Annotated in this window: 102 protein-coding genes and 1 other RNA gene (1 of these 103 running past the window's edge); 81 read left to right on the top strand and 22 right to left on the bottom strand. The window is 36.3% G+C overall.

Going from position 1 to position 115,343, the window contains the following annotated elements; genetic code table 11:
* Positions 1-886 carry the 3' portion of a galactokinase gene (locus tag H8S01_RS03090; protein WP_186836145.1) on the top strand. It extends 407 nt beyond the left edge of the window, so 886 of the gene's 1,293 nt are visible here — the last part of the coding sequence; its start codon lies off the left edge, out of view; it ends in the stop codon at positions 884-886.
* Positions 887-912: 26 nt separating this feature from the next.
* Here the strand turns inward: H8S01_RS03090 and H8S01_RS03085 are convergent, their stop codons facing one another.
* Positions 913-2,235, bottom strand: coding sequence for a sodium-dependent transporter (locus H8S01_RS03085; RefSeq protein WP_186836144.1), 1,323 nt, complete (start codon positions 2,233-2,235; stop codon positions 913-915).
* Positions 2,236-2,522: 287 nt separating this feature from the next.
* Here H8S01_RS03085 and clpB point away from each other — a divergent pair, with 287 nt between their 5' ends.
* A complete protein-coding gene (gene clpB, locus H8S01_RS03080; RefSeq protein WP_186836143.1) occupies positions 2,523-5,120 on the top strand; it encodes an ATP-dependent chaperone ClpB in 2,598 nt (865 codons plus the stop codon).
* Between the two features lie 80 nt (positions 5,121-5,200).
* On the opposite strand, the gene H8S01_RS03075 is transcribed toward clpB, so the two are convergent.
* Positions 5,201-5,380, bottom strand: coding sequence for a DUF4250 domain-containing protein (locus H8S01_RS03075; protein ID WP_186836142.1), 180 nt, complete (start codon positions 5,378-5,380; stop codon positions 5,201-5,203).
* A gap of 181 nt (positions 5,381-5,561) precedes the next feature.
* Between H8S01_RS03075 and H8S01_RS03070 the strand changes: the two genes are divergently transcribed.
* The 7 genes from H8S01_RS03070 (at position 5,562) to H8S01_RS03040 (ending at position 15,843) form a co-directional block, all read left to right on the top strand.
* Positions 5,562-7,487: a BMP family ABC transporter substrate-binding protein gene (locus H8S01_RS03070; RefSeq protein WP_186836141.1), complete on the top strand. Its 1,926-nt coding sequence runs from the start codon at positions 5,562-5,564 to the stop codon at positions 7,485-7,487.
* 24 nt (positions 7,488-7,511) lie between these two features.
* A complete protein-coding gene (locus H8S01_RS03065) occupies positions 7,512-8,108 on the top strand; it encodes a metallophosphoesterase family protein (protein WP_021866230.1) in 597 nt (198 codons plus the stop codon).
* A gap of 21 nt (positions 8,109-8,129) precedes the next feature.
* Positions 8,130-10,988: a pyruvate, phosphate dikinase gene (ppdK, locus tag H8S01_RS03060; RefSeq protein WP_186836140.1), complete on the top strand. Its 2,859-nt coding sequence runs from the start codon at positions 8,130-8,132 to the stop codon at positions 10,986-10,988.
* 198 nt (positions 10,989-11,186) lie between these two features.
* Complete coding sequence (locus H8S01_RS03055) at positions 11,187-11,861, top strand: response regulator transcription factor (protein WP_021866232.1); 675 nt, start codon at positions 11,187-11,189, stop codon at positions 11,859-11,861.
* Positions 11,858-12,910, top strand: coding sequence for a sensor histidine kinase (locus H8S01_RS03050; RefSeq protein ID WP_186836139.1), 1,053 nt, complete (start codon positions 11,858-11,860; stop codon positions 12,908-12,910). Before H8S01_RS03055 ends, H8S01_RS03050 begins: the two co-directional genes overlap by 4 nt.
* 97 nt (positions 12,911-13,007) lie before the next feature.
* Entirely contained in the window at positions 13,008-13,775 is a 768-nt protein-coding gene (locus H8S01_RS03045; RefSeq protein WP_021866234.1) for an ABC transporter ATP-binding protein, read from the top strand.
* Positions 13,765-15,843, top strand: a complete 2,079-nt coding sequence (locus tag H8S01_RS03040) for an ABC transporter permease (protein WP_186836138.1) — start codon at positions 13,765-13,767, stop codon at positions 15,841-15,843. The genes H8S01_RS03045 and H8S01_RS03040 overlap by 11 nt, the downstream gene beginning before the upstream one ends.
* 48 nt (positions 15,844-15,891) lie before the next feature.
* Here H8S01_RS03040 and H8S01_RS03035 read toward each other — a convergent pair whose 3' ends face one another.
* Genes H8S01_RS03035 through H8S01_RS03025 form a run of 3 tightly spaced genes read right to left on the bottom strand, consistent with a single transcriptional unit; the run spans position 15,892 to position 18,281 of the window.
* The gene (locus tag H8S01_RS03035; protein ID WP_186836137.1) at positions 15,892-16,101 is read right to left on the bottom strand and encodes a hypothetical protein; all 210 of its coding nucleotides are present in this window, start codon (positions 16,099-16,101) and stop codon (positions 15,892-15,894) included.
* A gap of 12 nt (positions 16,102-16,113) precedes the next feature.
* The gene (gltS, locus tag H8S01_RS03030) at positions 16,114-17,301 is read right to left on the bottom strand and encodes a sodium/glutamate symporter (RefSeq protein WP_186836136.1); all 1,188 of its coding nucleotides are present in this window, start codon (positions 17,299-17,301) and stop codon (positions 16,114-16,116) included.
* Positions 17,302-17,315: 14 nt separating this feature from the next.
* A complete protein-coding gene (locus H8S01_RS03025; RefSeq protein WP_186836135.1) occupies positions 17,316-18,281 on the bottom strand; it encodes a TAXI family TRAP transporter solute-binding subunit in 966 nt (321 codons plus the stop codon).
* A 228-nt stretch (positions 18,282-18,509) separates the two neighbouring features.
* On the opposite strand from H8S01_RS03025, the gene asd reads away from it, so the two are divergent.
* The 10 genes from asd (at position 18,510) to H8S01_RS02975 (ending at position 29,796) form a co-directional block, all read left to right on the top strand.
* Positions 18,510-19,598 (top strand): aspartate-semialdehyde dehydrogenase, encoded by a 1,089-nt coding sequence (asd, locus tag H8S01_RS03020; protein ID WP_021866239.1) that lies wholly within the window; start codon positions 18,510-18,512, stop codon positions 19,596-19,598.
* Between the two features lie 192 nt (positions 19,599-19,790).
* A complete protein-coding gene (gene yfbR / locus H8S01_RS03015) occupies positions 19,791-20,390 on the top strand; it encodes a 5'-deoxynucleotidase (RefSeq protein WP_021866240.1) in 600 nt (199 codons plus the stop codon).
* 3 nt (positions 20,391-20,393) lie between these two features.
* Positions 20,394-22,397: a DNA topoisomerase gene (locus H8S01_RS03010; RefSeq protein ID WP_186836134.1), complete on the top strand. Its 2,004-nt coding sequence runs from the start codon at positions 20,394-20,396 to the stop codon at positions 22,395-22,397.
* Between the two features lie 47 nt (positions 22,398-22,444).
* Positions 22,445-24,265 carry a glutamine--fructose-6-phosphate transaminase (isomerizing) gene (glmS, locus tag H8S01_RS03005; RefSeq protein WP_186836133.1) on the top strand — a complete coding sequence of 607 codons (1,821 nt, stop codon included), beginning with the start codon at positions 22,445-22,447 and terminating at the stop codon, positions 24,263-24,265.
* Between the two features lie 44 nt (positions 24,266-24,309).
* On the top strand, positions 24,310-24,984 hold the full coding sequence (locus H8S01_RS03000) for a UDP-N-acetylglucosamine pyrophosphorylase (protein ID WP_186836132.1): 675 nt from the start codon (positions 24,310-24,312) through the stop codon (positions 24,982-24,984).
* Positions 24,985-25,123: 139 nt separating this feature from the next.
* Positions 25,124-25,828, top strand: coding sequence for an iron-sulfur cluster assembly scaffold protein (locus tag H8S01_RS02995; RefSeq protein ID WP_186836131.1), 705 nt, complete (start codon positions 25,124-25,126; stop codon positions 25,826-25,828).
* Between the two features lie 15 nt (positions 25,829-25,843).
* Positions 25,844-26,854: a GGGtGRT protein gene (locus tag H8S01_RS02990; protein ID WP_186836130.1), complete on the top strand. Its 1,011-nt coding sequence runs from the start codon at positions 25,844-25,846 to the stop codon at positions 26,852-26,854.
* A 602-nt stretch (positions 26,855-27,456) separates the two neighbouring features.
* Entirely contained in the window at positions 27,457-27,750 is a 294-nt protein-coding gene (locus tag H8S01_RS02985) for a hypothetical protein (protein WP_186836129.1), read from the top strand.
* A 147-nt stretch (positions 27,751-27,897) separates the two neighbouring features.
* Complete coding sequence (locus tag H8S01_RS02980) at positions 27,898-28,443, top strand: ECF transporter S component (protein WP_186836128.1); 546 nt, start codon at positions 27,898-27,900, stop codon at positions 28,441-28,443.
* Positions 28,444-28,644: 201 nt separating this feature from the next.
* The gene (locus tag H8S01_RS02975; RefSeq protein WP_186836127.1) at positions 28,645-29,796 is read left to right on the top strand and encodes a hypothetical protein; all 1,152 of its coding nucleotides are present in this window, start codon (positions 28,645-28,647) and stop codon (positions 29,794-29,796) included.
* Between the two features lie 101 nt (positions 29,797-29,897).
* Here H8S01_RS02975 and H8S01_RS02970 read toward each other — a convergent pair whose 3' ends face one another.
* The 3 genes from H8S01_RS02970 to H8S01_RS02960 all read right to left on the bottom strand — a co-directional run bounded on the left by H8S01_RS02970 (position 29,898) and on the right by H8S01_RS02960 (position 32,270).
* Positions 29,898-31,130: a flagellin gene (locus H8S01_RS02970; RefSeq protein ID WP_186836126.1), complete on the bottom strand. Its 1,233-nt coding sequence runs from the start codon at positions 31,128-31,130 to the stop codon at positions 29,898-29,900.
* Between the two features lie 143 nt (positions 31,131-31,273).
* Positions 31,274-31,555, bottom strand: a complete 282-nt coding sequence (locus H8S01_RS02965; protein ID WP_021865794.1) for a carbon storage regulator — start codon at positions 31,553-31,555, stop codon at positions 31,274-31,276.
* 136 nt (positions 31,556-31,691) lie between these two features.
* Positions 31,692-32,270, bottom strand: a complete 579-nt coding sequence (locus H8S01_RS02960) for a tyrosine-type recombinase/integrase (protein ID WP_186836125.1) — start codon at positions 32,268-32,270, stop codon at positions 31,692-31,694.
* A gap of 218 nt (positions 32,271-32,488) precedes the next feature.
* Between H8S01_RS02960 and H8S01_RS02955 the strand changes: the two genes are divergently transcribed.
* The 5 genes from H8S01_RS02955 (at position 32,489) to H8S01_RS02935 (ending at position 35,906) form a co-directional block, all read left to right on the top strand.
* The gene (locus H8S01_RS02955; RefSeq protein ID WP_021865255.1) at positions 32,489-33,232 is read left to right on the top strand and encodes a YebC/PmpR family DNA-binding transcriptional regulator; all 744 of its coding nucleotides are present in this window, start codon (positions 32,489-32,491) and stop codon (positions 33,230-33,232) included.
* 286 nt (positions 33,233-33,518) lie between these two features.
* The gene (locus H8S01_RS02950) at positions 33,519-33,671 is read left to right on the top strand and encodes a cyclic lactone autoinducer peptide (RefSeq protein WP_186836124.1); all 153 of its coding nucleotides are present in this window, start codon (positions 33,519-33,521) and stop codon (positions 33,669-33,671) included.
* A 2-nt stretch (positions 33,672-33,673) separates the two neighbouring features.
* Complete coding sequence (locus tag H8S01_RS02945) at positions 33,674-34,270, top strand: accessory gene regulator ArgB-like protein (protein WP_186836123.1); 597 nt, start codon at positions 33,674-33,676, stop codon at positions 34,268-34,270.
* 230 nt (positions 34,271-34,500) lie between these two features.
* Entirely contained in the window at positions 34,501-35,349 is an 849-nt protein-coding gene (locus H8S01_RS02940) for a PilZ domain-containing protein (RefSeq protein WP_186836122.1), read from the top strand.
* 5 nt (positions 35,350-35,354) lie between these two features.
* Entirely contained in the window at positions 35,355-35,906 is a 552-nt protein-coding gene (locus H8S01_RS02935; RefSeq protein ID WP_021866428.1) for a hypothetical protein, read from the top strand.
* An 89-nt stretch (positions 35,907-35,995) separates the two neighbouring features.
* Here H8S01_RS02935 and uxaC read toward each other — a convergent pair whose 3' ends face one another.
* Both uxaC and H8S01_RS02925 read right to left on the bottom strand, forming a co-directional pair.
* Positions 35,996-37,402, bottom strand: a complete 1,407-nt coding sequence (gene uxaC, locus H8S01_RS02930; protein WP_186836121.1) for a glucuronate isomerase — start codon at positions 37,400-37,402, stop codon at positions 35,996-35,998.
* A 17-nt stretch (positions 37,403-37,419) separates the two neighbouring features.
* Positions 37,420-38,424 (bottom strand): LacI family DNA-binding transcriptional regulator, encoded by a 1,005-nt coding sequence (locus H8S01_RS02925; RefSeq protein WP_021866426.1) that lies wholly within the window; start codon positions 38,422-38,424, stop codon positions 37,420-37,422.
* Positions 38,425-38,729: 305 nt separating this feature from the next.
* Here H8S01_RS02925 and H8S01_RS02920 point away from each other — a divergent pair, with 305 nt between their 5' ends.
* Positions 38,730-40,232, top strand: coding sequence for a tagaturonate reductase (locus tag H8S01_RS02920; RefSeq protein ID WP_186836120.1), 1,503 nt, complete (start codon positions 38,730-38,732; stop codon positions 40,230-40,232).
* 148 nt (positions 40,233-40,380) lie between these two features.
* Positions 40,381-41,868, top strand: coding sequence for a UxaA family hydrolase (locus H8S01_RS02915; protein WP_186836119.1), 1,488 nt, complete (start codon positions 40,381-40,383; stop codon positions 41,866-41,868).
* A gap of 284 nt (positions 41,869-42,152) precedes the next feature.
* On the opposite strand, the gene H8S01_RS02910 is transcribed toward H8S01_RS02915, so the two are convergent.
* The gene (locus tag H8S01_RS02910) at positions 42,153-43,265 is read right to left on the bottom strand and encodes a sugar kinase (protein ID WP_186836118.1); all 1,113 of its coding nucleotides are present in this window, start codon (positions 43,263-43,265) and stop codon (positions 42,153-42,155) included.
* 459 nt (positions 43,266-43,724) lie between these two features.
* Between H8S01_RS02910 and H8S01_RS02905 the strand changes: the two genes are divergently transcribed.
* The 5 genes from H8S01_RS02905 to gltA all read left to right on the top strand — a co-directional run bounded on the left by H8S01_RS02905 (position 43,725) and on the right by gltA (position 52,580).
* A complete protein-coding gene (locus tag H8S01_RS02905; RefSeq protein ID WP_021865371.1) occupies positions 43,725-44,186 on the top strand; it encodes a DUF2798 domain-containing protein in 462 nt (153 codons plus the stop codon).
* 115 nt (positions 44,187-44,301) lie between these two features.
* On the top strand, positions 44,302-48,183 hold the full coding sequence (locus H8S01_RS02900; RefSeq protein WP_186836117.1) for an Ig-like domain-containing protein: 3,882 nt from the start codon (positions 44,302-44,304) through the stop codon (positions 48,181-48,183).
* A gap of 382 nt (positions 48,184-48,565) precedes the next feature.
* Complete coding sequence (locus H8S01_RS02895) at positions 48,566-50,254, top strand: chitobiase/beta-hexosaminidase C-terminal domain-containing protein (protein ID WP_186836116.1); 1,689 nt, start codon at positions 48,566-48,568, stop codon at positions 50,252-50,254.
* A gap of 32 nt (positions 50,255-50,286) precedes the next feature.
* Positions 50,287-51,168 (top strand): sulfide/dihydroorotate dehydrogenase-like FAD/NAD-binding protein, encoded by an 882-nt coding sequence (locus H8S01_RS02890; RefSeq protein ID WP_186836115.1) that lies wholly within the window; start codon positions 50,287-50,289, stop codon positions 51,166-51,168.
* Between the two features lie 29 nt (positions 51,169-51,197).
* Positions 51,198-52,580, top strand: a complete 1,383-nt coding sequence (gene gltA / locus H8S01_RS02885; RefSeq protein WP_021865367.1) for an NADPH-dependent glutamate synthase — start codon at positions 51,198-51,200, stop codon at positions 52,578-52,580.
* 110 nt (positions 52,581-52,690) lie between these two features.
* On the opposite strand, the gene H8S01_RS02880 is transcribed toward gltA, so the two are convergent.
* Positions 52,691-53,242, bottom strand: a complete 552-nt coding sequence (locus tag H8S01_RS02880) for a hypothetical protein (protein ID WP_186836114.1) — start codon at positions 53,240-53,242, stop codon at positions 52,691-52,693.
* A 158-nt stretch (positions 53,243-53,400) separates the two neighbouring features.
* Here H8S01_RS02880 and H8S01_RS02875 point away from each other — a divergent pair, with 158 nt between their 5' ends.
* From H8S01_RS02875 to rpsA, 16 genes are all read left to right on the top strand, one after another.
* Positions 53,401-54,072, top strand: coding sequence for a thiamine diphosphokinase (locus H8S01_RS02875; protein WP_186836113.1), 672 nt, complete (start codon positions 53,401-53,403; stop codon positions 54,070-54,072).
* A gap of 78 nt (positions 54,073-54,150) precedes the next feature.
* Positions 54,151-55,599 carry an acyl-CoA carboxylase subunit beta gene (locus H8S01_RS02870; protein ID WP_186836112.1) on the top strand — a complete coding sequence of 483 codons (1,449 nt, stop codon included), beginning with the start codon at positions 54,151-54,153 and terminating at the stop codon, positions 55,597-55,599.
* Positions 55,600-55,616: 17 nt separating this feature from the next.
* Positions 55,617-56,426: an OadG family protein gene (locus H8S01_RS02865; protein ID WP_186836111.1), complete on the top strand. Its 810-nt coding sequence runs from the start codon at positions 55,617-55,619 to the stop codon at positions 56,424-56,426.
* 32 nt (positions 56,427-56,458) lie between these two features.
* Positions 56,459-56,824 (top strand): biotin/lipoyl-containing protein, encoded by a 366-nt coding sequence (locus H8S01_RS02860; protein ID WP_021865362.1) that lies wholly within the window; start codon positions 56,459-56,461, stop codon positions 56,822-56,824.
* 36 nt (positions 56,825-56,860) lie between these two features.
* The gene (locus H8S01_RS02855) at positions 56,861-58,012 is read left to right on the top strand and encodes a sodium ion-translocating decarboxylase subunit beta (RefSeq protein WP_021865361.1); all 1,152 of its coding nucleotides are present in this window, start codon (positions 56,861-56,863) and stop codon (positions 58,010-58,012) included.
* Between the two features lie 64 nt (positions 58,013-58,076).
* Positions 58,077-59,510: an oxaloacetate decarboxylase subunit alpha gene (locus H8S01_RS02850; protein WP_186836110.1), complete on the top strand. Its 1,434-nt coding sequence runs from the start codon at positions 58,077-58,079 to the stop codon at positions 59,508-59,510.
* A 179-nt stretch (positions 59,511-59,689) separates the two neighbouring features.
* The gene (gene trkA, locus H8S01_RS02845; protein WP_186836109.1) at positions 59,690-61,072 is read left to right on the top strand and encodes a Trk system potassium transporter TrkA; all 1,383 of its coding nucleotides are present in this window, start codon (positions 59,690-59,692) and stop codon (positions 61,070-61,072) included.
* A 4-nt stretch (positions 61,073-61,076) separates the two neighbouring features.
* A complete protein-coding gene (locus H8S01_RS02840) occupies positions 61,077-62,516 on the top strand; it encodes a TrkH family potassium uptake protein (protein ID WP_186836108.1) in 1,440 nt (479 codons plus the stop codon).
* A 68-nt stretch (positions 62,517-62,584) separates the two neighbouring features.
* Entirely contained in the window at positions 62,585-63,199 is a 615-nt protein-coding gene (locus tag H8S01_RS02835; protein WP_186836107.1) for a hypothetical protein, read from the top strand.
* An 87-nt stretch (positions 63,200-63,286) separates the two neighbouring features.
* Entirely contained in the window at positions 63,287-64,261 is a 975-nt protein-coding gene (gene floA / locus H8S01_RS02830) for a flotillin-like protein FloA (protein WP_186836106.1), read from the top strand.
* A complete protein-coding gene (locus tag H8S01_RS02825) occupies positions 64,248-64,601 on the top strand; it encodes a hypothetical protein (RefSeq protein ID WP_186836105.1) in 354 nt (117 codons plus the stop codon). Before floA ends, H8S01_RS02825 begins: the two co-directional genes overlap by 14 nt.
* Positions 64,602-64,610: 9 nt before the next feature.
* Positions 64,611-66,509 carry an EAL domain-containing protein gene (locus tag H8S01_RS02820; protein WP_186836104.1) on the top strand — a complete coding sequence of 633 codons (1,899 nt, stop codon included), beginning with the start codon at positions 64,611-64,613 and terminating at the stop codon, positions 66,507-66,509.
* Between the two features lie 15 nt (positions 66,510-66,524).
* Positions 66,525-67,802 carry an NAD(P)/FAD-dependent oxidoreductase gene (locus tag H8S01_RS02815; protein WP_186836103.1) on the top strand — a complete coding sequence of 426 codons (1,278 nt, stop codon included), beginning with the start codon at positions 66,525-66,527 and terminating at the stop codon, positions 67,800-67,802.
* A gap of 15 nt (positions 67,803-67,817) precedes the next feature.
* Positions 67,818-68,483 (top strand): (d)CMP kinase, encoded by a 666-nt coding sequence (gene cmk, locus H8S01_RS02810; protein WP_021865353.1) that lies wholly within the window; start codon positions 67,818-67,820, stop codon positions 68,481-68,483.
* A gap of 13 nt (positions 68,484-68,496) precedes the next feature.
* Positions 68,497-69,360, top strand: a complete 864-nt coding sequence (gene ispH, locus H8S01_RS02805) for a 4-hydroxy-3-methylbut-2-enyl diphosphate reductase (RefSeq protein ID WP_021865352.1) — start codon at positions 68,497-68,499, stop codon at positions 69,358-69,360.
* The gene (gene rpsA / locus H8S01_RS02800; RefSeq protein ID WP_021865351.1) at positions 69,320-70,408 is read left to right on the top strand and encodes a 30S ribosomal protein S1; all 1,089 of its coding nucleotides are present in this window, start codon (positions 69,320-69,322) and stop codon (positions 70,406-70,408) included. The genes ispH and rpsA overlap by 41 nt, the downstream gene beginning before the upstream one ends.
* An 80-nt stretch (positions 70,409-70,488) precedes the next feature.
* Here rpsA and H8S01_RS02795 read toward each other — a convergent pair whose 3' ends face one another.
* Positions 70,489-71,241 (bottom strand): YlmH/Sll1252 family protein, encoded by a 753-nt coding sequence (locus tag H8S01_RS02795; RefSeq protein ID WP_186836102.1) that lies wholly within the window; start codon positions 71,239-71,241, stop codon positions 70,489-70,491.
* Between the two features lie 182 nt (positions 71,242-71,423).
* Between H8S01_RS02795 and H8S01_RS02790 the strand changes: the two genes are divergently transcribed.
* A complete protein-coding gene (locus H8S01_RS02790) occupies positions 71,424-72,212 on the top strand; it encodes a CheR family methyltransferase (protein ID WP_021865349.1) in 789 nt (262 codons plus the stop codon).
* A 26-nt stretch (positions 72,213-72,238) separates the two neighbouring features.
* Here H8S01_RS02790 and H8S01_RS02785 read toward each other — a convergent pair whose 3' ends face one another.
* Positions 72,239-73,375, bottom strand: a complete 1,137-nt coding sequence (locus tag H8S01_RS02785; protein ID WP_186836101.1) for a ribonuclease H-like domain-containing protein — start codon at positions 73,373-73,375, stop codon at positions 72,239-72,241.
* 208 nt (positions 73,376-73,583) lie between these two features.
* Here H8S01_RS02785 and rsxC point away from each other — a divergent pair, with 208 nt between their 5' ends.
* From rsxC to H8S01_RS02750, 7 genes are read left to right on the top strand one after another with little or no spacing between them, the layout of a single operon-like run.
* Positions 73,584-74,900 (top strand): electron transport complex subunit RsxC, encoded by a 1,317-nt coding sequence (rsxC, locus tag H8S01_RS02780; RefSeq protein ID WP_186836100.1) that lies wholly within the window; start codon positions 73,584-73,586, stop codon positions 74,898-74,900.
* Positions 74,901-74,913: 13 nt separating this feature from the next.
* A complete protein-coding gene (locus H8S01_RS02775) occupies positions 74,914-75,870 on the top strand; it encodes an RnfABCDGE type electron transport complex subunit D (protein ID WP_021865346.1) in 957 nt (318 codons plus the stop codon).
* A complete protein-coding gene (locus H8S01_RS02770) occupies positions 75,871-76,533 on the top strand; it encodes an RnfABCDGE type electron transport complex subunit G (protein WP_021865345.1) in 663 nt (220 codons plus the stop codon).
* Complete coding sequence (gene rsxE, locus H8S01_RS02765) at positions 76,526-77,194, top strand: electron transport complex subunit RsxE (protein WP_021865344.1); 669 nt, start codon at positions 76,526-76,528, stop codon at positions 77,192-77,194. The genes H8S01_RS02770 and rsxE overlap by 8 nt, the downstream gene beginning before the upstream one ends.
* A gap of 17 nt (positions 77,195-77,211) precedes the next feature.
* Positions 77,212-77,784, top strand: coding sequence for an electron transport complex subunit RsxA (gene rsxA, locus H8S01_RS02760; protein ID WP_021865343.1), 573 nt, complete (start codon positions 77,212-77,214; stop codon positions 77,782-77,784).
* 13 nt (positions 77,785-77,797) lie between these two features.
* A complete protein-coding gene (locus H8S01_RS02755) occupies positions 77,798-78,589 on the top strand; it encodes an RnfABCDGE type electron transport complex subunit B (protein WP_021865342.1) in 792 nt (263 codons plus the stop codon).
* Positions 78,590-78,613: 24 nt separating this feature from the next.
* The gene (locus H8S01_RS02750; RefSeq protein ID WP_186836099.1) at positions 78,614-78,955 is read left to right on the top strand and encodes a hypothetical protein; all 342 of its coding nucleotides are present in this window, start codon (positions 78,614-78,616) and stop codon (positions 78,953-78,955) included.
* Here the strand turns inward: H8S01_RS02750 and H8S01_RS02745 are convergent.
* Positions 78,921-80,417, bottom strand: a complete 1,497-nt coding sequence (locus tag H8S01_RS02745) for an oligosaccharide flippase family protein (protein WP_186836098.1) — start codon at positions 80,415-80,417, stop codon at positions 78,921-78,923. The two genes, H8S01_RS02750 and H8S01_RS02745, sit on opposite strands and share 35 nt — an antisense overlap.
* A gap of 81 nt (positions 80,418-80,498) precedes the next feature.
* On the opposite strand from H8S01_RS02745, the gene H8S01_RS02740 reads away from it, so the two are divergent.
* Positions 80,499-81,653 (top strand): cysteine desulfurase family protein, encoded by a 1,155-nt coding sequence (locus H8S01_RS02740; protein ID WP_021865339.1) that lies wholly within the window; start codon positions 80,499-80,501, stop codon positions 81,651-81,653.
* 55 nt (positions 81,654-81,708) lie between these two features.
* On the opposite strand, the gene H8S01_RS02735 is transcribed toward H8S01_RS02740, so the two are convergent.
* Positions 81,709-82,524, bottom strand: a complete 816-nt coding sequence (locus tag H8S01_RS02735) for a histidinol-phosphatase HisJ family protein (protein ID WP_186836097.1) — start codon at positions 82,522-82,524, stop codon at positions 81,709-81,711.
* A gap of 240 nt (positions 82,525-82,764) precedes the next feature.
* Here H8S01_RS02735 and H8S01_RS02730 point away from each other — a divergent pair, with 240 nt between their 5' ends.
* From H8S01_RS02730 to H8S01_RS02685, 10 genes are all read left to right on the top strand, one after another.
* Positions 82,765-84,453, top strand: a complete 1,689-nt coding sequence (locus H8S01_RS02730; protein WP_186836096.1) for a Na/Pi cotransporter family protein — start codon at positions 82,765-82,767, stop codon at positions 84,451-84,453.
* A 144-nt stretch (positions 84,454-84,597) separates the two neighbouring features.
* Positions 84,598-85,626, top strand: coding sequence for a type I glyceraldehyde-3-phosphate dehydrogenase (gap, locus tag H8S01_RS02725; protein WP_012739424.1), 1,029 nt, complete (start codon positions 84,598-84,600; stop codon positions 85,624-85,626).
* Between the two features lie 139 nt (positions 85,627-85,765).
* Positions 85,766-86,959 (top strand): phosphoglycerate kinase, encoded by a 1,194-nt coding sequence (locus H8S01_RS02720; protein WP_186836095.1) that lies wholly within the window; start codon positions 85,766-85,768, stop codon positions 86,957-86,959.
* Positions 86,960-87,133: 174 nt separating this feature from the next.
* The gene (tpiA, locus tag H8S01_RS02715) at positions 87,134-87,883 is read left to right on the top strand and encodes a triose-phosphate isomerase (RefSeq protein WP_186836094.1); all 750 of its coding nucleotides are present in this window, start codon (positions 87,134-87,136) and stop codon (positions 87,881-87,883) included.
* A gap of 128 nt (positions 87,884-88,011) precedes the next feature.
* The gene (gpmI, locus tag H8S01_RS02710) at positions 88,012-89,550 is read left to right on the top strand and encodes a 2,3-bisphosphoglycerate-independent phosphoglycerate mutase (RefSeq protein WP_021866943.1); all 1,539 of its coding nucleotides are present in this window, start codon (positions 88,012-88,014) and stop codon (positions 89,548-89,550) included.
* Positions 89,551-89,630: 80 nt separating this feature from the next.
* Complete coding sequence (secG, locus tag H8S01_RS02705) at positions 89,631-89,888, top strand: preprotein translocase subunit SecG (protein WP_021866944.1); 258 nt, start codon at positions 89,631-89,633, stop codon at positions 89,886-89,888.
* Between the two features lie 93 nt (positions 89,889-89,981).
* Positions 89,982-92,129, top strand: a complete 2,148-nt coding sequence (gene rnr, locus H8S01_RS02700; protein ID WP_186836093.1) for a ribonuclease R — start codon at positions 89,982-89,984, stop codon at positions 92,127-92,129.
* A 9-nt stretch (positions 92,130-92,138) separates the two neighbouring features.
* Entirely contained in the window at positions 92,139-92,609 is a 471-nt protein-coding gene (gene smpB, locus H8S01_RS02695; RefSeq protein ID WP_186836092.1) for an SsrA-binding protein SmpB, read from the top strand.
* Positions 92,610-92,747: 138 nt separating this feature from the next.
* Positions 92,748-93,095, top strand: a transfer-messenger RNA (tmRNA) gene (ssrA, locus tag H8S01_RS02690).
* A 194-nt stretch (positions 93,096-93,289) separates the two neighbouring features.
* Positions 93,290-93,607, top strand: coding sequence for a hypothetical protein (locus H8S01_RS02685; RefSeq protein ID WP_005611085.1), 318 nt, complete (start codon positions 93,290-93,292; stop codon positions 93,605-93,607).
* A 56-nt stretch (positions 93,608-93,663) separates the two neighbouring features.
* Here H8S01_RS02685 and H8S01_RS02680 read toward each other — a convergent pair whose 3' ends face one another.
* Positions 93,664-97,200 carry a hypothetical protein gene (locus tag H8S01_RS02680; protein ID WP_186836091.1) on the bottom strand — a complete coding sequence of 1,179 codons (3,537 nt, stop codon included), beginning with the start codon at positions 97,198-97,200 and terminating at the stop codon, positions 93,664-93,666.
* A 188-nt stretch (positions 97,201-97,388) separates the two neighbouring features.
* Between H8S01_RS02680 and H8S01_RS02675 the strand changes: the two genes are divergently transcribed.
* From H8S01_RS02675 to H8S01_RS02665, 3 genes are all read left to right on the top strand, one after another.
* Complete coding sequence (locus H8S01_RS02675) at positions 97,389-97,883, top strand: hypothetical protein (RefSeq protein WP_186836090.1); 495 nt, start codon at positions 97,389-97,391, stop codon at positions 97,881-97,883.
* Positions 97,884-98,133: 250 nt separating this feature from the next.
* Complete coding sequence (locus H8S01_RS02670; RefSeq protein ID WP_186836089.1) at positions 98,134-98,685, top strand: hypothetical protein; 552 nt, start codon at positions 98,134-98,136, stop codon at positions 98,683-98,685.
* A gap of 175 nt (positions 98,686-98,860) precedes the next feature.
* Positions 98,861-99,139, top strand: coding sequence for a hypothetical protein (locus tag H8S01_RS02665; protein ID WP_186836088.1), 279 nt, complete (start codon positions 98,861-98,863; stop codon positions 99,137-99,139).
* Here the strand turns inward: H8S01_RS02665 and H8S01_RS02660 are convergent.
* The 3 genes from H8S01_RS02660 to H8S01_RS02650 form a co-directional block, all read right to left on the bottom strand.
* Positions 99,136-99,336 carry a hypothetical protein gene (locus H8S01_RS02660; protein ID WP_186836087.1) on the bottom strand — a complete coding sequence of 67 codons (201 nt, stop codon included), beginning with the start codon at positions 99,334-99,336 and terminating at the stop codon, positions 99,136-99,138. The genes H8S01_RS02665 and H8S01_RS02660 overlap by 4 nt on opposite strands.
* A gap of 479 nt (positions 99,337-99,815) precedes the next feature.
* Positions 99,816-100,601, bottom strand: a complete 786-nt coding sequence (locus H8S01_RS02655; RefSeq protein WP_186836086.1) for a type II toxin-antitoxin system PemK/MazF family toxin — start codon at positions 100,599-100,601, stop codon at positions 99,816-99,818.
* Between the two features lie 690 nt (positions 100,602-101,291).
* Complete coding sequence (locus tag H8S01_RS02650) at positions 101,292-101,444, bottom strand: hypothetical protein (RefSeq protein ID WP_186836085.1); 153 nt, start codon at positions 101,442-101,444, stop codon at positions 101,292-101,294.
* A 164-nt stretch (positions 101,445-101,608) separates the two neighbouring features.
* Here H8S01_RS02650 and H8S01_RS02645 point away from each other — a divergent pair, with 164 nt between their 5' ends.
* Together H8S01_RS02645 and H8S01_RS02640 are read left to right on the top strand one after the other, a co-directional pair.
* Entirely contained in the window at positions 101,609-101,986 is a 378-nt protein-coding gene (locus tag H8S01_RS02645; RefSeq protein ID WP_186836084.1) for a NusG domain II-containing protein, read from the top strand.
* A gap of 62 nt (positions 101,987-102,048) precedes the next feature.
* Positions 102,049-102,561, top strand: a complete 513-nt coding sequence (locus H8S01_RS02640) for a Gx transporter family protein (RefSeq protein ID WP_021865154.1) — start codon at positions 102,049-102,051, stop codon at positions 102,559-102,561.
* A gap of 37 nt (positions 102,562-102,598) precedes the next feature.
* Here H8S01_RS02640 and H8S01_RS02635 read toward each other — a convergent pair whose 3' ends face one another.
* Entirely contained in the window at positions 102,599-103,900 is a 1,302-nt protein-coding gene (locus tag H8S01_RS02635; protein WP_021865153.1) for a glycosyltransferase family 2 protein, read from the bottom strand.
* A gap of 225 nt (positions 103,901-104,125) precedes the next feature.
* Between H8S01_RS02635 and H8S01_RS02630 the strand changes: the two genes are divergently transcribed.
* The 10 genes from H8S01_RS02630 to H8S01_RS02585 all read left to right on the top strand — a co-directional run bounded on the left by H8S01_RS02630 (position 104,126) and on the right by H8S01_RS02585 (position 114,542).
* Complete coding sequence (locus tag H8S01_RS02630) at positions 104,126-105,439, top strand: ATP-binding protein (protein ID WP_021865152.1); 1,314 nt, start codon at positions 104,126-104,128, stop codon at positions 105,437-105,439.
* Positions 105,436-106,044, top strand: coding sequence for a Holliday junction branch migration protein RuvA (gene ruvA, locus H8S01_RS02625; RefSeq protein WP_021865151.1), 609 nt, complete (start codon positions 105,436-105,438; stop codon positions 106,042-106,044). Before H8S01_RS02630 ends, ruvA begins: the two co-directional genes overlap by 4 nt.
* 11 nt (positions 106,045-106,055) lie before the next feature.
* The gene (gene ruvB, locus H8S01_RS02620; protein ID WP_021865150.1) at positions 106,056-107,054 is read left to right on the top strand and encodes a Holliday junction branch migration DNA helicase RuvB; all 999 of its coding nucleotides are present in this window, start codon (positions 106,056-106,058) and stop codon (positions 107,052-107,054) included.
* A gap of 47 nt (positions 107,055-107,101) precedes the next feature.
* Positions 107,102-107,503, top strand: coding sequence for a cell division protein ZapA (zapA, locus tag H8S01_RS02615; protein WP_186836083.1), 402 nt, complete (start codon positions 107,102-107,104; stop codon positions 107,501-107,503).
* Between the two features lie 9 nt (positions 107,504-107,512).
* Positions 107,513-109,891, top strand: a complete 2,379-nt coding sequence (locus H8S01_RS02610) for a peptidase U32 family protein (protein WP_186836082.1) — start codon at positions 107,513-107,515, stop codon at positions 109,889-109,891.
* Positions 109,891-111,252, top strand: coding sequence for an FtsW/RodA/SpoVE family cell cycle protein (locus H8S01_RS02605; protein WP_186836081.1), 1,362 nt, complete (start codon positions 109,891-109,893; stop codon positions 111,250-111,252). Before H8S01_RS02610 ends, H8S01_RS02605 begins: the two co-directional genes overlap by 1 nt.
* Positions 111,200-112,684 carry a peptidoglycan D,D-transpeptidase FtsI family protein gene (locus H8S01_RS02600; RefSeq protein ID WP_186836080.1) on the top strand — a complete coding sequence of 495 codons (1,485 nt, stop codon included), beginning with the start codon at positions 111,200-111,202 and terminating at the stop codon, positions 112,682-112,684. Before H8S01_RS02605 ends, H8S01_RS02600 begins: the two co-directional genes overlap by 53 nt.
* Positions 112,685-112,803: 119 nt before the next feature.
* Entirely contained in the window at positions 112,804-113,241 is a 438-nt protein-coding gene (locus tag H8S01_RS02595) for an NUDIX hydrolase (RefSeq protein ID WP_186836079.1), read from the top strand.
* On the top strand, positions 113,238-114,203 hold the full coding sequence (locus H8S01_RS02590; protein WP_243204188.1) for a lytic transglycosylase domain-containing protein: 966 nt from the start codon (positions 113,238-113,240) through the stop codon (positions 114,201-114,203). Before H8S01_RS02595 ends, H8S01_RS02590 begins: the two co-directional genes overlap by 4 nt.
* A 21-nt stretch (positions 114,204-114,224) precedes the next feature.
* Positions 114,225-114,542: a leucine-rich repeat domain-containing protein gene (locus H8S01_RS02585; protein WP_021865143.1), complete on the top strand. Its 318-nt coding sequence runs from the start codon at positions 114,225-114,227 to the stop codon at positions 114,540-114,542.
* Positions 114,543-114,871: 329 nt separating this feature from the next.
* On the opposite strand, the gene H8S01_RS02580 is transcribed toward H8S01_RS02585, so the two are convergent.
* Entirely contained in the window at positions 114,872-115,174 is a 303-nt protein-coding gene (locus H8S01_RS02580; protein WP_186836077.1) for a hypothetical protein, read from the bottom strand.
* Positions 115,175-115,343 lie beyond the last annotated feature (169 nt).

Here is a 115,343-nt window from a genome sequence, read left to right as displayed (position 1 = left end):
GGGCGGTTTTGATGCGTATGTGACAACGCAGGTTATCCCATCGGCGGGAGTAAGTTCATCGGCTTCGTATGAAATGCTTATATGTGCAATTATTAATTTTATATTTAATGATAATAAAATGACTGAAAATGACTGTGCAAAAGCAGGGCAGTACGCGGAAAATGAGTTCTGGCATAAGTCGTCAGGCCTTATGGACCAGATAACATGTGCTGTCGGTGGTGCCGTATATATGGATTTTTCTGATGAAAATGAAGTGAAGTTTACGAAGAAAAATCTTTCCTTTGAAAAATTCGGATACAGCCTTGTTATTGTAAATACAGGAAAAGGACATGCCGACTTGAGTGAAGAGTATTCGGCAATTCCTAAGGAAATGTTTTCGGTGGCAGAAGTGCTTGGATGTAAGCGTCTGTGTGAAACTAATATAGATGAATTAATGAAAGTGATTTTAAATCATGATAGTTACAATGACGCCGGTTCGATATTACACAGTGACAGAGCCGTGCTTCGTGCAATACATTTTTTTGAAGAAAATGAGCGTGTGGACAGAATGGCGGAAGCGATTGACAATGATGATTTTGATTTGATAAAAAGAATGATTGATGAATCAGGAAAATCTTCGTGGGAACTTCTGCAGAACTGTTACTGTCCAAATAACCCTTCAGAACAAAAAATTTCACTGGCATTGACACTTACAGGGCGTTTCCTCAAAGGAACGGACAGCGTATGCCGCGTACAAGGTGGAGGTTTCGCCGGAGTAATTATGTGCATACTGCCAGTGAAAGATGTTTATTCATATAAAGATTATATGGAACACATTTTCGGAAAAGGAAATGTGTATGTGGCATCAATAAGAAATTATGGTGCCGTAAAAGTCGAATTGGTATGATAAAATGTGTGCATGATGCAAATTTATTAACCAATTCCCCCGAACACGATTCCGAGTATTAAAACAAGAATACAGACAGGACAATAAATATATTTGCAGACAGGGTAAAACTTGTCTGTAAATTTATTTGTGTGTCCAAGATTCACCTGATTTTCTACATATTTCTTACCTAAAACCCAGAAGAACATTATTCCTGCGAGTCCTGCTCCGAGAGGGCAGATATAGATTGAAAGCACATCCATCCATTCGGATACAATTCCCTGTATACAAAGTGATACTATTAATGCGAATACTGCAATGACTGAGCATGATATTTTACGGTTTAACTTAAATTTTTCCTGAATTGTTGCAACAGGTGCTTCATACAGATTGATAAGTGATGAAAGTCCTGCCAAGAACACTGCAATAAAGAAAATAACTGCAATTATATAACCACCGGGCATTGATTTAAATAGTGCCGGAAGATATATAAATAAAAGTCCCGGACCGCCCTGGTTTAATCTTGCACCGGTTGTAGCCATTGCGGGAATAATAACGAGTGCCGCGAGCATTGCGGCGATTGTGTCAAATAATGCAACTCTGCCTGCCGCTTTTGGAATGTCTTCGTTATCAGAAAGGTATGAGCCGTAAATTAAAGTTCCGCTGCCTGCTACCGATAATGAGAAAAAAGCCTGACCAAGAGCATATACCCATGTCTTTGGTGAAAATAAATATTGTGTGTCTATTGTAAAAATGTATTTATATCCGTCTGCTGAACCGGGCTGGAAGAATACATAGATGCCAAGAATAATGAAAAGTACAAAAAATACAGGCATCATAATTTTGTTGGCTTTTTCAATTCCTCTTCCGACACCGAACATTAATATTCCAATGCCTGCTGCAAGTGCAAAAAACTGCCATAAATTATTGCCAAATGAAGATGCCATGTTTCCGAATTTTCCGGCAAAATCGGCTGTATCCTGAGGTGATAATGTTGAGCCTGTAAATGAGCCAATCATGTATTTTAAAATCCAGCCCATTACCACAGTGTATCCGATTGCCATTGCTAGCGAGCCGAGAACAGGAATAAGTCCGAGTATTTCGCCGAGCTTTCTTTTTCCTTTTGATTCGCAGGCAAGACCAAAAGCATCTATAGGACCTGATTTTGCAGCACGTCCTAAACTCATCTCACCGATTACGCCTGTGAAACCGATAAGTGCTACAAAGATTATGTATAACAGAAGATATGCACCGCCGCCATACATGGAAACGCGGGTAGGAAACATCCATATATTTCCCATTCCGACTGCAGAGCCTATACATGCAAGTATAAAGCCCCACTGATTGTTAAATGATTCTCTTTTTTTCATAAAGTTAAAAAGCCTCCCGATGTTTTTTAAATTAATAAACAATGTATTTACTATACAGTATCTTGATGTAAATGTAAAATACATATTTTAAAGCTTGAAACTGCGGGAAAAAGAAAGTCAAAGATTATAGTTTGTTTAGATACACAACCATTTGACGTGTAAAACTGCATAAATACTGTGTTTATATTTTTTTAATAAAATAATTAGCACTCACCTGTTGACAGTGCTAACAACGAGTGATATAACGTACTTGTAGTTAAGAAACAGACATCAAAGGAGGTTGTGTTATGAATATAAACAAATTTACTCAGAAGTCAATTGAAGCAGTAAACAATTGTGAGAAAATCGCTTACGATTATGGCAATCAGGAAATTGACCAGGAGCATTTTCTTTACAGCCTTATGACAATAGAAGACAGCCTTATTGCAAATCTCATTGAAAAAATGGATATCAATAAGGACACATTTATAAAAAATATCGAGACACTTCTTTCACAGAAGACAAAGGTTTCGGGAAATGTGAATCTTTATGTAAGTAATGATTTGAATAAGGTTCTTGTTAATGCAGAAGATGAGGCAAAAAGAATGGGTGATGCATATGTTTCAGTTGAGCATCTTATGCTTGCAATGATAGCAGCACCTAACAAAGCAATAAAACAGCTTTTTAAAACTTATGGAATTACAAGGGATAAGTTTTTATCAGTTCTTGCAACTGTTAGAGGTAATCAGTCAGTTAATTCCGATAATCCGGAAGCTACGTATGATACACTTAATAAATACGGACAGGATTTGGTTGAAAAGGCAAAGGAAGGAAAACTTGACCCTGTAATAGGCAGGGATAATGAGATTAGAAATGTAATCCGTATCCTTTCAAGAAAGACAAAGAACAATCCGGTTCTTATCGGTGAACCTGGTGTAGGTAAAACTGCAGTTGTCGAAGGACTTGCACAGCGAATTGTAAGAGGTGATGTTCCGGAAGGACTGAAGGATAAGAAGATATTTGCACTTGATATGGGTGCTCTTGTAGCAGGTGCAAAGTATCGTGGTGAATTTGAGGAGAGATTAAAAGCTGTTCTTGATGAGGTTAAGAAAAGCGAAGGCAGCATAATTCTTTTCATCGATGAAATCCATACAATAGTAGGTGCCGGTAAGACAGAAGGTTCTATGGATGCAGGCAATATGTTAAAACCTATGCTTGCAAGAGGTGAGCTTCACTGTATTGGTGCGACAACGCTTGATGAACATCGTCAGTATATTGAAAAAGACCCAGCACTTGAACGTCGTTTCCAGCCTGTTATGGTTGATGAACCTTCAGTAGAAGATACAATATCAATCCTTCGTGGTCTTAAAGACAGGTACGAAGTTTATCATGGTGTTAAGATTACAGATGGTGCGTTAGTTTCTGCTGCAACATTGTCTGACCGTTATATTTCAGAGCGTTACCTGCCTGATAAGGCTATTGACCTTGTCGATGAGGCATGTGCAATGATAAAGACAGAACTTGATTCAATGCCGGCTGAACTTGATGAATTGCAGCGTAAGATAATGCAGCTTGAAATTGAAGAGGCAGCTCTTAAAAAAGAGACAGACAATCTCAGCAAAGAGCGTCTGGATAATCTTGAAAAAGAATTGTCAGAACTTCGTTCACAATTTAACCAGCAGAAAGCAAAATGGGACAACGAAAAAGCAAGCGTTGATTCCATAAGCAAGATTAAGGAAGAATTAGACCAGTTAAATAACGAGATAGCAAAGGCAAAGAGAAATTATGACCTTGAAAAAGCCGCAGAACTTCAGTATGGTAAGCTTCCGGCATTGCAGAAGAAGTTAAATGAGGCAGAAGAAAAGGTTAAAAATAAGAATCTTGACCTTATACATGAGAGTGTAACAGAGGAAGAAATCGCTAAGATTATATCAAGATGGACAGGTATTCCGGTTGCAAAACTTTCTGAAACAGAGCGTCAGAAGACACTTCATCTTGAAGATGAACTTCACAAGCGTGTAGTAGGACAGGATGAAGGTGTTACAAAAGTAACAGAAGCTATTATTCGTTCTAAGGCAGGTATAAAAGATCCTACAAAGCCTATCGGTTCATTTATGTTTTTGGGACCTACTGGTGTCGGTAAGACAGAACTTGCAAAGGCACTGGCTCAGAGCCTGTTTGATGATGAAAATAACATTGTAAGACTTGATATGTCCGAGTATATGGAGAAGTATTCAGTATCCCGTCTTATAGGAGCACCTCCGGGATATGTAGGATATGACGAAGGTGGTCAGCTTACAGAGGCAGTACGTAGAAAACCATATTCCGTTGTTCTTTTTGATGAAGTCGAAAAAGCTCATCCTGATGTATTTAATGTGCTTTTACAGGTGCTTGATGATGGACGTATCACAGACTCACAGGGCAGAACTGTAGATTTTAAAAATACAATCATTATCATGACAAGTAATATCGGTTCAACATATCTTCTTGATGGTATTGATGAGAATGGTGGAATTAAGCCTGACGCCGAAAATCTTGTTATGCAGGATTTGAGGGCACATTTCAGACCTGAATTTCTTAATCGTCTTGATGAGATTATAATGTTTAAGCCTCTTACAAAGGCTAATATTGGTAATATTGTCGATTTGCTTATTGCAGATGTAAATAAGCGTCTTGCGGATAAGGAATTAAAGGTTGAGCTTACACCTGAGGCAAAGGAGTTTGTTGTATCGCATGGATTTGACCCGACATATGGTGCAAGACCACTTAAAAGATATATTCAGAAAACAGTTGAGACACTTGCAGCAAAGCTTATTCTTGCAGGTAATATCAGTACAGGTACGATACTGATTGATGTTGACGGAGATAAGCTTGAAGCTCGCAGCAAGGGTGAAGTACAGAAATAATAAAAATACAGCAGCAGCCAAATTCCGGTGTAAGCACAGATTTTGGTGTGTACGTGTAAATTAAATGACAGCCGTATGAATCAGATAAACTGATTTGTACGGCTGTCATATTCATAATCAATATTACTTAATGCAGATATTATATCTTTTTTATCTATCATAAATGATTTGCAGAATTCATCAAGTGATGAATAATTATCCCTCAGCTGCATATTTGTAAAAGAAAGCAGCATTACAGGGTCTTTTGGTAAAGTAGTCACAGTATCTCTCCTTATTGACGTTTTCCAATATATTTGCACATTTATTGAAAAAAGTAAAGAGTAATTTTGGTTGATAAAAGTTACAGGTCTGTTATAATACAAATATAAGAGTTAAACAATTAACAATGTATGGAGTTATATTTTTTGTTTGGTGCATTTTGGCACAAGAATGGAGATTGTTATGTCGGTTCAGGATTATATGTCAGCTTTAAAGCTGGGGAAAAAAGAGTATCATGCATGTGTCAATAAGGGAGCATATCCATATCTTCCGGTTCTTGAGAATCTTGTTTCAGATGATGAGATTGATTCTGAAGTAAGCCTTTCGGTTGACCAGATTCCGTTAAGGCTTGTTGTCGGAACATGTAATGCTTCAAGAACTAATGCATTTGCGGGCAATTTCATGCCGCTTCTTGACTGGGGAACGGAATTTTCTGCAAAATGGGCGAGTCTTAGTGACAGCCAGGTTAATGAAGGAATAAGAGACCCGATTAAAGTATATGAATATATGAACAAGTTTTATGTACTTGAAGGAAATAAACGTGTAAGTGTATTAAAGTATTTTAATGCAGTTACAGTCAATGCAGAAGTAATACGAAAGATTCCCAAAAAGTCAGATAATCCGGAAATTAAGATTTATTATGAATTTATGGAATTTTACAAATGCACAAGGCTCAATGATATATATTTCAGCGAAGTGGGAAGTTTTCCGTCACTTATGAAGCTTGTGGGAATTGAGCCGGATAAAAAGATGGATGAGGATGCCAAAAAAGATTTTGTGTCATGCTTTTTATCATTTAAGAATGCTTTTGATTCAAGAGGCGGCGACAGATTTGATTATCCGGTAGGAGACGCATTCCTGAGATTTATTCACATTTTCGGATATGATACAGTTAAAAAGATGACACCGTCAGATATGGCAAAGAATGTTGCAAAATCATGGGCTGAATTCGTATTGTTGTCAGAAGACAGTGCGGTTGATTTAAAGATGGACCCTACTGTAAATGAGCCTAAGAAAAACATTTTGAGTTATCTCCTTCCTAGGCCAGACAGCGGAAGCAAGAAACTGAAAGTAGGATTTATATATGAAAATACACCACAGGATTCGGAATGGTGTTATGCACATGAACTTGGAAGACAGTATATAGATGATACATTTGGTAAGCAGATAGAGACGATAAGCATTACTAATGTCAAGCCGGAAAAAGATGATGAGCACGCTATTGAGATGATGATAAAAAATGGTGCAGACCTTATATTTGTCACATCTCCGGCAATGACAATAGCAAGTGTAAAGATGGCGATTGCACATCCGGATGTAAAGATTCTTAACTGTTCGCTCAATACATCGCATAAGTATATAAGGACATATTATGCGAGAATGTATGAAGCAAAGTTTCTTACAGGGGTTCTTGCAGGAGCACTGGCAACACAGAATAAGATTGGATATGTTGCACAGTATCCTGTTTATGGTACAGTTGCTAATATTAATGCATTTGCACTTGGAGCGAAGTTTGTTAATCCAAGAGCGAAGATTTATCTGAAATGGTCGTCTGTAAAAGGTATCAATATTGAAGAAGAATTCAAGAAAGAAGATATTCACTATATTTCTGACCAGGATATGATAACACCACAGTGTGGTTCAAGACGTTTTGGATTATATAATAATGAAGGCGTCGGCAACAGACAACATATAGCAATGCCTGTATGGCACTGGGGTGTATTTTATGAAAAGCTTATACAGAGCATACTCGGCGGCTCATGGAAGAAAGATGAGGATTCTGACAGCGGCAGGGCTCTTAATTACTGGTGGGGCATGTCATCGGGAGTTGTTGATTTGATCTGTTCTAACAAAGTTCCGGTAGAGACAAGAAGACTGGTTGAACTATTTAGAAAAGTTATCTGTAACAATGAATTTGAACCATTTTCTGATGAGTTATATGACCAGAACCGACATCTTCAGAATAAAAAGGGACATGAGATGAGCCCGGAGGACATTATCACAATGGATTGGCTTCTTGATAATGTAGTTGGTGATATTCCTGCAATTGATGAGCTTGATGAAAGTGCAAGAGCAATAATGGTAAGTCAGGGAATTACGAGAGAATAAACATAAGTTGGGATTGAGTTGATTATGAGAATACTTGTATTAGCAGATGTTGAGTCTAAATATTTATGGGATTATTTTGAAAAGGAAAAGCTGGATGGAATTGATCTTATACTGTCTTGTGGCGATTTAAAACCGCAATATCTGTCATTTCTTGCTTCATTTTCAAAGGTGCCTATTCTTTATGTTCATGGCAATCATGATGACTGCTATGAGATTGCACCACCTGATGGATGCATCTGTATTGAAAATAAGATTTATGTATACCGTGGAGTCCGTATTATGGGGCTTGGAGGTTCTATAAGATATAATAACGGTAAGAATCAGTATACGCAGGCACAGATGAAACAGAGGGTAAGAAAAATGTGGCTTTCAATAAAGAGACATAAAGGAATTGATATCCTGCTTACACATTCACCGGCGGCCGGAGTTAATGATGGTGAAGATCATGTTCATAAAGGATTTGACGCTTTTGTTGATATATTGGACGAATATCAGCCAAAATATTTTATACATGGTCATGTTCATAAGAGTTATAGCAATGGTTTTAAGAGAGAGGACAAATATAAAAATACAGTTGTTATAAATGGCTACGACAGGTATATAATTGACGTAGACATATAAAAATATAAGGAGGGACACTATATGGCAAAATGGGTTTACAAATTTTCAGAAGGAAATGCTTCAATGAGGAACCTGCTCGGCGGAAAAGGTGCTAATCTTGCCGAGATGACAGGACTTGGAATGCCTATACCACAAGGATTTACTGTAACAACGGAGGCTTGTACGGATTATTATGCAAGCAGCAGAAAAATCAGGGAAGAAATCGTAAACCAGATTTTTGATGCAGTTTCTTGGCTGGAGGAGATTAATGGTAAGAAGTTCGGTGATACACAAGAACCTCTGCTTGTTTCAGTGCGTTCAGGTGCAAGAGCTTCAATGCCGGGTATGATGGATACTATTCTTAATCTCGGACTTAATGATGAATCTGTTGAAGGATTTGCTAAAAAGACCGGAAATGCAAGATTTGCGTACGATTCTTACAGAAGATTTATCCAGATGTTTTCAGATGTTGTAATGGAAGTTCCTAAGTCATATTTTGAAAAAATCATTGATGAGATTAAGGAAAAGAGAGGAATAAAGTACGATACTGAACTTACAGAGGATGATTTAAAAGAGCTTATTGTAAGATTCAAGCAGGTTTACAAGGAAAATAAAAATCAGGATTTTCCACAGGAGCCAAAGGAACAGCTTATAGAGGCTGTTAAGGCAGTATTCCGTTCATGGGATAATCCGAGAGCCATTGTATACAGAAGAATGAATGATATTCCGGGTGACTGGGGTACTGCTGTTAATGTTCAGACAATGGTATTTGGAAATAAGGGCATGACATCAGGAACAGGTGTTGCATTTACAAGGAATCCGTCTACGGGTGAAAAAGGTATATATGGCGAATATCTTATCAATGCACAAGGTGAGGATGTTGTCGCAGGTGTCCGTACACCACAGCCGATTTCCAAGCTTGAAGAGGACCTTCCGGAATGTTATAAGCAATTTATGGAACTTGCATTAAAACTTGAAAATCATTATCGTGATATGCAGGATATGGAATTTACCATTGAAGAAGGTAAGCTGTATTTTCTCCAGACAAGAAATGGCAAGCGTACAGCTCAGGCAGCAATTAAGATTGCATGTGATCTGGTAGATGAAAATATGATAACTCCGCAGGAAGCTGTTATGAGAATTGATGCAAAGTCACTTGATCAGCTGCTTCATCCGACTTTTGATGAGGAGTCATTAAAAGCCGGAAATGTGGTTGGTGAGGCATTGCCTGCATCACCGGGAGCTGCTGCCGGAAAGATTTTATTTACAGCTGATGAGGCAAAAGAAGAAGGTATCGGAGGAAAAGGTGAGCGTGTAATTCTTGTAAGACTTGAGACATCACCTGAAGATATAGAAGGTATGCATGCTTCACAGGGTATTCTTACTGTGCGTGGCGGCATGACTTCACATGCTGCTGTAGTTGCCAGAGGAATGGGAACATGCTGTGTTTCAGGATGCTCTGATATTGTGATTGATGAAGAAAAAGAAGTATTTACACTTGGAGGAGAAGAATTCCACAAGGGTGATTATATTTCTCTTGACGGAACAACAGGCAAGATTTATAAGGGCGACATTAAGACAGTAGAAGCAACTGTAAGCGGTAATTTTGAAAGAATTATGAATTGGGCAGATGAGTACAGAAAGCTTGGTGTCCGCACAAATGCAGATACACCTAAGGATACGCTCAATGCTGTAAAACTTGGAGCGGAAGGAATCGGACTGTGCCGTACTGAGCATATGTTCTTTGAACCTGACAGAATACCTAAGATTCGTAAGATGATTCTTTCAAAGACTGTTGAGGGAAGAAAAGAGGCTCTTAATGAACTTCTCGTCTTCCAGAAGGCGGACTTTAAAGCCATGTATGAGGCGTTGGAAGGAAAGCCGATGACGGTTCGTTACCTTGACCCGCCACTTCATGAATTTCTGCCTACTGCAGAAGAGGATATTAAGGCACTTGCCGAAGATATGAATATTTCGGTTGATGAGATAAAAGCAACATGTGATGCACTTCATGAATTTAATCCTATGATGGGACACAGAGGCTGTCGTCTTGCAGTGACATATCCTGAGATTGCCGAAATGCAGACAAGGGCAGTTATGGAAGCAGCAATTGAAGTCCATGAAGAAAAAGGATATAATATTGTACCGGAGATTATGATTCCGCTTGTAGGTGAGAAAAAAGAATTAAAGTTTGTAAAAGATATTGTTGTAAATACTGCAGAGGCTGTTAAAGCTGAAAAGAATTCAGCTATGCATTACAAAATCGGAACAATGATTGAGATTCCAAGAGCTGCACTTCTTGCAGATGAGATTGCAAGTGAGGCTGAATTTTTCTCATTCGGAACAAATGACCTTACGCAGATGACATTCGGATTTTCAAGAGATGACGCTGGCAAATTCCTTGACTCATATTATAAGAATAAGATATATGAATCAGACCCATTTGCACGTCTTGACAAAAACGGTGTCGGACAGCTTGTAAAAATGGCAGTTGAAAAAGGAAGAAGTGTACGTCCTGATTTGAAATGCGGTATATGCGGTGAGCATGGCGGAGACCCTTCAAGTATTGAATTCTGTCATCAGGCAGGACTTGACTATGTAAGCTGCTCTCCATTCAGAGTTCCTATTGCAAGACTTGCAGCAGCACAGGCTGCACTGACATATCCGGAGTGTAGACAGTCATGTAAGAGTTCCGATATTGATATGGATGAAATTAAGGAAAAAGCTAAAAAGGCAGCAGGAGAGGCTGCCAAGGTCGGAAAAGAAGTTGCTAAGGAAGCAGTCAAGGCAGGAAAAGAAGCTGCAAGAGTCGGCAAGGAAGTTGCGAAAGCTGCAGTTGCCGGAATTAAAGCCGGAGTTGCCGAAGGCAGAAAGGCTTATGAAGAAAATAAGAAAAAATAATTAAAAGTCTGTCATTAAACAAGGCTTTGGCGACTGTCATGATATCCTATAATCAACAAAAAATCGCACCTGCATAAAATTGCAGGTGCGATAATTTTTTAATATTAACGAGTCCTGTGCAGCTTACGGGCGGAACAATTCTTTTCTGCTTGACATAATCATCATAATGGATAAATATTAATATCAGGAGGAAGAGTGATGAAAAAGATTCTTATAGTGGAAGATGACAAAGATATAAGTATAGAATTAAAAGCATTACTTGAAAATTCAGGGTATGAGGCATCAATTCTTACTGATTTTAAAAATGCAAGTGATGAGATATTAAGAAATGAGCCTGATTTGGTGCTTCTTGATATTAATATCCCTTATATGAACGGAGAGATGTTGTTAAGAGATTTGAGACAAAAGACAGATGTTCCGGTTATTATGGTTACAAGCAGGGATTCAGAGGCGGACGAGGTATTATCAATGAGTTATGGAGCAGACGATTACATTACAAAGCCGTATAATCCTACAATATTGTTGTTAAGAATTAATGCTTTGTTAAAAAGAGCAGCGGCATCGTCAGCAAATAACAGCACATTTTACAGGGGAATGGAAATTCTGCCTCAGAAAGGTGTTATAAAATATAATGACGGAAGAGACGAGATGCTTCTTACCAAAAATGAAATGACAATATTTATGTGTCTGTTGGCAAAGAAAGACAGAATAGTATCGAGAGATGAACTTATGACTGAACTGTGGAATAATGAAGAATATTTAAACGATAACGCACTGACTGTTAATATAAGCAGATTAAGGGCAAGATTTAAAGATATAGGCATAGAAGATGTTATTGAGACAAGAAAAGGTCAGGGATATATATTGGTATGAAATTTGGAAAGTATCTGAAAGACAGGCTGTATTCAGTTATTATTTATATATTTGTTATTATTGCGGTTATATTGCTTATGACTGCGTTTAAGTCGCAGATTGAGTTGAAAATAACGGTTGGAATTATAATTACATTATTGTGGATATCGGAAATTTTCATAGATTTTTTTAGAAAGAAAAGATATTTTGATGAGTTTGTAAATAATACGCAGAATCTTGAACAGAAATATCTAGTTATGGAAACGCTCAGTGAGCCGTCGTTTTATGAGGGTAAAATTATATACGATGTGATAAGCGATATAGATAAATCGATGGTGGAAAATGTTAAAAAATATTGTCATGCTACACAGGATTTCAAAGAATATGTTGAGATGTGGATACATGAAATAAAGCTTCCGATAGCATCAATGACTTTGATTCTGCATAATTATAAAGAAAAATATCCTGATGTGACAGAAAGAATGACACATCACGTAAACAGAGTGAATAATTATCTTGAACAGATTCTGTATTATGTGAGAAGTGAAAATGCACAGAAAGATTACATTATAAGCGACTGTCGTCTTTCCAAGCTGATTGCGGCCGTGGCGGTAAAAAATAAAGACGATATTCTTGAAAATAATATTGATTTTCAGGTTGAAAATGCAGATGCTGACGTATGCACCGATTCAAAATGGCTTGAATTTATACTTAATCAGATAATAAGCAACAGCATAAAATACCGTGACGAAAAGAAAACGGACGGCAGCGTAATAAAAATATATGTCATAAAAAATGATAAATCGACAGTACTTAATATTTATGATAACGGAATAGGAATACCGGCGGCCGATTTGCCAAGAGTGTTTGACAAATCATTTACGGGAGAAAATGGACATGCCTACTCAAAAGCTACCGGAATGGGAATGTATATAGTAAAGAATCTTTGTGAAAAACTGGGACACAAAATAACAATCGAATCTGTAAAAGGTGAGTATACGCTTGTAAGTATTGAGTTTTTTAAAAATGATTTTTATAAAGAGACATTAGTATTACGCAATATTATGTAATGTTACAAAATTGTAATGTTGTGTAATATTAGTCGAACGACCGAATTAATAAAAAGTGGTAAAACATAATTAATCTAAATGAAAGGACAGATTATTTATGGAAACGATACTTAGAATTGACAATATTGAAAAGTATTATGGAAACAAATCGAGCCTGACAAAAGCGATTGACAATATTTCTTTTGAGGTAGAAAAAGGCGAATTTGTATCTATAATGGGAGCGAGTGGCTCTGGAAAGACCACGCTGCTTAATTGTATCTCTACACTTGATAAAGTTACGTCCGGCAGAATATTTGTTGGCGGATATGATATTACGGGATTAAAGGGAAATAAGTTAAACAAGTTCCGAAGAGAGGAGCTGGGATTTATTTTTCAGGATTTCAATCTGCTTGATACACTTACAGCATATGAAAATATTGCACTGGCACTTTCTATTCAGAATGTAAAAGCCGGTGAAATTGACAGACGTGTGAAAAAAGTTGCAAATGAACTTGGAATTTATGAAGTGTTAAATAAATATCCGTATCAGATGTCAGGTGGACAGAAGCAGAGAGTTGCAAGTGCTAGAGCGATTATCACTAATCCAAAGCTGATTCTTGCTGATGAACCTACAGGAGCACTCGATTCAAAATCTTCAAGAATGTTACTTGAAAGTTTTAACTATCTTAATGCAGAACTGGAAGCAACAATACTTATGGTTACACATGATGCGTTTACTGCAAGTTATGCAGACAGGGTAATATTTATCAAGGACGGCAAAATTTTTAACGAGATTAATAAAGGCGACAATACCCGTAAAGAATTTTTTGATAAAATTATTGATGTTGTAACACTGCTCGGAGGAGATTTGAACAATGCTCTTTAAAATTTCTGTAAAAAACATCAGAAAGAGTTTTAAAGATTATGCCGTTTATTTCTTTACTCTTATACTTGGTGTTGCGGTATTTTATGTATTTAATGCGATTGACAGTCAGACAGTAATGCTTGATGTCAGGAAGAACGTTTATGACATAATAAAGCTTATGAACGAGATGCTTAGTGGTGTGAGCGTATTTGTGTCATGTGTTTTGGGCTTCTTGATTATTTATGCGAGCAGATTTCTTATCAAAAGAAGAAATAAGGAATTTGGAATTTATCTTACGCTTGGAATGAGCAAGAGAAAAATATCAGCAATTTTGTTTTTTGAAACATTATTAATCGGCATTGTTTCACTTGTTGTGGGACTTCTTCTCGGAACAGTTTTATCACAATTTATGAGTATCCTTGTGGCAAATCTTTTTGATGCGGATATGACAAAATTCAAGTTTACATTTTCGTCAAAAGCATGTGTGAAAACACTCTTATATTTCACAATTATGTATTTGCTTGTAATGGTATTTAATGTTGTGAATATAAGCAGATGCAAGCTGATAGACCTTCTTAACGCAGGAAAAAAGACAGAGAAAGTCAAAATGAAAAATCCTGTTATATGCACAATCGTATTTGTAATCGGAGTGGGAATTCTTTCGTATGCGTATTGGATGGTAACTGCCGGATTTTCAAATATGGATATGGCGGATAAGATAATTATTCCTATTGCTATGGGCTGTGTTGCTACATTTTTGATATTCTGGTCGCTGTCGGGACTTCTTATAAAAATATTTACAAGTATTAAGAGTGTATATTACAAGGGCGTGAACAGCTTTGTGTTAAGACAGTTTTGCAGCAAGATTAATACAACGGTATTTTCAACAACGATTATATGTTTAATGCTTTTTATCACAATAAGTGTTTTGTCGGCTGCTTTGTCAATGAAAAATTCAATGTCTTCGGATTTTAAAAAAATGTGTCCTGTAGATATTCAGTTTACAAAAATCAGCTATGAAGCGTTAAAAGAGGCTTATGCGACAGCGGATAAGGATAGTGATGATTATGAAAAGACAACAAAAATCCTTGAGGATTCAAAGCTTAGTATAAGTGATACGCTTAAAAATAACGGCTTTGACGTTGATGAGTATTTAAAAAATATGACAGAATACAGTGTTTATCAGACCGGGCTTGAAGAAATGGATACATTGGGAATTCTGGCAGATGAAATTTGTGAAAAATATCCGATGGTTTCATTTTTGTCATCTGTCAATTTTATGAAATTAAGCGATTATAATAAAATTGCAACGCTTTACGGTAATGAAACTTATTCGCTTGGTGACAATGAATATTTAATTGTTGCCAATTTTAAAACAGTGGCAGATATAAGAAATATGGCATTAAAGGCAGGTACAAAGATTGATATAAACGGGAAAACATATTCTCCGAAATATCAGGAATGTAAGGATGGATTTATTGAACTTGCTTCGCAGCATATAAATGATGGAATTTTTATCGTACCCGATGACGCATTGACAGACTCCCAGCTATATAAATGCGGAATGACAGCGGATTATAAGGCTGATTCAAAAGAAGAAAAATATGATATAGAAAATAAACTTGATGATATATCGAAAAATATTTTTAATCAGACGAGTTATCTTTCATATAATTCAAAAATTGATTTGGCAGAGGCGAGTGTAGGGCTTGGTGCACTGGTAACATTTATCGCATTGTATCTTGGAATTATATTCCTTATAAGCAGTGCAGCAATACTTGCTTTAAAAGAATTATCTGACAGTGCGGATAATAGGGAAAGATATGGAATGATTAGGAAAATCGGTGTTGATGAGAAAATGATTAACATGGCGTTATTTAAGCAGATTGGAATATTTTTTGCTTTTCCGTTGCTTCTTGCAATAATTCATTCTGTATTCGGAATTAAATTCATTAATTTGATTCTTCAGACAATGGGTATGAGTTCAATGCTTGCGTCGGTTGGTATAACATTTGTATTTCTAGTTGTTATTTACGGAGGATATTTTATTATCACATATCTTTGCAGTAAAAGTATTATAAGACCATAATAATAAAAAATAAGCCGGGCAGTATAAGCTGTCCGGCTTAAAGTATTTTTATTGTTTGTGTCTGTGGATATGAATTTCCGGAATTGCCATATTTTCATACTGGGTGTCTATGTGTTTACTGTCTGAATCCTGAGTGTCTTCATTGGCAGGGGGGTCATTTTTCTTTTTACCTGTATGAATTTCCGGAATTGCCAGATTATCATAAGTCAAATCATAGTCGCTTTTTTTTTCAGAATGTTTTTTACCAAACTTAAACATAATATACCTCCATTATAAAAAGTTAATGAAAAATGTAATTACTAAGCTGTTAATAAAATCTGCAAAAAGGCTTCCGATAAGAGGAATAAGAAGATAAGCCTTTACAGAAGGTGCATACTTATCACATATTGCCTGCATATTTGCCATGGCATTAGGTGTCGCACCCATACCAAAACCGCACGTTCCCGCCACAAGAACTGCTGCGTCATAATTTCTTCCCATAATATTAAATTCGATAAAATATGTAAAAATACACATAAACAATGCCTGTGAAGAAAGCAGTATTATGAGAGGAAGAGCGAGTGATGCAAGTTCCCACAGTTTTAAAGTTATCATTGCCATACCGAGGAAAAGTGAGAGTGAAATACCACCAAGGTCATTAATTTCACCCATGTGTATTGTACCTTTTCCGGAGTATTCTGATATATTTCGTATAAGTGCTGCTGCAATCATTGCTCCGATATATATTGGAAATGTAAGTCCGGTCTTTGTAAGCATCCATGAAAAAATTGTTCCGAGACCAATTGCAAGTATAAGCTGGAATACAGCTGAGGCATACATGCTTGTGTGACGCTCATGTTTCTTTTCATCTTCAACAAGAAGGCTGTCATCTTCAGGAACTACTGTTGATAAAAGATTTCTTTTTTCAATGAGGAGTTTTCCCAAAGGACCGCCGATAAGGCTTCCTGCGATAAGACCGAATGTTGCTGCAGCTGTACTTATTGTTGTTGCTCCGTTTACATTAAAATCTTCAAGTACGGGACCGAAAGCACCTGCCGTACCGTGACCGCCAACCATTGAGATTGAACCTGTACACATACCTATAAGCGGGTTGATGTGCATGAGCCTGGAAAGACCTACAGCCAGGAAATTCTGTGCTATTATTAATGTAATTACAAGTCCTAAAAATACAGCCATTGATTTGCCGCCGCTTTTTAAGACTTTAAGATTTGCCTGAAATCCTACGGACGTGAAAAATAAAACCATACAGACTTCACGAAGTGTGTTATCGAATGTAAATTCAATAATTCCCGTTACATGGCATATGCAAGTAAATATTGCGAATAAAAGACCGCCGATTACAGGTGCGGGAATACAGAATTTTTCAAGAAAATATATTCTTTTTTTCAAAAAACTTCCAAATAAAAGAACCAGAACAGCCACAGCGACTGTCTGATACATATCTAAAGATAAAAGCATGTGAGTCCTCCTGACTATTCTGTTATAACATCAATTCCGTGTTCGGAATAATACGCTGCCGCACCCGCATGGAAGGGGATTGTTATTCCTTCTGCTGCGTTACGGATATTAAGGTTGAGGTCAACAGAAGTCGCATATTGCAGCTGTTTTGAATTGTCAAAAAGTGATGATGTTATCTGTTTAACCGTATCCTTCGAAAGACTGTCGGACGCAAGAAGCACTGATTTGACGCCGAGTGTTTTTACCGATTCAGTTTGTCCGTTGTATGTATACGCGGGAATTATATATTTTGAATAAAAAGGACATGCGGCTTTTAATTTGTCCATGCAGTTATCGTCAATATTTAAAAGACGTACATCACATTCTTTTGAAAGCTCTTCAATTACGGTTGTTTTAATTCCTGCCGTGATAAAAAGAGCGTCGATTTTTCCTGCGGTAAATTCCTGTGCAGCATCACTGTAATCAAGGTTGACGGTCTTGATTATCTCGTCGGTAAGACCGCTGTATTTAAGAATCTGCTTTGCGTTGCTCTCGGAACCTGATTCCTCGGAGCCGATGTTTACAGTTTTTCCCTGCAAATCATTAAGGGAATAGATGTCAGAATCCTCTTTTACAACAATCTGGCATGCCTCTGTATAAAGCGTTGCGATTGCTTTGTAACCCTGATATTTTTTTTCGTCTGATGGTCCGTTGCCATTGTAGGCACTGTCAGCAATATCCATCTGTGCAATTCCTAAGTCAATATATCTGCCTGACAAAAGACGAATATTGGCAGCCGAACCTGCCGTGTTTTTCAGTTCTATTTTTGAGGCGGTGTTATCCTGGTTGAATATACCGGCAAACGCACCGGAAAATGAATAATAAATTCCGCCTATGTCGCCGGCACCCATGCGTATGTTTTTATTTGCTGAGCCACAGCCGCCAAGTACAGTCATAAGCACAAGCGGAATACACAGCAGAATACTTAATTTTTTATTCATACGTTTAATTCCTTTCACTTTCTTTGTAATATATTTTACATTAATTCATAAAAGTTGACAAGAAAACACGGAGAAATTAAATTTCTTAATAAAATTTTAATAATAGGGTTGCATTATCTTATAACTTATGATAGTATCATCTAAGTGCAAAATACAAATGTCCGTCACAGAAAGACAGAATAAAAGATTTGCAAAAAGAAAAAGAAGATAAAAAGGGAGATATTTAACATGAGTGATAAGTTGAGAGTTGGTATACTTGGTGGTACAGGTATGGTTGGACAGCGTTTTATAACATTGCTTGAAAACCACCCTTGGTTTGAAGTTGTGCTTGTTGCGGCAAGCGGACGTTCAGCAGGCAAGCTTTATGAAGAAGCTGTAGACGGACGTTGGAAGATGGCAGTAGCTATGCCTGAATATGTTAAGAAGATGACAGTTTACGATATGGATAAGGATTTCGATGAAATCGTATCAAAGGTGGATTTCGTATTCTGTGCTGTAAATATGCCTAAGGATGAGATTAAGGCTCTTGAGGAAAGATATGCAAAGGCAGAAGTTCCTGTTGTTTCTAATAACAGTGCTAACCGTTGGACACCTGATGTTCCTATGGTTGTACCTGAAATCAATCCTGAACATCTTGAAGTTATCGAGTCACAGAAGAAGAGACTCGGAACAACAAGAGGTTTTATCTGTGTAAAGCCTAACTGTTCAATTCAGAGCTACACACCTGCATTAAACGCACTTAAAGAATTCGAGCCTAAGCTTGTAGTTGCTACAACATACCAGGCTATCTCAGGTGCAGGCAAGACATTCAAAGAATGGCCTGAAATGGTTGAAAATATCATCCCATACATTGGCGGTGAGGAAGAAAAGAGTGAGAAAGAGCCATTAAGACTCTGGGGTAAAGTTGAGAATGGACAGATTGTTCCGGCAACAGAACCTGTTATTACATGCCAGTGTATTAGAGTTCCTGTTCTTGACGGACATACAGCAGCTGTATTTGTGAACTTTGAAAAGAAGCCTACAAAAGAGCAGATTATTGAAAAATGGAGAAATTTCAAGGGACTTCCACAGGAACTTGAACTTCCAAGTGCTCCAAAGCAGTTCATCCAGTATATTGAAGAAGACAACCGTCCTCAGGTTAAGCTTGATGTTAATTATGAAAATGGTATGGGAATTTCACTTGGCCGTTTAAGAGAAGATAGCGTATTTGATTACAAATTCGTAGGTCTTTCTCATAATACATTAAGAGGTGCAGCAGGCGGTGCCGTTCTTATCGCTGAACTCTTAAAGGCTCAGGGTTACATCACAAAGAAGTAATTAATAATATAAAATGTTTAATAAAGAAAACGGTGACTCCGGTAAGGGGTCACCATTTTTGTTGTGATAACGAAAAAATTATGCACATGTGTGGTATCTCTGTTATGGACAAAAGTTTATTTTTACTGTATGATATTTCACACAGATAACAGGTGAAATAATAGGGAATTGCAGCCCGGTTAGGAGAATATAGTGGAAAATAATCAGTTTTATGCGATGCTGTCAAGAATGAAATATGTGAACAGATGGGGAACCATGCGTAACACAAGCAATGAAAATATTTGCGAGCACAGTCTTAATGTTGCATTCATAGCACATGCACTTGGTATTATAAATAATGAAGAATTTAACGGAAATATAGATGCACAAAGACTTGCTGTTCTTGGTATGTACCATGATGTTACAGAGATTATAACAGGAGACCTGCCTACGCCGGTAAAATATTACAGTCCTGTGATAAGAGAGGCATATGCTGATGTTGAGCGTGTTGCAAAAGACGAGCTTTTGAGTGGAATACCTGAGAAAATGAGAAAATATTATGACAGTGTTCTTCTTGAAACAGAAGAGGAAAATGAATTGTGGAAATATGTTAAGGCGGCTGACAAATTATCTGCACTTATCAAGTGTCTTGAGGAAGAACAGATGGGTAACAGTGATTTTGCCGATGCAAAACTTACGATAGAAGAATATCTTAAAAATATGAATATGAAGGAAGTTGATTTCTTTATGGAAAAGTTCCTTCCTGCGTACAGTATGACGCTTGATGAATCAGTTACAAGGTTAGAAGGTTAATTTATGGGAAAATCAGTATTTATAGCGGAGAAGCCGAGCGTAGCACAGGAATTCGGCAAGGCACTGCATGAAAATTTCACGAGAAGAGACGGTTTTTTGGAATCCGACAATTATATTGTAACATGGTGTGTCGGACATCTTGTAACAATGAGTTATCCTGAAAAATATGATGAAAAATTGAAAAGATGGAGCTTTGATACACTGCCGTTTCTTCCGGAAAAATTTCTCTACGAAGTAATTCCTTCGGTTGAAAAACAGTTCAATATTGTAAAGGGAGTGCTTAACAGGGAAGATGTTGAGACTATCTATGTCTGTACCGATTCGGGACGTGAGGGAGAGTATATTTACAGGCTTGTTGAACAGATGGCGGGCGTGCACGATAAAAAAGAAAAACGTGTATGGATAGACTCGCAGACAGAAGAAGAAATATTAAAAGGAATAAGAACGGCAAAAGATTTGTCGGAATATAATAATCTGAGCGATGCTGCTTATCTTAGGGCAAAAGAAGATTATCTCATGGGAATTAATTTTTCGAGAGTGCTTACATTAAAATATGGCAGAAATATTTCTAACTATCTCAAAACTGACAGGACAGTTGTTTCTGTAGGACGTGTAATGACATGTGTTCTTGGAATGATTGTAAGACGTGAAAGAGAGATTCGTGCATTTGTAAAAACTCCGTTTTTCCGTGTTATAACAAAAGCACAGATAGCCGAGTCATCATTTGAGGCAGAATGGCGTGTGACTGAGAAGAGCAGATACTATCAGACACCGTATTTATATAAGGAAAATGGTTTTAAAGAAAGAAAGTATGCAGAGGAACTTGCAGCCTTTCTTAGTGAACCTCTTCCGGCAGAAGGAACTGTTGAGAGCATAGAACGTAAAAAGGAGACAAAGAATCCTCCGCTTTTATATAATCTTGCCGAAATCCAGAATGAGTGTTCAAAGCTTTTTAAAATTAGTCCGGACCAGACACTCAATATAATTCAGGAACTTTATGAAAAGAAGCTTGTTACATATCCAAGAACAGATGCCAGAGTTTTATCAAGTGCGGTCTGTAAAGAGATAAGCAAAAATATCTCCGGACTTATAAATTATGAGCCGGTAAAAGTATTTGCACAGGATATAATTTCAGGTGAAAAATTTAAAGGAATTGAAAAAACACGTTACTGTGACGATAAAAAAATAACGGACCATTATGCGATAATACCGACAGGACAGGGACTTGGTGCATTGAAGAGTCTTTCACAGACTGCTGCAAGAACGTATGAGATTATAGTGAGAAGATTTCTTAGCATATTTTATCCGGCAGCTGTATACAGCAGGGTTTCGCTTGCACTTGAATGTAAAAATGAGCGTTTTAACGCATCATTTAAAGTTCTTGTAGATGAGGGGTATCTTAAAGTGGCAAAAAATTCATTTGCAAAAGCATCAAAACAGGATGATCCGGATGGCAACGGCACAGATGACGGCAAGGCTGACGAGGCTTTACTTGAGGCATTGAAAAAGTGCAGAAAAAATGATAAACTCAGTCTTGTAGGTTTTGATATAAAAGAAGGTGAGACATCACCGCCTAAGCGGTATAATTCCGGTTCTATCATTCTTGCAATGGAAAATGCAGGACAGCTTATAGAGGATGAGGAATTGAGAGCACAGATAAAAGGTTCCGGTATAGGAACGAGTGCAACGCGTGCAGAGATTTTAAAGAAACTTAATAATATAGGATATATTTCAACTAATAAGAAAACACAGATAATAACGCCTACACAGCTGGGAGAGATTATATATGAAGTTGTTGAAAAGTCTATAGTTCATCTTCTAAATCCTGAACTTACAGCGAGCTGGGAAAAAGGTCTTAATTATGTAGCTGAAGGTTCCATTACATCTGATGAGTATCTTCAAAAACTTGAAGGTTTTGTAAGAAGACGTACAGTTGCGGTTATGAGGCTTAATAACCAGTCACAGCTTGTTGGAAGATTTAATGAAATTTCTAAAAATTATAAATAGAGTGTATTTTCAGTAAATAATATTGTATACACGGAAAAGGAGTATTTATGTGCGGTATTGTTGGTTACATCGGAGACAGGGATTGTGCTGATGTTTTAGTAAATTCGCTTGAAAAACTTGAATACAGAGGCTATGACTCAGCAGGAATCGCTGTTCTTGAAAATGGTGTGATTAAGGTTGAAAAGTGCAAGGGAAGACTTGAAAATCTTAGAAACAAGATGGCAGCAGACGGAAAGCCTTATGGTCATGTAGGTATTGGTCATACACGTTGGGCAACACATGGAGAACCATCTGATATTAATTCACATCCACATGGTAATAAACGTGTAACTATTGTACATAACGGAATTATAGAAAATTACAGACAGATAAAGGAATTTCTTATATCTGAGGGATACAGTTTTGTAAGTGAGACTGATACCGAAACAGTTGCAAAGCTTCTTGATTATTATTATACGGGAGACCCTGTTGATACAATTATCAAGGTGCTTGCAGAAATTAAAGGTTCATATGCACTTGGCATAATGTTCAGGGATTTTCCTGACAGAATATTTGCAGTAAGAAAAGATAGTCCTCTTATAGTTGGAAAAGGTGAGCATGAAAACTTTATTGCATCAGATGTTCCGGCTATTATGCAGTATACAAGGGATTATTATCTGCTTGATACTAATGATATTGCTGTTTTGACAAAAGAAAATATTGAGTTTTTTAACATCCATAAAGAAAGACTTGAAAAGAAGCTTAATACTGCTGATTGGGATGTTGATGCTGCCGAAAAAGGCGGATATGAGCATTTTATGTTAAAAGAAATTAATGAACAGCCTACAGCAGTAAAGACAACAATAACACCAAGAATCACGGATTCAATGCCGGATTTTTCCGCAGAAGGATTTGATGCGGCTAAGTTAAGTTCATATAATAAAATATATATTGTTGCATGTGGAACTGCTATGCATGCAGGAATGGTTGGAAAGTATGTTATTGAAAAGCTGGCACGAATACCTGTTATAGTGGATATTGCGTCTGAATTCAGATACAGGGACCCTCTTATTGACAAGGAAGATTTAGTAATATTGATTTCACAGTCAGGAGAAACTGCTGATACAAAGGCAGCACTTGAACTTGCAAAATTAAATGGTGCCGATACACTCGCAATTGTTAATGTAAAAGGTTCATCAATTGCAAGAGCCGCTGATATGGTAGTATATACACATGCCGGTCCTGAAATTTCGGTTGCATCTACAAAGGCATATATGGTTCAGATTTCAGTTATGTATCTTCTTGCATTTGAACTTGCATACGGAACAGGAAGGATTTCTAAAGAACAGTGTGAGAAATATACAAAAGAACTTCAAAATATTCCTTCGGTTATCAAAGAGGCAATAGGTCTTGAAAAAGACTGTCAGTTTATTGCTTCAAAGCTTCTTAATGCAGACAGCCTTCTTTATATAGGAAGAGGTCTTGATTATGCATCAAGCATGGAAGGTTCATTAAAGTTAAAAGAGATTTCTTATATTCATTCTGAATCATATGCTGCCGGTGAATTAAAGCACGGCACAATTTCGCTTATAACTGAAAACATGCCTGTAATTGCGGTTGTTACACAAAAAGACCTTGAAGAAAAAACAATAAGCAATATTAAGGAAGTCAAGGCAAGAGGTGCTATGGTTATTCTTGTCTGCGGCGAAGATGTAGTTGTTGAAGATAAAGTTGCAGATTATATAATCAGGCTTCCAAAAGCAGAACAGATGTTAATGCCAATGGTTGCAGCTGTTCCGCTTCAGCTTATAGCATATTACACAGCTGTTCTTAAAGGAAATGATGTTGATAAGCCGAGAAATCTGGCAAAATCAGTAACGGTTGAATAGGCAGTATAAAATAAATCTGGTGGTAGTGTGAGGAATTATATATTATGAATGACAGTATAAAAATAAGTGAGCTTTTTGATTTGAACGAGACAATTGCAGCAGATATTTTTGACGGATGTACATTTCCGTGGGAAGTTTTATCAAAGATAGGCGATTTTATCGTAAAACTTGGAAATATACTTCCTGAATCAGAATATGAAAAAAGAGGAGAAAATGTATGGGTCGCCAAAAGTGCAAAAGTATTTGATTCGGCATATATCAACGGACCATGCATAATAGGAAAGGATGCAGAAGTACGTCACTGTGCATTTATACGTGGAAATGCAATTGTAGGCGAGGGTGCAGTTGTAGGTAATTCTACAGAACTTAAAAATGTAATTTTGTTTAACAAAGTTCAGGTGCCGCATTATAATTATGTGGGAGATTCAATATTGGGATTCAGGGCACATATGGGTGCAGGTTCGATAACATCTAATGTGAAATCTGATAAAAAGCTTATTGTAATTAAAGGACCGGACGGGAATGTTGAGACAGGAATTAAGAAAATAGGAGCATTTCTTGGAGATAATGTTGAGGTTGGATGTGGAAGTGTTCTTAACCCAGGTACGATAGTCGGAAGAGAATCTAATATTTATCCGCTTTCAAGTGTGCGTGGATGTGTTCCTGCTAAAAGTATTTATAAAAATAAAAATGAAATTGTAGAAAAGAATAATGATTAAATTGTTTCAAAGAAACATGAAATTAATGTAAAAATACGTAAAGGTCGTTGACTATTCGGAAGGTTTGTGAGAAAATAATCAAAGTACGGATAGAGAAGTACATAAAGAAGAACCTTTAGATTACGAAAGGAGTATGAAAATGATTTATACACAGGAAGTAGAAAACATGTGTCCAGTAGCACAGGGCGTTCATCATGGTGCCGCTCCAGTTCCTACAGAGGGAAAATGGGTACAGAATAAGGAAGTTAAGGATATTTCAGGCTTTACACATGGTGTGGGCTGGTGTGCTCCACAGCAGGGTGCCTGCAAACTTACATTAAATGTTAAGGAAGGTATTATTCAGGAAGCATTAGTTGAGACAATCGGATGTTCAGGCATGACACATTCAGCAGCTATGGCATCAGAAATTTTACCAGGTTTAACAGTTATGGAAGCATTAAATACAGACCTTGTCTGTGATGCTATCAATACAGCTATGAGAGAGCTTTTCTTACAGATTGTATACGGAAGAACTCAGAGTGCATTCTCAGAAGACGGTCTTGCAGTTGGTGCAGGTCTTGAAGATCTTGGTAAGGGACTTCGTTCACAGGTTGGTACTATGTATGGTACACTTGCAAAAGGTCCTCGTTATCTTGAGATGGCAGAAGGTTATGTAACAGGTATCGCTCTTGACAAGGATAACCAGATTATTGGTTACAAGTTTGTAAACCTTGGTAAGATGACAGATTTCATCAAGAAGGGTGACGATGCTAACACAGCTTATGAAAAGGCTTGTGGACAGTACGGCAGAGTTGCTGATGCTGTTAAGATTATCGATCCAAGAACAGACGAAGAAGTAAAGTAAGGAGGAGATACGACAATGGCTTTATTTGAATCATATGAAAGAAGAATAGATAAAATTAATTCAGTATTAAACAGCTATGGCATTTCTTCAATCGAAGAAGCAGAGAAGATTACAAAGGATGCTGGATTAGACGTATATAACATGGTAAAGGGAATTCAGCCAATCTGTTTTGAGAACGCTTGCTGGGCTTATACTGTAGGTGCTGCAATCGCAATCAAGAAGGGTGCAAGAAAGGCTTCAGAAGCCGCTGCAGCTCTTGGTGAAGGTCTTCAGGCTTTCTGTATTCCAGGTTCAGTTGCTGATCAGCGTAAGGTTGGTTTAGGTCATGGTAACCTTGGTAAGATGCTTCTTGAGGAAGATACAGAATGCTTCGCATTCCTTGCAGGTCATGAGTCATTCGCAGCTGCTGAGGGTGCTATCGGTATCGCAGAAAAGGCTAACAAGGTACGTAAAAAACCATTAAGAGTTATCTTAAATGGTCTTGGTAAAGATGCAGCTAAGATTATCTCAAGAATTAACGGATTTACATTCGTTGAGACAGAGATGGATTACAAGACAGGTGAAGTTAAGGAAATCGAAAGAATTGCTTACTCAGATGGTCTTCGTTCAAAGGTAAACTGCTACGGTGCTAATGATGTAACAGAAGGTGTTGCTATCATGTGGAAAGAAAATGTTGATATCTCTATCACAGGTAACTCAACAAACCCTACAAGATTCCAGCATCCAGTTGCAGGTACATATAAGAAGGAAAGACTTGAAGCAGGCAAGAAGTATTTCTCAGTTGCTTCAGGCGGTGGTACAGGTCGTACACTTCATCCAGATAACATGGCAGCAGGTCCTGCTTCTTATGGTATGACAGATACTATGGGACGTATGCACTCAGATGCTCAGTTCGCTGGTTCTTCTTCAGTTCCTGCTCATGTTGAGATGATGGGACTTATCGGCATGGGTAATAACCCAATGGTTGGTGCTACAGTAGCAGTTGCAGTTGCGATTCAGGAAGCAGCTGACAACGGCAAGTTCTAATTGTAAAAGTTTAAAAACATGCATAAAAGCCGCAGTTCCGAGGGATTGCGGCTTTTTTATACATGTATAGGTTGATACGCAATGTCAAAAAAATAAAAGGTTCGAAGACCACATGGTTTGTCAGAGTGGCAACGTACATGAAAGGTTCGAAGACCACATGGTTTGTCAGAGTGGCAACGTACATGAAAGGGGCAATGCATATATTATGCTGTTTAAATTAGGAATATATTTTATTGCAATAGGAATTGTAAAATTTATCATATATTTTATTAAAAAGATGGGAATAAAAAATGCCGAAAGGTAATCGGTCAGTACAGACAAGGCAAGTGAAAAGTACAAGTAAGTCAGACTGCTGCAATTTCTGAATTGATGAGAGAATTCATAGAAAAACATAAATAATTTTAAGTCCGTTACTTTTTGAGTAGCGGATTTTTTAATAAAGACTATTGATATATTGTGAATTGTATGCAGGTAAAATGGATTATGGTATACCTGTAGATTATATAGTTGATATAAAGATTGTTAAATTACAGTAAAAGTTATAATAAAGGAAAAATAAAAGATTAAGTTGGTTTCTATAAATTTAAAGGGAGATATTAATAATGATGGGGTTAAAAACACAAGAATCGAAAGAGTTTGTTGCATTTTTTAAAATTGTTCAGGCGGAGGCATTGAAAGAAAATAAAATCTTTTTTTTAGATGCCGGAGATGGGAGAGATATAAATCTTCCTGGAATATCAGGGGAAGATTTAATGGGATGGCTAATTCCTATCGATATGGCTGACGATTTCAAAAAATATTGGCTGTTAGATGATGTAAATGATGATTGGAGCGATTATTTTATGTTTGCAATTTGGGAAAACGATGAAGATGAAATAAAAATAAGATTTGAATGATGAAATTATATGCTTGTATAAATCAAAATTTATTAAAAAAATAAATTGTCAAACTGGCATTATCAAATTGTTTTAAAATGGCAATATACACATGTCACATATTCTGTTATTCTCAATAAAAGTTTATTTAAAGACAAGGAGAGAATTATGGAATTACAACAGACAGAAGTGAAAAATGGAAAAGAAGGATTGCATATTAATGTTGCTCAGATGTGTGTTACAGCTGTATTAATGGCATTGACATGTGTTGCAACAATGGTGGTTCAGATTCCAATACCACTTGGATATGCACATCTTGGTGACAGTGTTATTTTAATCAGTTCTTATTTTTTCGGACCGGTTGTCGGAGCATTAGCCGGGGGAATCGGTTCAGCTATGGCGGATATTTTGACAGGCTATGCAATATGGGCGTTACCTACACTTTTAATTAAGACTATTATGCCGGTTATTGCATGTGCATTTTTCAAAAATAATGTACAGAGGTGCAAGGTATTTTCTATAAGAGGAATTGCAGGTGCTGTTGTTACACTATTATTTATGACTGCAGGATATGTTTTCTTTGGCGGAATTTTATATGGAAGTGCTGCGGCAGGAATTGCATCGGCACCTGGACTGCTCCTTAAATCAGTTGTGAATCTTGCAGTATATCTTTTTGTTGCATTTGGAATTTCCAAAGTTAAAAAATTTAATTAAATAATAAACAATATTATTAATATAAAATAGCTTGTATACTCATAATATATATGATATAAATATACTATGAGTATGCATATTTATTATTAGGAAAGGAAAAAGCATCGATGTAAATGGTTTTTATTGAAAGATAAACAAAAAGAAACAAATTCTTATAACAACATTAAAGTTGTTAGTCATGACGCTTTGCCAAATTATGAAATGGCATTGCAGTCTCTTAGAGATAACTCATCTAGCAGATTAATGTATGAGTATCTTATGTCTGATGAAGAGTGGTATGAACATTTTGTTGGTTTTCTTGCCGGTAAAAAGACGTTGCCGCTTTTATATGATCCATTTTTTAAAATGATATTTAATCCAATTGAAGAAAGGACTAGGCTTTCTGAACTTGTAAGCTGTATTCTTGGACAGCATGTAACAGTGATTGAAGTATTTCCAAATGCAAATTCAGCATTTTTGAATTCTTTTGTAATAATGGATATGGTTGTAAGACTTGATGACGGAAGTATTACTAATATTGAGATACAAAAGGTTCCGTATGACTTTCCGGCGGCAAGAATTACATGTTATTCGGCTGACCTTGTTTTAAGACAGTTCAGAATGTTGCAGGGTATGACAAAGAAAAATGAAAATGATGAGTATATGGAAAAATTATCAAAAAAAAGGTCATATGCTAATATGAAGAAAGTACATACTATTATATTTTTTGAGAAAAGCAGTAAGTCACTTAAAAGCCACATAGACAAAAGGTTATATTTTCATGTTGGAAGGATAAAGTTTAACACGAATATCAAAATGAAGCTTTTGCAGGAATATCACTTAATTAGCCTTGACACGTTCAAAAAATACAGATATTCTGACATTATAGAAGGGCGTATAGATTCAGTCGATTTTGACTGTGATGACTCACAGTATGAAATTGGATTGACAGAAAAAATGAGGACTGACAGGTTAAAGTATCTTTCACTTTTTTGTGCTGAAACACCAGATGAGATTAACAGACTTGTGTCGTTTTTTCCGGATTTATATGCTATACGCCAGAAAATAAATGAATATCTGACACGACCCGAGGAGGTGCTGAACATGTTTTCAGAAGCGTTAAGAATATTGGATAATAATACAGCAGAACTTATGGCAGACAGGTATAAAGCTGAATTAGAGGTGGCGAATAAGAAGGCGGAGAGATGGAAAGCAGAAGCAGAGAAAAGAAGTACAGAAGCGGAGGCAAGAAGAGCAGAAGCAGAGCAAGGAAGAGCAGAAGCAGAGCAAGGAAGAGCACAAGCAGAAGCAAGAATAAAAGAACTTGAGGCCCAGCTTAAAGAACTTGAGCTTCAGTATGAAAAATTGAAATAATAAGCATAAAAATATCCCCATACCAGACATGCATGGAATTGTCCGGTATGGGGATTGATTTAAGAAAAAATTCTTAAATTGTATTAATCAGATAATGCTGATTACTGGAGAAGTGAAAGAACACCCTGGTTAGACTGATTAGCCTGTGCAAGCATAGACTGACCTGCCTGAGCAAGAATATTGTTCTTGCTGTAATTAACCATTTCCTGAGCCATATCTGTATCACGGATACGAGATTCAGCAGATGTTGTATTCTCAACAACATTGTCTAAGTTGGCAATTGTGTGCTCAAGTCTGTTCTGTGCGGCACCGAGTGTTGAACGCTGTGAAGATACCTTCTGAACAGCTTCTGCAATACGGTCAATAGCGGCAGTAGCATCATCTTCTGTATCTACTTTAAGACCATAAACACCAATTCCTTTTGCACTCATAGATTCAATTTTAACAGCAATCTTATTGTCATCAGCAGAATCTGCACCTACATGAAGGTTGAATGAGATAGAACCATTAACTTCATAACCTTTTGTGAAATTTTTAGCAGCATCTTTTTCTATTTCCATATTGGTTGGAGGTGTTGCATTTTTACCAGCAAGTCCCGCATTACTTGTATAATAATTGTCTGCTGCAGTACCATCTGCATTTTTTGAATCCTGAATATTCTGGGCAGATACTTCTTTACCATTTTTATCATATAATTTTGTTACATACGCATAATCTTTACCTTTAACGGCAATCTTATCAGCTGTCTGTGGATTATTAGCTTTATTATATGCAGCTGTATAGAGCTTTTTGCCATCTTTAATAGCTTTTTCTAAATCTTCCGCAGTAGTGATTTCTGTATCTGAGCCTTCTGCATATATACCACCTGTAACATTATATTTTGATTCCATGAAATAAGCTGTATCTGTCTTTGTGGCATCACCCTTTAAAAGATATGTTTCATTGAACTTTGTTGTCTCAGAAACTCTGTCGATTTCAGATGTAAGCTGGTCGATTTCGTCCTGAATAGCCTTACGGTCTGTCTGTGAGTTAGTACCGTTAGAAGACTGAACTGCAAGTTCGTTCATTCTCTGAAGCATTGAGTGAACTTCTGTTAAAGCACCTTCAGCTGTCTGAACAGCAGAAACACCATCCTGAGCGTTAGAAGAAGCCTGTGTAAGACCCTTAATCTGCTTTCTCATCTTTTCTGAAATAGAAAGACCAGCTGCGTCATCTGCTGCACGGTTAATTTTATAACCAGAAGATAACTTCTCTGTTGACTTTGACTGTGCTGATGTTGTTAAATTAAGCATTCTGTTAGCATTCATTGCTGATAAATTGTGTTGTACTACCATAGTGTGTACCTCCGTGTTTAATAAAATTTTATTTTCAGGGACTCCGTTCCCTGAATTTGAACCCTGCCACCTGTTACATAAGTGCTATGCAAAATGATGTGGCAGATATATAATAGACAGTGTTACCATGCCAACACCGAATATTATCTGTTGCGGTTGTCTTTATCCTCTTTGATAAGACGGCGGATTTTTGTGAGTGTTTCCGGTGAGAGATTTGATTCAGCGTAGTAGGGCGATATGAAACGTGAATTTTCGCCATCGTTTGCGGCACTGTTTTTCGCCAATACTTTGCTTCGTACAATATTAAGTTCCCGTGGAGCATCTATGAGTAGATGTATGTTTCCGTTGGAACCGCCGGAATATACGACACGGATGTCTTTTCCAATGTCGATAAACTCACCCGGTTTGATTGTGAGCTTTAACAAATTAACCTCCTTGTCTATGCAACAAACTGTTTTAAAATGTTGCATCCCTTATTTGATTACATAACATATATCGTCCAACATTTTAAATACTTTAGTATAAATATTAATTTAATTTATTATTTTCTTTTAATAAATATTATAAGTTCACATTAAGAAACACTGAATCCTTATCATCCTGCTTTATTCCCAGATAACGCTTCGTTATCTCATATGATGAATGATTGTATATATCCATAAGAACTGCCGGCGGCGTTCCGTATTTCCACGCATAATAACCAAATGTTTTTCTCATAGAATGGCAGCTTATTCCATTTTCCAGATTAAGTTCTCCCGCCGCATGCTTGATAATCCGGAATGCCTGGGAACGGCTCAGATGTCCACCATTATTTTTTCCTTTAAAAATATAATCCTCACCGGAAATCTTTTTCAGGAACTTCATGTATTCCTGCAAACCATTTCTTGCATTTTCATTTATCGCAATCCATGTTTCCTTGCCTGTCTTTTTCTCGTAAGTAATAAGATGTTTCTTGAAATTTTCATCCTTGAAATTGTATACATCCTTCCACTTTAATTCCAATAAATCACTTATCCTTAGTGCTGAATTAACCCCAAGACAAATCAAAACATAATTTCTCATGTTTGGCTCATCTTTCAGATAAAACTCCCTAAGTGCTGTTAAATCCTGCGTGTCTCTTATTGGTTGCGATGTACTCATATGTTTACCTCCCTTGAATCAGGGATGCAACATTTTAAAACAAATTGTTGCATCCTTTTTAGTATGTGAAAATTTGAAAACATTATACTTGTATTAGACAAGCACAGGTGGTAAAATAAATAATAGTGCTTATCTAAAGATAAGGTGGATTTGGTGTGAAAATCACATAAAAAGATAAGCTTTGAATCAAAATTAAAAGTTTTAAGGAGATAATTTATATGTCAGGACATTCAAAATTTGCGAATATTGCACATAAGAAGGCTGCTAATGATGCGGCAAAGGGAAAGATTTTTACAAGACTTGGTAAAGAAATCATGGTTGCTGTAAAAGAAGGCGGCCCTGATGTGAATAACAACAGTAAATTAAGACAGGTTGTTGCAAAGGCAAAAGCTTCAAATATGCCTAATGATACAATCGACAGAGCTATCAAAAAAGCTGCTAGCAGCGATATGACAGATTATGAATCAGTTACATATGAAGGATATGGTCCAAATGGTACAGCTATCATCGTTGAAGCACTTACAGATAACCGTAACCGTGCAGCTTCAAATATCCGTAATGCATTTACAAAGGGCGGCGGTAATGTCGGTACACCAGGCTGCGTATCATTCATGTTCGATAAGAAAGGACAGATGATTGTGGCAAAAGAAGAGTGTGACAAGGATGCTGATGAGCTTATGATGATGGCACTTGATGCAGGTGCAGAAGATTTCAACGAGGAAGATGACTGCTATGAAATCACAACAGCACCGGATGATTTTGATGCTGTAAATGAAGCACTTACAAATGACGGAATTACATTTGCCTCAGCAGAAGTTACAATGATTCCTCAGACATATGTTGAGCTTACATCAGAAGATGATTTGAAAAAAATGCGTCGTATTCTTGCACTTCTCGATGAAGAAGATGATGTACAGAATGTATATCATAATTGGGATGAGCCAGATTCAGATGAAGAATAAATAATATAATAATAGTAATTTTTTTGCTGTGTACTAAGGAGTTGGTACACAGCTTTTTTTAATGCAGCACACAGCTGATATATGATTTCATAAAAACTAAAAAATACCGAAAAAGCACAAAATACTATTTATTAAAAATAAAAATAACTATAGGAAGTTTATAAATGTAAAATTTCATACCTTTCGTTGCAAATCAGATACCGTTCGTTACAAGCCTATTGAAATGTTTTTTTTAATGAGTTAAAATTCTTATATGGTGCAGAAATACAGAAAGGAGGACAATGCGATGACAGGAAAAAACAGCAGCAGAAAAAGTGTTAAAGTTGTTAAAACTGTTTTAGAGGCAGTTTTAAAAATTGATGCTAACACAGCATCAAGCTGGATAGCATATCAGCCAGAGATGCCATCTGAAATTAAAAAATTTAAGAAGGTAAGATAATTATGCAAAAAATATTGGGAAAAATATCACAGTGGCTTGCGGATGAAAATGTCATAGAACAAAAAGATAAGGGATTGTACGAGTATGCATTGAAATCTGTATTAATAACTATTTGTCCTATTGTTGCGGCTTTGCTAATAGGCAGTCTTATGGGCATGATAAAAGAAGCGGTACTTCTTATTATACCATTTATGATAATCCGCAGATTCAGCGGAGGTTATCACACAAAGAATATATGGACATGCCTGATTCTATCATGCGGACTTATAGCAGGATTTACATATTTGTCCCAATATATAGATAATAAGTGGATTATTTCATTTATCACAGCAGCAGCTTCAATTGAACTGATGGTTCTAGGTCCGGTTGATTCTGTAAATTACAGATTGACATATGATGAAAAACAGTATTTTAAGAAAATATTAATTGTGTTGATTTTCTTAGCTGACGTTGCCGCATTGGCAGTGTTTTCGTCTGGATTTTTCAGATATTCAGTCTGTGTTATGCTGGGAATAATTCTCACATCTGCACTTCATCTGCTTCGTGTGTTGCAGCAGTTTTTTGCAAAAACGGAACTTATGAACGGAGAGTCCAGATAAATGTTATAGTCCACAATTATCTTGAAACGTTTTTATGGGGTTGATATATCAGGAGGGGATGAGAGGATTATAATTATAGAGCGGGTACAAATATATACATGTAAAATGCATTCTTTCATAGAAATTATGATTGAATGCATTTTTTTATAAAACACTTTTATTTTTATTAAATAAATGGTAATATATAATAAGATAAATTTAGTGAAATAGAATAATAGTTGGTGGTGCATATGAAAATAGTTGAGATACAGGCTGGAGCGGCTATAGTTATGCAGATTAGCATGAATGGACAGACGATAGAACTTCCTACTGTAAGTGTCACAGTGCAGGATGGTGCTCTTGTGACAGAGGCGATAAGAGTTAATGGCAAACTTCTGGGACTGGATAATAGTGCAATTCATGTTAATCTGATGTGTATTAGAGAAAATAAAGCTCCTATTATATTCAAAAATGTGAAATGTACAATGATTACATATAATCAAAAATTGCATTATAAAGTTACAGCTTTTGCCGAGGGGTTTGAAAATAACAGAAGAGAAGCTTTCAGGCTGTATGTTGGCTGTGGTGGTATTGCACAGCTTGGTCTCAATAAGAGTGCTGCCAAAGTGCTTGTAAAAGATGTGAGTGAGACCGGTTTTTCATTCCTTTCAGAAAAAGAAATAGAGTCTATTCTTAATATGCCTGTAAGGCTTGTTTTTAATGACATGGAATATAATATCAGTCTTATGGGAATTATTGTAAGAAAAGTAAAAATAGATGAGCAGAAGTATCTGTATGGATGCAGGCTCAGTGTTACAAATAATCAATTGTCAAGATATATCAATGATAAACAGCGTCAGAACATGGCTAATGGAAGACAAAGTATATCTGATAAAGAAAAGGGTAAGATAGTTGCGGCATTGTCGCAGGAAGAAGATGCACCGGCAGGAAATGTTAGAAGAAGCAATAATACTTTACTTTTAAAAGGGGAGAAGAAGCATAGAGTAACCCATTTTTCAGGTAAGCGTGAAATTGATAATGTTGACAGGGATGAAAGAAGAAAAGTATTTAAGAATATGTATTTAGGAAAGAGGGTATAGATAAGATGGATTCAAAGCATTTAGATAGTATGGAAAAGATGAAAAAACGCAAAGAGGTTAAGTTTGAAAAAGCAAAAATATGCCCTTTTTGCGGTAACAATATGAAATATGTATACGGAGAAATGTATGAATGCCCCGGATGTGGCAGAAAAGAGCCTACAGATTTTGGAAAGGTTAGAGATTTTCTTGATACAAATGGTCCACAGCCTGCAATTGTCATAGCTGACGCAACAGGCGTAAGCCTTGATGTTATTGATGGATTTTTAAAACAGGGACGTGTTGAGATACCAGATGGCTCAGATGTATATATTAAGTGTCAGAGATGTGGAACTGATATAAGATACGGACGTTACTGTCCGGAATGTATGATGAAGATTGCAAAGAATATCGGACAGGCAATGTGGTCGCCTGATTTGGGAGAAAAACCTCATAATAAACCGGATATGGCAGGACGCATGCACAGTATTGGAAGAGAAGATGAGAAACATCGTCGGTTTGGAAGACAGGAAACTACGAGTAAGCTGGATGGTAATACAAAACTTCATATAAGAAAATAAAAAAGAAAATAAAAAAACGGATTTTGAGATGTGTGCATAACATTGATACTCAAAATCCGTTTTTTATTTTAGATAGCTATAAATATATCTTATAAATCAAATCCGAAATATCTTACAGCATTGTTGTATGAAATACCTTCAACAATCTTCTTTAATGCTTTTTCATCGTTTGGATATTCGCCATTTTCAACCCATCCGCCGATTAATTCACACATGATTCTTCTGAAATATTCATGTCTTGTATATGAAAGGAAGCTTCTTGAGTCTGTAAGCATACCGATGAAGTTGCCTAAAAGACTTAAATTAGCAAGACTTGTCATCTGGTTTGTCATACCAACTTTATGGTCATTGAACCACCATGCAGAACCCTGCTGAATCTTACCTACTGCCTTAGAATCCTGGAAACATCCAATAACAGTACCGATAGCTGCGTTTACTGAAGGGTTAAGAGAGTAGATGATTGTCTTTGGAAGTTCGTCTGTGCTGTTTAATGCATTTAAGAACTGAGCCATTTCAGCTGAGCAGTCATAAGTGTTGATGCAGTCATATCCTGTATCAGGACCGAGCTGGTTGTATCTTAATACGTTGTTATCACGGATTGTACCATAGTGAATCTGCATTACCCAGTTAAGGCGGTTGTACTCCTTACCTACAGAAACCATGAATGCAGTCTTGAACTTGTTCATTTCTTCAACTGTAACCTGTTCGCCAGAAAGTCTCTTAGCGAAGATAGCTTCGATTTCAGCATCTGTATATGGCTTGTACATTACATACTCAAGAGCGTGGTCAGAAACTGAACATCCCATAGAAGCGAAGAATTCCATTCTGTTCTTTAAAGCATCAATTAATGTAGCAAATGACTTAACTTCAATTCCGCTTACATCTGATAATGTCTTTAAATAGTCGAGGTATTCAGGCTTTTCAAGGTTCATAGGCTTGTCAGGTCTCCATGCCGGAAGAACTTTAACATCAAAAGTTTTGTCTTCAGCAAGAACCTTATGCCATTCAAGTGAGTCAACAGGATCATCTGTTGTACAGATTAACTTAACATTTGACTGTTTGATTAAGTTTCTTACTGACATAGAATCTTCCTGAAGCTTAGCATTACAAAGATTCCATACTTCCTCAGCTGTATCACCGTTTAAGATACCTGTGTAACCGAAATATCTCTGTAATTCAAGGTGACTCCAATGGTAGAGAGGATTACCTATAGCCATTTCAAGAGTTTCAGCCCACTTCTGGAATTTTTCTCTGTCAGAAGCATCGCCTGTGATGTACTTTTCATCAACACCATTAGTTCTCATCTGACGCCATTTATAATGGTCGCCGCCGAGCCATACCTGTGTGATGTTTTCAAACTTTCTGTCTTCAGCGATTTCTTTAGGGTTGATGTGGCAGTGATAGTCAACGATTGGCATCTGGTCTGCGTAATCATGGAATAAATGCTGTGCAGTTGGTGTTGAGAGTAAAAAGTCTTTGTCCATAAATTGTTTCATGGTCTTTCCTCCTAAAATTAAAATTTTGTTGTTTGGCGTTTTATTAAATCAGCAGTGACAGTATTAATATTAGAAACACTGCCTCCACCTAAAACCTCCATAAGAAGGTCAACAGCATTGGAAGATAACTGTTCAACCTTACTGTCAATAGATGATAACTCCGGTTCGGTGCAATTTGCAAGTACCGAATTGTTATATCCGACAATTTCCAGCTCATCAGGTACTTTAATACCATGCTTATATGCAAATTTTACAGCACCGACGGCAAGTGAGTCATCGGATGTGAGTATTGCATCAAATGGTACATTTTTTTCATAAATAAAAGATAAATAATCATTTGATTTTGAAATGCTTTTTGTACATAGATGAAATCTGTCTTTATCAATATGTATGCCTGCTTCGTCCATTGCATCTTTAAATCCACGAAGCTTGTTCATTCCGCTGAAAGAGGTGCTTGTATAAAGGTATACAAAGTCACGGTGGCCGGCTTTAATCATGTCGGATGCAGCGTTGTATACAGCATCATGGTCATTGCACATTACACAGTAAATATTATCACCGGCAAGATAACCATTCACAAGAATAATCGGTATTTCAGAAGAAGCATCAATTATGTACGAGTTATCCGAGCCGGGACTGTTATTTACAAATTGTGAACCAATAAGAATAATTCCGTCAACGCGTTTGCTTAAAAGAAGTGACATATATTTTTTTTTGTTAATATAGTCATTGCCTGTACAGCAGAGCAGTGCATCATATCCAAAACTTCTTAACTTCTGCTCAACATAATAAACTGCATTGGCAAGATATGTATCAGAAGAATCAGTACACATTATTCCTATTGTTTTCATTGTGTTAAGACCAAGTCCCCTTGCAAATATATTAGGCGTATAATCAAGTTCTTTCATTGCAGAAATAACTTTGCTGCGTGTTTTTTCACTGACATTGTGATTGCCATTTAATACTCTTGAAACAGTGGCAATGGAAACGCCTGCTTTTTTTGATACGTCATAAATATTCATAGGGTTAATTTAGTCCTCCAAAATATAAAAATACGTAAATGTAAGCACTTACATATTGATAAAATCATTATACAATGGTATGATAATAAAAACAAGTGCATTGTTAAATTTTTAATTTTTATGTAAAAATATATTGACTTTGGTAGCCAATAAGGTTATTTTAAGGAATGTAAGCACTTACATAATGCACTTACAAACTCACAAGATGTCATATGTTTATTTTATGACATGGTACCGTAAGGTACTTATCTCAACTTGTTTTAAGTAAAAAAAGGGTATTGCCCTAAATAAAAAGGAGATTAATGATGCAAAGATTAAACAAGAGTATTACACATGCAGTTGACAGACCTGTAAAGGTTATGCAGTTTGGTGAAGGTAATTTCCTCAGAGCATTCGTTGATTACATTTTTGATGTTACTAACGAAAAGACAGATTTTAACGGTGGTGTTGTAATCGTTAAGCCTATCGAGTTCGGAACACTTGAAAGATTCCATGATCAGGAATGCCAGTACACACTTCAGTTAAGAGGTTTTGTTGATGGACAGCCTAAGGAAATCACACGTCAGATCACATCTGTTGTTGATGCTGTAGCAGCTATTGAAGATTATGATAAATATATTGAGTATGGCACAAGTGAGACTCTTAGATTTATCGTTTCTAATACAACAGAGGCTGGTATCGTTTATGATGAGACGGATAACGATCCTAATGCACGTCCTCCTAAGACATATCCAGGTAAGCTTACACAGCTCCTTTACAAGAGATATCAGAAGTTCAATGGTGCAGCTGATAAGGGACTTATTTTACTTCCATGTGAACTTATTGCTGATAATGGTATTGAATTAAAGAAGTGCATCATGAAGTTTATCGAACTTTGGGGTCTTGAAGATGGTTTCAAAGACTGGGTTAACAAATATTGTTCATTCTGCCCAACACTTGTTGATAGAATTGTTCCTGGTTACCCAAGAGAAGATGCAGCTAAGCTTTGCGAAGAATGGGGATATGAAGATCAGCTTATCGACAGAGCTGAAGTATTCGGTCTCTGGGTTGTAGAGAGTGATTCAAATCTTCCACTTGAACAGCTTGAAAAAGAGCTTCCATTTAAAGAAGCTGGTCTTAATGTAGTATTTACAAAGGATCATCATCCATATAAGGAAAGAAAGGTTAGAATCCTTAACGGTTCTCATACATCATTTGTATTGGCTTCATTCCTTGCCGGCAATGATAACGTAGAGAATTCTATGAAGGATCCTGTAATCAGAAAGTATATGGAAGAGACACTTTACAACGAAGTAATTCCTACACTTTCACTTTCAAAGGAAGATTGCGAAGAGTTCGCTAAGGCTGTTATTGACAGATTCCTTAACCCATTCGTAGATCATAGATTATTAAGCATTTCACTTAACTCAGTATCTAAGTGGGAAGCAAGATGTTTACCTTCATTCTTAGGTTATGTTAAGAAATTTAACAAGCTTCCTAAGTACCTTACATTCTCTATTGCAGCACTCATGAGCTTCTATACATCACAGACAGAAGCTGAGTTTAATGGCGGTATTGTATTAAAGGGTAACAGAAATGGTGAAGAGTACAATATCACTGATGATAAGGCAGTTCTTGATTTCTTCAGAGATAATTCAGGTAAGTCACCTAAGGAATTTACACATGCTTATTTAAGTAATACTAAGTTCTTTGGTGGTGAAGATCTTTCTAAGGTCCTTGATCTTGAAGAAGTTATTACTGAATACATCACAGATATCAGAGAAAGAGGCATGAGAGCAGTTGTTAACGATTTAGCTCTTGATGATTAATTAATAGCTCTTTTTGATGTTACAGAGCGGATGTTTTTATATTCATCCGCTCTTATTTAATATTAAAATAGTGGAGCAAAACAAGGAGGCAAATCATCTGCTCCTGCAAGGGCAGTCGAATTTTGCTTCGCAAAACAAGGAGGATTAGATGCAGGATTTTATTAAAATTAATAAAGATGATAATGTTGCTGTAGCATTAAAGCCTATTGCAAAAGGCACTACTCTTAATGTTGCAGGAATTGATGTGACAACTGTAGAAGATATTCCACAGGGACACAAATTTGTAATTAAAGCTATCAAGAAGGGTGAACCGGTTGTTAAATATGGTTTCAGAATTGGATTTGCACAGGCTGACATTCCTGTTGGAGCATGGGTTCATACTCATAATTTAAAGACAGGTCTTGGTGAATTACTTGATTATACTTATGAGCCTGAAGGACATAAAGATGTAGAGCCAACAGAACCAGCTTATTTTGAAGGCTATATGAGAGAGAATGGCAAAGTTGGCGTTCGTAATGAAGTATGGATTGTTCCTACAGTAGGCTGCGTTAATTCAATCGCAAGAGCAATTGAAGCAACAGCAAGAGCAAATAAGCCTGAAGGCGTAGATGAAGTAGTTGCATTTACACATCCTTATGGCTGTTCTCAGACAACAGAAGACCAGGAGAATACAAGAAAGATTCTTGCTGACCTTATCAATCACCCAAATGCAGGTGCAGTGCTTGTACTCGGTCTCGGATGTGAAAACAGCCGTATAGAAGTTCTCAAGGATTATATAGGTGAAGTAAATCCGGACAGAGTTAAGTTTTTACAGGTTCAGGATGTTGAAAATGAGCAGGAAGAAGCAGAGAAGCTTATGAATGAGCTTATGGCTTATGCTGCCAACTTCAAACGTGAAAAAGTTAATGCAAAAGAACTTATTATTGGTATGAAGTGCGGTGGTTCTGATGGATTGTCAGGTATCACAGCTAATCCTACAGTAGGTCTTTTCTCTGATATGCTTGTATCTAAGGGTGGTACAACTATTCTCACAGAAGTACCTGAAATGTTTGGTGCAGAGACAATTCTTATGAACAGATGTGCCAACAAGGAACTTTTTGAGAAGACAGTTCACCTTATCAATGATTTCAAGGAATACTTTATTAAAAATGGACAGGAGATTTATGAAAATCCATCTCCAGGAAATAAGGATGGCGGTATCACAACTCTTGAAGATAAATCACTTGGATGTACTCAGAAGTCAGGTTCATCTCTTGTAAAGGGTGTTCTTGCATATGCAGAACCTGTTAATACTAAGGGGCTTAATCTTCTCAGTGCACCGGGAAATGATCTTGTTGCAGCTACAGCCTGTGCAGCATCAGGTGCACAGATGGTTCTTTTCACAACTGGTAGAGGAACACCATTTGCATCACCGGTTCCTACTGTTAAGATTGCAACAAATTCAAGACTTGCAGGAAATAAATCTAATTGGATTGATTTTAATGCAGGTAGAATTGTTACAGATGACCTTCCACTTGAAGATGCTGCAAAAGAACTTTTCCAGCTTGTGCTTGATGTTGCTTCAGGAAAGAAAGTTAAAGCTGAAATTGCAGGTTTCCATGATTTAGCAATTTTTAAGCAGGGTGTAACATTATAATTGCTTGCTATAATGATATTTTTCTAAGATGTTGGTTATAGTTTTATAGAAGAATTTTAATAATTTCAGGTTTATAAAAGCCTGCCAAATGTATCATAAAGATGCTTTTGGCAGGCTTTTTTTGCAATGTGGCACTTGACAAAAAATATCGGGGGTAGAATAAAAAGGGAATTCTGAAATTGAAATTTTAATGCTGTCTATTTTTATTGCAAATGTACAAAAGAAAAAGGGCGGTGCTGTAAGGCACCGCCCATCTTGGATGAATCTTAAATTAATGAATCAGATTATCTCTGAACTCTGGCACCGGCACCACCAACGATACCTTCAACTTCCTTAAGAGAAGCCATTGTTGTATCACCAGGAGTAGTCATAGCTAATGCACCATGAGCAGCACCGTAGTTAACAGCCTTCTCAGCATCTTCAAATGTCATAAGACCATATACAAGACCTGAAGCGAATGAATCACCGCCACCAACTCTATCCATGATCTCAAGACCATCATACTGAGCAGCCTTGTAGATTTCACCATCAGCCCAGCAGATTGCTGACCAGTCGTTAACTGTAGCTGTCTTAACCTGACGAAGTGTTGTTGCAACAGCCTTGAAGTTAGGGTATGTAGCAGCAGCTTCGTTAATCATCTTCTTGTAACCATCAAGGTTAAGAGTCTTGAGGTTTTCGTCGTTACCTTCGATTTCAAAACCAAGGCAAGCTGTGAAGTCTTCTTCGTTACCAATCATAACGTCTACGTACTTGGCAACTTCCTTGTTAACTTCCTGAGCCTTAGCTAAACCGCCGATAGCTTCCCACATAGATGGTCTGTAGTTAAGGTCGTAAGATACGATTGTACCGTACTTCTTAGCTGCTTTACAAGCTGCGATAACTGTTTCACAAGCCTGTTCAGAAAGAGCAGCGTAAATACCGCCTGTATGTAACCAACGAACACCTAAACCACCATCGCTCTTGTTCTTGAAGATGTAATCAAAATCGAAATCATCTGGAGTAGCCTGAGAAATAGCTGTGTTAGCTCTGTCAGAACAACCCTTGGCACCACGGATACCGAAACCTCTCTCTGTGAAGTTGAGACCGTTTCTGCAAAGACGACCGATACCGTCAGTCTTTTTCCAGCAGATAAGTGATGTATCAACGCCACCCTGTTCGATGAAGTCCTTCATAAGAAGACCTACTTCGTTATCAGCAAAAGCCGTGATAACAGCTGTTCTCATACCGAAACATTTGTGAAGACCACGGATAACATTGTATTCTCCGCCACCTTCCCATGCTCTAAAGCTTCTTGCTGTACGGATTCTTCCTTCGCCCGGATCAAGACGAAGCATTACTTCACCTAATGATACAGCGTCAAAAGTACACTCTTCAGCTGGTCTTAAATTTAATTTCATTTTTTAGATACCTCCAAAAATTAATTTATTACTAAAGTATTTTATCATATAAATTGAATTTAATCTATAACATTAATTAAAAATTTTATTAATTGACAAAGAAAAATGCGGATTCTATTATATTATATAATAAATGTTTTTAGGTAATTGTGAAACAATTTCGCAATCCTGATTAAAAATGCGGTAGGAATTCTGCAATGCAGGCAACTTAAAGTCATACTTTGATTTCAATAAGATTGCATGCTGTGGCAGCTCATTTTATGGATAGACAGGAATATATATACTAATAAAATGCTTATGCGGAAGTATATACATATGATATTATAATTGACGCACAAAAAAATAAAGGATTTTGGTTTTATTAAAATTGGAAACGACACATGCTGATAACATGCGGCTGATAACGAACAACACACATTTCATTTATTTTTTATATTAAAGAATAAGGAGATTTTAATTATGCCAAAATCAAAGTTACAAAATGTTTTATTCACGATTGTCATGGCGTTTGTCATGGTCTATGCTCTTGTGTGCTATAATATAGCACTCGATAAAGGTGGTATGAGCAATGAAATATTTCTCATAGCATTTCATGAAATAGTAATTATGCTTCCTGTTGCATTTGTTCTTGAATTTTTTATTGTCGAAAAATTTGCCACAAAACTTGCATTCAGAATTGTGACGCCACAGGACAGACCGATTTTTATCACACTTGCCATTTCTTCTATGATAGTGTGTATAATGTGTCCGATAATGAGCTTTATTGCAACTCTTTTATTTGCACATGCAGGTAATCAGCTGATAGCAGTATGGATTCAGAAAACATTTATGAATTTTCCAGTCGCATTTTTCTGGCAGATATTCATTGCAGGTCCTCTTGTGAGAAATTTATTTGGACTTTTTAATAAAAAAAGTAAATAACTTGAAAAAATATTCCTTTAAACATTGAAAAAATTGTTAAAATAGATTAATATTATATAAAAGATATGACGATACTGAAAGAGTATACCATGTTGTATGTTTGGAGGAATTATATATGGAGAAGTTGAAACAGATAAGGAAACTTAGGAAAGGCTGGAAAATATTTATTGCAGCCATGCTTGCTCTTATTGTTTTCGGCGGAGTCGGTATGTATGTAGCAGCCAGCTCTAATGTCAAGATAACGATGAGTGTCGGCGGACTTACGGTTTATAAAGGAAAGACCTCAAAGACGTTGTATGCAAGTTTGTCAGGAACGGATGAGAATGCACAGGAGTCGGTGCCGGTTCCGGAAAGACTTGAGTGGTCTACATCTAATTCACAGATAGCTGATTTTGCAACAGGAACAGAAGATAATCCGGTTTATATGGATTCAGTTACAGGACTTACACCTGTAATTCACGGGAATTTTGCAGGAAAAGCTACAATAACAGCTAATTATTATACTAAGAAGTTTGATGAGGATAATAATGAGATTGTTGGTTCAAGAGAACTTCTTGATACAAGAAAAGCAACTGTTACTGTTCCGCTTTCTGTTACAGTTACATATAATGGAAGCGAGTCGATTCCGAATTATCTTGAAGTTGGTTCACAGCTTTATATAACAACTAATGCAAGTGATGCAAACAGGATTGTTATAGAGACATCTAATGATAAGACAGGAACTGTTTCATCAGATGGCGTAGTAAAACTTGTACAGAGTACAGGAAGTACGGCAACACTTGAAGTAGTTGGTGGTGGTACGACAACTGTTTATGTACGAACAACTGATAATCCGGAAAAGGAAGATGCACTTGTTAAGATATTTAAAGTGACAGGTAAGATTCATTTCCTTGATGGACAGGGCAATGCAAACGCTCAGAACCATTTTATACAGACATCTTCAACCACTCCTTCAAATGGTGTAAAGAGATATATGGTTCTTGATACAACAGAATATAAAGACTTCATGCAGGAAGAAGTTCCTTCTAATATTATGTATCCTGCAACTTCGGGAGTAACATTCAGAAGTGATGATAAAGATGTCTGCACATATACGGCAGGAAGCCTTCTTGGTGTCCATGCAGGTGTGTCAAGAGTATCGGCAGGTATATATTCACAGGATACACTTGGCAATGAGGTTGCACTTACGAAAGATGAGATTAATGTTGTTGTTCCGTTTAAGAAAATGGGTAATAATGTAACTAATCTTAATGTAGGTGACCAGATACAGCTTACAACAACAGCAAAGCCATCTGAAGTTACATGGTCTACAACTTCTAACTCTGTACTTCAGGTAGATGCAACAACAGGTCTTGTTACGGCAATGGGAGCAGGAAAAGCTACAATTATTGCAACAAGAACACAGGATGAGTTATATACTGTATATGGTCTTCCATATCAGTTGAAATATGATTTCGTAGTTATCGATGGATTTGGACTCAGTACAACAAGTGCTACTGTTAATATTGGTGATTCGTTTGATTTGACAGCTCTTGTAACAGATGAAGACTTGAAAAAGAGTCCTGTAACATTCAAGGTTGAAAATCAGCCGGGTGCCGATGGTATAACTCCTACAGGAACACTTGTAACAACTACACAGAATGGAAAAGTCCTTACTGTGAAGGGTGTTGCATCAGGTACTGTTAAGATTACGGCAACACAGACAATCAATGGCGTTATGAAGTCAGAGACGTGTGTTGTCTATGTAACTACTCCGGTTGGGGAAATTACAATTAATCCTTCATCAGTAACGGTTGACAGAGGTTCAACAACAACTGTACAGCTTTTATTTAATCCAGCAGGACCGACTAATAATAAAGTTCTCTGGGGTACATCAAATCCTGATGTAGCAACGGTTGAAGGTGATAGTTATACAGCTACAATCACAGGTGTTAAAGGTGGTACAGCCACAATTAATGTTATATCGGAAGATGGACTTAAAGTTGCAACTTGTGATGTTTATGTAAGAGAGCCTGTAACAGGAATTACATTAAATGAAACAACGGTTGAATCGTCAATGGCAATTGGTAAATTCCAGCTTGTTGCCACAGTTAATCCGGCAGGAGAAGGCGTAAACAGAAATGTAACATGGACATCATCTGATACATCTATAATTACAGTAGATGAGAATGGTCTTGTTTCATTTGTTAAGCCTGGATATGCAACTATTGTTTGTAAGACCGAAGATGGTGCATTTATTGCAACATGTAACTTTATTATAAGTATTCCTGTAACATCGATTAAACTTGATTATACAGATGAGATAATGTCGCTTGGGCAGCGTCTTAGAATTACAGCTGAAGTGTTGCCGGTAGATGCATCTAATAAAAATGTATACTGGGAATCATCAAATACTAATGTGTGTATTGTAGATTCAAATGGACTTGTTGAAGCAGTAGGAACAGGTAGTTGTACAATCCTTTGTAAGTCTGTAGACGGTGGAAGTACAGCAATGTGTAACATTTATGTAAAACAGCCTGTAACGCAGATTGTGCTTAATACAACAGATATTACGGTAAGAAAAGGACAGGTATTCTGGCTTAATGCTACATGTCTTCCGGAAAATGCTGATAATAAGATTGTAACATGGGAAAGTCGTGATGAGAGTGTTTGTAAGGTTGAAAATGATGGTAAATGTACAGCGACAGGTGCTGGTACTACATCAATTATAGCAACTAATGTTGATACTGGACTAACTGCATATTGTGTAGTTACGGTAACACAGCCTGTAACCGGTATTACACTTAATTCGGATTACCAGCTTATGTGGGTTGGATCAAAATATGCAATAATACCTACAATTGAACCGGCTGATGCAGAAAATAAGAATGTAACATATTTCTCAAGTGATTCTACAGTTGCAACAGTAGATGAACATGGCGTTGTTACTGCTTTAAAAGGTGGTACATGTGTTATTGAAGTAACAACAGAAGAATGTCAGCTTACAGCTGCATGTACGATTGAAGTAAAAGAGTACGTTTCTTCGATTACATTAAGTGAACATAATAAGTTTCTTAATGTTGGTGCGAGCGGAACGCTTACCGCATCAGTTGAGACTTCTACAGCAACTAATAAGAATATAGTGTGGTCATCATCAAATAATGATATTTGTTCTGTTGACCAGAAAGGTAACATAATAGGTTATAATCCGGGTACAGCAGTTATAACGGCAACAGCAGCGGATGGCAGTGGTGTGTCTGATTCATGTATTGTACGAGTTGTCAATCCGGTAACATCTATAAGTGTTGAACCATCAACAGTACATCTGCTTGTGGGTGACTCAACAATTGTTACAGCAAATATTTATCCTGAGGATGCATCAGTAAAAGATGTAGACTGGACTTCGTCTAATGAAGCAATTGCTGTAGTTGATGAGGCTGGTGAAATATTTGCATTAAGTACAGGTAAATGTAAAGTTACAGCAACGTCTAAAGATGGTAATGATATTAAGGGTGTCTGCTGGGTATATGTAACACCGGTTGTAAATATTTCATCTATAAAGATTAATTCAAGTGAGATTTATATGCTCACAGGTAAGTCAAGACAGCTTACAGTTAGAGTAAGACCGGCTACAAATACAGATTCATATGGATGGTATTCAACAGATACTGGAATTGTTACTGTTAATGATGACGGTGTTATAACAACAGTAGGTCCAGGTACAGCTGATGTTGTATGTGAGAGTACAGCAAATGGTGTATCATCAACATGTACTGTTCATGCTGTGGGACTTAGCAGGTCATATATAACACTTGAGCAGTATGATTCATACTGGCTTGATGTTCTTGGAACAGATACTGATGATAGAATAGTATGGCGAAGCAGTAATCCTAGAGTTTGCACAATAAGTTCAAGCGGACAGGTTATCGCAAGAAAAGCTGGTACGACTACAGTTACAGCAGTTACGCATAATAAGACTATGACATGTACTGTAAGAGTTACCAATATACCTAAGTAATAAAATATAAAAATTAACAGAAATGCCGGAGAGTTAAGAATTAATCTTAGCTGTCCGGCATTTGTATACTTATATAAAAAGAAACAGATGACAAAATGTGGAAGCATAGTGTCATCTGTTTCAATGTATAAATATAAAATATGAGGGGGAGATAGAATTATTAACTCTATCTGTTAATTATTATATGCAAAAAATGTGAGCAAAGTGTGTACGTTTAATTAAAGAAATATTAAAAATCAAAAGAAAATATAAAGCAAATTATATATTGAAAATATTGAGAGTATATATAATTTTATATGACTTGTTTTTTTAATGAATACGTAGTATATTATTATTACTTTGCAATATACAATGCTAAAAATTTTAAACAGGAGTCACCGATATGAGCGATAAAGATAATTTTGATATTGATGATGAACTTGCACGTTCATTGGAACGTCTTGTAGAAGAAGAAACTAATGTTGCGAAAGCGGCATATTCAGAAGATAAAATAAAGGCAGAAGATATAAAGAAAGAGCCTGAAAATATTAATCTTGGAGCAACGCAGATGGTTGACAAAGACAAGGTGAAAAGCTTGACATCTGCTATAAAACTTAATGATGAACAGGATATAAAAACTATTGAAGATACATCTGATTTTACGATAGATGTACCATATGTTGGAAATGCATCAAAAAATACAACATCAATCAAGTCTGTAAAGATTGAAGATGATGAAAATGATTGGGATGAAGATGAAAATCTGGATGAAAGTAAAACAGTGCAGAAAATTAATAAGATGAATTCAGATAATCCGGTTACTATGTCAAATCAGACAAGTCCAGAAGACGGAAAAAATAAAAAAGAACTCGATAAAAAGAGCAAGCTTATAATTGCAGGAGCCTGTGGAATAGCGGCACTTGTAGTTATTATAATAATTGTTATTGCAGTTAATATGAATTCAAAAAATAAGAAGTCATATAAATATAATCTTGAAAAGGGTACACAGTATTACAATACACAGGATTATGATAATGCTGTTACATATCTTACAAAAGCATATAATACAAACGACGGAAAAAAGAATGCTGATATGATGTATGAACTTGCTGATGCACTTGTACATGTTAATCAGAATGACAAAGCGATAGAAGTGTTAAAGTCAGCACTTTCGTATGATAAGATGAATGAAAAGGCACTTCCGCTTCTTGCTAAATTGTATCAGGATGAGAAAAAGGGAACAGAGCTTTCTGAGCTTATAAAAAAATATAAGGGAACAAAGAATGAAGCCTTACTTTCAGATTATAAGGTAGATGAGCCAACATCATCTGAAAATCCTGGAAGCTTTGAAGATTCTGTAGAGATAAATCTTATGGCATCTGATGGATGTACAATTTATTACACAACAGATGGAAGTGAGCCGACAACAAAGAGCAGCAAGTATTCATCAGCTATAAAAATTGAAAAAGATGATGTTACAGTTAAGGCGATAGCAGTTAATTCGATTGGCGTTGCATCAGATGTTGCAGAATTTAAGTATTCTATATCATTGAAAGCACCGGATGCACCTGTGCTTAATCCGTCAGAATCTGATGTAAAAGTTGGAACAAAAATTGTTATTGAAGGTCTTGCAGATGACGAAAAGGCGTATTATACTTTAAACGGAAGCACTCCGTCAGCTAATTCATCACAGTATTCAGGTGGAATTACTCTTGATAAAGCAGGTAATTATGTTGTATCAGTAATTGTCATAAATAAACATAATTTATCAAGTCCTGTTACAAGAGTAAGCTATAATGTTTCGGAAGAGAAGACCTATACAAAGGACGAGGCAGAAAGTATTCTTATGAAACGTCTCGTATCAAATAATAAAGTAAGTCAGTCAGGAACAATGGTTGGCGGTGGCGGAACTGCCAAGCTGGTATATCAGAATACAACAACTATCAGTGGCACTAAGATGTACTATATAAGGTTAGATGTTAATTCTGGAAACAGCACAAAAACAGAAGGATATTACGGCGTTGGAGTAAATAACGGACAGTGTTATGTTATAACTGATAACAATGGATCACTCTCTGCCGTTCAATATTAAATTTTTACTATTACTTTGAAAGGGGTACATAAATGTATAAGATTTTAAAGGCTGAAAAGCTGGCTGAAAAAATTTATCTGATGGATGTATTAGCACCTAGAGTTGCTAAACATTGTCAGCCTGGTCAGTTTGTTATTGTAAAAATGGATGAAAAGGGCGAGAGAATTCCTCTTACAATCTGTGATTACAACAGAGAAGCCGGTACAATTACAATTGTTTTCCAGAGTATCGGTGCATCAACAACAAAGATGGCAGAATTGAAAGAAGGAGACTGTTTTGAAGACTTTGTAGGACCGCTTGGATGTGCATCAGAGCTTGTTCATGAAGATATTGAAGAGTTAAAGAAAAAAAAGATAGTATTCATAGCAGGTGGTGTAGGTACAGCTCCTGTATATCCACAGGTTAAATGGCTTCATGAGCATGGTGTGGATGCAGATGTTATTATAGGTGCAAAGAATAAAGATATGCTTATTCTTGAAGAGCCAATGCGTGAAGTTGCGGGTAATCTGTATGTTACAACAGATGATGGTAGTTATGTAAGAAAAGGTATGGGTACAGATGTACTTAAAGACCTTGTAAATAATGAAGGAAAGAAATACGATCTTTGTGTTGCTATAGGACCACTTATCATGATGAAGTTTGTCTGTCTTCTTACAAAGGAACTTGGTATTCCAACTGTTGTAAGTATGAATCCTATTATGGTAGATGGTACAGGTATGTGTGGTGCATGCCGTCTTCAGGTTGGAGATGAAATTAAATTTGCATGTGTTGACGGACCTGAATTTGATGGACATAAGGTAGATTTTGATCAGGCTATGAAACGTCAGCAGATGTATAAGACTGAAGAAGGAAGAGCTATGCTTGCACTTACTGAAGGGGATACACATCACGGCGGATGCGGTCACTGCAACTAAATAAAGTGAAGGAATGAGGTTAATACAGAATGGATGTTTTAAAGAAAGTTCCAGTCAGAGAGCAGGCTCCTGACGTAAGAAATAAAAATTTTGAAGAAGTATGTTTGGGATATAACATGGAAGAGGCACAGGAAGAAGCAACAAGATGCATTAATTGCAAGAATGCACAGTGTATAAAAGGATGTCCTGTATCAATTAATATTCCTGGTTTCGTTCATGAGGTAAAAGAAGGAAATATTGAAGAAGCATATAAGATAATAAGTCAGTCATCAGCACTTCCAGCAGTCTGTGGCCGTGTATGTCCACAGGAAAGCCAGTGCGAAGGCAAATGTATAAGAGGTTTTAAGGGTGAACCTATTTCAATTGGTAAGCTTGAAAGATTTGTTGCTGATTATGCAAGAGAACATAATATCAAGCCACAGCCTGCAACAGAAAAGAAAGGCAAGAAAGTTGCTGTAATCGGTTCAGGTCCTTCCGGACTTACATGTGCCGGAGATCTTGCTAAACTCGGATATGATGTTACTATATTTGAAGCACTTCATCAGGCTGGCGGTGTTCTTGTATATGGTATTCCTGAATTCCGTCTTCCTAAGCAGACAGTTGTTGCAAGTGAGATTGAGAATGTAAAGAGCCTTGGTGTAAAGATTGAAACTAATGTTGTAATTGGTAAGTCAATGACAGTTGACCAGCTTCTTGATGAAGAAGGATTTGATGCTGTATTTATCGGTTCTGGTGCAGGTCTTCCGAGATTTATGGGAATTCCTGGTGAGAATGCCAATGGTGTATTTTCGGCAAATGAGTATCTTACAAGAAGCAATCTTATGAAAGCTTTTGATGACAGCTATGATACTCCAATTGCAAGATTTAAGAAAGTGGCTGTTGTTGGTGGCGGTAATGTTGCGATGGATGCAGCAAGAACAGCACTCCGTCTTGGGGCAGAAGTTCATGTCGTATATAGAAGAAGTGAAGCTGAACTTCCAGCAAGAGCAGAAGAAGTACATCATGCAAAAGAAGAAGGTATTATATTTGATCTTCTTACAAATCCTACAGAGATTCTTGCAGATGAGAATGGATGGGTTAAAGGCATTAAGTGTGTAAAGATGGAACTTGGTGAACCTGATGCATCAGGAAGAAGAAAACCGGTTGAAATTGAAGGTTCAGAATTTGTTATGGATCTTGATGCTGTAATCATGTCACTTGGTACATCACCTAATCCTCTTATCAGTTCAACAACAAAAGGTCTTGAAATTAATAAGAGAAAATGTATTGTGGCAGAAGAAGAGAATGGACAGACATCAAAAGAAGGCGTTTATGCCGGTGGCGATGCTGTAACAGGTGCTGCTACAGTTATTCTTGCCATGGGTGCTGGTAAAGCAGCTGCAAAGGGTATTGATGAATTTTTAAGCAAGTAAAATAATTATTTTAAATTAAAAGAACCGTGCTTTGATTAATCCAGATGGATATTATCAAAGCACGGTTTTTGTATTTTGTTAAATATTAATAATGCAATAATTATATGAATTTAAAAGATTTTTTCAATATATTCATCGGCTATTGAATCGACGATATCATCGTTTAAATCAGGGTATTTTTTGTTGATTTCATTTTTTATGTAGCTGCTTCTGCTGAAATATTTCATTTCTTCTGCCATTTGGGAACCATCATATGATGCATCAATCATATCAGCGGTTATGTTGGATGTGAGCCAGTCCTGAATTTCGGAATTGGTCTTTTCTTCTGTGCTGATATTGGACTTTGCACTCTTTGCGGCCTTAAATGAAATGGCTGCAATAACTATAAAAGCAACGAACATTCCAATTAAAACAACATTAGTTAATATTCCTGATGCACCTTTGTAAGTGAAAAATTTCAGTATGCCGATGTCATTTAATAAAACAACGATAAGTCCGCCGATTCCACATACGAGAAATGTTATTGCTGATGACAGGTTATCCTGATACTTTTCGTTAGAATTTTCATAATTGCTGCCTGTTGTGAGCTGCTCAATGATATTTTCATTATCAGGTGTGTCTGTTGTAATATTTTTTTCGTTAGTTACTTCTTTTTCTTCCATATTATCTCCGTTCCGGGAAAAGATGAATTTCCCTTTTCTTGTTGGATAAATTATATCAGTAAAATGTGAAAAAAAAAAGAACAATGCGGATTTTTTGTCAGGGTTGATAAAAAAAATAAATAGATATATATTTTAATGAGATAAGAAAGGAGTATTTTATGAAAATATTGATAATAAGCGGTGGAAGCATAGATGAAATGTGGGGGCGGAAATGGGTGGCTGATTATGAGCCGGATTATTGCATAGCAGCTGATTCGGGACTGGTTATGGCAGATAAATTAGGACTTACAGTAGACCTTTTGCTGGGAGATTATGATTCGGTTGATAAAAAAATTTTTGAAAAATATAATGGAAACACAAAGACAATAACTTATCCGTGCGAAAAAGATTACACAGACACTCATCTTGCACTGAAAAAGGCAATAGAAAAAATAAAAAAATTGCAGGACACGTCAAAAGACGGTACAGAGGATGAAATAGCAATTATTGGTGCCACGGGAACAAGATATGACCATGCATTTACCAACATTTTTGTTTTGGATGAATCGCTTGAGGCAGGCATCAGATGTGCTATTTATGATAAAAATAATAAGATATATCTTGCGGATAAAAGTTTTGAAATAAGAAAAGATAAGCAGTTTGGTGATTATTTATCATTTGCACCAATGACACCTGAAGCCGGGCTTTCTTTATCAGGAGTGAAATATCCATTAGACAGATATACTCTTAGACAGGGCGAGAGCATATGTCAGAGTAATGAAATAACAGAAATGATAGCGAAAGTGGAAATTTTCACAGGAAAATTGGTAGTTTTTGAGACAAGAGACTAGATATATACTTGTTTTTTTAGATGGATTGTTATAAAATAAACAATAGATTTTGATTATTCAAACAGGAGGTTTTTTAAGATGAGTAACACTACACCGGTGTCAGCCAGAGCAAGAATTGATGCAATTCTGGATGACAACAGCTTTGTTGAAATCGGTGCCGGCGTTAAAGCCAGAGCAACAGATTTTAACATTACTAAAAATGCAGCTCCATCTGACGGCGTTATAACCGGATATGGAGTTATTAACGGCAATCTTGTTTATGTGTACAGTCAGGATGCTGCTGTTATGAACGGCACAGTTGGCGAAATGCATGCAAAGAAGATTGAAGGAATTTATGATATGGCATTAAAGATGGGAGCACCAGTAATTGGTCTTATTGATTGTGCCGGAATCAGACTTCAGGAAGCTACAGATGCACTGGATGCTTTTGGTAAGATTTATAGAAAGATGTCGGATGCATCAGGAGTTATTCCACAGATAACAGCCGTTTATGGTAATTGTGGTGGTGGACTTGCTGTACTTGCAGGACTTTCTGATTTCACATTTATGGAAGAAAAGACAGGACATCTTTTCGTAAACAGCCCTAATGCTCTTGCTGGCAATTATGCAGAAAAGCTTGATACATCAAGTGCAAAGTTCCAGGCAGAGGCAGGCGTTGTAGATTTTACAGGTGATGAAGAGACAATTGCTAACGGAATCCGTCAGCTTGTTTCAATTTTACCAGCTAATAATGAGACAGAAGCATTTGCTGACTGTGAAGATGATTTGAACAGAGTATGTGCTGATATGGCAGCTGAGATTGCAGATCCTGCACTTGCACTTTCTGATATTTCAGATGACAATCTCTTTGTTGAGGTAAAAGCAGAGTTCGCTAAGGAAATGGTAACTGGTTTCATTCAGGTAGATGGATCTACAATCGGTGCAGTTGCTAACAGAACAGCTCTTTTTGATGAAAATGGAGAAAAGTCAGCTGATTTCGATGCTGTACTTACAGTTGATGGTGCATATAAAGCAGCAGATTTTATTAATTTCTGTGATGCTTATGATATTCCTGTACTTTCACTTACTAATGTTAAGGGATATGCAGCTGATGTCAGAAGTGAGAAGAGTATTGCAAAGGCAGTTGCTAAACTTACATATGCTTTTGCAAATGCAAATGTTCCAAAGGTTAATGTTATAACAGGAGAAGCTTACGGCAGTGCCTATGTCACAATGAATTCAAAGGCACTCGGTGCTGATGTTACATACGCATGGCCTGATGCAAGCATTGGAATGATGGATGCTAATGAGGCAGCTAAGATTATGTATGCTGATGATATTGCAAAGTCAGCTGATGTCCAGTCAGTTATATCAGAGAAAGCAGCTGAGTATGCAGCACTTCAGTCAGGCGTTGAATCAGCAGCAGCAAGAGGATATGTTGATACAATTATTAATCCTGAAGATACAAGAAAATATGTTGCTGCAGCGTTTGAGATGCTTTATACAAAGAGAGAGGATAGACCTGATAAAAAGCATGGAACGGTCTGATATAGAGGTGAGACAATATGAAGAAGATTAATTTTAAGAAATTCTTACTGTTGTTTTGCATTTTAGCGTGTGTGTTTGGACTTACAGCGTGTACAGAGACTATTTCTTCTGATTCTGCAAAGGAATCAAAGAAAGAACAGAAGCTTGCAGCTGTATCTACTGAACTTGAAAACTGGTCAGTTGATATGATTAAGTATTTTGATGTAACGTCAGATGATGATGTTAAGGCAAACGCTGAGAATGCAATAAGCATAGATGAGATTAACCATGATTTATATATTGTTAATCCTGAAGGTATGAATGTTGCAACAGTTGAATTTTGTAACAGCTGGGTTAAGAGCCGCAGCGATTTAGGCAGATTAAAGTCTATTGACAGTGTTGAGTTAAAGATAAGCGACGAGACAAGTACTCTTGGAACTGTTACAGTTAAGACAGAATATGAAAAGAGAAACTGTACATATGAAATTGTATTTGATGATGATTACAATCTTTCAAGTGCAGCCATCAATCCGGTATATACAACCGGAGAGAAGATGGAAAAAGCAGTTTTAAATACAGTTATAGGTATGGGTACAGTATTTATTGTATTAATATTTATTTCTTTCATCATTTCATTACTTAAATATGTAAATAATATTGGTGCAAAGAAAGAAGAAAAACCTGCCGGCGGTGTAGAAAATGCTATTTCACAGATAGTTACAGCTGAAGAAGAAAGCGATGAGACAGATGATCTTGAGCTTGTGGCAGTTATAACAGCGGCAATTGCAGCTTCTGAGGGAACATCCTCTGATGGTCTGGTTGTTCGTTCAATTAAAAGAAGATTTTAGAATAATTTATCGATTTATGGAGGATAAGTACAATGAAGAATTACACAATTACTGTTAATGGTAATGTTTATGATGTTACAGTTGAAGAAGGAGCTGCAGGTACAGCTTCAGCAGCACCTAAGGCAGCACCAAAAGCTGCTCCAAAGGCAGCACCTAAGGCTGCAGCACCAGCAGGTGCTCAGGGTGCCGTAAAGGTTAATGCACCTATGCAGGGCAAGATTTTAAAGATTAATGCATCAGCAGGTGCTTCTGTAAAGAAGGGTGATGTACTTCTTGTTCTTGAAGCTATGAAGATGGAAAATGAAATCTGTGCACCACAGGATGGAACTGTAGCTACAGTTGAGTGTTCAGTTGGTGATTCAGTTGAAACAGGAAAAGTATTAGTTTCAATGAACTAATTATTTAGAGGAATCATTTAAACTGGAGGTTAAAAGATGAGTTATATTATAACAACATTGGGAAACCTCGTACAGCAGTCAGCATTTTTTGGTTTGACATGGGGTAATTATCTCATGGTTGCTGTTGCTTTGGTTTTCTTATATTTGGCTATTAAGAAAGGATACGAACCTCTGCTTTTAGTACCAATTTCTTTTGGTATGCTTCTTGTTAATCTTTATCCGGACATTATGCTTTCGATTGAAGATTCAAACAACGGCGTAGGCGGTTTGTTACATTATTTCTATCTCCTCGATGAGTGGAGTATTTTACCATCGCTTATTTTCCTTGGCGTTGGTGCAATGACAGACTTTGGTCCGCTTATTGCAAATCCTAAGAGTTTCCTCTTGGGTGCAGCTGCACAGTTTGGTATTTTTGCCGCTTATATCATGGCTATTTTTATGGGATTCCCTGATAAAGCAGCAGCAGCAATTTCGATTATCGGTGGTGCCGATGGTCCTACATCAATTTTCCTTGCAGGTAAGCTCGGACAGACTAAGTATATGGGACCTATTGCGGTTGCGGCATATTCATATATGTCACTTGTTCCTATTATCCAGCCACCTATTATGAAGCTTCTTACAACTGAGAAAGAAAGAAAGGTTAAGATGGAACAGTTAAGACCGGTTTCAAAACTTGAGAAAATTCTTTTCCCGGTTATTGTTACTATCGTAGTAGTATTAATTCTTCCTACTACAGCACCACTTGTTGGTATGCTTATGCTTGGTAACCTCTTCAAGGAAAGTGGAGTTGTTAAGCAGCTTACAGAGACAGCATCTAATGCACTTATGTATATCGTAGTTATTATTCTTGGTACATCAGTTGGTGCTACAACAAGTGCTGAAGCATTCCTTAATCTTGATACTTTAAAGATTGTTGCACTCGGACTTATTGCATTTGCGTTCGGTACAGCGGCAGGTGTTTTATTTGGTAAGATTATGTGCAAGGTTTCACATGGCAAAGTTAATCCGCTTATCGGTTCAGCAGGTGTTTCTGCCGTTCCTATGGCAGCCAGAGTTTCACAGAAGGTCGGACAGGAAGCAGATCCTTCTAACTTCCTTCTCATGCATGCGATGGGACCTAACGTTGCGGGTGTTATCGGTACAGCTGTAGCTGCCGGTGCATTCATGGCTATGTTTGGTGTTATGTAAATAAATACATAAATTAAGGAATTATAATTTAATTAATATTTGAAATAATTTGGAGGATTTAAAGATGGCAGAACAGGTTAAAAAACCATTAAAAATAACGGAAACCGTATTGCGTGATGCACATCAGTCATTGATTGCCACAAGAATGACAACAGAGCAGATGCTTCCAATCATAGATAAAATGGATAAGGTTGGTTATCATTCAGTAGAGTGCTGGGGCGGTGCTACATTTGATGCATCTCTTCGTTTCCTTAAAGAGGATCCATGGGAAAGACTTCGTAAGTTAAGAGATGGATTCAAAAATACAAAGTTACAGATGCTTTTCAGAGGTCAGAATATTCTTGGATATAATCACTATGCAGATGATGTAGTTGAATATTTCGTTCAGAAGTCTATTGCAAACGGTATTGATATTATCCGTATTTTCGATTGCTTTAACGATTTAAGAAATCTTAAATCATCAGTTGAGGCTGTTAAGCTTGTAAAGAAAGAAAATCCTAATGCACATGCACAGATTGCTTTGTGTTATACATTGGGTGATGCATATACACTTGATTACTGGAAAGAGACAGCAAAGAGAATCGAAGATATGGGTGCAGATTCAATATGTATCAAGGATATGGCTGGTCTTTTAGTTCCTAAGAAAGCAACAGAGCTTGTTCAGGCATTAAAGGATGGTTCATCACTTCCAATTCAGATGCATACACATTACACATCAGGTGTGGCTTCAATGACATATATGAAGGCAGTTGAGGCAGGTGCTGATATAATTGATACAGCTATGTCTCCATTCGCAATGGGAACAAGCCAGCCGGCTACAGAAGTTATGGTTGAAGCATTTAAGGATACTCCTTATGATACAGGTCTTGACCAGAATCTTCTTGCTGAAATTGCTGCATATTTCCAGCCAATGAGAGAAGAAGCATTAAAGACAGGTCTTATGAATACAAAAGTTCTTGGTGTTAATATCAAGACATTGCTTTATCAGGTTCCTGGTGGTATGCTTTCTAACCTTGTATCACAGCTTAAAGAAGCAGGTGCAGAAGATAAGTATCAGGCAGTTCTCGAGGAAATTCCAAGAGTGCGTAAAGACTTTGGTGAACCACCTCTTGTTACACCATCATCACAGATTGTTGGTACACAGGCAGTTCTTAATGTATTACAGGGCGAGCGTTACAAGATGATTACAAAAGAATCTAAGAAGGTTCTTATGGGTGAATTTGGTCAGACAATCAAGCCTTTCAATCCTGAAGTTCAGAAGAAAGCTATTGGTGATGCAACACCTATTACATGCCGTCCGGCAGATTTAATTGAGCCACAGCTTGAAAAATTCAAGAATGACCCAGTTGTACAGGAATACAAGCAGCAGGATGAAGATGTATTATCATATGCATTGTTCCCTGCTGTAGCAACAGAGTTCTTTAAATACAGGGCAGCACAGCAGTCAAAGGTAGACCCTAAGGCAGCTGACACAGAAAATAAAGCATATCCTGTATAATATATAAATAATAAAATTTATAAAAAACTGATTTGTCGGCAGCATCCGTAAAATTAACGGGTGCTGCCATTTTTATGTTTAGTTTACATGACATGGGAACTTGTAAATAAACATTCACTGTGATAAGATAGCATACATAGTCTTTAATTGTTTAATTTATGACGGAGGAATGAAAAGACATGAAAAAAAAGAATGTCAAAATCTGTGTTGTTGGCGGAGGAAAGATAGGTTCAGAGATAGCTGCCCAGCTTACAGATAATGGCTGTGAAGTAACAGTAATAGATACTAATCTTGATTTGATAAATAAGATTTCTAACGCTATGGATGTAATCTGCTATCAGGGTAATGGTGCATCGCTTACGATATTGCAGGATGCAGGTGCTGCAGAGGCTGATATATTTATTGCTGTTACAGGTTCAGATGAACTTAATATATTAAGCTGTCTTACAGCACATTCGCTCGGTGCCAAGAATACGATTGCGAGAGTAAGAAATGCAGAATATGCCGTTCAGTCAGAATTTTATATGGAAAAATTTGGTCTGGCAATGACAATAAATCCTGATTTTACAGCTGCAAGGGAGATAGAAAGATTACTGCATTTTCCACAGGCTACAAAGATTGAACTTTTTGGCAAAGGCAGATGTGAACTTGCCGAGATGAAAATAGAACATGGCAATGCAATAATTGGCAAGACATTATTTGAGATAAACCAGAAAATGAAGATGAATATTCTTATATGTGCAATAGTGCGTGATAAGAATATATTTATACCAAATGGTGATGATATTGTAAAAGAAGGCGATGTGCTTTATATCACAGGTTCTCCTAAGGCGATAAATGAGTCGCTTGAGAAAATGAATATAAAAGTAAGACGTATCAGTTCAGTACTTATTGCCGGAGCGAGCAGAATTGGATTTTATCTGTCAAAGATGCTTGAAAAAGATGGTGTTAATGTAACTGTTGTTGAGAAAGTTCACAGCAAAGCAGCTGAACTTGCAGGCAATGTACCGGGAGTATCAGTTATGTGCAGTGATGCAATGGAATATTTTGAGAGTATGTCTGAGGCAGACATCAAAAATACAGATGCTTTCGTTACGCTTACAAATAATGATGAATATAATCTTATTGCGGGCATGCTTGCTGAAAAACGCAATGTATATAAAGTTGTAACAAAGATGAATTCACATTCAGCATTAAAAGAACTTCAGATGAATACAAAAATATGCAGCGTTTCCAAAGAAAGTGCTGTTACAGATATTATTATCGGTTATTCAAGATCGCTTCTTGCGGCAGAAAATTTTGATGCTATTTCCTCACTTTACAGGCTTATGGATGGAAAACTTGAGTTTGTTGAGTTTAAAGTCACATCAGATGAGGCATATCTTGGCAAGCTGATAAAGGAATTACAAGTTAAAAAAGGCTATATTATTGCTTCTATAATACGAAACAGAAGGCTTATTGTGCCTCGAGGTGATGATGTAATTGAAAAGGGTGATTCAGTTTTAGTATGTACTGTAAATAAGAGTATTTTGAGATTACAGGACATTTTTGCAGGAGTATAGGGCGATGAATAGAAGAAGAGTTCTTAAAATTCTTGGTAAAATTCTTATGACAGAGGCGATGCTTATGGTACCGTCTCTGATAGTTTCACTGATATATGGCGATGGTGACGCTATGTATTTTGTTGGTACAATTGCATTTGCGGCAATAGCAGGATTTATCCTTTCATGTGTAAAAGCACCGGAACGTAAGATGGGTAGCCGGGATGGATACTGTATAGTTGCACTTGCATGGATAATTATATGCATAATAGGTGCTGTTCCGTTGTTTCTTACAGGACAGTTCAGGTCTTACTGGTCTGCACTTTTTGAGATAGTTTCGGGTTTTACGACTACAGGTGCATCTGTTCTTTCAAATCCTGAATATCTGCCACATGGTGTACTTTTCTGGAGAAGTTTTACGCACTGGGTTGGCGGAATGGGCGTTCTTGTATTTGTACTTATGATAATGCCTATGGAAAATGAAAATTCAATGCATCTTATAAGAGCGGAGGTTCCGGGACCTGTAGCCGGAAAACTTGTTCCCAGAATGAAAAAAACATCAATAATTTTATATGGAATATATACTGCTATGACAGCAATACTTATTGTTTTATTGTTATTTGGCGGCATGAATGTGTTTGATGCTTTTGCAACAGCATTTGGTACTGCGGGAACAGGTGGATTTGCAACATCATCTGTAGGCATAGCAGGTTATGACAGTGCATATATAGAGATTGTACTCGGGATTTTCATGCTTTTATTTGGTGTTAATTTTAATGCATATTATCTTATACTTATAAAGAGATTTACAGATGCGTTAAAGATTGAAGAGATTCAATGGTATTTTGGGATTGTAGGAGTTTCAGTTATTGCAATAGCAATCAATATATGCCATAGCCTGTCGGCAGTTTCCGTGTCTTTGAGACAGGCGTTTTTCCAGGTGTCAAGTATTATAACAACAACGGGATTTGCAACGGTTGACTTTGATAAATGGCCTGAGTTTTCAAGGCATCTTCTTGTTCTACTGATGATAATCGGTGCATGCTCAGGTTCAACGGGCGGTGGAATCAAAGTATCGCGTGTTATTGTTATGGTAAAGAGCTTTTTTAATGAAATAAGGCATATTATCAATCCGAGCTCTGTTACAGCAGTGAGGACAAATGGCAAGCCTATGGATAAAGAGACACTTATAGCGGTGAGAGTTTATGTAGCATCGTATTTTATTTTGATTTGTCTGTTTACACTGGTCATATCACTTAACGGACTTGACTTTACAACAAATCTGACAGCAGTTTTATCGTGTTTTAATAATATAGGACCGGGACTTAATCTTGTTGGTCCAATGTCAAATTTCTCATGTTATGCCGACTGGGCACAGGTTATACTTTCAGTTGCCATGCTCACGGGACGACTTGAGATATTTCCGATGTTCATGCTGTTTTCAAAATCGGTTCACCGCCGTTAAAATTGTCATTTGATTGGGAAATAAAGACATTTAAGCAAATAAGTATTTAATGAGGAGAATAAAGTGATATGATTAAGCTCGAAAGATGCAATGTAATGAATTTTGAAAATGCCATACGCGGAGCAAGAAATCCGCTGAACAGCTGGGAACGCATGGACAGTAGCATTGTTGATGGTAAATTTGTATTTGGACCTAACGATTTGGATCTTGCAAAACGTCTGTGTAAAGCAGGTTCTGACCACAGAAAGTTTATCAGACAGATATTTATAACTGTAGATATAACTGCACCTTTATACTGGTGGAAAGAATATGATACATATAAAGTCGGAACAGTGGCAAATTCAACAAGTACAATGCATAAGATACACAGTAAGTCATTCGAGATGAGCGATTTCTCAACTGACCACATGAATGAGGAAACGATAGAATTTATGGAAAAAAATATTGAATTCCTTGAGAATCTGCGTGTCAAGTATAATGATACAAAGGATAAGACTCTCTGGTACAGCATTATACAGCTTCTTCCTGAGAGTTATAATCAGATGAGAACATGCACGTTCAGCTATGAAAATGCAGTTGCCATGTATTATTCAAGAAAGAATCACAAGCTTGATGAATGGCATACATTTTGTGACTGGGTAACAGAACTTCCATATTTTAAGGAACTGTTTATTCAGGAATAACATGGATTTCTGTGTATAACACTTAAATCTGATAAAGCAAAAAATATGAAAGGGGAAAGTACATTTATACATGTACGAAATAAGACTATGATAAGTTTAATAGTTATTGCAGCAGTTGTTTTATTTATTTTGATTATGTTTTTCAGCTTTGTTCCAATCGGACTTTGGATTTCAGCGATGGCAGCAGGAGTTCATGTCGGAATTTTCAGTCTTGTTGGTATGCGATTAAGAAGAGTAGTTCCGTCAAGAATTATTCTTCCTCTTGTAAAGGCAACAAAAGCCGGACTTAAACTCAGTGTAAATCAGCTTGAGGCACATTACCTGGCTGGTGGTAACGTTGATGGAGTTGTTAATGCACTTATTGCATCAGAAAGAGCAGGAATTGATTTGTCATTTGAAAAAGCAGCAGCAATTGATCTTGCAGGTCGTAATGTCTTAGAGGCTGTTCAGATGAGTGTAAATCCTAAAGTGATTGAAACACCGAATATTTCAGCAGTTGCAAAAGATGGTATCGAACTTCTTGTAAAAGCGAGAGTTACAGTTCGTACAAATCTTGAAAGACTTGTCGGTGGTGCTGGTGAATCAACAATTATTGCACGAATTGGCGAGGGTATTGTAACTACAGTTGGTTCTGCTGTTTCACATAAGAGCGTTCTTGAAAATCCTGATGATATTTCAAAGCTTATTCTTGCAAAAGGTCTTGATGCCGGAACAGCATTTGAGATTCTTTCAATTGATATTGCAGATATTGATATCGGACGTAATATCGGTGCCCATCTTCAGAGTCTTCAGGCAGAGGCTGATAAGAATATCGCCCAGGCAAAGGCAGAAGAGAGAAGAGCTATGGCTGTAGCAAAAGAGCAGGAAATGAGAGCTTATGTTGTTGAAGCAGAAGCAGAAGTACCAAAGGCACTTGCTTATGCACTTCGCGAAGGAAAAATGGGAATAATGGATTATTATGACTTGCAAAATCTCAAAGCAGATACTAAAATGAGAGATAGTATAGCAGGTGATGACAGTACACAGACTATTACTGAAGGCGGTTATAATGAGCAGCAGTAAGAAGGTTAATAATCTGGCAAAACGTGTTTCTTCGGAATACAAACAGATAGTTAATCCTTCATGTAATGGAAGCAGTCAGACGGATAATGACATTAAAGATGGATGTGAGCAGGCAAGACATGCAGAACAGACCATTAAGAAGCAGCAGATGGTACATGAGCATAATCTTGACATTGAGAATAGTTACTGTGATATTGGACAGAAAAAATCACACGGAATAAAAATGATTGTAAACAATGAATATATACCATCTTTAAGAAGTCATGATAATCTGAGAAATGCAATGATTATACACGAAATATTGTCACAGCCTGTATGTAAAAGACGTAAAAAGAGGTAGGTATATTGCATGCATATTTCCATACAGGTATGTTCTATAATTATTGTGCAGTTTCTTGCGATAATTTTTTCGAGACAGAAAAAACTTGGAACAAGAAGTGAGAGAATATTTTTAGAAATATTAATAATAACATTAATAAGCCTTGTGTTTGATATCAGCTCCGTGGCAGCAATCTATTATAAAGAAAGCTGTCCGGGGCTTTTGGTGTTGATTATTTCAAAAACATATCTTATATCTTTAATTATTCTTGCATTTGTGAGCCGTATATATGTATTATCTGATGTGAATTATGTTGCTGTTGACGGGAAAAAAGGCGTATTCATAAGATATGCAATTATTACAATGTGTGTATTGCTTGTAAGTGTTCTTCCGATTGATTTTAATATTAATGCAGATACAGGTGCGGTTTGGTCTTCAGGATATAGCGTGATAATGACTTATATAACTGTCTTTGTAATACTTATCAATACAATTTATACTGCTTTTGACATGAGAACTTCTATATGTTCAGCAAGATTTGAATCTGTTCTTATATGGATTGGCTTCTGGTGCATTGCGGCAGTTATACAGGCAGTTATGAGAAACCATATACTTATAGTGGGATTTGCAAGTGCACTTGGCGTTATGGTAATATATATAAAATTTGAGAATCCCGAATTAAATATTGACAGAGCGACAGGTTTATATAATCAGAAAGCATTCCTTATATATGTAAATAATGCATTAAGCAGCAATAAAGATATTTCGATAGTTTCTGCTTCATTTGAAAGATGGTATAACAGAAATGTGAGCTTTGAATACATAGATACTGCAAAATCGGAGATTATCAGATTTCTTTCAGACATAGATAAAGTAATGGTATTCAGAAATTATGAAGATGAGCTCATAATGGTATATAAAAATAAATCCGATGCTGCAGAATGTGGCAAAATTATTGATAAAAGATTTAAAGAAGGATGGGGTCCCGGAAAAAATATAATTTTTCATCCGTTTATAGTATATTTAAGAAATGCATCAGGCATAAAAAGAGCGGAAGATATACTTCATTTTATTGCACATATAAAATCTGATTACATGGGACGTTCTGACCAGCATTTTATTTCAATTACAAATGATATAATTGAAAATATGTATAATCAGCGTAATGTAGTAAGACAGATTGTAGAAGCAATGGACCAGGATGGAGTTGAAGTGTTTTTTCAGCCGATTTACTCTGTTAAAGAAAAAAGATTTACATGTGCAGAAGCTCTTGTGAGAATAAGGCAGCGTGACGGAAGTCTTATGTTGCCGGGGATGTTTATAGAGACAGCTGAAAAAAGCGGACTTATTATACGTCTTGGACTGATAGTTTTTGAAAAAGTATGCCAGTTCATAAAGGACAATCCATTAGAAAAAATGGGTATGAAATATATAGAAGTTAATCTTTCTATGGTTCAGTGTGCATATAAAAAACTTAGCGATGATTATATAAATATTATGAAAAAATATAATATTAATCCGTGTAATATCAATCTTGAGATAACAGAATCAGCATTGATGGAAGATAAGACAAATCTGCTTGACAATATGAACAGATTGATGGAATATGGAGTGAAGTTTTCACTTGATGATTTCGGCACCGGACATTCCAACCTGAATTACATAGTTGACATGCCTGTCAATATTGTTAAGTTTGACAAAGGTATGCTTGACGCTTATTTTGAAAATGGCAGGGCAAAATACGTAATGGATGCTGTAATGCACATGATACAGGGAATGAATCTTGAGATCGTGGCAGAAGGAATAGAGACAAAAGAACATTTTGAAAATATAGCAAAGCTTGGCATAAACTTTGTTCAGGGATATTATTTTTCAAAACCAGTTACTGCACGACAGTTTCTTTTGTTTATAAACGAAAATAACAAATAAATTCGGAGTAATAAAATGAAAAAAATTATAGTTATAGGCGGAGGTGCTGCCGGGATGATGGCAGCAATTACAGCGGCCGGAAATAATAATAAAGTTGTTCTTGTTGAAAAAAACGAGAAACTGGGAAAAAAGATTTTTATAACCGGAAAAGGCAGATGCAATTTTACTAATGCAGGTGATTCAGATGACCTTATGAACAGCATTGTGACAAATAAAAAATTCATGTACAGTTCACTTAATAAATTCTCTAATTATGATGCGATGGGTTTCTTTGGAGAACTTGGGCTGGATTTTAAAGTCGAAAGAGGAAACAGAGTTTTTCCAACGTCAGACCATTCATCTGATGTGATATCAGCACTTAATCGTGAGATGAAAAATAGAGGTGTTGAAATCAGACTTAATACAAAAGCTGTAAATATAAATACAAGTTCTGTATCGCAGGAAAATGATGATAACAATAATGATAAAAGAAAAATAAAATTTGAAAGCCTTACAGTTGAAAATGAAATCGGGAAAAAAGAAGTTATCACAGGTGATAAGCTGATAATAGCAACAGGAGGCAATTCATATCAGAGCACAGGTTCAACTGGCGACGGATATAAATTTGCAAAATCACTTGGACATACTGTAACGCCTATACTTCCGGCTCTTGTACCGTTTAATGTAAAAGAAGAGTGGGAGCGGGAACTTCAAGGACTGAGTCTTAAAAATGTGAATGTACGGATTCTTGATGGAGAAAAAGAAGTGTATTCAGATTTTGGTGAGATGCTTTTTACTCATTTCGGTGTGAGTGGACCGACAATTCTTTCAGCCAGCAGTTACGCTGCCGGAATTATAAAACAGAAAAATCTTACACTTTCTATTGATTTAAAACCGGCACTGACCTATGAACAGCTTGACGAGAGAGTTTTACGTGATTTTGAAGAAAATAAAAATAAATCATTTAAAAATTCACTTGATAAGCTTCTTCCGAAAAAAATAATTCCGGTTGTGATAATGCTTACGAGAATTTCAGAAGACAAAAAGGTTAATGAGATAACAAAAGAGGAGCGGAAAAAACTTGTTGATACATTGAAAGATTTCAGAATGACACTAACAGGACTCAGAGGATTTAACGAGGCAATAATTACACAGGGTGGTGTTAATGTAAAAGAGATTAATCCGTCAACAATGGAGTCAAAGATAGTAAGTAATGTGTTTTTTGCAGGTGAAGTGCTGGATGTGGATGCAGTTACAGGAGGATTTAATCTTCAGGTTGCATGGTCAACTGGGTATGCCGCGGGAAATAATTGATTTATGGAGGAAAATATGAGTTATTCAGTAGCTATAGACGGACCGGCAGGAGCCGGAAAAAGTACAATTGCAAAGCTTCTTGCAAAGAAAATGGGATATATATATGTTGATACGGGTGCAATGTATCGTGCAATGGCAGTTTATTTTGTACAGAATAATGTTAATCCTGATGATGAAAGAGAGATAAATGCAGCTGTCACAGGTGTTAATATAACAATTGAGTATATGGACGGAGTGCAGCAGGTGATTTTAAACGGTGATAATGTTACCGGCATGTTAAGAACAGAAGAGATTGGAAGCATGGCTTCAAAAACATCAAAATATGCTGCTGTGAGAAGAAAGCTTGTTGAATTGCAAAGAGAACTTGCAAAAAAGACAGATGTTATAATGGATGGAAGAGATATTGGAACAACTGTGCTTCCGGATGCGTTTTGCAAAATTTACCTTACTGCAAGTGTAGATGCGAGAGCAAAAAGAAGATATGATGAGCTTGCACAGAAAGGTGAAAAATGTGATTATGATATCATAAAAAAAGATATTGAACAGCGTGATTATCAGGATATGCACAGGGAAATATCGCCTTTGAAACAGGCTGATGATGCGGTTTTAGTAGATACATCAGATATGAATATTGAGCAGGTGGTAGAGTGCATTGAAAATATTATAAATGAGCGTAAATAACAGGTGAGGCGATATGAAAGAAGTAATAGTTGCAAAATCAGCTGGATTTTGTTTTGGCGTACAGAGAGCAGTTGATACTGTATACAATCAGTGTGGTGGAAAAAATGTATTTACATATGGACCGATAATACACAATGAAGAAGTTGTAAAAGATCTTGAAAATAAAGGTGTGCATGTTATTAATTCGGCTGACGAGATAAATGATGATTCAACGGTTATAATCCGTTCACATGGTGTTTCCAAAGATGTGTATGATTCATTACATGAAAAAAATGTAAATATTGTTGATGCAACATGTCCGTTTGTCCTTAAAATACATAAGATTGTAAAGGAAGAAAGTGCTAATGGAAGCCAGATTGTTATAATAGGAAATGAGAATCATCCGGAAGTTGAGGGAATTATGGGATGGTCACTTTCTGATACATATGTGATTGATACATCAGAAAAAGCACAAAATCTGGTACTTGATTCCCAGAGGCGGGTGTGCATTGTATCACAAACGACATTTAATTACAATAAATTTCAAGAATTAGTTGAAATTATATCTAAAAAGGGTTACAATATAATCATTCGTAATACAATTTGTAATGCAACTGAGGAACGACAGACAGAGGCAAGAGAAATTGCAAAGCGGGTCGATGCTATGATAGTAATCGGCGGGAGCAGCAGTTCCAATACGCGAAAACTGTATGAAATCTGTAAGAAAGAATGTTACGATACATTTTACATTCAGACGATAAACGACCTTGACTTAGAAAGTTTGGGCAGAGCAGAGTGCATAGGTATTACAGCAGGGGCATCGACCCCAAACAATATTATCGAGGAGGTTTGCACTAATGTCAGAAAGTTTTGCAGAGATGTTAGAGGAATCAATTAAGCAAATACATACAGGAGAGATCGTTGACGGCACTGTTATTGATGTTAAGGAAGATCAGATTATTCTTAACATTGGATACAAGGCTGATGGTATTATTACACGTAATGAATATTCATCAGACCCAAACGTAGATTTAAGAGATGTTGTTAAAGTAGGCGACGAGATGCAGGCAAAAGTCCGCAAGGTTAACGATGGCGAAGGTCAGGTTATCCTTTCAAGAAAAGGTCTTGTAGCTGAACAGGGAAGCAAGAAGCTTGAAGAAGCATTTGAGAATCAGACAGTAATCACAGCAACAGTAAGCCAGGTTATGAACGGTGGTCTTGGTGTAGTTGTTGATGAGGCAAGAGTATTTATACCGGCAAGTCTTGTTTCAGATACATTTGTTAAAGATTTATCTGTATATAAAGATAAGGAAGTATCATTTGTTATCACAGAATATAATCCTAAGAAGAGAAGAATTATCGGTGACTGCAAGAAGTTAATCGTAGAAGCTAAGGAAAAGGCTCAGAAGGAACTTCTTGAAAAGATTCACGAAGGTGATACAATCGAAGGAACAGTTAAGAATGTAACAGATTTTGGTGCATTCATTGATTTAGGCGGAGTTGATGGTCTTCTTCACATCTCTGAGATGTCATGGGGAAGAACAGCTAACCCTAAGAAGATTTACAAAGTTGGAGATTCAGTTAAGTGCTTTATCAAAGAGATTAATGGTAATAAGATTGCACTTAGTGTTAAGTATCCAGACCAGAATCCATGGAATGATGCAGCTACAAAGTATGCTGTTGGCACAGTTGTAAAAGGAACTGTAGCAAGAATGACAGATTTTGGTGCGTTTGTACAGCTTGAGGATGGTGTTGATGCATTACTTCATGTATCACAGATTTCAAGAGAACATATCAACAAGCCTTCAGATGTTCTTGCAATTGGTCAGGAAATTGAAGCTAAGGTTGTTGATATCAATGAAGCTGAGAAGAAGATAAGCCTTAGCATGAAGGCTCTTCAGGCAGATGAAGAACCAACAGAATATTCAACAGATGATGCTGAATAATTAATAAGCTTAATATTCATAAAATTAAGGCAGGACATTATGTCCTGCCTTTTATGTAGATGTGATGTTTTAGTAGTGTTTCAATAGCGTCTCATATGGACATAAACGCGTCCTTTTCTTGTTTCATTGCCACAGCCGTCAAAAATAAATTTCCCAAAACCTCTTATAACGAGAATATCACCTGGTTTTAATTGTGCACTGTTATTTTCAATATTCATTCCGTTAAGAAATACCTTTTTAGCTGAAAAAAATTCAAGTGCAGAACTTCTTGATAATTTAGTAATGCTTGCAACAACTGCATCAATTCTGGCTGATGCCGCAATCACTTCAAACTCAGTGAGTACAGGGCGTATAATGTCGGGAATTTCATCACAGACAGTGGCACGTACATGGTTATGTTTTACTGTTGTGAGATTATCAGTTATAAATTCAGCTATATGATTCATGCAATATACATAAGCATCTTTTTCTTTTATCAGAATATCACCAATGAGGCTTCTTTCAATGCCAAGATTCATAATTGCACCAAGATAATCACGGTGTTCAAGTTCCTGGGCAAATTTTGGTGTAAGCGGTGAAATTTTAAATACTGAAATTGGAAAACTGTCATCGTATCCAAAAATTTCAGGACTTCCGAATCGTATAATCTGCCTTTCACTTGATTCGCTTCCACCAAAAGTAGAAGGATAAGCAAATTGAAGTTCTTTTTTCATTGAATTATATATTGCAAGTTCGCTTAATCCTAAGAATCCTGTATAAGTATATATATTCTGATTATACGATTTGTTGGCTGTATCAAGAATTTTACGTCTTAAAAGAGTTTCTTCATCCATATTTTCTCCAATCTGAAAATAACTTCATAAATATTAATTATAATATATAAGTAAAAGTTTAACAGAAAGTATCAAAAAATAACAGAAAAATAATTATATATAGAGATTTTTACGGTGGGATATGTTAAAATATAAACGAATAATAAGTATGGCATGTGATTTAATCACGGAAATGAGGATTTATGATTAAGGATTATGAGGATTTTAAGAAATTTGTACTGCAAAATACAGGTATTGACCTGAATGCATATAAAGAGAGACAGATGAAAAGAAGAATTGACTCTCTTATTGAAAGAAATAAGTATGACGGATATGACAGCTATAGTAAAGCTATAAAGACAAACAAAGAACTGATGGATCAGTTTGTCAATTATCTTACGATTAATGTGTCTGAGTTTTATCGTAATCCGGCATTATGGAAGACATTGGAAGATGTAATACTGCCTGATCTGATTAAGAAGTTTGGCTCTAATTTGAAAATTTGGAGTGCAGCATGTTCTACAGGTGATGAACCATATTCTCTTGCAATGGTTCTTGCAAAAAAGATGCCTTTGAATAAGATACATATTATAGCTACAGATATTGATGATCAGGTTCTTGAAAAAGCAAGAGACGGTGTATATGCTGCATCAAGCCTGAAAGGTCTTCCTGATGAATATAAGAATAAATATTTTGAAAAAATGGGTGAAAAGTATTTCAAAATAAGTGATGAAATTAAAAAATGTGTTGAATTCAAAAAAGCCAATCTTTTAAAAGACCCATATCCATCAGGATGTAATCTTATTGTATGCCGTAATGTGATGATTTATTTTACAGAAGATGCAAAGCAGGAGATTTATAAGAAATTTAATAAAGCTCTTAAAGTTGATGGATGCCTTTTTGTTGGTAATACAGAACAGATTATTAATTATCGTGATCTGGGATATGAATATGACAAGATTTTCTTTTACAGAAAGAGCAAAGAGATTTAAGTTTAATAACGTCACTGTTATGTGGTTCATAACAGTGACGTTATTGTTTTGTATACATAATTATTTATTTTTTGTGGGGAGTTAAAAAAACTGTCAGATGCTTCAAAATAACTTATGTTGTCTTTGTTATCATTTTTGAATGACGGAGTAACAATATCTGCGGGCTGTGCTATAAATGAGCCTTTCTTTTTTGAATAACATGTTGATGCCTTTGCCGGTATTCGGCGGCTTTTATCAACGAAAGCAGAAATGCTTTTATGGATTGCATAGTCTTCATCCGGCAGATAGTAGTAGTTTTTATAATCGGTGTAAAAATATTTTAATTCGCATTCGTGTATTTTGGTACGCAGTTTCAGCAGATTTTTGCTTAATTTTATGTAAAATAAATCATTTCCATAAGATACGTCTTTAGGCACACAGCATGGAAGTGTAATGCTGAAAGTTATTTCTTTTACGGGATTATTATTAAAAGCATATCCATCTGTTATTGAAAATGAAGTTGATTTGTAAGTCTCTTCATTCCATATCTGATTATATGAAAGAACATGGCATATAAAAGGCAGATTGCAAACGTCATCGTGGTTGTGTAAAAGAAGCATATTATATTCAGAAGTAACATTTTTTCCAAGTGTTTTTCCGGTCAGATACTGCTTATATACATTGATAAGTTCACCGCCGTCAGATTTATCGCTGCGGTTTATGCCAAGAAAATGTTCAATTGTTTTTTGTTTGTAATTTTCTAATTTAAACAACGGGCTTAAAGATTTTGATTTTTTGAAAAGGTCGATGCTTTCCGGAAATTGATGTTCTGGCATTCCGTTAATATACATACGTTCTTTCAGATAGGGAATATCAAATACATCACCGTTAAAGTGTACTATATATTTAAAGCCGGAAGCAAAATGCATGAATTCAGTGAGCATCTTTTTTTCGTCATCACAATCAGAAGGATTGTCTGCAAAGAATTGTTTTATAATAAAATTTTCATTATTTAGGCTTACACAGCCTATGAGATAACACATGGAATTTCTGGCAGAAAATCCTGTCGTTTCTATATCAAAAAATAAAAAGTCAGATACGGCGGCAGTATTGTTATACGAATGTAAAATATCTGCCAGTTCGTGATAAGTATATGTGTCTAATGTGTTTGTTATTATTTGCATAGTCAGACTCCGGATAAGATAAATTATTTGTATACAGGTGCAAATTAGTCACTTGTGAAAAAATTGTCATACAAATTTTATATAAATGTTAAAATAATATCAGTTTTTGTCTATTATACACTAATGTATACACAAAAAAAAGTAGATTTTTGTTGTTTATTGAGATAAAATATTGTTTAGATAAAAAATTTATAAGGAGTAGTATGTCATGGGTAAATGTACATTTAAAGGCGGAGTACATCCTTTTGACGGCAAAGAGTTATCAAAAGATAAGCCGATAAAAGAATTATTCCCTGAAGGTGATATGGTATATCCCCTTTCACAGCATATTGGTGCACCGGCAGTTCCGGTTGTAGCAAAAGGCGATTATGTGCTTGCCGGTCAGCTTATTGCTGAGGCAGGAGGTTTTGTCTCTGCTAACATTCATTCATCTGTATCAGGAACAGTTAAGGCTATTGAGCCAAGAACTCTTGCAACAGGTGGTAAGTGCAATTCCATTGTGATTGAGAATGATGGCGAGTATAAGGAAGTTGAGTATGTGCCAAAGACACTTGCAGAGCTTTCAAGGGACGAGATAAGAGAGAGAATTAAGGCGGCAGGCGTTGTCGGAATGGGCGGTGCAGGTTTCCCTACCAATGTCAAACTCACACCAAAGAACCCGGACGAGATTGATTACATCATTGTAAATGGTGCGGAATGTGAACCTTATCTTACATCTGATTACAGAAGACTTATTGAAGAGTCAGATAAAGTAGTAATGGGTCTTAAAGTCGCTCTTGCTTTATTTGATCATGCAAAAGGTATTATCGGTATTGAAGATAATAAGCCTGATGCTATTAAGATTATGCAGGAAAAGACAGCTAATGAGCCGAATATTGAAGTAAAGGTCTTAAAGACAAAGTATCCTCAGGGCGGTGAGAGATGTCTTATCTATGCAACAACAGGAAGAAGCATTAATTCATCAATGCTTCCGGCTGATGCAGGTTGTATTGTACATAATGTTGATACAATTTATTCAATTTATATGGCCGTAATTGAAGGTAAGCCTCTTACTAAGAGAATTGTTACTGTAACAGGTGATGGTGTTAAGAATCCTGGCAACTTTTATGTATGGCTTGGTATGAATTACAGACAGCTTGTTGATGCTGCCGGTGGTCTTAACGGTGAGCCTGAGAAGTTTATTTCTGGTGGCCCTATGATGGGATTTGCCATGTATAGTCTTGATGTTCCTGTTGTAAAGGGAAGTTCTTCACTTCTTGTTATGCAAAAGGATATTGTATCACATATTTCATCATCTGCATGTATCAGATGTGGCAGATGCGGTGAAGGATGCCCAAGCCATCTTCTTCCGTCAAAGCTTGCGGGTTTTGCATCAAGAAATGATGAGACTGGATTCACCAAGTTTGACGGTATGGAATGTGTTGAGTGCGGAAGCTGTTCTTATGTCTGTCCGGCTAAGAGACCGCTTACGCAGCAGATTAAAGCCATGAGAAGAACTATTATGGCTAACAGAAGAAAGAAGTAGGAGGAGGATAAAAGTGAGCGAAGTATTTAACGTATCAGCGAATCCTCATGTACGAAGCAAGGATACAACACAGACAATTATGAGAGATGTTCTCATAGCACTGACACCTGCTAGTATATTTGGTATTTATAATTTCGGGCTTGGTGCACTTATCCGCATTATTGTTGGTATTGCGGCATGTGTGGCCAGCGAAGCTTTATATGAGTATTTTATGCATAAAAAAATTACGGTTTCAGATTTAAGTGCGGCTGTAACAGGCCTTTTAATTGCACTTAACATTCCATCAACACTTAATGTCGGTTATGAAATCGTTGGATGTGTATTTGCTATTATTATTGTAAAACAGTTATTTGGTGGTCTTGGACAGAATTTCATGAACCCTGCACTTGCAGCAAGATGTTTCCTTCTTATTGCATTTACAGGTCCGATGACAAATTTTGTCACAGATACATTTTCAGGTGCTACACCTCTTGCAGTATTAAAGCCGGGTGCAGAGCCGGGAACGGCAACAAGTCTTCTTACAATGTTTATCGGAAAGCATGCCGGTGTTATTGGTGAGACATCAGTTGTCTGTCTGCTTATCGGTGCAATTTATCTTCTTGTGAGAAAAGTTATCTCATTAAGAATTCCTGCATCATATATTTTAACATTTGCAGTTCTTATTTTCCTTTTTGCACCTGGACATCAGTTCGATGCAGAATATATGCTTAAAGAACTTTGTGGCGGTGGTCTTATGCTCGGTGCATTTTTCATGGCAACTGATTATGTAACATCACCTATCACACCAAACGGCAAGATAGTATTTGGTGTAATCCTCGGATTGCTTACATTCATATTCAGAATGTTTGGTGGTTCAGCAGAAGGTGTTTCTTATGCAATTATCTTCTCTAACCTCTTAGTGCCATTGATTGAAAAGGTTACAGTACCGAAGTCATTTGGCAAGAAGAAACCGGTAAAGGAGGCAAAATAAATGAATAAGATTATTAAAGACGCATGTATTTTGTTTGCTATAACACTTGTTGCCGGTATCGTGCTTGGTGCAGTTTACAATATTACAAAAGGACCTATAGCAGAGCAGAATGAAAAAGCAAAACAGACTGCTTACAGAGAGGTTCTCTCAGATGCTGACAGTTTTGAAGCAATTGATTCTGAAAAATATTCAGAAGCTAATCTTGCAGCACTTGTGTCAGGATTAAAGGATACAGAAGAAGATTTTTCAAAAGATGAGGTTACAGATGTAGTAGCCGGTGTTAAAAATGGAAAAATCGTCGGATTTGTTATAACAGTAGTTGCCGGAGACGGTTACGGCGGAGATATCAAGTTTTCAACAGGTATTTCATCAGATGGAAAGTATATGGGAACATCAATTCTTTCAATCAGTGAGACAGCCGGACTTGGTATGAGGGCAAAGACTGACCCTGCATTCCTTGCACAGTTTAACGGTGCATCAGTAGATAAGTTTACAGTTGTTAAAGATGGAACAGGAAGTTCATCAGAGGATAAGATTGATGCAATCGGCGGTTCTACAGTTACATCTAAGGCTGTTACAAAAGGTATCAATACAGCACTTGCTGTATTTAAAGAATTAAAGTCAGAAAATGTTAAGACGGTAGGAGGTGCTTCAATTGAATAAATGTGTTGAGAGAATTTATAACGGTTTAATCAAGGAAAATCCTACATTTGTTCTGACACTTGGTATGTGTCCGACACTTGCCGTTACTACATCAGCAATCAATGGTATCGGTATGGGACTTTCTTCAACAGTAGTTCTTGTTATGTCAAACCTGTTGATTTCATTGCTTCGTAAGGTGATTCCGGATGGTGTCCGTATGCCTGCGTTTATTGTTATTGTTGCTTCATTCGTTACAGTGGTACAGTTCCTTATGCAGGGTTATCTGCCATCACTTTACGATTCACTCGGAATTTATATTCCTCTTATTGTTGTAAACTGTATTATTCTTGGACGTGCAGAAGCATATGCTTCAAAGAATCCGGCTATACCGTCTGCATTTGATGGACTGGGCATGGGTCTCGGATTTACTTGTGCAATTACAATTCTTGGTGCAATAAGAGAGCTTATCGGTGCAGGAACAATCCTCTCAACAGGAAGTTCAGCACTTGTTGACTTTACTAATTACGGATTTACACCTGCAAGTATTTTTATTCTTGCACCTGGTGCATTCTTTGTACTTGCAATGTGTATCGCTGTTATGAACCGTATCAAGAGAAAACATGGAATGAAACCTGCTGAGGTTCCTGACTATGTTGGCGATGATACAACAAAAGAAGAATAAACCAGGAGGGAAATTAAATGAATTTACTTATAATCGCAATTAGTGCGGCACTTGTAAATAATGTCGTTTTAAGCCAGTTCCTTGGTCTGTGTCCTTTCCTCGGTGTATCTAAGAAAATTAACACAGCCGCCGGAATGGGTGGTGCAGTTATCGGTGTTATAACAATTTCATCAGCACTTTGTAGTCTGATTTATGATTATATTCTTACACCGCTTGACTTAACATATCTGAATACAATCGTATTCATCCTTGTAATTGCTGCACTTGTTCAGTTTGTTGAGATGGTATTAAAGAAATGTTCACCTGCTCTTTATGAAGCACTTGGTGTTTACCTTCCTCTTATCACAACAAACTGTGCCGTGCTTGGTATAGCACTCACAAATGTACAGAATTCATATAACTTAATCGAATCAGTTATCAGTGGTTTCGGTACAGCTGTCGGATTTACAATTGCCATTATCATCATGGCCGGTATCCGTGAGAGAAATGAATATAACGATGTTCCTGAAAGTTTCCAGGGTATGCCTATTGTTCTGCTTACAGCAGGCCTTATGTCAATAGCATTCTTTGGATTCTCAGGAATTTTATAAGGAGGAAATAAAGATGACAGGTATTATTATAGCAGCTGCTGTTGTCAGCATTGTAGGCTTAATTCTTGGTCTTTTCCTCGGATTCATGGGTAAAAAGTTTGCAGTTGAAGTAGACCAGAAAGAAATTGATGTCAGAGCAGAACTTCCGGGCAATAACTGTGGCGGATGTGGATATGCGGGTTGTGATGCACTTGCAAAAGCTATCGCTGCAGGAGAAGCTGAAGTTGGAGCATGTCCTGTCGGTGGTGAACCTGTTGCAAAGAAGATTGCAGCAATCATGGGTTCAGAAGTCGGCGATTCAAAGAGAATGACAGCGTTTGTGAAATGTGCGGGCGACTGTGAAAAAGCAAAAGAAAATTATCACTACACAGGTGTGCAGGATTGTACAGTTATGCCATTTGTTCCTAATGGTGGTTCAAAAGCTTGTACATATGGATGTATGGGTTACGGCTCATGTGTAAAAGCCTGTCCTTTTGATGCAATTCACATTGTAAATGGTATCGCAGTAGTTGATAAAGAAAAATGTAAGGCATGCGGCAAGTGTGTTGCTACATGTCCAAGACACTTAATCGAACTTATTCCTTATGATGCAAAACAGGTTGTTAAATGTGCATCAAAAGATAAAGGTAAAGATGTAATGTCAGTATGTCAGACAGGATGTATCGGTTGTATGATGTGTACAAAGCAGTGTGAATTCGGTGCTATAACAGTTGAAAATAACATTGCACATATTGATTATGACAAGTGTACAGGTTGTGGCAAGTGTGCTGAGAAGTGTCCAAAGAAGATTATACATGCTCATTAATATTAAAGAGTTTAGGAGGGTGAAATGATAGATGCAAGTCAGATAATGCCGCTTAATTTCTTTATGTACAAAGGTGTATACAGTGGTGAACATCATGGTATGCGTTACAGGATAAAAAAAGCGGGCGAAAAACCTGATGAAGTTCTCGAGGCATATGTGTGGCAGAAGCCATACAGCTTTGCAGCAACACCCAAAGAAGAAATAATCTCTGATACATTTCCTTTAAGTGAGGAAGGACGGCTTCAGTTGGTTGACTGGCTTAAACAGATGTATGAAAAAGATAAGGAACGATGGGAGAGTGCTCCCACAATACTGGAAGCACCCATTGACCTCAATGCGGTTTATTCCGATAAGGATAAAAAGTAGCATATAAAAAAATGTATATAATGCAGGCAGTTACGGCTCCCCCAAAGAGAGGAATTAAGCCGGAAACCAGCCTGCTTATATATTTGTAAAAAATAAGAGAAATACCGGTTGATAATAATGAAAAAAATCCCGGTATCAGAAACCAGCCGTGTGCATTCATACGTATATGAAGCATGCGGCTTAATTTTATATAATGGCAGATACATACAAGAATCTGCGAACATAAAAGTCCTGCCATATACATTGTTATTCCATATTTTGGAACCAAAATGACGAGAAATATCAATCTTACTATTATACCGGAAATATTTTGTATACAGGTAGCCATTGTTTCGCCAAGACCATTGAGAATACTTCCCATTGTAACGGTAAGATATATAAATGGACACAGCCATGCAAGAATACATACGTAATTACGAACTTCAGGCTGATTAAAAACTATAGCTCCGGCATATGAGCCATAAAATATAAAAATGGCGGTACTTAATACGCCGGTTGATATGCAGAAAGTAATGCATTTATTGATTGTAGATTTAATACTTTTATTATTGTTTTCAAGATTTAGTTCTGAAACCGCCGGGAGAAGCATAACTGCAAGTGAATTAGTCAGTGCCGTGGGAAATAAAATAAGAGGCATTGCCATGCCTGTAAGAATTCCGTAGATTGAAACAGAATCACTCTTTGACAATCCATAAACAATAAGCTGTGCGGGAACAAGAACAGCTTCTGCACTCTGGAAAATATGCATAAGCAGGCGGTTTGCGGTAAGCGGAAATGAAAATTTGAACATTTCACGTATTTTAGACATAAGAGAGGATTTTTTATGTGTATTGTTGTATTTGCTTTTTATAAATGTATAAAAAATGGCACAAGTACAGTATAAAAATGAGGCGATTTCACCGAACAGATTACTGTATATTGCACACAATACAGAGGCATTTCCGTCAGAAGCATAGATGGTGACATAAATGTATACAGCACAAAATCGTATAATCTGTTCAAAAAGCTGTGAGAATGCCGGAATTGCGGTTTTCTTTTTTGCAAAATAAAATCCATTAATGCAGTTATGAAAAGCTGCAAATGGGAATGATAATGAAAGAATTTTTAACAATGAAGAACATGCTTCATTTAAAATAAATCGTGTTGCAATAAAATCTGCATTTGTATACACAATAAAAGTAAGAATTAAAGATGTTGGAATGCTGAGTAAAAGCCCTGATATAAGCCACAGAAAATCATTTTTTTTATCACAGCAGAATTTTGAAATAGCTGTCTGTATTCCGGATGAACATATTGCAAATACAATTCCGGCAGCAGGCATAACAATCTGGAACAGTCCCATGCCGGCGGCACCTATGCATCGTGACAGATAAATTCTGTAAAAAAAGCCGAGAATTTTACTTAGAATACCTGCGGTAGTAAGAATCAGGGTGCCTTTTATGACATTATTAAACTTTTTCAAAATGCCTCCGTAAACGTAAGTAAACAGTCTTATTATTATCAATTATATGTGATTTATGAATATAATATTAACAGGAAAATAATGAAAGGTGCATGTGATGTAATGATATATATGGACAATGCCGCAACTACAAAAATGCACCCGGATGTTGTCAGGGCGATGCTTCCGTACATGGGAAACAGATATGGCAACCCTTCCGGCATATATACATTTTCTAAAAATATAAAAAAAGATATTACGCAGGCAAGAGAACTGCTTGCATCAACAATAGGAGCAGGGCCGGATGAAATTTTTTTCACATCGGGAGGTTCAGAATCTGATAACTGGGCTTTGAAAATGGCTGCACAGGAACACCCATATGGAAGCATAATTACAACACCGATAGAGCATCATGCAATTTTAAGAACATGTGATTCACTTGAGAAGAGACATTGCAGAATAATCAAGATTCCGGTAGATAAAAAGGGTAAAGTAAGAACAGCAGCAATTGAGCGTAATATTTTCCGTGATACATTTTTAATATCAGTTATGGCAGCCAATAATGAGATTGGAACGGTTGAACCGGTGGCTGCCATAGGAAGAATTGCACATGAAAGAAACATCTTATTTCACACGGATGCAGTCCAGGCTTATACAAATATATATATAGATGTAAATGCAATGAATGTTGATATGCTTAGTGTTAGTGCACATAAAATAAGGGGACCTAAGGGCGTAGGCTTTTTATATATAAAAAAGGGAAAGCTTAAAACACCATTTATTAATGGCGGAGGTCAGGAATACGGGATGCGTGCCGGAACTGAAAATGTTGCTGGAATAATAGGGCTTGCAAAAGCGGCACAGATAGCAATGACAAACAGGGATATGAGGATAAAAAAAGAAAAAATGCTCCGTGATTATATGATAAAAAAGGTCACAACGCAGATAAAAGATGTCTGGCTTAATGGAGATGAACAAGAGCGTCTTCCTAATAATATGAATTTTTCGTTTAAAGGTGTTGATGGTGCTACACTTATATTGATGCTTGACCAGCAGGGGATATGTGCATCTGCCGGGTCAGCCTGTTCATCGGCACAAAAAGAGCCATCGCATGTCCTCAAAGCAATAGGCCTTTCTGATGAGAGAGCATATTCGACAGTGCGATTTACAATAAATGAAGAAATATCAAAAAAACAGGTTGATTATGTTGTGGAATGTATAAAAAGAAATGTAGAAGAGTTAAGAAAATATGTATAACAAAAGCAGGGAACGTAAGCATATTAATGCAGAAATTCCCTGCTTTGATATATTTTTATAACTGTATAAATTCGGGCTTTCTCTTCCTGAAGATATTATAATATTTGAAATTACATGATTTGAGCATATCGTAGGCAATATCAAATCCGCTTCCGATATCGCGGCTGTAATGTGCATCTGAGCCGATGGTTATTATTTCACCACCGAGTTCGCGGTATCTTAAAACTATTTCGGCTGATGGGTTTGTGGCATTAAGACCATAACGAAGCCCTGCAGTGTTAATCTCTATTCCTTTGCCATTATAGATGATTTTTTTTAACACTTCATCAATGATATCAGAAAAGTTCTTATAGTTATACTTGTATGATTTATCCGGAATATAACGTATTATATAATCAATATGACCATAAATATCAAAATTATTACAAGTGTCTAAATTATCAAGGATACTTTCGTAGTAAGCATTGATTACTTCATCTATGTTGCGGCCTTCCCAGAATTTTGGATAGTAAGGATCATTGCCGTATACAAGATGGGAAGAACCTATTATAAAATCAAGAATATGATTTTTGTCGTAGTCATTAATTCTGTCTGCGGCGGAGCGGCAAAGTCCCTGTTCAACACCTATATATACAGGAATCTGTTCTGAATATAATTCTTTGATGCTGGCAATACTTGAAATATAATTGTCAAAATCAAGCTGGAATAACACATCTTTGTTATCTTCCGGTGGAAAATCAAAATCATTGTGTTCAGTAAAGCATATTGACGAAAGTCCAAGATTTATCGCAGCTTTAATGTTTTCTTCGGGTTTTGCATCAGAATCCGAAGAGAAAAGGCTGTGTGTGTGAAAGTCGGCAGGTCTGTTCATGTTTAATCTCCAATCTTCATAGCTGTAATAATTCAAATGTATAAAATGCACATGTGTAATGTGTTTATTTTTTCAAAATTAAGTATACCATATTTGTGACAATTTTGAAAACATTACGGCTTTTTTATAAAAACGATTGAATATAACTTGAAATTAATGATTGCAATTGATATTATGTAAAATAAGTGTAAAATTAAATTAACACAAAATTAAAATACTATGTGACGAAAAGGACGGTAAATGTTCATAATGAATGGAATAGGCAGCTTGTTTGAATTTGCGGGAGGAATAGGAATGTTCCTCTATGGTATGAATAGAATGGCGGACGGCATGCAGAAATCAGCCGGAGGCAAAATGAAGTCGCTGCTTGGCTATCTTACAAGAAACAGATTTCTGGCAATATTGGTTGGTGCACTTATTACTGCAATTATACAGAGCAGTGGTGCGACAACAGTAATGGTTGTAGGTTTTGTAAATGCAGGACTTATGACACTTGTTCAGGCTGTAGGCGTTATTATGGGAGCCAATATAGGAACAACAATTACAGCATGGATTGTATCACTCGGACAGATTGGTGATGCTGCAAAAGCATTGCAGCCGTCTTTTTATGCACCGCTTCTTATAGGCATCGGTGCATTTGTTAGTCTTTTTTCAAAAAAAGACAGGTCAAAGACAGTTGGTGAGTTGTTTGTTGGTATCGGTCTTCTGTTTGAAGGACTTGAATTTATGAGTGCATCAATTGCACCATACACAGATGCACCGATTTTTTCAAATGCATTTAAGATTGTAGGCAGTAATCCGTTTCTTGGAATAATTATCGGTATTGTTGTTACTGCGATTTTACAGAGTTCATCAGCATCTGTCGGAATATTACAGACTCTTGCCATGAACGGCGTTGTAACGACGAATGCGGCGATTTTTATAACACTTGGACAAAATATAGGCTCATGTGTTACAGCTCTTATTTCGAGTGCAGGAACAACGCGTACTGCTAAAAGAGCCGCATGTATGCATCTATTGTTTAATGTGGCAGGTGCGTTGCTGTTTGGTACAGCTGGCTTTATTCTTTTCTGTATAAGACCGGATATTGCAGTTCATAATATAACGGGTGTTGAGATATCAATATTCCATACATTTTTTAATATTACATGTACAGCTGTAATGTTTCCTTTTGCCAAGCTCCTTGTTAAGCTTTCAGGCATTATTGTTCCTGAAAAGAGGACCGAACAGATAGAGGAAATAAGTGATAAAGAAGAACTTGAAATCAGCAGGCATTTTGATGACAGAATTCTCGGACAGCCGTCTGTTGCTGTTGAACGTGCCAAAAATGAAGTTATTAACATGGGACGTCTTGCCTATGACAATATTGAGATTGCGTCAAGGGCAGTAAGGGAAAACAGCCAGGAACTTGTAGACAGGATATATGAGCTTGAAAAAGAAGTTGATTACTATTCAAAATATCTGACTTCGTATCTTATAAAACTTAATAACCAGTCATTGTCAGATAAGCAGCATCTTCTTGTAAATGACCTGTTCCATGCGGTAATTGATATTGAAAGAATATCTGACCATGCGGAAAATCTTGCAGATCTTACAAAATATAAGATAGAACATGATATTGTATTCTCACAGCGTGGGCAGGATGAATTACGACAGCTGTGGGATAAAGTTCTCTGCTGTTTTGACAGGGCAGTTGTTGCCAGGGAAACAGGCGATGAGGCAGCTATACGTGATGTATACAGAATAGAAGATGAGGTTGATGACCTCGAAGAAGAATTGAGGGATAAGCATATAAAAAGGCTTTCGGATGGAAAATGTCTCCCTTCAAATGGCGTTGTTTTCCTTGATATATTATCAAATCTTGAGAGAATGTCGGATCATGCAAAAAATGTTGCGGAGTGTGTTCAGGAAGAAATTTCGTCAAATTAACTAAATGAAGAGCTTTATATAAAGATTTTTTTTGCATTTTGTAAAAAAAGGTAATTAATACTTGATATTTTTACTTATATTATGTAAAATACAATCTAGTTGATTAATAATTAACAATCTAATTTATATTAGGAGGAAATTTTTATGTCAGTAAAAGTTGCAATTAATGGTTTTGGACGTATCGGCAGACTTGCATTCAGACAGATGTTTGGTGCAGAAGGATACGAAGTAGTAGCTATCAACGATTTAACAAGTCCTAAGATGTTAGCTCATCTTTTAAAGTATGATTCATCACAGGGTAGATATGTAAACTTCGGTGAAGAAGATCAGGTTACTGCTGATGATGAAGCTGGTACAATTACTGTTAAAGGTAAGACAATCAAAATTTATAAAGAGCCAGATGCTAACAACTGCCCATGGGGCGAAATTGGTGTTGATGTAGTTCTTGAGTGTTCAGGTTTCTATACATCAAAGGCTAAGGCTCAGGCTCATATCAATGCAGGTGCTAAGAAGGTTGTTATTTCTGCACCAGCTGGTAATGATTTAAAGACTATCGTTTACAATGTAAACCATGAGACACTTACAGCAGATGATCAGATTATCTCAGCTGCTTCTTGTACAACAAACTGTTTAGCTCCTATGGCTAAGGCTCTTAATGATTGTGCAACAATCGAATCAGGTATCATGTGTACAATTCATGCTTACACAGGTGACCAGATGATTCTTGATGGTCCACAGAGAAAGGGTGATTTAAGAAGATCAAGAGCAGGTGCTTGCAACATCGTTCCTAACTCAACAGGTGCTGCTAAGGCTATCGGTCTTGTTATCCCAGAACTTAATGGCAAGCTTATCGGAGCTGCTCAGAGAGTTCCTACACCTACAGGTTCTACAACAATTCTTAATGCTGTAGTTGCTAAGAAGGTTACAGTTGATGAAGTTAACGCTGCTATGAAGGCTGCTGCTACAGAGTCATTCGGTTATAACACAGAGCAGATCGTATCTAGCGATATCGTTGGTATGAGATTTGGTTCATTATTCGATGCTACACAGACAATGGTTAATGAGCTTCCTAATGGTGGATGTCAGGTACAGGTTGTTTCTTGGTATGATAATGAAAATTCATACACAAGCCAGATGGTTAGAACAATCAAGTATTTTGCTGAATTAAACTAATCGTTTAACATATAAGTAACGAGAGAAAAAACCAGAGAATATATATTATGATATTCTCTGGTTTTTATCTTATATCAAGTATTATTTTGTGATGGATTTATTCATCGTATGTCAGAAATGAATTTGGAGGAAATAAACTATGCTTAATAAAAAGTCTGTTGATGATATCAACGTTAATGGCAAAAGAGTATTATGCAGATGTGATTTTAATGTACCACTTGATGGAGACAGAATAACAGATGAGACACGTCTTGTTGCTGCACTTCCTACAATCAAGAAGCTTATCGCTGATGGTGGTAAGGTTATTCTTTGTTCACATCTCGGAAAACCTAAGGGACCAGATGCAACATTTTCACTTGCACCTGTTGCAAAGAGACTTTCAGAACTTCTTGGTCAGGAAGTAAAGTTTGCTGCTGATGACACAGTTGTTGGCGATAATGCAAGAGCTGCAATAGCAGATATGAAGAATGGTGATGTTATTCTTCTTGAGAATACACGTTTCCGTCCTGAAGAAACAAAGAATGGTGAAGCGTTTTCTAAAGATCTCGCTTCTATCTGTGATGTATTTGTAAATGATGCATTTGGTACAGCTCACAGAGCACATTGTTCAAATGTTGGTGTTACAAAGTTTGTTGATACAGCAGTTGTTGGTTATCTTATGCAGAAGGAAATTGATTTCCTTGGCAACGCAGTAAATAATCCTGTAAGACCATTTGTGGCTATTCTTGGTGGATCTAAAGTTTCATCAAAGATTTCAGTTATCAATAACCTTCTTGACAAGGTTGATACACTTATCATCGGTGGCGGTATGTCATATACATTCCAGAAAGCTCATGGTGGTAATGTAGGTAAGTCTCTCGTAGAGGATGATTACCTTGAATATGCTAAAGAGATGATGGAAAAGGCTGAAAAGAAAGGCGTTAAGCTTTTGATTCCTATTGATACAGTTGTAACAAAGGAATTTAAGAATGATACACCTAGCCGTATCGTAGCTGCAGGTCATCAGGAAGATGATGATATGGGTATGGATATTGGACCTAAGTCATGTGAACTCTACAAGGATGCATTAAAAGATGCTAAGACTGTAGTATGGAACGGACCAATGGGTGTATTTGAATTTCCTAACTTTGCAAAGGGTACAATCGCTGTTGCAGAAGAACTTGCAGCATTAAAAGACGCTACAACAATTATTGGTGGCGGTGATTCAGCTGCAGCTGTAAATAATCTTGGTTTTGGCGATAAGATGACACATATCTCTACAGGTGGCGGTGCTTCTCTTGAGTTCCTTGAGGGTAAAGAACTTCCAGGTGTAGAAGCTGCTAACGACAAGTAAAAACCGACTGACATAATTTTTATATATGTCCCGGGATTTCATATAAGAAATTCCGGGAATTTTTACGTAAATTCTGTAAAATAAGTGGCATTTTTAGAAATTGTATGATATAATTAAATAAAATCAATCGTGATGTTTTTGCGAATGTATTAATGTTACAGGAGGGGTATCTGTATGCGCAAGAAAATGGTGGCTGGTAACTGGAAGATGAATATGACTCCAAGCGGAGCTGTTAAACTTGCAGAAGAACTAAAGCCAATGGTAAAGAATGACGACGTAGACGTCGTATTTTGTGTGCCGGCAATTGATATTGTCCCAGTTGTTAATGAAGTGAAGGATACCAATATAAAAGTCGGTGCTGAGAACATGTTTTATGAGGAAAAAGGAGCATATACAGGTGAGTTATCGCCTGAGATGCTTGTTGATGCCGGAGTGTCATATGTTATAATCGGACATTCGGAGAGAAGACAATATTTTCATGAAACAGATGAAATAATTAATAAAAAGATGAGGAAAGCTATAGAACATAAGCTTCTTCCGATTCTTTGCTGTGGAGAGAGTCTTGAACAGCGTGAGAGCGGAGTTACACTTGAATTTATCAAAAAACAGATTGTCAACGCTTTCAAATACATACCACCGGAAAAGGTTATTAATTGTATTATTGCATACGAACCTATATGGGCGATAGGAACAGGAAGAGTTGCAACAGCAGAACAGGCACAGGAAGTATGTGCTGCAATTCGTACTAATATACGTGATATATATGGTGCGGTTGTTGCTGAGAGAATAAGAATTTTATATGGCGGCAGTGTCAATGCAGGCAATGCCAATCATATATTCTCAATGCCTGATATTGATGGAGGTCTTGTTGGCGGTGCCAGCCTCAAGCCTGAATTTGCAAAGATAGTTCATTACGACAAGTAATTATAATATTGCGGACACACAGTGTTGTGTCCGCTTTTTCTTTACTTTTTCGGGATTATATGGTATGATACGTTCGGTAAAAAATGAAGATAAAATTTTTGCTTCGCAAAAACAAGGAGGATTTTGATATGTCTAAAAAACCAGTGGTTTTAATGATACTTGACGGATATGGTTTAAGTGATAAAAAAGAGGGTAATGGTATTGCAAATGCCAATACACCTGTAATGGATAAATTGATGGCAGAATATCCATTTGTAAAAGGATATGCCAGCGGGCTTGCAGTAGGACTTCCGGATGGTCAGATGGGTAACTCAGAAGTAGGACATCTTAATATGGGTGCAGGTAGAATTGTATATCAGGAACTTACAAGAATTACAAAGTCTATTGAAGATGGTGATTTCTTTGAAAATGAAGAACTTCTTGGTGCAATTGAGAACTGTAAGAAGAATAATTCTGATTTACATCTTTATGGACTTCTTTCAGACGGTGGTGTTCACAGCCATCTTACACATGTATTTGCACTTCTTGAGCTTGCAAAGAGAAATGGTCTTAAAAATGTATATGTTCATGGTTTTATGGATGGACGTGATACGGCAACAGACGGAGGAAAAGATTTCATTAACCAGCTTTATAACAAGATGGACGAAATCGGCGTAGGTAAGATTGCCTCAATCATGGGTCGTTATTATGCGATGGACAGAGATAACAGATGGGATAGAATTGAAGCAGCATACAAGGCACTTACAGAGGGCGTTGGTAATGAAGCTGCCTGTGCAAGATGTGCAATAAGCGATTCATATGCAGCCGGAAAGACTGATGAGTTCGTTGTTCCTACAGTTATTAAGGAAGATGGCAAGCCACTTGCAACTATCAAAGATGGCGATTCAGTTATCTGCTTTAACTTCAGACCTGACAGAGCAAGAGAAATTACCAGATGTTTCTGTGATGATGATTTTGCTGGATTTGACAGAGGTCCAAGAAAGAAAGTTCATTATGTATGCTTCACAGATTATGATGTTACAATTCCTAATAAGTATGTTGCGTTCAAAAAGCAGGAAATTACAAATACATTCGGCGAATTCCTTGCAAAGAATCATTTAAAGCAGGCAAGAATTGCTGAGACAGAGAAATATGCACATGTAACATTTTTCTTTAACGGCGGTGTTGAAGAGCCAAATGAAGGTGAGGACAGAATTCTTGTTAAATCACCAAAGGTTGCAACATACGACCTTCAGCCTGAAATGAGTGCACCTGAAGTGTGCCAGAAGTTTACAGATGCAATACGTTCAGGAAAGTATGATGTAATAATTACTAACTTTGCTAATCCTGATATGGTTGGACATACAGGTATCATGGACGCTGTTGTTAAGGCAATAGAGACTGTTGATGAGTGTGTAGGCAAGGTAGTAGAGGCTGTTAAGGAAGTTGATGGTGTAATGTTTATCTGTGCTGACCATGGTAATGCTGAAAAGCTTATTGATGACAATGGCGAACCATATACAGCACATACAACAAATCCGGTTCCGTTTATACTTGTAAATTATGATGAGGCATATACTCTTAAAGAGAATGGCAAGCTTTGCGATATTATTCCTACTCTTATAGATATTATGGAACTTGAGAAGCCGGCAGAAATGACTGGTGAATCTCTCTTGATAAAGAAATAATAAATACTTGATATTATTAAATGCTTGTGTTAAGATTATACTATTGTGTGACGATTTTAACCAAGTAGGAGGTGTTACTGATGTTTGGAATGTCATGGGCAGATACATTTAGAGTATTACTTATGGGACTTTTTATATTAGTTTGTATTGCAATAACAATTGTAGTTCTTATGCAGGAAAGCAAGCAGACAGGCTTGTCTGGTGCAATCAGCGGTGCTGCTGATACTTACTGGGGTAAGAATAAAGGACGTTCAATAGAAGGTAAGCTTGTATTATTTACAAAGATACTTGCAATCGCATTTATTGTTATTGCTGCTATATTGAATATTAATTTCTAAAAAGTTATAAGGATGCTCTTTAAGGATAGCTTGAAGGGCATCCTTTTTTATGCAGACGACAAGTTAATCACGGCAAAAACAGGGAGGATTGTTATGGGACATAAATCAAAAAGAACATATGATAAAGTGTTTGAAGACAGAAAAAATATGCTGGAGGATCTTATTTTGCATAACGACCTCTATGTACCAATGAAAACTAAGGAGCTTGCAATACTTATGCAGGTTCCGAAAGAGGACAGACATGAGCTGCAGGCAGTGCTTGATTCACTTGTAGCAGAGGGCAGAATAGGCGTATCAAAAAAAGGCAAATACAGTAAGCCTGAAAATACAGCTATTATTGGAATATACCAGAAGACAAGCCGTGGTTTTGGTTTTGTTGTTGTCGAAGGCAGGGAAGATGATATTTTTATCAAAGAATCTGACGATGGCGGAGCATTTCATATGGATAAAGTTATGGTTGCCATAACAGCAGAAAAACATGGAGATAAGAGATGTGAAGGCAAGATTATCAAGATTCTTGAGCATCAGATAAAAGAGGTGGTCGGAACATACCAGAAGAGTAAAACATTTGGATTTGTTGTTCCGGACAATAAGAAAATCTGTTATGACATTTTTGTGCCACAGGAAAAGTCCATGGGGGCCGTGACAGGACATAAAGTTGTTGTAGAGCTTACTTCTTATGGTACATTGAAAAAGAACCCGGAAGGTCGCGTAAAGGAGATTATAGGGCATATTAATGACCCGGGAACGGATATTATGTCTATAATAAAAGCATATGACCTTCCGATGGAATTTCCTGAAAGTGTAATGAAATCATTAAATGATATTCCTGATGAACTGTCGACTAAAGATTATGCCGGAAGAGTTGATTTGCGTGATTTGCAGACAGTTACTATAGATGGTGAAGATGCAAAAGACCTGGATGATGCAATAACTGTATCTGAGGAAAATGGAATCTATCGCCTTGGAGTTCACATCGCAGATGTGAGCAATTATGTAAAAGAATACAGTCCTCTTGACAAAGAAGCATATAAGAGAGGAACAAGTGTCTATCTTGTAGACCGTGTTATACCAATGCTTCCGCATAAGCTGTCCAACGGAATATGTTCACTTAACCAGGGCTGTGACAGGCTTGCACTCAGCTGTCTTATGGATATTGATGAAAAAGGCAATGTGATTTCACATAAGATATGTGAGTCTGTAATCAATGTTGACAGAAGAATGACTTATACAAATGTAAAAAAGATTCTTGAAAATGAAGATGAAGAAATTTTAAACGAGTATAAAGATTTTGCTGATATGTTCAGACTTATGGAAAAGCTTGCACTGATACTGCGTCAGAGAAGATTCAAACGCGGTTCGATTGATTTTGATTTTCCGGAGACAAAGATTACGCTTAACGATAAGGGTGAACCGGTGGAAATAAAGCCGTATGACAGAAATACAGCGACAAGAATTATCGAAGATTTCATGCTTATTGCAAATGAGACAGTGGCAGAAGATTATTTCTGGCAGGAAATACCATTCCTTTACCGAAGTCATGAAAATCCTGATCCTGAGAAGATAAGAAGGCTTGGAACATTTATCAATAATTTTGGATATTCGATAAAAATAGGTGATGAGATTCATCCGAAGGAGCTTCAGAAGCTTTTGGGGAAAATAGAGGGAAGCGACGAGGAGAATTTAATTGCACGCCTTACACTTCGTTCTATGAAAAGAGCATCATATACAACGGAGTGCGTAGGTCATTTCGGACTTGCTGCCAAGTATTACTGTCATTTCACATCGCCAATCAGAAGATATCCTGATTTACAGATTCACAGAATTATTAAAGAAAATCTGCATGGTGGTATGAGTGATAAGAGAAGTGAGCATTTTGCTGCTATTCTTCCTGAAGTCGCAAAGCAGACAAGTGCTACAGAACGCAGGGCTGATGATGCAGAAAGAGATACAGATAAGCTGAAAATGGTACAGTATATGGAAAAACATATCGGAGAGACATTTGAGGGTGTTGTATCCGGAATGACCGCATGGGGAATATATGTAGAACTTCCGAATACAATTGAAGGAATGATTAGTGTAGCCTCGCTTCGTGACGGATATTATATTTATGACGAGAATCATTATGAGATGGTAAATGAGACAACAGGAAGGACATTCAAGCTGGGTCAGAGACTTAATGTTAAGGTTATCAACTGTGATAAGATTCTTAGAACTATAGATTTTGAACTGGCAGAATAAGGAGATCATATGAAAGAATCAAGTGGAAATAAGCTGATTGCTAATAATAAAAAGGCTTATTATGACTATTTTATAGACGAGAAATATGAGGCTGGACTTGTACTTCACGGTACTGAGGTTAAGTCTTTAAGACAAGGAAAATGCTCAATAAAAGAGGCATATATACAGATAATCAACGGTGAGGTTTTTGTTATTAATATGAATATTACACCTTATGAAAAAGGAAATATTTTTAATAAAGACCCGCTTCGTCCGAAAAAGCTGCTCCTTCATCAGTCTGAGATTAATAAACTTGAGGGACAGACATCACAGAAGGGATTTACAATAGTACCTTTGCAGGTATATTTAAGCAAAGGACGTGTAAAAATGGAAATTGGTCTTGCAAGAGGTAAAAAACTCTATGATAAGAGAGACTCTATTGCAAAGAAAGACCAGCAAAGAGAAGCTTTAAAAGACTTTAAGGTAAGAAATCTGGGATAATTGTATTCAAAGCTACCGCTGAAGATATAATTTGAATTTTATGAATTAAACTATTGATTTAATTTGGTGTTTTTAGTCCTGTTTGGGGTTGACAATATAAATTTACAGTGATAGTATTTATCTCACAGCTATCCACAAGGGGTAGTAAAGGTTTCGACAGGGGTTTTGAAGCTGGTGAAGCTATTCGCAGGTGATGCGTCAAATCACAAATCTAAATATAAACGCTAACGAAAATTTAGCTTACGCTGCCTAATGGCAGCAGTCTGACCTAGAGCACCTACACTTTAGGACCCAGGCTTCGACCATGTAGGAAACGACTCAGTCAAAGCTTTGAGACTGTGGGCGTATCATGAAGCTACTGAAAGCATGGGAATGTTGATTTTCTTATGCCGGAGGGAATGAGGGAAACCGAAGCAATCAACTATAATAGTAGAAGAACAGTGAATGGGCTTTTGGACACGGGTTCGACTCCCGTCTACTCCACTAAAGCTGAACAAGTCGAACTCTGTATATGATATTATCGTATACAGGAATATGTTTTGTTTGGTGTATCGAAGAAAATAAAAGTAACGACATTGTATGTTACGAAAGTGATACACAGTGTCGTTATTTTTATGCTATAATGCGGATATGAATTTAACAAATCAGAAGTTGTGAACTTAGAATTAGAGGTGTTGAAAATGAAAATAATAATTATATTTATTGATTTACTGATGGCAACTGTTCTCTTTTTTGTTGGAAGATTTTTTATCAAATCAAGGAATACAGAAAGAAGTGTGCTGTTTTTATCAGGAGATTATACTGGATTAAATACAGAGAAAATATGCAGAGTTACTGGAAAACGGATTAAGACATGGGCAATGCTCTTTTGTCTTGGCGGTATAATTGATTTTATCAAGCTTGGTGCAGGAATAATAATAGTTTCCGTTTTTTTTATTATCTTACTTGTATTTCATTTGGTTGATATGACTATAAATCGAGACAAGTACCGGGTATAAATTCCAGTTTGTAGAAAAGAGAATGGCGAAAGCTGTTCTCTTTTCTCATGTATATCTTAATTAAATTTTCCAAAATTAACATTCTTGGCACTGCACAATAAGGATTTGCTAAGATTATAACCATAGTTTTCAGCAGTAGAAGTAATAGTTTGTGCAATATCAGAAGCATTTTCGTTTGATTGTTCAATGATATCCTGAATCAAATCATCTTTAGCACTGTTAATCTGGTCTTTAAGCTGCTGAATATTTTTCTTGCCTTCCTCTGAATTGTCACCCTGATAAGCAGAATATTGTTTTTCCAAAGCATTAAGAGCTTCAGTTTTCTCACGAATAGATTTTTCATAATCGTAAGCATCCTTCATGGTATTCATGAGTTCTTTATATTTATCAATAGCATCTCCAAGCTTATCAATAAAATCAGTATAAGCATCATTAGTCAAATCTTTAATAGCGTCTTTTTCACTCATTGCAGATTTAATTGCTTCCTGTTCTTTATCAATAAGATCTTGTTTTCTGTCAAGTAATTCCTTATCATAAGGATCATTTGCCAAATCTTCATTGATTTTAGAAATCTCATCCTTATAAGCCTTTGCCTGATTAAGATACAATTGATATTTCTGTGCAAGTAATGCCTGTGCAGCCTGACCTTCTTTTGTCATATTACCGTTGTCGTCAGTTATACCAACGTCTTTAAGCAACTCAACAAGGAAATCTGTTTCATTGATAAGGTCTTCAACATCATCACGAGTCCTGTCAAAAGCATCCCAATTAATCTGACGAATAGCATTATCGTATTCGATAAGTGCTTTTTCTGCATCAAGAATAGAAGAAGTACAATCATCTATTGATGACTGCATATCATACCAGTCTTCGCTATATTCTTCGATTTTACCAGAATCAATAGCTGAATTAAGTGCATTTACAAGAGTTGTTCTTTCTTCCTTGAGTTTATCAAGATTCTTCTGTTCCTGTTCAATAAATGAATTATTAAGCAGAGTAGAAGCAAACCAGCCTTTTGTATCTATAATGTCAGCTTCTTTATGAAGTAAATCATTAGTCTTTGTAATCTGGTTTATCTGTTTTTCATACTGTGATTTAAGATTATCAAACCTACTTTTAGCAAGCCCCTTTAACTCAATACCAAGTTCCTGAACAGCAGTCTTAGCATCTTGTGCCTTATCATAAAAATCCTGACAATCAGAAATAGCATTTTTAAGGTCGTCATCATAAATAACATCAATGCTTATTGAACCATTAGCAATCTGATTCTTATAATAATCATCAAGGTCATAACCATTAAATGCGTTTATGTAATATTCATAAGCCTGTGACTGTGCATTTATTTCGGATGAAAGAGTAGACATTGAATCAGAAAGGGCATTATTACGCTTGAGCCATATAGTTGTTGTATCTGATACGACATTCTTTAGATGTGAATATGCTGTTGAGATTTTATTTATAAGTCGTTGTATCCAATCGATGTCTTGAGCTGTCTCTTTTGAAGAGGAAGATGATGATGATGATGAATCTTTGCCGAGTGACTGCCAAGAAGCATTATCAGAAATTTGATTAACATAACTATTCTTTATTTCATTTAGTCTAGCCAATGCGGAATTTGCACGTTCAACTTCATCGCTAATACCATTTAATATGTTATCAGATTCTTCCTCACTAATAGTTCCATCCAACATAGCTTGATCATCTATGATAGCACTATATAAACCAGTAGCTTTATCTTGAACTAATTGATAATGATTAGCCCATAAACTATCTAACGCTGATACCAAAGCAGTATCAATTTCTTTCTTTAATTCAGCTACAGTTGTATAATTCCCTAAATCACCCTGATATAAATCACTAAGAAAATCAAAGAAGTCTGGATAGTCTCGACTTATGTTTTCAAGAAACTGTGTAGTTGTTTCCATCTGTTCATATATCTTATCAGCATAAGCATTCTTGTCATCCTCATATACTTGCTCTAATTGTGCAAACAATTCCTGCTCATCAATCAAACCAGCCATATATTCAGACAAGGCTTCTTTTGCTTCTGGATATTGCTTGATAATACTTTGCATTGAAGATACGCCGATTTTTCCTGTTTCGGACATTTCTTTTTGGACTGTCTTTAAAAGGTCGGCTTCGGATTGCAGGTCGGCGAGAGTAGCTTTAGAAGTTCCTTTGTTATCTGATTCAGTGAGTTGTGATGTAAGGTCGAGAGAAATCGGTGTTTCATGTTGAACATCGCTCTCAGCTTGAGCTAAATCCTCAAAATATTTTTCAAACTCTGGCATTTCAGCAAGTGCATCAATAATAGAATTTTTAATATCTTCTTGAGAACCTATGAAATTATTGCTCACTTGTGCTGAATCAATAAGACTCTGCTTAAATGTTTCAAATTCTTCTTCTGTTTGTGGAAGGTCTTTACCAATAAGATTTGATATAATTTCTTGATTGGCTGAATTTTCATTTACATCTTTAATAGCAGAATTATAATCATCGACCGCTGTTTTTAATTCGTCTAAACGTGAGTTTATAGCCTTATATAATGGATTAGAACCCATATCTTCTTTTGAAATTTCGCCATTAGACACAGCTTCATTTAAAGCAGTTTGAGCTTCTTTCAATTTTTGATAGTTTTCTAATATACCATCAACAGTCTTATCATCACCAACAAGGGTAAATACACCACCACCTGTTCCAACTGAGCCTTGTGATATAACTCCTGCTTTGGCTAAAATGTCGTATGCTTGCTTAGATTCTTCACCGCCTGTCGATATTAAGTTTCTATTTATTGGAGAGAACCAGTGTTTATAATCTTTCCCAACATTTATTAACTCTTTTTCTCGTGCATCAACCGCAACCATTAAATCTGCTTGAGCGTCATTTAATGAATCAAGAGTGACTTTATTGATTGCCGTATTTAAGTCTCCATATTTCTTGATCAATCCATCTAACTGAGATTGTTCAATGCCAAGCGATTCTAATAATTCCCCTTGCGTTTCTAATAAATCATCTTTTACGCCAGTATTTGTTTTTACCTCTTCTGAAAGCTGGTTGTACTTATTTAACAATTCTGTTAAATTATCGGCTTCTTCTTTTGCTGTCTGTGCATTTTCAATAGCTTGTTCTCTTGCTTCTTTTTCTTTATTAACTAAATGGGTTATTCCAGAGACAATGGCTGAAAGAGCCAAAGATAGTCCAAGTGATAACGCAGCATTTAATAGAGTAGAAGCAACTTGCAATCCAATTGTTGCTGCTTTAGCTCCAATAAGCGATTTAATATATCCACCCATAGAAGCCTTTGCTCCATTTAGACCTGCTAAATAATTTCCTAAAGCACCATTCTGATTTCCAACAGCTTTAATATATGCATTCTGTAACTGGGTAGATTTTGTTAAATTACCATTATATGATTTAAATGCATTGTTTAGCTTTGTGAAATTGCCAACAGATTGTGATGTGTTAATAGACAATCCTTGAAGGTTAAACTGACCATTCTTATTATATACGGTAGCATTTACTGTTTCTAAATTCTTTAAATGCTCTGTCGTAGTAAGTATTGTTTTTCCGAATACCTTTAATTCGTTGTCCATTGTTTTAAATATCATACTATTGATTGTTGAGATTTGTTTGAAGAATCTCGTAGAGTTTGTTTGAAGAACTCTAAAATGGTGTGTTTGAGTCACCATATAAACCTAATTGTTTGAGGATTAGGTGTTTGATTTTATGAATTTATGTGATATACTTAAAACAATATTTATACGAGGAGATTCAAATTATTATGAAAAATAAAAGAATGTATATAATAATATGTTGTTTAATCGTCATTTTTTGTACTGCATGTTCTAAACAGCAATCAGAAAAAAATAAATTTGAAACAATTTCTATATCAGATGACTTTATGATAAATGATGAGTGCAAAGAACTAACAAATGATTTGAAAATATATCTTATTTCTATCCAATACTATTATGATAAATCAGATAAAAATACATTTTCAAGTTTTGAATTCTCAGATTCAGAATGTATTAGTTCTGTAGAAAATCTTCAATCACACAAAGATGACAAGCCAGATATAAGCAATCAAAGTGCAATAAAAGAAAGTTATGTAAAAACAAAAATCATAGGATACTATTTGAAAATTGAATACTTATTATCAGAAAAAGAACTTCTTGTATCAAATGGGAATAAAAAATCGTCAGAATGGTTCACAAACCTAGATGCAGAATTAAATAACATTTACGAAGAATTATCCAACGGTATACAAGAACAATAATTAAACCAATTTAACCACTTCTAAAGAACTATCATAAATGGTAGTTCTTTTTTGTTTACGATATTTATCAACAGAACTGTCTATTGTTTTAAATATCATACTATTTGATTGGCAAGGTATTGTTTGAGGATACCCATTCAAGTATTTGTTTGAGGAATACTTGTGTCATTGTTTGTTTTGTTGCTATTTATTTTTAACAAAAATAATGTTATAATTAAGATGATTTTTAAGATATATAGGGAGATTATTTATGAATAGAAAAACAAAAATATTTATAATTACATTTTTTTCAATTGTTTTAATCCCAGTTATTGTTATATCTATTATTTTAGGATATAACGATAAGAAATTAAACGATAAAATCAATAAAAGTAAATCTACAAGGATATTAATGCTTAACAATATTGATAACCCAATTGCTTTTGAAGAGTTGTGTAACATTGAATCTTCAAAAGAATATAAAATAGAAGATGATGATTTGGGATATAAAAATGAACAAGATAAAAAAGATTTTACAGTCACATATACCAATACATCATTTTTTGGTAGTAATTGCATTAAAAAGTATAGTTTTGTTGATGAAAAATTAAATACATGTATATATACTATAGATTCATCACAATGGATGCCTAAAAATATATATGAAGAAATTGTTAATATTAATGGTGAGCCTGATATTGTAGAGACAAAAAAAGATAAACTTGGAGTTGATAAATACACATGGTATGGCAAAAATGGTATTTTTATTTATACCAATGACAATATTAATAACACCGCAGAGATAATTTTTGAATTAAATTAAACCAATTTAATCACATCCTTTCTAAAAATATATGTATACTATCGTATACACAAAGAACACCTGTGATATATGAATTACAAGTGTTCTTTTTATATGTGAACTAACGTTCAGTCTATCCTTATCGTTCTCTATATGGTAAAATATTCCATATACTAATACGGAGGAGGTATTATAAATGTATACAACAAATTTTAGCATATTTACACAAATGGTAAACGTAGCGAAACAGAAAAACTTAGATTACATTATCATGTATTCATATCATCCAATCAACAGCGGTAATTACCCTCATTCATATTCCTTTGTATTGTCAACAAACTTATTTACTGTTACATTCAAAAGAAAATTTGAAGAGGGTAATGATAATGCTGTAAGAGAATTTATTCAGCACAACGACTGTGTTGAACTTAATTGCGATATTAGAATTGAAAAAGACACTATTGAATTACATTAAAAATGTCTATCTTTAAGTAATTCTAAAAGACGAATTTTTAAATCATATTCATCCCATTCAAGTTCAGAATACATTTTTAAAACTTCGCTAATAATAAACTCGTCAGATTCGGTTTCTTCTGAATGTTTGAATCTGGCGAGTAATTTCTGATATTCTGTATTTTTATCAATATCAGGAAAGATTTCATTATTTGTCATTTGTTACACCTCACTTTCAAAGGATTAATCATCATACCCGAATTCAATAGTAATTTCTGAATTGAGTTCGGGTATCTTATTAAGATTAAGAGTCTTTATATACTCAATAACTGGTTTTAATTCCTCTAATTCGTTGATTTTAATTTTAATATTTAGATTTATCATTATTTTCACCTCGTAATAATTTTATGTAGTTGATGATGGATTGTTTGCAAAAGAATATACTAAAACGGTAGAATAGGAGAGAACGCATAATGCAAACCAACAATAATAATAAAGACAAAAATCCACAGACGACACCAAACCAGTAATTAGATAGTATAGAGGAGTAGTGAGAAATTGCTACTCTTTTTTGTTTTGTGAGATAACGAAAAAGACCGCCCTTAATTTGGGGCAGTCCTTAATTGATTGTTTTATAATACTACAAGTTGAAAGCGGGTGCAAACAACTTTACTGACATTTCTTATATTTTATTATACTCAATTATTTTCTTTTGTCAACTGAAAATTCATAAATTCCAAAAATTTCTTGTTTACTTCAACTATGTCTTCTGGTTTTATTTTTCTTGTCAATGCCTTGTCATTAACCATTATATTTTCTATTCTCCTATAATGTACAAATCTTGCCTGATCAAATCTTACATAAGATAGTTTATTTTCATCATGTTCAGCATTTGGAAGATTTAATCCTTCTAAATAATATGGGAACATTCTTAATTCGTCACTGGATAGCGGAACAATGAAATACATCTGATTTTTAATTTCACTCATAATAATAGCATAATGATTAGTATTTATTTCACCGCAATATCCAAAACCGCATTGTAGATAAACTATATCCCCAATTGATATTTTCTTAGGATAATTCTTAGGTTCTAATGCTTTTCGTTTCTTCTTGATTTTATTAATTTGCTTCTCATTACCAAGCTTATTGTAATACCTATAGTCTCTAAGCAATACTATATCTTTGTTATGTGCAACAGTATCATGAAGCAATTTATAAATCCACGATAGATATTGATCAATTTCTTTATCCGTTATATCTCTTAACAATTCACTTTTTATCGCTCTAAGCCTACTATCAACATTTAGAACTCTATCAGATTCAATGTAACCATCAAGTTGTCTGTTCGTTTTAAATATAACATCTTTTAAAAATTTTTCCACTTTTCTCGACTCAATGTTGTTTTTTCTATTGATTGAATTTGTATATTTTCGTAATGTAGAAATTACTTCAGAAAACAGCACTTCAATTTTATCCACCACAGTTATAATCTCCAATCGTATAAATTTTGGTATAAGTTACCAATAATATAATTATACGACAAGATATTACATATTTCTATCAGAACGTATGTTACAGATGGATATAAAAGAAGAGTAGTCAATCGACTACGCTCTCCAAAAATCTTACTGTAATTTTATTACAATATTTCTCTAATAATCAATATTTCAAACGACAAACCCTAAAGGAAAGAATGTGACAATTTTAGAACTATTGTTCTGGATTATATTGAATTAAATATAATGGTAAAATATAGACATTGGAGAAACAACATAGCTGTGTGTAATAACACTCTATAACCGAAGGTTGTCCCAATGTCTATTTTTATGGCAGTCGGAATAAATATCTGCCCATTCATTTTTCTCCTTTTAATTTTTGAGTGGGACTGTCTCACGACAGTACTATTCAAGTCTTTTTATAAGTTAAGAAATCGAGATTTCTTTGTTTTGTTCCATCTTATCTACCAAGGAACAGTTGGTTCAAACTTAACGTAGAAGTAGGAGATAAGTTCCTAACTCATAATTTTATGGCTACGCTCCATAATAGCACCAAATCCGTCATCTCAGCTTCAATCTTTTCTAATTGGCTATCCAGTAACTCAATTATATACCGACCTTCAAAAGTCAGACAGAAAAATCTAACGATTGGGGTCGGTATTTTTATGGTGTAAATCAATCCTGCAAGCTTGCTTCTATACGTTCAATATTGTCATAGAATTTTTTCTTCAGTTTATCAATTTCGTTGTTTTCGATTAAGGAAAGGTAATCCTTATACATAATGAGTTCTTTTCTGAGTTCGTCTTTAAATTGTACGTCTGTTGGCATTTTAATTGCATTCTTCTCGCCATTGAGATATATAATATACCGCACATTTTAAATAAATGTAATACAAAATATATAAATGATAATATTGTGTTTTTACGGTTTAAAGTGTATATTATATAAGTAACTTTAAAAGGTACTAATTAATATTTCGGAGAGAATGACATTTGGAAAAAAAGAAGATTAAAAGAGATATAATGCTGATATCGACATTGATTATTGTATGTGCAGCAGCATTTTTGATTATTAATTTTGTTGTGAAAAAGGATGGTATTACAGCAGTTGTGAAGGTAGACGGAAATATTGTCTATATGCTTCCTCTTGACAAAAATGCGTCTGTTACTGTTGAGGGTTATCAGGGCGGCAGTAATACTGTAGTTATAGAAAATGGTACAGTTTATATGAAAGATGCCGACTGTCCTGATAAATTGTGTGAAAAAACAGGAAAGATAAATAAGAATGGAGAGACGATAGTCTGCCTTCCGCATCGCGTGGTTGTCGAGATACAGGGCGGTGAAGGCAATGTAGATTCGCTTGTCAGATAGATGAAAACGGGTAATAAAATATATAAATAAAAATTAACAAATAAAAACAGGTGAATGAAAATATGAAGAATTCAACACGGACGCAAAAACTCGCACTTTGCGGTGTACTTACGGCTTTGGCGATGATATTTGGCTATATCGAAAGCGTGATTTCCGTGCCGCTTCCGGTTCCGGGAATTAAGGTAGGACTTCCCAATATTGCTATAATAACGATTTTATATGTTGTCGGAATAAAAGAAGCAGTTGCAGTTAATCTCATAAGAATAACATTAACTGCTGTTCTTTTTGGCAATTTGAACAGCTTCTTGTTCAGCATGTCAGGAGCGGTTCTTAGCATGATAATAATGATAATACTAAAGAAAATACAGTTTTTTTCGTCTGTTGGTGTAAGTGTTGCCGGCGGAGTACTTCATAATATAGGGCAGATAATTGCAGCTGTATTTATAATGGGAAGCGGTGCGATAGTATATTATCTTCCTGTACTTATGATAACCGGAACAGTGACTGGAGCAGTAATAGGAATTGTATCAGCTATGGTGGTGAAACGCACTGAAAGAGCATATGGACAAAAATAAAGAAACGGCATTTCAGATTAACTGAATGCCGTTTCTTTTATTGTTTATATTGCTGCTGCAATTCAATTTCTTCCATAGATTTGGAAACACAGTGTGTGATAGGTTTCCACTCAACACGCTTGAATAAAGCGACAAGAGAAATTGGAATATATGTAAGCATAAATAATGGGAAAGTGAACAGCGAAATAATCTTTTTCTTAGGAGAAGCAAGAATCTTCTTCCATTCTGTTATTACTGTCAGCAATCCGATTGAAAACATAAGCAGATAAAAGCTTACACAGGCAAAACCGATTGATTCCATAGCGACCGGAAATACCTTTTTAAATAAAGTAAAGTTATGTGCACCAAGCACTAAAAATATGAGATTCAAAAGCATGCAGCCTACTGAAAGAAGAGTAGCAGGAGCAAGTGTCATAAACATATCATAACATGATACGAACATCTGACGTTTTTTGAATGCCATGGCTATCAGTTCACGACCATATTTGAACATTACCTGATAGAAGCCCTTTGACCAACGCATACGCTGGTTCCATGACTGTTTAAATGTCTCCGGCTGTTCATCATAGAACATTGCCGAATCACAGTAGCCGATTTTTTCTCCCTCAAGAATATTAACAACTGAAAACTGAATATCCTCTGTCAAAAGATTACATTTCCAACCACCATTTTTCTTAATAATCTCACTGCTTGTAAGAAAGCCTGTTCCTGATACAGCACAGCTTGTTTTAAGAATCATTCGTGGATTATTAAGATATTTTGCTTCGCGGCAGAACCAGAGCGAATATCCTGATGTAATCCAATTGGTATCGAAATTTTTTGAGTTACGATAACTTGTGACCACACGATACCCCTGATCAAAAGTTTTGTTCATTTCACGGACATAATTTCTGTCAATGACATTATCCGCATCAAAAATAAAATAACCGTCGTAGGCGGTATAATCACCTTCATCTTCTTTTATCTTGTTGAATGCATAGTCAAGAGCATAGCCTTTACCGACTAATACCTTGTTAAAACGTTCATATACAATTGCACCGCAGCTTCTTGCAATCTCGGCTGTGTTATCCGTACAGTTATCAGCAACGACAACAACATCAATAAGTTCAGAAGGGTAGTTCTGTGCTTTGATGCTCTTAATCAGGTTACCGATTACGGCATTCTCATTCCGGGCTGCAATAATAAAAGCGAACCTGTGAAGTTTCTTAGGTTCGTATTCTGGCTGCTTCTTCTTTCGTTTTTCACCGATTAAGGCTATCACAATATATATAAACTGATAAAAATACAATACAGTCAACAGGGTGTAGATAACGGTGTTGATTGAAGCAATAGCTTTCATTAAAAGTCCTCTCCATTTTAAAAAATGAAAAAATATAGTATTGCGGACTACCCAAAGTCCTTTGTTGATTATATCATTAATTTCTTTTGTGTCAATAGTTCAATAATAAGAAATAGGTCATAACTCAAATAAAATAAGAAAATATTTGACAAAAAACTTTATTGATATAGTATAATAAGAAATACACTTGATTTTAATTATGAAATGGAATGGAGAAAATAAGCTATGTACAAAGAAATTTCAAGACTGATAATATACGGAGATATGGATGAAGACAGCATCCTTTCACGCATGGCAGACATTTTCAGAAAGTTTGATGTTGAGGATACGGGAAAAGAGGAACTTACAAGAGAAATCTATACGCAGATTAAAAGAATTCTTAAAGTCGCGACAGATTATGGATTTGATAAGAACCTATGGCAGAATTATCTTACATTTATACTTATCACAACAGAAAACCCATTCAGCATAACATGTGAGAAGGTCGGTGCCAATGACGGAAGTGTCAACACATTTGCCATGAATGATTTCGGGATATTCAGAAAGCTGTTCCACTATGATTTCAGCGAGATTGAAAAAGAACTTTCAATAAATTGTTTTTCACTTATTACAAACTACAAAGCAATTGTGAAAAAAGAACTTATGTATAACAGAAATGTAAGCGAAAAAGTACGCACATTAAGCGAAAAACTTGCAGCCGCAACAACAGACGAAGAGTTTTTTGATGGTGTTACTACATTTTATAAGGATTACGGTGTTGGCATGTTTGGTCTTAACAAAGCATTCAGAATCGGCAATAATCCTGACGGCAGCGTTAAATTTATGGCAATTAACAATATGGACAAAGTTATGCTTACTGACCTTGTCGGATATGAAATCCAGAAAAAGAAGCTTGTTGAGAATACAGAAGCATTTGTAAAAGGAAAGAAAGCCAACAATGTCCTCTTATTCGGTGACAGCGGAACAGGTAAATCTACAAGTATTAAGGCAATTGTCAACCAATATTATGATGACGGATTAAGGATGATTGAGATATATAAACATCAGTTCAAAGATTTATCAAATGTAATAGCACAGATAAAGAACCGTAACTATCGCTTCATAATATATATGGATGATTTGTCATTTGAGGAATTTGAGATTGAATACAAGTTCTTAAAGGCTGTAATTGAAGGAGGCGTTGAGACTAAGCCTGAAAATATCCTTATATATGCAACATCTAACAGAAGACATCTTATCAAAGAAACATGGAATGATCGTGATGATATGGAGTCATCAAACGGCTTACACCGTTCAGATACGATGGAAGAAAAGCTTTCACTGGTAAATCGTTTCGGATGTCAGATTTGTTATTCAAAACCGACACAGCAGGAGTATTTCCAGATTGTTATCGAACTTGCAAGAAGAAGCGGCGTGACTATGTCAGATGACGAACTCAAGTTAGAAGCAAATAAGTGGGAATTAAGCCATGGCGGCATTTCAGGAAGAACTGCACAGCAGTTTGTTAATTATTGTCTGGGAATGGAGAAAGAGATATGATTTCCTATATTAAAGGAGAACTTACAGAGATAATGGAAGATGCTATTGTTGTTGAAAATAATGGTATCGGCTTTAATATCCGTGTTCCTGCAACTGTTATAAGTGAATTCTGCGTTACGGGTGAGCAGGTAAAGGTATATACATATTTGCAGATAAGGGAAGATGCACACAGTCTTTATGGCTTTCTCACAAGAGATGACCTTGAAATATTTAAGATGCTTATCAATGTAAATGGTATCGGACCGAAAGGTGCTTTGGCAATTCTTTCAACAATCTCTCCTGATGATTTGAGATTTGCCGTGCTATCAGATGATGTAAAGCTTATATCAAGTGCACCGGGAATAGGTGCTAAAACAGCACAGAAGCTTATAATTGAGCTTAAAGACAGGATTAAGCTTTCAGATGCATTTGAGCAGGCACTGGCACATCAGGAGAGCAGCACCGGCATGTCAGTTGATTTCAGTGCAAGGAATGAGGCAGTTGAGGCACTTGTTGCACTCGGCTATGGCAATGCTGAGGCACTTCGTGCAGTTAAGAATATAGAAAATATAGAAGAAAAAGATACAGAGACTATTTTGAAAGAAGCACTTAAAAGACTTATCTGAGAGGGAATTTGATGGAAAAAAGAGTGATTTCAACAGAGCTTGTTGAAGAAGATATAAAAATTGAAAATAATTTACGTCCGCTTGCTCTTGAAGATTACATTGGACAGGAAAAAGTAAAACGCAACCTGAAAGTGTATATAGAAGCTGCAAAAGCACGTAATGATTCACTTGACCATGTACTTTTCTATGGACCTCCGGGACTTGGAAAAACAACACTTGCAGGGATAATTGCCAATGAGATGGGAACACATCTTAAAGTGACATCAGGACCGGCAATCGAAAAACCGGGTGAAATGGCGGCAATCCTTAATAATCTTGCTGAGGGGGATGTCCTGTTCGTTGACGAGATTCACAGACTTAACAGGCAGGTTGAAGAAGTTTTGTATCCGGCAATGGAAGATTACCAGATAGATGTTATGATAGGAAAAGGGGCAACAGCACGTTCAATTCGTCTTGAACTACCTAAGTTCACACTTGTCGGTGCAACAACAAGAGCAGGTCTTTTGTCCGCACCTTTAAGAGACAGATTCGGAGTGGTAAATCATCTCGAGTATTACACGGTAAAAGAACTTGAGACAATTATAATCCGTTCTGCCAATGTACTTGGTGTAGAGATTGATTCGCAGGGAGCCAACGAACTTGCAAGACGTTCAAGAGGAACCCCGAGACTTGCCAACCGTCTGTTAAAGAGAGTGCGTGATTTTGCACAAGTGAAATATGACGGAAGAATTACAGGCGAGGTTGCCGATTATGCACTTAATCTTTTAGATGTTGACAGGGATGGTCTTGATGCAAATGACAGGCTTATACTTGGCACAATAATAAAGAAATTCGGCGGTGGTCCGGTGGGTCTTGACACTCTTGCAGCATCTATCGGTGAAGATGCAGGAACACTTGAAGATGTATATGAGCCTTATCTTATACAGAATGGATTTATTAACAGAACGCCGAGAGGACGTGTTGCAACGAACGAGGCGTATCTTAATCTGGGGATTGAACAAAAAGTATAAAAATGATATAATTAAATAATTCGGATAAAGTATTGGAGGGCGTTTTCATGTCATCAAAAAATAATACAGAAGTAATTTTGGGTGGAAAAGTATTTACATTAAGTGGATATGAGAGTGAGGAATATCTACAGAAAGTTGCATCTTATATTAATAACAAGCTTGCTGAGTACAGCAAAGAAGATTCATTTCGCAGACAGAATGCGGAAGTTCGTGCTAATCTTATGTATCTTAACATAGCAGATGACTATTTTAAGGCCAAAAAGCTCGGTGACAGTCTCTCAGAAGAAATGGAGAATAAAGACAAAGAGATATATGATTTAAAACATGAACTCATAGCTGCACAGATTAAGACAGATGCAGCAGAAAAAGAGATAACAGAATTAAAAAAAGAAATTGCTAAATATCAGAAAAATATTGTTCAGTTAGAAACAGAACTTAATGCAAAATAGGAGTCAGAGTTGAAGAATCACAATGTAGAAGTGCTTGCACCGGCGGGTTCATATGATATTATGAAAGCCGTGATAAATGCCGGAGCTGATGCGGTTTATCTTGGCGGTGACATGTTTGGTGCGAGGGCATATGCAGGCAATCTTAACAAAGAAGAGATGATAAGAGCGTTAGATTATGCTCATTTGCGTGACAAGAAGATTTATCTTACTGTAAATACTCTTTTGAAGGAAAATGAGTGTACGCATGAGCTTGTCGATTATATTGCACCATTTTATGAGGCAGGACTTGACGCATGTATAGTTCAGGATATGGGTGTGTTTAAGATACTTCACAGTGCATTCCCTGATATGCACATGCATGCAAGTACGCAGATGACAATTACGGGAGAAAAAGGTGCATCCATTTTAAAAGAGATGGGTGCAATGCGTATTGTTACGGCGAGGGAGCTTACACTTGATGAAATAAGACAGATTCATGAAAAATGTGATATAGAAATAGAAAGTTTTGTGCATGGGGCTTTGTGTTACTGCTATTCGGGACAGTGCCTGTTAAGCAGTATGAATGGAACAAGAAGTGGCAACAGAGGAAGATGTGCACAGGCTTGCCGTCTTGATTATTCGGTTGTTAATAATGATAAAGTGATAAATGATTCAAAGTCATCATATCCTTTAAGTCCAAAAGACATGTGTGCACTAGATATTCTTCCTGATATAATTGATGCGGGAGTATATTCAATGAAAATTGAAGGCAGAATGAAAAATGTTACATATGCAGCCGGTGTCACATCAATTTACAGAAAATATACAGACATGTATCTTGAAAATGGACGAAAAGGATATCACGTATCGCAGGAAGATAAGAATATGCTTCTTGATATATTTAACAGGGGTTCATTTACAAGCGGATACTACAACAGTGAAAAAGGAAAGAACATGATGTCGCTGTCACGACCGAATCACATGGGAGTGAAAGCACTCCAGGTTGTAAAAAATGATAACGGAAGAATTCTTTTTAAGGCACTCACTGACATTAATCCGCAGGATGTGTTTGAAATTGATTCTGATAATGCATATACAAGTGGTGATTCATACAAAAAGGGAAGTACATTTACTGTTAATTTGTCAAGAAAACTTCCTTTATATAAAGACAGAATTATTTACAGGATGAAAAACGGTTCTGTCACAAAAGAAATTGCTGAAAAATACGCTTCGCAGGCCGGCACTCTAAAGAAGCCAGTAAATATGCTTTTTACGGCAGAATGTGGCAAGCCGATGAAGCTTGAACTTGAAGCATGTAATACAAAGGTAAGCGTTTTTGGTGCATCTGCTGAGATTGCCGGAAAACAGCCGGCTACGGTTGAAAGCTGTATAAAGAATCTTTCAAAGCTTGGAAATACAGACTTTACAGCCGGAAAGATTACAGCAGATATCGGCACAAATGTATTTGTTCCTGTAAGTATTCTTAACGATTTACGAAGAAAAGGAATAGAAAAGCTCACAGAAACAATTCTTGATAAATACAGAAGACAGACTGTGGATGAATCGGTATATAATGTATGTAAAGCATCATCAAAAGATATATCTGTAACAGTCAATGATAGTATACATGATGGAAAATACAGGACCTCGGTTTATTTGAAAACCAAAGGACAATTAAAGTCATATATTTTATCAGGGCTGAATAATGATAATGTGTATGTTGATTTTAAGTTGTTTGATGATGATGAATGCAGGAAAAATATTAAAGAACTTGCAGATTCACAAAATGTTACAGCTGCACTTCCATATATAATAACACAGTCGCAAAACAGGATTTTTGGCTCATTGATTGAAAACATCCGTTCATGTAATATAGAGATGTTCCTTGTGAGAAATCTTGAAGAAATTGGGTGCCTTGGAAATCTAGGACAAAAGACAGGATTTGTTCCAAAGATTGTCACAGATGCCGGATTGTATTGCTGGAATAGTTTTTCGGTATTGCAGCTTCGTGACATAATATCAGTATGTGGTTGTGAACTGACAAGAATAACACTGCCATATGAGCTTAATTATAAAGAGATGAATATGGTAAATTATGGTGTTCCGACAGAATTTGTTGCAGAAGGATTTGTGCCTGTTATGATTTCAAAGCAGTGCGTAAGAAAAACTTACGGATTGTGTGATCATAATAACGGAATTATTTATCTTAATAATAAACGAAGCGGAACATATATGGTTGAAAGCGTATGTTCTTTCTGCCATAGTGTTATGTATAGTGCAAAAAGAATTGATGTCGGCTATGACAGCAGTCTTTTAGAAGAGATTAATCCTGATTATATCAGAAAGGATTATGATAATATGCATGATGAAACTGCATGGACAGGTCATTATGCTGTAGGAGTGGAATAATGCAGTTAGTGTTTATAGAAGTATCAAAGTATATATTTGCATTTTTGCTCTGCTTTTATGCGGCAGCGGCATATCGTGGTGCCGTTATGAAAGAAGAGAAGCGAAAGTTTACATACGCATTTCAGAATGTAATAATGTTTATGATACATTTATTGGGCTTTTTGATACTTTATCAGCTTAATAATGAAGATATAAAATATCTTATATTATATTTCGCACAGTTTATATATCTTTTTGTTACGATATTTGTGTATGACGTTTTATACCCAAAAGCTTCGCGTCTGCTTGTAAATAATATGTGTATGCTTATGGCGGTTGGATTTATAATGATTTGTCGTCTTGATTATGATAAATGTGTGAAGCAGTTTCTTATTGCAGCCGGTGGAACTATTATTACTTTTTTTATACCGGCGTTGTTAAAAAGAGTAAAGAGTTTTAGAAATATGGGCTGGATTTACTGCATAACAGGTATTACACTCCTGCTTGCTGTGCTTTTCTGCACGGAAGTATTCGGTGCTAATCTTGTGCTTACACTGGGACCTGTTTCTGTACAGCCTGGAGAATTTGTTAAAATTCTGTTTGTGATGTTTGTTGCTTCAATGTTTAATAAATCTACGTCATTTGAACAGACAGTAAAAGTTACTGTTATAGCGGCAATTCACGTTATTATACTTGTAATATCAAAAGATCTGGGTGCTGCACTTATATTTTTCGTTGTTTATCTTATGATGCTCTTTATTGCGACAAGGAAACTTAGCTATGTCGGAATAGGATTTGCTGCCGGAAGTGTTGCTGCAGCTGGTGCATATAAGATTTTCAACCATGTAAGACAGCGTGTCCTTATTTGGAAAGACCCTTGGAGCACAATAGATTCAACAGGTTACCAGATATGCCAGTCATTATTTGCGATAGGCATGGGGTCGTGGTTTGGAAGCGGACTTGCACAGGGACTTCCGGATAAAATTCCTGTTGCTGAAAAGGATTTTATGTTTTCGGCAATAACAGAGGAGTTCGGTGCTATATTTGCAGTTGCATTGCTGCTTATATGTCTTAATAATCTTATACTGATGATGAATATTGCTTCAAGATGTAAAACACTGTTTTACAGGCTTGTGGCGGTAGGACTTGGTGTTACATATGGATTTCAGGTGTTTCTTACGGTTGGAGGTGCTATGAAGATGATACCTATGACAGGTGTTACGCTTCCTTTTGTAAGTTACGGCGGAAGTTCTATTGTAAGTTCACTTATAATGTTTGCATTGATTAACGGAATGTATAATATGAGACAGGACGAGGTTGAAATTAAGAATGAATCAGCAGGTAAAAACACGAAACTTAAAAAAGAAAAACACAAAGCCTAATGATATAGTTGATAAAAAAAAGCAGGGGCTTAGAAATCGTGAAACTAATGTAATATCATTTATTTTCGTTGCATTATTTCTCATGATGGCAAGTTATCTTGTATATTTTAATGTCTTTGAGGCTTCTACAATTGTAAATAATCCTTATAATAAGCGAATCGATAATCTTGAAAATAAGGTCGTCAGAGGTAACATTCTTGCAGCTGACAGACAGATTCTTGCAGAAACAGATATTGATGAGGATGGAAATGAGACGAGAGTTTACCCGTTTTCCGAAGTGTTCTGCCATGTTGTAGGACTGGCTTCTGCAAAAACAGGTGTTGAAGGTGTTGCCAATTATGAATTACTGTCCACATCAGGTAATATAATTAATCAGCTCTCAGATGATCTGAGCGGTGAGAAATCAGTTGGATATGATGTTGTTACAACGCTTGTTCCAAAGCTTCAGGAGGCTGCATATAAGGCACTGGGAAGTAATAAAGGTGCAGTAGTTGCAATGGAACCTTCGACAGGAAGGGTTCTCGCAATGGTTTCAAAGCCGGATTATGACCCGAATGAAGCACCTGAAATGTACAGTGAATGGCTTGGCTATGACAGCTCTGATTCTGTGCTTCTTAACAGGGCAACACAGGGACTTTATTCGCCGGGTTCTACGTTTAAGGTACTTACTGCTCTTGAATATGTAAGGGAATATCCTGATTATGAAAATTATTCTTTTGACTGTACAGGAAGTGCCTATGTCAACGGAGGAACAACAATTCCATGTTATAATGGTTCTGTCCATGGACATCAGGATTTAAAACTGGGATTTGCCAATTCGTGTAACGGTGTATTTTCAACAATAGGATTCAGGCTGAATCTTTCAAAATACAGACAGCTTTGCGAAGATTTTTATTATAACAAAAATCTTGATATCGGAATAGAGTCGAGCGTCAGCAGCTTTACACTTGACGAAAATTCAGGGGTAAGTGAGATTCAGGAGACCGGTATCGGTCAGGGTAAAACAATGGTTTCACCTATGCACAATCTTATGATTATCTCTGCAATTGCAAACAGAGGTGTTATGATGCAGCCGTATTTTGTTGAAAAAGTCCAGACGCGTTCTGGCGATGTTGTGAGTACGACAACACCAAAACAGAAGTCCGTTGTATGTACGCCGTCTGAGGCAGATACAATCGGAGAGTTCTGTCGTGCGGTTGTGACTGAGGGTACAGGTTACGCATTTACATATACATCATATACAGTTGCAGGAAAAACAGGAACGGCACAGTTTGATAACAGCGACAGGGTACATTCATGGTTTATCGGTTATGCACCATATGAAAATCCGCAGATTTCTTTCTGCGTTATACTTGAAGGCGGATATACAGGCGTGCCTGGTGCACAGCAGGTAACAAAAGCTCTTCTGGATGCATTTTTTGATGAATATTGATTGAAAAATATTGATTTAAAATACTGATTTTGTATTTTAAATAAGAAGAATACTGATTCATTGGTTGATATTGTGGTTCTTTAGTTGTATAATTAATATATATCACAGGAGGAATTGCAATGGCTGAGGCAACAAGCTGTGGTGGTGTGGTTATTTTCAGAGGCAAGATTCTTGTATTGTACAAGAATTACAAGAACAGATATGAAGGCTGGGTTCTTCCGAAAGGAACGGTAGAACAGGGAGAAGAACCACAGGATACTGCGGTAAGGGAAGTATTGGAAGAGAGCGGTGCATCCGTTAAGATAGTTAAGTATATAGGCGACACACAATATACGTTTAATACGGTGTCAGATACGATAAAAAAGACTGTTCATTGGTATCTTTGTGCTGCGGACAGCTTTTACAGCAAACCGCAGAGAGAAGAGTTTTTTGAAGATTCCGGGTATTATAAGTACCATGAGGCATTTCATCTGTTACGATTTGCCAATGAAAGACAGATACTTGAAAAGGCTTATAATGAATATATTAATATTAGAAGGCAGGGAAGATGGGAATGAATGTAATTCAACCGGTTACAATACTAGATGGTAATCAATATCTTGTACAGGGTCCGGCAGATAAGACAGGTCAGGCTACATCATTTGATAATGTATATAACCGTTCATGCGGCGATGAGACACTCGATGAGATTTTTGAAGATGTTTCACAGGAATATGGAGTTAATGTTAATCTTTTAAAAGCTGTAGCACAGGCAGAATCAGGTTTTGATGTCAATGCCACATCATCATGCGGTGCAATGGGAATAATGCAGCTTATGCCATCAACGGCAGAATCATATGGAGTGGAAGACCCATATGATGCAAGACAGAGCATAACCGGAGGTGCCAAGCTTTTGTCATGGCTTTTAGATGATTATAATGGCAATGTTTCACTTGCACTTGCAGGCTATAATGCCGGATGTGGTGCGGTTCAGAAGTATGGTGGTGTTCCTCCATATGATGAGACGGTTAATTACATAAATAAGATTAATGACATATTAGACGGTGCGTTGAGCAATGATTCATGGACAACAGATTCAATGCAGGCAACAGATTTGAGCCATGCATATGTAAGCACAGGAAATGCAGGAAATACATATTATCCTGGTCTTTCAGTTAATACAGAGGTGCATTCAATCGGTTCGGGCAGTGGCAGTAAGCTGAATTCATATATGAGCAGTAATCTTTTTAGTTATGAAGATTATGAATATTTTCAGAATACAATTACAGAACTTCTTGAAAAGATTAACGGACAGGGAAACAGCACTGATTCAAAAATCCAGTCAGTTGACAGCAGCAATTCAGTTTCATCAACATCAGTTCCTGATTTAAAGCATTTTGATGAATTACAGTTAAACAGTGTGGTCATGCCGGCAATGTCACAGGCATTTCAAAGTATAATGAAAAACAGTCCACAGAGCTTCTACGAAGCACAGGCATCAGCAGTAAGTCCGCTGATAGCAAAATTATTAGAACAATAAAGAATATGCGGGGTGGGGAGTATGAAGGAAAGAATCAAAGTATACCTTTACAACAAAACAATGAAAGAGATTGATATGTCAGACTTTTCGTACATATCAGAAGATGTTTTTTCAGAGCGTACAGATATTGTTAAAGTCGTTCTTCCGGAAGGTGTAAAAGAGATTGGCAACAATGCATTTGAAAATTGTATACATCTTGAAGAAGTGGTTTGTCCAAAGTCACTTCAAAAGATTGATTCAGAAGCTTTCATAGACTGTATCAGTCTCAAAAAAATTGATTATGACACAGCATCAGTTAAGGTTGATGCAAGTGCATTTAAGGGGTGCTATAATCTTTAAAAATTATGGTTTCCGGCATTGTTCGGAGAGTGTACACCGCAATATGGCATGGGCTGTATTGCGGTGTTTTAAGAATTACATCATTTGCATGTTATAAAGTTGATTTATATATGCATGATATGTTGACAATTCAATATTATTTGGATCTTGAAAATTATGCAGAATCAACAGAAAAAGCAAAGAACTACATGATGGAGCAAGTAGTAATGTTCATTGCTTATCTAATAATTATTTTATAAATATAATATTAAACCAGCCCGGATATTATCAATTAAGATATGTCTGGGCTGTTGATGTTATTAAGTAAAGTGCATTGTCATGCAAGGTCTTTATTTAAGATTTTTACTAAGCTCTTTAATTATGGCTTCAAGTTCAGCTATTTTAGCATCGGATTGAGTCTTTGCATTTTCAGCTTCCTGTTTAGCAGCCTTTGCTTCTTGTTTAGCAGCATCCACTTCCTGCTTGGTGATTTTTAATTCCTGTCTGGCTGCTGTAACTTCCTTCCTGGTAGTTTTTAATTCGTGTTTTACAGCCTTTACTTCAATTTTGGCATTTTCAAGCTGTGCCTTAAACCTGTCAGCCATCAGTTCTGCAGTATTATTATCCAATATCCTTAATGCTTGAGAAAACATGTTAATCACCTCGTATTATATAGTAGTAGTTTTTAGAGACCATCTCCAAGGTCTTAATAACTGTTAAATCATAGTCTCTTCTTTACCTCTTCTGTAGGTTCGACTATGATATATAAGATACTGTGGATTGGTTGTAATCACCTACCACCCGATGGTTTTAAGGAGGCTC

This window comes from Lachnospira hominis (ex Liu et al. 2021) (assembly GCF_014287955.1).
GTDB lineage: Bacteria > Bacillota > Clostridia > Lachnospirales > Lachnospiraceae > Lachnospira > Lachnospira hominis.
The sequence above is the reverse complement of the archived record's forward strand: the minus strand, read 5'-3'. Positions and strand labels throughout refer to the sequence as shown.

Coding starts and splice junctions, on each gene's coding strand:
- H8S01_RS03085 (WP_186836144.1), bottom strand. CDS start 2,235: ATGAAAAAAAGAGAATCATTTAACAATCAGTGGGGCTTTATACTTGCA.
- clpB (WP_186836143.1), top strand. CDS start 2,523: ATGAATATAAACAAATTTACTCAGAAGTCAATTGAAGCAGTAAACAAT.
- H8S01_RS03070 (WP_186836141.1), top strand. CDS start 5,562: ATGTCGGTTCAGGATTATATGTCAGCTTTAAAGCTGGGGAAAAAAGAG.
- H8S01_RS03065 (WP_021866230.1), top strand. CDS start 7,512: ATGAGAATACTTGTATTAGCAGATGTTGAGTCTAAATATTTATGGGAT.
- ppdK (WP_186836140.1), top strand. CDS start 8,130: ATGGCAAAATGGGTTTACAAATTTTCAGAAGGAAATGCTTCAATGAGG.
- H8S01_RS03055 (WP_021866232.1), top strand. CDS start 11,187: ATGAAAAAGATTCTTATAGTGGAAGATGACAAAGATATAAGTATAGAA.
- H8S01_RS03050 (WP_186836139.1), top strand. CDS start 11,858: ATGAAATTTGGAAAGTATCTGAAAGACAGGCTGTATTCAGTTATTATT.
- H8S01_RS03045 (WP_021866234.1), top strand. CDS start 13,008: ATGGAAACGATACTTAGAATTGACAATATTGAAAAGTATTATGGAAAC.
- H8S01_RS03040 (WP_186836138.1), top strand. CDS start 13,765: ATGCTCTTTAAAATTTCTGTAAAAAACATCAGAAAGAGTTTTAAAGAT.
- H8S01_RS03035 (WP_186836137.1), bottom strand. CDS start 16,101: ATGTTTAAGTTTGGTAAAAAACATTCTGAAAAAAAAAGCGACTATGAT.
- gltS (WP_186836136.1), bottom strand. CDS start 17,301: ATGCTTTTATCTTTAGATATGTATCAGACAGTCGCTGTGGCTGTTCTG.
- H8S01_RS03025 (WP_186836135.1), bottom strand. CDS start 18,281: ATGAATAAAAAATTAAGTATTCTGCTGTGTATTCCGCTTGTGCTTATG.
- asd (WP_021866239.1), top strand. CDS start 18,510: ATGAGTGATAAGTTGAGAGTTGGTATACTTGGTGGTACAGGTATGGTT.
- H8S01_RS03010 (WP_186836134.1), top strand. CDS start 20,394: ATGGGAAAATCAGTATTTATAGCGGAGAAGCCGAGCGTAGCACAGGAA.
- glmS (WP_186836133.1), top strand. CDS start 22,445: ATGTGCGGTATTGTTGGTTACATCGGAGACAGGGATTGTGCTGATGTT.
- H8S01_RS03000 (WP_186836132.1), top strand. CDS start 24,310: ATGAATGACAGTATAAAAATAAGTGAGCTTTTTGATTTGAACGAGACA.
- H8S01_RS02995 (WP_186836131.1), top strand. CDS start 25,124: ATGATTTATACACAGGAAGTAGAAAACATGTGTCCAGTAGCACAGGGC.
- H8S01_RS02990 (WP_186836130.1), top strand. CDS start 25,844: ATGGCTTTATTTGAATCATATGAAAGAAGAATAGATAAAATTAATTCA.
- H8S01_RS02985 (WP_186836129.1), top strand. CDS start 27,457: ATGATGGGGTTAAAAACACAAGAATCGAAAGAGTTTGTTGCATTTTTT.
- H8S01_RS02980 (WP_186836128.1), top strand. CDS start 27,898: ATGGAATTACAACAGACAGAAGTGAAAAATGGAAAAGAAGGATTGCAT.
- H8S01_RS02975 (WP_186836127.1), top strand. CDS start 28,645: ATGGCATTGCAGTCTCTTAGAGATAACTCATCTAGCAGATTAATGTAT.
- H8S01_RS02970 (WP_186836126.1), bottom strand. CDS start 31,130: ATGGTAGTACAACACAATTTATCAGCAATGAATGCTAACAGAATGCTT.
- H8S01_RS02960 (WP_186836125.1), bottom strand. CDS start 32,270: ATGAGTACATCGCAACCAATAAGAGACACGCAGGATTTAACAGCACTT.
- H8S01_RS02955 (WP_021865255.1), top strand. CDS start 32,489: ATGTCAGGACATTCAAAATTTGCGAATATTGCACATAAGAAGGCTGCT.
- H8S01_RS02950 (WP_186836124.1), top strand. CDS start 33,519: ATGACAGGAAAAAACAGCAGCAGAAAAAGTGTTAAAGTTGTTAAAACT.
- H8S01_RS02945 (WP_186836123.1), top strand. CDS start 33,674: ATGCAAAAAATATTGGGAAAAATATCACAGTGGCTTGCGGATGAAAAT.
- H8S01_RS02940 (WP_186836122.1), top strand. CDS start 34,501: ATGAAAATAGTTGAGATACAGGCTGGAGCGGCTATAGTTATGCAGATT.
- H8S01_RS02935 (WP_021866428.1), top strand. CDS start 35,355: ATGGATTCAAAGCATTTAGATAGTATGGAAAAGATGAAAAAACGCAAA.
- uxaC (WP_186836121.1), bottom strand. CDS start 37,402: ATGAAACAATTTATGGACAAAGACTTTTTACTCTCAACACCAACTGCA.
- H8S01_RS02925 (WP_021866426.1), bottom strand. CDS start 38,424: ATGAATATTTATGACGTATCAAAAAAAGCAGGCGTTTCCATTGCCACT.
- H8S01_RS02920 (WP_186836120.1), top strand. CDS start 38,730: ATGCAAAGATTAAACAAGAGTATTACACATGCAGTTGACAGACCTGTA.
- H8S01_RS02915 (WP_186836119.1), top strand. CDS start 40,381: ATGCAGGATTTTATTAAAATTAATAAAGATGATAATGTTGCTGTAGCA.
- H8S01_RS02910 (WP_186836118.1), bottom strand. CDS start 43,265: ATGAAATTAAATTTAAGACCAGCTGAAGAGTGTACTTTTGACGCTGTA.
- H8S01_RS02905 (WP_021865371.1), top strand. CDS start 43,725: ATGCCAAAATCAAAGTTACAAAATGTTTTATTCACGATTGTCATGGCG.
- H8S01_RS02900 (WP_186836117.1), top strand. CDS start 44,302: ATGGAGAAGTTGAAACAGATAAGGAAACTTAGGAAAGGCTGGAAAATA.
- H8S01_RS02895 (WP_186836116.1), top strand. CDS start 48,566: ATGAGCGATAAAGATAATTTTGATATTGATGATGAACTTGCACGTTCA.
- H8S01_RS02890 (WP_186836115.1), top strand. CDS start 50,287: ATGTATAAGATTTTAAAGGCTGAAAAGCTGGCTGAAAAAATTTATCTG.
- gltA (WP_021865367.1), top strand. CDS start 51,198: ATGGATGTTTTAAAGAAAGTTCCAGTCAGAGAGCAGGCTCCTGACGTA.
- H8S01_RS02880 (WP_186836114.1), bottom strand. CDS start 53,242: ATGGAAGAAAAAGAAGTAACTAACGAAAAAAATATTACAACAGACACA.
- H8S01_RS02875 (WP_186836113.1), top strand. CDS start 53,401: ATGAAAATATTGATAATAAGCGGTGGAAGCATAGATGAAATGTGGGGG.
- H8S01_RS02870 (WP_186836112.1), top strand. CDS start 54,151: ATGAGTAACACTACACCGGTGTCAGCCAGAGCAAGAATTGATGCAATT.
- H8S01_RS02865 (WP_186836111.1), top strand. CDS start 55,617: ATGAAGAAGATTAATTTTAAGAAATTCTTACTGTTGTTTTGCATTTTA.
- H8S01_RS02860 (WP_021865362.1), top strand. CDS start 56,459: ATGAAGAATTACACAATTACTGTTAATGGTAATGTTTATGATGTTACA.
- H8S01_RS02855 (WP_021865361.1), top strand. CDS start 56,861: ATGAGTTATATTATAACAACATTGGGAAACCTCGTACAGCAGTCAGCA.
- H8S01_RS02850 (WP_186836110.1), top strand. CDS start 58,077: ATGGCAGAACAGGTTAAAAAACCATTAAAAATAACGGAAACCGTATTG.
- trkA (WP_186836109.1), top strand. CDS start 59,690: ATGAAAAAAAAGAATGTCAAAATCTGTGTTGTTGGCGGAGGAAAGATA.
- H8S01_RS02840 (WP_186836108.1), top strand. CDS start 61,077: ATGAATAGAAGAAGAGTTCTTAAAATTCTTGGTAAAATTCTTATGACA.
- H8S01_RS02835 (WP_186836107.1), top strand. CDS start 62,585: ATGATTAAGCTCGAAAGATGCAATGTAATGAATTTTGAAAATGCCATA.
- floA (WP_186836106.1), top strand. CDS start 63,287: ATGATAAGTTTAATAGTTATTGCAGCAGTTGTTTTATTTATTTTGATT.
- H8S01_RS02825 (WP_186836105.1), top strand. CDS start 64,248: ATGAGCAGCAGTAAGAAGGTTAATAATCTGGCAAAACGTGTTTCTTCG.
- H8S01_RS02820 (WP_186836104.1), top strand. CDS start 64,611: ATGCATATTTCCATACAGGTATGTTCTATAATTATTGTGCAGTTTCTT.
- H8S01_RS02815 (WP_186836103.1), top strand. CDS start 66,525: ATGAAAAAAATTATAGTTATAGGCGGAGGTGCTGCCGGGATGATGGCA.
- cmk (WP_021865353.1), top strand. CDS start 67,818: ATGAGTTATTCAGTAGCTATAGACGGACCGGCAGGAGCCGGAAAAAGT.
- ispH (WP_021865352.1), top strand. CDS start 68,497: ATGAAAGAAGTAATAGTTGCAAAATCAGCTGGATTTTGTTTTGGCGTA.
- rpsA (WP_021865351.1), top strand. CDS start 69,320: ATGTCAGAAAGTTTTGCAGAGATGTTAGAGGAATCAATTAAGCAAATA.
- H8S01_RS02795 (WP_186836102.1), bottom strand. CDS start 71,241: ATGGATGAAGAAACTCTTTTAAGACGTAAAATTCTTGATACAGCCAAC.
- H8S01_RS02790 (WP_021865349.1), top strand. CDS start 71,424: ATGATTAAGGATTATGAGGATTTTAAGAAATTTGTACTGCAAAATACA.
- H8S01_RS02785 (WP_186836101.1), bottom strand. CDS start 73,375: ATGCAAATAATAACAAACACATTAGACACATATACTTATCACGAACTG.
- rsxC (WP_186836100.1), top strand. CDS start 73,584: ATGGGTAAATGTACATTTAAAGGCGGAGTACATCCTTTTGACGGCAAA.
- H8S01_RS02770 (WP_021865345.1), top strand. CDS start 75,871: ATGAATAAGATTATTAAAGACGCATGTATTTTGTTTGCTATAACACTT.
- rsxA (WP_021865343.1), top strand. CDS start 77,212: ATGAATTTACTTATAATCGCAATTAGTGCGGCACTTGTAAATAATGTC.
- H8S01_RS02755 (WP_021865342.1), top strand. CDS start 77,798: ATGACAGGTATTATTATAGCAGCTGCTGTTGTCAGCATTGTAGGCTTA.
- H8S01_RS02750 (WP_186836099.1), top strand. CDS start 78,614: ATGATAGATGCAAGTCAGATAATGCCGCTTAATTTCTTTATGTACAAA.
- H8S01_RS02740 (WP_021865339.1), top strand. CDS start 80,499: ATGAAAGGTGCATGTGATGTAATGATATATATGGACAATGCCGCAACT.
- H8S01_RS02735 (WP_186836097.1), bottom strand. CDS start 82,524: ATGAACAGACCTGCCGACTTTCACACACACAGCCTTTTCTCTTCGGAT.
- H8S01_RS02730 (WP_186836096.1), top strand. CDS start 82,765: ATGTTCATAATGAATGGAATAGGCAGCTTGTTTGAATTTGCGGGAGGA.
- gap (WP_012739424.1), top strand. CDS start 84,598: ATGTCAGTAAAAGTTGCAATTAATGGTTTTGGACGTATCGGCAGACTT.
- H8S01_RS02720 (WP_186836095.1), top strand. CDS start 85,766: ATGCTTAATAAAAAGTCTGTTGATGATATCAACGTTAATGGCAAAAGA.
- tpiA (WP_186836094.1), top strand. CDS start 87,134: ATGCGCAAGAAAATGGTGGCTGGTAACTGGAAGATGAATATGACTCCA.
- gpmI (WP_021866943.1), top strand. CDS start 88,012: ATGTCTAAAAAACCAGTGGTTTTAATGATACTTGACGGATATGGTTTA.
- secG (WP_021866944.1), top strand. CDS start 89,631: ATGTTTGGAATGTCATGGGCAGATACATTTAGAGTATTACTTATGGGA.
- rnr (WP_186836093.1), top strand. CDS start 89,982: ATGGGACATAAATCAAAAAGAACATATGATAAAGTGTTTGAAGACAGA.
- smpB (WP_186836092.1), top strand. CDS start 92,139: ATGAAAGAATCAAGTGGAAATAAGCTGATTGCTAATAATAAAAAGGCT.
- H8S01_RS02685 (WP_005611085.1), top strand. CDS start 93,290: ATGAAAATAATAATTATATTTATTGATTTACTGATGGCAACTGTTCTC.
- H8S01_RS02680 (WP_186836091.1), bottom strand. CDS start 97,200: ATGGACAACGAATTAAAGGTATTCGGAAAAACAATACTTACTACGACA.
- H8S01_RS02675 (WP_186836090.1), top strand. CDS start 97,389: ATGAAAAATAAAAGAATGTATATAATAATATGTTGTTTAATCGTCATT.
- H8S01_RS02670 (WP_186836089.1), top strand. CDS start 98,134: ATGAATAGAAAAACAAAAATATTTATAATTACATTTTTTTCAATTGTT.
- H8S01_RS02665 (WP_186836088.1), top strand. CDS start 98,861: ATGTATACAACAAATTTTAGCATATTTACACAAATGGTAAACGTAGCG.
- H8S01_RS02660 (WP_186836087.1), bottom strand. CDS start 99,336: ATGACAAATAATGAAATCTTTCCTGATATTGATAAAAATACAGAATAT.
- H8S01_RS02650 (WP_186836085.1), bottom strand. CDS start 101,444: ATGCCAACAGACGTACAATTTAAAGACGAACTCAGAAAAGAACTCATT.
- H8S01_RS02640 (WP_021865154.1), top strand. CDS start 102,049: ATGAAGAATTCAACACGGACGCAAAAACTCGCACTTTGCGGTGTACTT.
- H8S01_RS02635 (WP_021865153.1), bottom strand. CDS start 103,900: ATGAAAGCTATTGCTTCAATCAACACCGTTATCTACACCCTGTTGACT.
- H8S01_RS02630 (WP_021865152.1), top strand. CDS start 104,126: ATGTACAAAGAAATTTCAAGACTGATAATATACGGAGATATGGATGAA.
- ruvA (WP_021865151.1), top strand. CDS start 105,436: ATGATTTCCTATATTAAAGGAGAACTTACAGAGATAATGGAAGATGCT.
- ruvB (WP_021865150.1), top strand. CDS start 106,056: ATGGAAAAAAGAGTGATTTCAACAGAGCTTGTTGAAGAAGATATAAAA.
- zapA (WP_186836083.1), top strand. CDS start 107,102: ATGTCATCAAAAAATAATACAGAAGTAATTTTGGGTGGAAAAGTATTT.
- H8S01_RS02605 (WP_186836081.1), top strand. CDS start 109,891: ATGCAGTTAGTGTTTATAGAAGTATCAAAGTATATATTTGCATTTTTG.
- H8S01_RS02600 (WP_186836080.1), top strand. CDS start 111,200: ATGAATCAGCAGGTAAAAACACGAAACTTAAAAAAGAAAAACACAAAG.
- H8S01_RS02595 (WP_186836079.1), top strand. CDS start 112,804: ATGGCTGAGGCAACAAGCTGTGGTGGTGTGGTTATTTTCAGAGGCAAG.
- H8S01_RS02590 (WP_243204188.1), top strand. CDS start 113,238: ATGAATGTAATTCAACCGGTTACAATACTAGATGGTAATCAATATCTT.
- H8S01_RS02585 (WP_021865143.1), top strand. CDS start 114,225: ATGAAGGAAAGAATCAAAGTATACCTTTACAACAAAACAATGAAAGAG.
- H8S01_RS02580 (WP_186836077.1), bottom strand. CDS start 115,174: ATGTTTTCTCAAGCATTAAGGATATTGGATAATAATACTGCAGAACTG.